The 115343-nt window shown below is 32.5% G+C and carries 97 protein-coding genes and 3 tRNA genes (1 of these 100 running past the window's edge); 60 read left to right on the top strand and 40 right to left on the bottom strand.

Annotation, left to right across the window (positions count from 1 at the left end):
* Positions 1–1700: the 5' portion of an ABC-F family ATP-binding cassette domain-containing protein gene (locus tag BUE22_RS13365; protein ID WP_042565192.1), read on the bottom strand. It extends 163 nt beyond the left edge of the window; the window shows 1700 of its 1863 coding nt (coding positions 1–1700); it begins with the start codon at positions 1698–1700; its stop codon lies off the left edge, out of view.
* 93 nt (positions 1701–1793) lie between these two features.
* A complete protein-coding gene (locus tag BUE22_RS13360; RefSeq protein ID WP_073395438.1) occupies positions 1794–2744 on the bottom strand; it encodes a hypothetical protein in 951 nt (316 codons plus the stop codon).
* A 419-nt stretch (positions 2745–3163) separates the two neighbouring features.
* Here BUE22_RS13360 and BUE22_RS13355 point away from each other — a divergent pair, with 419 nt between their 5' ends.
* The 17 genes from BUE22_RS13355 (at position 3164) to BUE22_RS13275 (ending at position 20895) form a co-directional block, all read left to right on the top strand.
* Positions 3164–3589, top strand: coding sequence for an adenylyltransferase/cytidyltransferase family protein (locus BUE22_RS13355; protein ID WP_042565194.1), 426 nt, complete (start codon positions 3164–3166; stop codon positions 3587–3589).
* A gap of 16 nt (positions 3590–3605) precedes the next feature.
* Entirely contained in the window at positions 3606–4559 is a 954-nt protein-coding gene (locus BUE22_RS13350; RefSeq protein WP_073395437.1) for a GDP-L-fucose synthase family protein, read from the top strand.
* An 84-nt stretch (positions 4560–4643) separates the two neighbouring features.
* A complete protein-coding gene (gene gmd / locus BUE22_RS13345; RefSeq protein WP_073395436.1) occupies positions 4644–5726 on the top strand; it encodes a GDP-mannose 4,6-dehydratase in 1083 nt (360 codons plus the stop codon).
* Between the two features lie 32 nt (positions 5727–5758).
* Positions 5759–7123 carry a lipopolysaccharide biosynthesis protein gene (locus BUE22_RS13340; protein ID WP_073395435.1) on the top strand — a complete coding sequence of 455 codons (1365 nt, stop codon included), beginning with the start codon at positions 5759–5761 and terminating at the stop codon, positions 7121–7123.
* Complete coding sequence (locus BUE22_RS13335; protein WP_084540259.1) at positions 7120–8169, top strand: polysaccharide pyruvyl transferase family protein; 1050 nt, start codon at positions 7120–7122, stop codon at positions 8167–8169. The genes BUE22_RS13340 and BUE22_RS13335 overlap by 4 nt, the downstream gene beginning before the upstream one ends.
* A gap of 3 nt (positions 8170–8172) precedes the next feature.
* Positions 8173–9432, top strand: a complete 1260-nt coding sequence (locus BUE22_RS13330; protein WP_073395434.1) for a glycosyltransferase family 4 protein — start codon at positions 8173–8175, stop codon at positions 9430–9432.
* Positions 9429–10676 (top strand): hypothetical protein, encoded by a 1248-nt coding sequence (locus tag BUE22_RS13325; protein WP_124020532.1) that lies wholly within the window; start codon positions 9429–9431, stop codon positions 10674–10676. The genes BUE22_RS13330 and BUE22_RS13325 overlap by 4 nt, the downstream gene beginning before the upstream one ends.
* Before the next feature lie 182 nt (positions 10677–10858).
* The gene (locus BUE22_RS13320) at positions 10859–11461 is read left to right on the top strand and encodes an acyltransferase (protein WP_073395432.1); all 603 of its coding nucleotides are present in this window, start codon (positions 10859–10861) and stop codon (positions 11459–11461) included.
* A gap of 15 nt (positions 11462–11476) precedes the next feature.
* On the top strand, positions 11477–12307 hold the full coding sequence (locus BUE22_RS13315) for a glycosyltransferase family 2 protein (RefSeq protein ID WP_073395431.1): 831 nt from the start codon (positions 11477–11479) through the stop codon (positions 12305–12307).
* Positions 12308–12323: 16 nt separating this feature from the next.
* Positions 12324–13505, top strand: a complete 1182-nt coding sequence (locus BUE22_RS13310; RefSeq protein WP_073395430.1) for a glycosyltransferase — start codon at positions 12324–12326, stop codon at positions 13503–13505.
* Entirely contained in the window at positions 13505–14050 is a 546-nt protein-coding gene (locus BUE22_RS13305; RefSeq protein ID WP_073395429.1) for an LbetaH domain-containing protein, read from the top strand. The genes BUE22_RS13310 and BUE22_RS13305 overlap by 1 nt, the downstream gene beginning before the upstream one ends.
* On the top strand, positions 14037–14594 hold the full coding sequence (locus BUE22_RS13300; RefSeq protein ID WP_073395428.1) for an LbetaH domain-containing protein: 558 nt from the start codon (positions 14037–14039) through the stop codon (positions 14592–14594). The genes BUE22_RS13305 and BUE22_RS13300 overlap by 14 nt, the downstream gene beginning before the upstream one ends.
* A gap of 1 nt (position 14595) precedes the next feature.
* Positions 14596–15435, top strand: coding sequence for a glycosyltransferase family 2 protein (locus BUE22_RS13295; protein ID WP_073395427.1), 840 nt, complete (start codon positions 14596–14598; stop codon positions 15433–15435).
* Positions 15436–15449: 14 nt separating this feature from the next.
* Positions 15450–16193: a glycosyltransferase family 2 protein gene (locus BUE22_RS13290; protein ID WP_073395426.1), complete on the top strand. Its 744-nt coding sequence runs from the start codon at positions 15450–15452 to the stop codon at positions 16191–16193.
* 24 nt (positions 16194–16217) lie between these two features.
* The gene (locus BUE22_RS13285) at positions 16218–17636 is read left to right on the top strand and encodes an undecaprenyl-phosphate glucose phosphotransferase (RefSeq protein WP_073395425.1); all 1419 of its coding nucleotides are present in this window, start codon (positions 16218–16220) and stop codon (positions 17634–17636) included.
* 78 nt (positions 17637–17714) lie between these two features.
* The gene (locus BUE22_RS13280) at positions 17715–18506 is read left to right on the top strand and encodes a polysaccharide biosynthesis/export family protein (protein ID WP_073395424.1); all 792 of its coding nucleotides are present in this window, start codon (positions 17715–17717) and stop codon (positions 18504–18506) included.
* A gap of 13 nt (positions 18507–18519) precedes the next feature.
* A complete protein-coding gene (locus tag BUE22_RS13275; RefSeq protein ID WP_073395423.1) occupies positions 18520–20895 on the top strand; it encodes a GumC family protein in 2376 nt (791 codons plus the stop codon).
* A gap of 89 nt (positions 20896–20984) precedes the next feature.
* Here BUE22_RS13275 and BUE22_RS13270 read toward each other — a convergent pair whose 3' ends face one another.
* Positions 20985–21722, bottom strand: a complete 738-nt coding sequence (locus BUE22_RS13270; RefSeq protein ID WP_073395422.1) for a tyrosine-protein phosphatase — start codon at positions 21720–21722, stop codon at positions 20985–20987.
* A gap of 148 nt (positions 21723–21870) precedes the next feature.
* On the opposite strand from BUE22_RS13270, the gene BUE22_RS13265 reads away from it, so the two are divergent.
* Positions 21871–23061, top strand: a complete 1191-nt coding sequence (locus BUE22_RS13265; RefSeq protein WP_073395421.1) for a DUF5009 domain-containing protein — start codon at positions 21871–21873, stop codon at positions 23059–23061.
* Positions 23062–23116: 55 nt separating this feature from the next.
* Here BUE22_RS13265 and BUE22_RS13260 read toward each other — a convergent pair whose 3' ends face one another.
* Positions 23117–23689 (bottom strand): hypothetical protein, encoded by a 573-nt coding sequence (locus BUE22_RS13260; protein ID WP_073395420.1) that lies wholly within the window; start codon positions 23687–23689, stop codon positions 23117–23119.
* A gap of 142 nt (positions 23690–23831) precedes the next feature.
* Between BUE22_RS13260 and BUE22_RS13255 the strand changes: the two genes are divergently transcribed.
* The 13 genes from BUE22_RS13255 (at position 23832) to BUE22_RS13190 (ending at position 34313) form a co-directional block, all read left to right on the top strand.
* The gene (locus tag BUE22_RS13255; protein ID WP_073395419.1) at positions 23832–25013 is read left to right on the top strand and encodes a BamA/TamA family outer membrane protein; all 1182 of its coding nucleotides are present in this window, start codon (positions 23832–23834) and stop codon (positions 25011–25013) included.
* Positions 25014–25043: 30 nt separating this feature from the next.
* Positions 25044–26207 (top strand): glycosyltransferase family 2 protein, encoded by a 1164-nt coding sequence (locus tag BUE22_RS13250; protein ID WP_073395418.1) that lies wholly within the window; start codon positions 25044–25046, stop codon positions 26205–26207.
* Between the two features lie 84 nt (positions 26208–26291).
* Positions 26292–27671, top strand: a complete 1380-nt coding sequence (locus BUE22_RS13245; RefSeq protein ID WP_073395417.1) for a dihydrolipoamide acetyltransferase family protein — start codon at positions 26292–26294, stop codon at positions 27669–27671.
* 165 nt (positions 27672–27836) lie between these two features.
* Positions 27837–28607, top strand: a complete 771-nt coding sequence (locus BUE22_RS13240) for a 3'-5' exonuclease (protein WP_073395416.1) — start codon at positions 27837–27839, stop codon at positions 28605–28607.
* 92 nt (positions 28608–28699) lie between these two features.
* A complete protein-coding gene (locus tag BUE22_RS13235) occupies positions 28700–29311 on the top strand; it encodes a fumarylacetoacetate hydrolase family protein (protein WP_073395415.1) in 612 nt (203 codons plus the stop codon).
* Positions 29311–29655: an Hpt domain-containing protein gene (locus BUE22_RS13230; RefSeq protein ID WP_042565215.1), complete on the top strand. Its 345-nt coding sequence runs from the start codon at positions 29311–29313 to the stop codon at positions 29653–29655. Before BUE22_RS13235 ends, BUE22_RS13230 begins: the two co-directional genes overlap by 1 nt.
* A gap of 222 nt (positions 29656–29877) precedes the next feature.
* Positions 29878–31131, top strand: coding sequence for a CinA family nicotinamide mononucleotide deamidase-related protein (locus BUE22_RS13225; protein WP_073395414.1), 1254 nt, complete (start codon positions 29878–29880; stop codon positions 31129–31131).
* 71 nt (positions 31132–31202) lie between these two features.
* Positions 31203–31439, top strand: coding sequence for a 50S ribosomal protein L28 (rpmB, locus tag BUE22_RS13220; protein ID WP_008468080.1), 237 nt, complete (start codon positions 31203–31205; stop codon positions 31437–31439).
* Positions 31440–31466: 27 nt separating this feature from the next.
* Positions 31467–31649 (top strand): 50S ribosomal protein L33, encoded by a 183-nt coding sequence (gene rpmG / locus BUE22_RS13215; RefSeq protein WP_008253902.1) that lies wholly within the window; start codon positions 31467–31469, stop codon positions 31647–31649.
* 77 nt (positions 31650–31726) lie between these two features.
* A complete protein-coding gene (locus BUE22_RS13210) occupies positions 31727–31879 on the top strand; it encodes a DUF4295 domain-containing protein (protein ID WP_007805819.1) in 153 nt (50 codons plus the stop codon).
* A 265-nt stretch (positions 31880–32144) separates the two neighbouring features.
* On the top strand, positions 32145–33098 hold the full coding sequence (gene ftsY / locus BUE22_RS13205; protein WP_073395413.1) for a signal recognition particle-docking protein FtsY: 954 nt from the start codon (positions 32145–32147) through the stop codon (positions 33096–33098).
* 497 nt (positions 33099–33595) lie between these two features.
* Entirely contained in the window at positions 33596–34036 is a 441-nt protein-coding gene (locus tag BUE22_RS13195; protein ID WP_073395412.1) for a hypothetical protein, read from the top strand.
* Positions 34017–34313, top strand: a complete 297-nt coding sequence (locus BUE22_RS13190) for a DciA family protein (protein WP_042565220.1) — start codon at positions 34017–34019, stop codon at positions 34311–34313. Before BUE22_RS13195 ends, BUE22_RS13190 begins: the two co-directional genes overlap by 20 nt.
* Before the next feature lie 127 nt (positions 34314–34440).
* Here BUE22_RS13190 and BUE22_RS13185 read toward each other — a convergent pair whose 3' ends face one another.
* From BUE22_RS13185 to bshC, 3 genes are all read right to left on the bottom strand, one after another.
* Positions 34441–34860, bottom strand: a complete 420-nt coding sequence (locus BUE22_RS13185; RefSeq protein ID WP_031456090.1) for a nucleoside-diphosphate kinase — start codon at positions 34858–34860, stop codon at positions 34441–34443.
* Positions 34861–35077: 217 nt separating this feature from the next.
* Positions 35078–36349 (bottom strand): acyltransferase family protein, encoded by a 1272-nt coding sequence (locus tag BUE22_RS13180; RefSeq protein WP_073395411.1) that lies wholly within the window; start codon positions 36347–36349, stop codon positions 35078–35080.
* Between the two features lie 190 nt (positions 36350–36539).
* A complete protein-coding gene (gene bshC / locus BUE22_RS13175) occupies positions 36540–38129 on the bottom strand; it encodes a bacillithiol biosynthesis cysteine-adding enzyme BshC (protein ID WP_073395410.1) in 1590 nt (529 codons plus the stop codon).
* 272 nt (positions 38130–38401) lie between these two features.
* Between bshC and BUE22_RS13170 the strand changes: the two genes are divergently transcribed.
* From BUE22_RS13170 to BUE22_RS13160, 3 genes are all read left to right on the top strand, one after another.
* Positions 38402–39679, top strand: coding sequence for an MFS transporter (locus BUE22_RS13170; protein WP_073395409.1), 1278 nt, complete (start codon positions 38402–38404; stop codon positions 39677–39679).
* Between the two features lie 161 nt (positions 39680–39840).
* The gene (locus BUE22_RS13165; protein WP_073395520.1) at positions 39841–42045 is read left to right on the top strand and encodes a B12-binding domain-containing radical SAM protein; all 2205 of its coding nucleotides are present in this window, start codon (positions 39841–39843) and stop codon (positions 42043–42045) included.
* 75 nt (positions 42046–42120) lie between these two features.
* Positions 42121–42435 (top strand): GIY-YIG nuclease family protein, encoded by a 315-nt coding sequence (locus tag BUE22_RS13160; protein WP_073395408.1) that lies wholly within the window; start codon positions 42121–42123, stop codon positions 42433–42435.
* 166 nt (positions 42436–42601) lie between these two features.
* Here BUE22_RS13160 and BUE22_RS13155 read toward each other — a convergent pair whose 3' ends face one another.
* Genes BUE22_RS13155 through BUE22_RS13145 form a run of 3 tightly spaced genes read right to left on the bottom strand, consistent with a single transcriptional unit; the run spans position 42602 to position 45367 of the window.
* Positions 42602–43366 carry an MBL fold metallo-hydrolase gene (locus tag BUE22_RS13155; RefSeq protein ID WP_073395407.1) on the bottom strand — a complete coding sequence of 255 codons (765 nt, stop codon included), beginning with the start codon at positions 43364–43366 and terminating at the stop codon, positions 42602–42604.
* 58 nt (positions 43367–43424) lie between these two features.
* Entirely contained in the window at positions 43425–44108 is a 684-nt protein-coding gene (locus BUE22_RS13150; RefSeq protein ID WP_073395406.1) for a response regulator transcription factor, read from the bottom strand.
* On the bottom strand, positions 44105–45367 hold the full coding sequence (locus BUE22_RS13145) for a sensor histidine kinase (protein WP_073395405.1): 1263 nt from the start codon (positions 45365–45367) through the stop codon (positions 44105–44107). The genes BUE22_RS13150 and BUE22_RS13145 overlap by 4 nt, the downstream gene beginning before the upstream one ends.
* A 172-nt stretch (positions 45368–45539) precedes the next feature.
* On the opposite strand from BUE22_RS13145, the gene BUE22_RS13140 reads away from it, so the two are divergent.
* Complete coding sequence (locus tag BUE22_RS13140) at positions 45540–45956, top strand: DUF1573 domain-containing protein (protein ID WP_073395404.1); 417 nt, start codon at positions 45540–45542, stop codon at positions 45954–45956.
* 177 nt (positions 45957–46133) lie between these two features.
* The gene (locus tag BUE22_RS13135) at positions 46134–47711 is read left to right on the top strand and encodes a L,D-transpeptidase family protein (RefSeq protein ID WP_073395403.1); all 1578 of its coding nucleotides are present in this window, start codon (positions 46134–46136) and stop codon (positions 47709–47711) included.
* A 111-nt stretch (positions 47712–47822) separates the two neighbouring features.
* Here the strand turns inward: BUE22_RS13135 and BUE22_RS13130 are convergent, their stop codons facing one another.
* Entirely contained in the window at positions 47823–48332 is a 510-nt protein-coding gene (locus BUE22_RS13130) for a C40 family peptidase (protein ID WP_073395402.1), read from the bottom strand.
* 221 nt (positions 48333–48553) lie between these two features.
* Between BUE22_RS13130 and BUE22_RS13125 the strand changes: the two genes are divergently transcribed.
* The 3 genes from BUE22_RS13125 (at position 48554) to bglX (ending at position 53721) form a co-directional block, all read left to right on the top strand.
* Positions 48554–49642, top strand: coding sequence for an SGNH/GDSL hydrolase family protein (locus BUE22_RS13125; protein WP_073395401.1), 1089 nt, complete (start codon positions 48554–48556; stop codon positions 49640–49642).
* A complete protein-coding gene (locus BUE22_RS13120; protein ID WP_073395400.1) occupies positions 49632–51023 on the top strand; it encodes a sialate O-acetylesterase in 1392 nt (463 codons plus the stop codon). The genes BUE22_RS13125 and BUE22_RS13120 overlap by 11 nt, the downstream gene beginning before the upstream one ends.
* Before the next feature lie 400 nt (positions 51024–51423).
* Positions 51424–53721, top strand: a complete 2298-nt coding sequence (gene bglX / locus BUE22_RS13115; protein ID WP_073395399.1) for a beta-glucosidase BglX — start codon at positions 51424–51426, stop codon at positions 53719–53721.
* 162 nt (positions 53722–53883) lie between these two features.
* Here bglX and BUE22_RS13110 read toward each other — a convergent pair whose 3' ends face one another.
* Complete coding sequence (locus BUE22_RS13110; protein WP_073395398.1) at positions 53884–54087, bottom strand: DUF433 domain-containing protein; 204 nt, start codon at positions 54085–54087, stop codon at positions 53884–53886.
* 220 nt (positions 54088–54307) lie between these two features.
* On the opposite strand from BUE22_RS13110, the gene BUE22_RS13105 reads away from it, so the two are divergent.
* Positions 54308–55264, top strand: a complete 957-nt coding sequence (locus BUE22_RS13105; protein ID WP_073395397.1) for an aldo/keto reductase — start codon at positions 54308–54310, stop codon at positions 55262–55264.
* Between the two features lie 203 nt (positions 55265–55467).
* On the opposite strand, the gene BUE22_RS13100 is transcribed toward BUE22_RS13105, so the two are convergent.
* The 7 genes from BUE22_RS13100 to BUE22_RS13070 all read right to left on the bottom strand — a co-directional run bounded on the left by BUE22_RS13100 (position 55468) and on the right by BUE22_RS13070 (position 65461).
* Positions 55468–57447 carry a glycoside hydrolase family 97 protein gene (locus BUE22_RS13100; protein WP_073395519.1) on the bottom strand — a complete coding sequence of 660 codons (1980 nt, stop codon included), beginning with the start codon at positions 57445–57447 and terminating at the stop codon, positions 55468–55470.
* Between the two features lie 104 nt (positions 57448–57551).
* The gene (locus BUE22_RS13095; protein WP_243396845.1) at positions 57552–58838 is read right to left on the bottom strand and encodes a glycoside hydrolase 5 family protein; all 1287 of its coding nucleotides are present in this window, start codon (positions 58836–58838) and stop codon (positions 57552–57554) included.
* 344 nt (positions 58839–59182) lie between these two features.
* Positions 59183–60412 (bottom strand): glycoside hydrolase family 26 protein, encoded by a 1230-nt coding sequence (locus tag BUE22_RS13090; RefSeq protein ID WP_073395396.1) that lies wholly within the window; start codon positions 60410–60412, stop codon positions 59183–59185.
* 2 nt (positions 60413–60414) lie between these two features.
* Entirely contained in the window at positions 60415–61608 is a 1194-nt protein-coding gene (locus tag BUE22_RS13085; RefSeq protein ID WP_073395395.1) for an AGE family epimerase/isomerase, read from the bottom strand.
* Positions 61609–61614: 6 nt separating this feature from the next.
* Entirely contained in the window at positions 61615–62805 is a 1191-nt protein-coding gene (locus tag BUE22_RS13080) for a glycoside hydrolase family 130 protein (RefSeq protein ID WP_073395394.1), read from the bottom strand.
* Positions 62806–62833: 28 nt separating this feature from the next.
* Positions 62834–64225, bottom strand: coding sequence for an MFS transporter (locus BUE22_RS13075; protein ID WP_073395393.1), 1392 nt, complete (start codon positions 64223–64225; stop codon positions 62834–62836).
* Positions 64226–64330: 105 nt separating this feature from the next.
* Entirely contained in the window at positions 64331–65461 is a 1131-nt protein-coding gene (locus BUE22_RS13070) for a glycoside hydrolase family 26 protein (RefSeq protein ID WP_073395392.1), read from the bottom strand.
* Positions 65462–65764: 303 nt separating this feature from the next.
* Here BUE22_RS13070 and BUE22_RS13065 point away from each other — a divergent pair, with 303 nt between their 5' ends.
* The 8 genes from BUE22_RS13065 to BUE22_RS13030 all read left to right on the top strand — a co-directional run bounded on the left by BUE22_RS13065 (position 65765) and on the right by BUE22_RS13030 (position 78102).
* Positions 65765–66643 (top strand): AraC family transcriptional regulator, encoded by an 879-nt coding sequence (locus BUE22_RS13065; protein ID WP_073395391.1) that lies wholly within the window; start codon positions 65765–65767, stop codon positions 66641–66643.
* Positions 66644–66953: 310 nt separating this feature from the next.
* Positions 66954–70121, top strand: a complete 3168-nt coding sequence (locus BUE22_RS13060; RefSeq protein WP_073395390.1) for a SusC/RagA family TonB-linked outer membrane protein — start codon at positions 66954–66956, stop codon at positions 70119–70121.
* A 10-nt stretch (positions 70122–70131) separates the two neighbouring features.
* Positions 70132–71691 carry a RagB/SusD family nutrient uptake outer membrane protein gene (locus tag BUE22_RS13055; RefSeq protein WP_042565244.1) on the top strand — a complete coding sequence of 520 codons (1560 nt, stop codon included), beginning with the start codon at positions 70132–70134 and terminating at the stop codon, positions 71689–71691.
* An 18-nt stretch (positions 71692–71709) separates the two neighbouring features.
* On the top strand, positions 71710–72768 hold the full coding sequence (locus tag BUE22_RS13050) for an IPT/TIG domain-containing protein (protein ID WP_073395389.1): 1059 nt from the start codon (positions 71710–71712) through the stop codon (positions 72766–72768).
* 79 nt (positions 72769–72847) lie between these two features.
* Positions 72848–74119 (top strand): fasciclin domain-containing protein, encoded by a 1272-nt coding sequence (locus tag BUE22_RS13045; RefSeq protein WP_084540258.1) that lies wholly within the window; start codon positions 72848–72850, stop codon positions 74117–74119.
* Between the two features lie 90 nt (positions 74120–74209).
* A complete protein-coding gene (locus BUE22_RS13040) occupies positions 74210–75442 on the top strand; it encodes a glycoside hydrolase family 27 protein (RefSeq protein ID WP_073395387.1) in 1233 nt (410 codons plus the stop codon).
* Positions 75443–75452: 10 nt separating this feature from the next.
* Positions 75453–76418, top strand: a complete 966-nt coding sequence (locus BUE22_RS13035; protein ID WP_073395386.1) for a glycoside hydrolase family 5 protein — start codon at positions 75453–75455, stop codon at positions 76416–76418.
* 589 nt (positions 76419–77007) lie between these two features.
* Positions 77008–78102: an outer membrane beta-barrel protein gene (locus tag BUE22_RS13030; protein WP_042565261.1), complete on the top strand. Its 1095-nt coding sequence runs from the start codon at positions 77008–77010 to the stop codon at positions 78100–78102.
* A gap of 391 nt (positions 78103–78493) precedes the next feature.
* On the opposite strand, the gene BUE22_RS13025 is transcribed toward BUE22_RS13030, so the two are convergent.
* The 5 genes from BUE22_RS13025 to BUE22_RS13005 all read right to left on the bottom strand — a co-directional run bounded on the left by BUE22_RS13025 (position 78494) and on the right by BUE22_RS13005 (position 84079).
* Positions 78494–79399 carry an N-acetylmuramoyl-L-alanine amidase gene (locus BUE22_RS13025; protein WP_042564690.1) on the bottom strand — a complete coding sequence of 302 codons (906 nt, stop codon included), beginning with the start codon at positions 79397–79399 and terminating at the stop codon, positions 78494–78496.
* A 36-nt stretch (positions 79400–79435) separates the two neighbouring features.
* On the bottom strand, positions 79436–79978 hold the full coding sequence (locus tag BUE22_RS13020; protein WP_073395385.1) for a hypothetical protein: 543 nt from the start codon (positions 79976–79978) through the stop codon (positions 79436–79438).
* 39 nt (positions 79979–80017) lie between these two features.
* Positions 80018–81331, bottom strand: a complete 1314-nt coding sequence (gene rimO / locus BUE22_RS13015; RefSeq protein WP_042564688.1) for a 30S ribosomal protein S12 methylthiotransferase RimO — start codon at positions 81329–81331, stop codon at positions 80018–80020.
* Between the two features lie 184 nt (positions 81332–81515).
* Complete coding sequence (locus BUE22_RS13010; RefSeq protein ID WP_073395384.1) at positions 81516–83018, bottom strand: OmpP1/FadL family transporter; 1503 nt, start codon at positions 83016–83018, stop codon at positions 81516–81518.
* 44 nt (positions 83019–83062) lie between these two features.
* Positions 83063–84079 (bottom strand): hypothetical protein, encoded by a 1017-nt coding sequence (locus BUE22_RS13005; RefSeq protein ID WP_073395383.1) that lies wholly within the window; start codon positions 84077–84079, stop codon positions 83063–83065.
* A 101-nt stretch (positions 84080–84180) separates the two neighbouring features.
* Between BUE22_RS13005 and proS the strand changes: the two genes are divergently transcribed.
* From proS to rpsT, 5 genes are all read left to right on the top strand, one after another.
* Positions 84181–85659: a proline--tRNA ligase gene (gene proS / locus BUE22_RS13000; RefSeq protein WP_073395382.1), complete on the top strand. Its 1479-nt coding sequence runs from the start codon at positions 84181–84183 to the stop codon at positions 85657–85659.
* A gap of 77 nt (positions 85660–85736) precedes the next feature.
* Positions 85737–85808 (top strand) — tRNA-Glu (locus tag BUE22_RS12995).
* Positions 85809–85855: 47 nt separating this feature from the next.
* Positions 85856–85927, top strand: a tRNA-Glu gene (locus BUE22_RS12990).
* A gap of 42 nt (positions 85928–85969) precedes the next feature.
* Positions 85970–86041, top strand: a tRNA-Glu gene (locus BUE22_RS12985).
* Positions 86042–86196: 155 nt separating this feature from the next.
* Positions 86197–86448: a 30S ribosomal protein S20 gene (gene rpsT / locus BUE22_RS12980; protein ID WP_041517133.1), complete on the top strand. Its 252-nt coding sequence runs from the start codon at positions 86197–86199 to the stop codon at positions 86446–86448.
* Between the two features lie 156 nt (positions 86449–86604).
* Here the strand turns inward: rpsT and BUE22_RS12975 are convergent, their stop codons facing one another.
* Positions 86605–87015, bottom strand: a complete 411-nt coding sequence (locus BUE22_RS12975) for a response regulator (protein WP_042564684.1) — start codon at positions 87013–87015, stop codon at positions 86605–86607.
* A 5-nt stretch (positions 87016–87020) separates the two neighbouring features.
* Complete coding sequence (locus BUE22_RS12970) at positions 87021–88733, bottom strand: PAS domain-containing sensor histidine kinase (RefSeq protein ID WP_073395381.1); 1713 nt, start codon at positions 88731–88733, stop codon at positions 87021–87023.
* Between the two features lie 167 nt (positions 88734–88900).
* On the opposite strand from BUE22_RS12970, the gene typA reads away from it, so the two are divergent.
* On the top strand, positions 88901–90697 hold the full coding sequence (gene typA, locus BUE22_RS12965; RefSeq protein WP_042564682.1) for a translational GTPase TypA: 1797 nt from the start codon (positions 88901–88903) through the stop codon (positions 90695–90697).
* 97 nt (positions 90698–90794) lie between these two features.
* Here typA and BUE22_RS12960 read toward each other — a convergent pair whose 3' ends face one another.
* The 3 genes from BUE22_RS12960 to BUE22_RS12950 are packed head-to-tail and all read right to left on the bottom strand — an operon-like array spanning position 90795 to position 94896.
* The gene (locus BUE22_RS12960) at positions 90795–93131 is read right to left on the bottom strand and encodes a T9SS type B sorting domain-containing protein (protein WP_073395380.1); all 2337 of its coding nucleotides are present in this window, start codon (positions 93129–93131) and stop codon (positions 90795–90797) included.
* Between the two features lie 13 nt (positions 93132–93144).
* Positions 93145–93981: an ABC transporter permease gene (locus BUE22_RS12955; RefSeq protein WP_073395379.1), complete on the bottom strand. Its 837-nt coding sequence runs from the start codon at positions 93979–93981 to the stop codon at positions 93145–93147.
* A 3-nt stretch (positions 93982–93984) separates the two neighbouring features.
* A complete protein-coding gene (locus BUE22_RS12950) occupies positions 93985–94896 on the bottom strand; it encodes an ABC transporter ATP-binding protein (RefSeq protein WP_073395378.1) in 912 nt (303 codons plus the stop codon).
* Positions 94897–95003: 107 nt separating this feature from the next.
* Between BUE22_RS12950 and BUE22_RS12945 the strand changes: the two genes are divergently transcribed.
* Complete coding sequence (locus BUE22_RS12945) at positions 95004–96056, top strand: hypothetical protein (RefSeq protein ID WP_042564678.1); 1053 nt, start codon at positions 95004–95006, stop codon at positions 96054–96056.
* 144 nt (positions 96057–96200) lie between these two features.
* A complete protein-coding gene (locus BUE22_RS12940) occupies positions 96201–97061 on the top strand; it encodes an SdiA-regulated domain-containing protein (protein ID WP_073395377.1) in 861 nt (286 codons plus the stop codon).
* A 172-nt stretch (positions 97062–97233) separates the two neighbouring features.
* Here the strand turns inward: BUE22_RS12940 and BUE22_RS12935 are convergent, their stop codons facing one another.
* Positions 97234–100968 carry a metallophosphoesterase gene (locus BUE22_RS12935; RefSeq protein WP_073395376.1) on the bottom strand — a complete coding sequence of 1245 codons (3735 nt, stop codon included), beginning with the start codon at positions 100966–100968 and terminating at the stop codon, positions 97234–97236.
* A 26-nt stretch (positions 100969–100994) separates the two neighbouring features.
* Between BUE22_RS12935 and BUE22_RS12930 the strand changes: the two genes are divergently transcribed.
* Positions 100995–102179 carry a Pycsar system effector family protein gene (locus BUE22_RS12930; RefSeq protein WP_073395375.1) on the top strand — a complete coding sequence of 395 codons (1185 nt, stop codon included), beginning with the start codon at positions 100995–100997 and terminating at the stop codon, positions 102177–102179.
* 17 nt (positions 102180–102196) lie between these two features.
* Here BUE22_RS12930 and BUE22_RS12925 read toward each other — a convergent pair whose 3' ends face one another.
* Complete coding sequence (locus BUE22_RS12925) at positions 102197–104566, bottom strand: GAF domain-containing protein (RefSeq protein WP_073395374.1); 2370 nt, start codon at positions 104564–104566, stop codon at positions 102197–102199.
* A gap of 228 nt (positions 104567–104794) precedes the next feature.
* Here BUE22_RS12925 and BUE22_RS12920 point away from each other — a divergent pair, with 228 nt between their 5' ends.
* On the top strand, positions 104795–105547 hold the full coding sequence (locus tag BUE22_RS12920) for a glucose 1-dehydrogenase (RefSeq protein WP_042564673.1): 753 nt from the start codon (positions 104795–104797) through the stop codon (positions 105545–105547).
* 72 nt (positions 105548–105619) lie between these two features.
* Entirely contained in the window at positions 105620–106201 is a 582-nt protein-coding gene (locus BUE22_RS12915; RefSeq protein WP_073395373.1) for a TetR/AcrR family transcriptional regulator, read from the top strand.
* Between the two features lie 80 nt (positions 106202–106281).
* Here the strand turns inward: BUE22_RS12915 and BUE22_RS12910 are convergent, their stop codons facing one another.
* The 9 genes from BUE22_RS12910 to BUE22_RS12870 all read right to left on the bottom strand — a co-directional run bounded on the left by BUE22_RS12910 (position 106282) and on the right by BUE22_RS12870 (position 112944).
* On the bottom strand, positions 106282–106518 hold the full coding sequence (locus BUE22_RS12910; protein ID WP_073395372.1) for a hypothetical protein: 237 nt from the start codon (positions 106516–106518) through the stop codon (positions 106282–106284).
* Between the two features lie 123 nt (positions 106519–106641).
* Positions 106642–107700, bottom strand: a complete 1059-nt coding sequence (locus BUE22_RS12905) for a nucleoid-associated protein (RefSeq protein ID WP_026984812.1) — start codon at positions 107698–107700, stop codon at positions 106642–106644.
* Between the two features lie 42 nt (positions 107701–107742).
* Positions 107743–108102, bottom strand: coding sequence for a four helix bundle protein (locus BUE22_RS12900; RefSeq protein ID WP_073395371.1), 360 nt, complete (start codon positions 108100–108102; stop codon positions 107743–107745).
* 116 nt (positions 108103–108218) lie between these two features.
* Positions 108219–108758 (bottom strand): IS1096 element passenger TnpR family protein, encoded by a 540-nt coding sequence (locus BUE22_RS12895; RefSeq protein WP_073395370.1) that lies wholly within the window; start codon positions 108756–108758, stop codon positions 108219–108221.
* Between the two features lie 182 nt (positions 108759–108940).
* Complete coding sequence (locus BUE22_RS12890) at positions 108941–109540, bottom strand: HPP family protein (RefSeq protein WP_073395369.1); 600 nt, start codon at positions 109538–109540, stop codon at positions 108941–108943.
* Positions 109541–109634: 94 nt separating this feature from the next.
* The gene (locus tag BUE22_RS12885; protein ID WP_073395517.1) at positions 109635–110915 is read right to left on the bottom strand and encodes a chloride channel protein; all 1281 of its coding nucleotides are present in this window, start codon (positions 110913–110915) and stop codon (positions 109635–109637) included.
* A 286-nt stretch (positions 110916–111201) separates the two neighbouring features.
* Positions 111202–111591 (bottom strand): SMU1112c/YaeR family gloxylase I-like metalloprotein, encoded by a 390-nt coding sequence (gene gloA2, locus BUE22_RS12880; RefSeq protein ID WP_073395368.1) that lies wholly within the window; start codon positions 111589–111591, stop codon positions 111202–111204.
* A complete protein-coding gene (locus BUE22_RS12875) occupies positions 111591–112166 on the bottom strand; it encodes a sugar O-acetyltransferase (protein ID WP_073395516.1) in 576 nt (191 codons plus the stop codon). Before BUE22_RS12875 ends, gloA2 begins: the two co-directional genes overlap by 1 nt.
* Before the next feature lie 319 nt (positions 112167–112485).
* Positions 112486–112944, bottom strand: a complete 459-nt coding sequence (locus BUE22_RS12870) for a DinB family protein (RefSeq protein ID WP_042564665.1) — start codon at positions 112942–112944, stop codon at positions 112486–112488.
* A 138-nt stretch (positions 112945–113082) separates the two neighbouring features.
* On the opposite strand from BUE22_RS12870, the gene BUE22_RS12865 reads away from it, so the two are divergent.
* Positions 113083–115248 (top strand): TonB-dependent receptor, encoded by a 2166-nt coding sequence (locus tag BUE22_RS12865; RefSeq protein ID WP_073395367.1) that lies wholly within the window; start codon positions 113083–113085, stop codon positions 115246–115248.
* The last annotated feature ends 95 nt before the right edge of the window (positions 115249–115343 follow it).

The following is a 115343-nucleotide window of genomic DNA, read 5'->3' as shown; positions in this document are numbered from 1 at the left end:
TTAATTTCTCTTTCCAGTTTTTGATATTCTTTTTGTTCGTTGAAAGTTAAATTTCCTGTTGGATTATTTTGTTTCCAATCTTTCTTTTCAGCTTTGTTTTCTTCTTTTTGAGCAACATCAGCACTATCTTCATAAGCTCTAAAATCAGAATAGTTTCCTGGAAAACTTTCAATTTCGCCATTACCTCTAAAAACAAATAAATGATCGACAATCTTATCCATGAAATAACGGTCGTGCGAAACTACCAATAAACAGCCCGGATAATCTAAAAGAAAACTCTCCAAAACGTTTAGCGTCACAATATCCAAATCGTTTGTAGGCTCATCAAGAATTAAAAAGTTTGGATTCTGAATTAAAACCGTACACAAATACAAACGTTTTAATTCTCCTCCACTTAATTTTTCGACAAAATCGTATTGTTTTTTAGCATCAAAAAGAAAACGCTCCAACAATTGTGAAGCCGAAATCATTCTGCCTTTTGCAAGCGGAATAAATTCTCCGTATTCTTTAATAATATCAATAACGCGCTGATTTGGTTTCGGGTTGATTCCGCTTTGCGTATAATAGCCCACTTTTATAGTTTCGCCTTTTACAACTCTTCCGCTGTCAAGAGGGATTGTTCCGGTAAGAAGATTTAAAAAAGTAGATTTTCCGGTTCCGTTTTTACCAATAATTCCGATACGTTCTCCACGCTGAAAATCGAAACTAAAATTGTCCAGAATAACGTGATCTTTGAATTTTTTTGAAATTTTGTGAAGCTCGATAATCTTGCTTCCCATACGTTCCATATTAATTTCAAGTTCGACTTTATTTTCAAGACGACGACTTTGTGCTTTTTCTTTAATTAAATAAAAATCATCCTGACGCGATTTTGATTTTGTCGTTCTCGCTTTTGGCTGACGACGCATCCATTCTAATTCTTTTACAAATAAGTTTTTAGCTTTGTCTACACTTGCATTTTCAGAAGCAATTCGTTCTTCTTTTTTTTCTAAATAATAAGAGTAATTTCCTTTATATTGATAAAGTTTTCCATTATCCAATTCAATGATTTCATTACAAACGCGCTCTAAAAAGAAACGGTCGTGTGTAACCATAAACAACGTAATGTTTTCTTTTGCAAAATAACTTTCAAGCCATTCGATCATTTCAAGATCTAAGTGGTTGGTTGGCTCATCCAGAATCAATAAATCCGGACGATTAATTAAGATAATCGCCAATGAAAGACGTTTTTTTTGTCCACCCGAAAGATTTTTTACTTTAAGTTTAAAATCTTCCAGTTTTAATTTGAATAGAATTTGCTTGTATTGCGTTTCAAAATCCCATGCATTATGCTGATCCATTCCGTCAAAAGCTTTCTGATATGCTTCTTCGTCGTCTGGGTTTTCAAGCGCTTTTTCGTAAGCTTCAATTATTTTCAAAGTTTCATTATCTGAAGCAAAAATGCTTTCTTCGATCGTCAGTTCTTCCTGTAAATTATTATCCTGAGAAAGAAATGCCATTCTAATTCCTTTTCTCAAAACAACTTGTCCCGTATCTGGTTCGTCCAAACCATTAATAATACTCATAATAGTTGTTTTTCCAGAACCATTTTTGGCAATAAAAGCTATTTTTTGGTCTTTATTAATACCAAATGAGATGTTGTCAAATAAGGTTCTTTCACCAAAAGACTTCGAGATATTTTCGACAGATAAGTAATTCACTTTGTAAAATATGAGTTATAAATTATAAGTTCTGAATGTTTTACAAAACGGAACTTTTTTGCAAAAGTAAGTTATTATATCTCGATTTGCGAATTATTTATGGAGATAGGAATTCAATATTGGACTTAAGTCAAAATAATGAATTTGCTGCGGCGTATTTAGAACAGGTTTTCGAATCAAAGATTCGTTTGTTAAGTAATAATGTAAACCATCTTTTGTGGTAATTCCTTCGATTTGATGAAAAGATAGTTGAAGTTCAATTTTTCTCTTATTACCAGATAGAAAATCATATAATAAGTATAAAAAAGATTTTCCCATTTTTGAATATCCGCAAAGCGCAATCAATTTTTTATCTTCTATATACGTCGCTCCGGTCACTAATCCTTTAATATCGAGACTATCTTTGAATTGTGCAATATAATTTCCTGATTGTTTTGGTAAAACATAAATACTGGTTTTTGTAGATTCCCATTGTTTGGTAAACAAGTAAATACTGTCTTTTGAAACGATAAAAGCTTCACAATCAAAATTTGTTGTGTTATGTTTTTTTAAACTGAAATCACTTTGGTCTGAATATCTAAATGAAATAGTTTCGATAATTGGAGTTTCTTCTAAAAATGATTTTTTTTCTATTTTTAGAATATGTAAATCAGTTCGGTTTCCGGAATAATTATTACCAAAATCACCAATATATAGATATGAGCTGTCTTGTGATATTTCTTCCCAGTCATGATTTACAACTTTGTCTAAAACAACTTTTTTTTGAATTTTTCCTAAAGAATCTAATCCGTAAATCGTTTTGTCATGGTCATCATTATGCGTCCATAATAAATTATCGAAAGCAATTATTCCTGATGTTTCCCTTATCGAATCGCTTAGTCTAATAGAGTATTGAGATCGTATTTTTAGACTTTTATACAAACAACTTCCGTCATTTTCTACAGCCATGGGATTGTAATTCTTGGAAAAAGAGTCCATACATCCGATAATTTGACCGTTTGTCGATGTAAAAATCAAAAATAAATAGAATGTTAATGTTTTCATTACTAGGTTTCTACTTTTTATTTTAAATATAAATGTAAAATAATTATAATTTTTTTATTTTTTTTCAGTTTGTAAGAATACGATGTTTTTTATTTATAGTGTATTTTTTTTTAGGTAAAATTATGATAAATAAAAATATTACGTTTTTATTATGTCAAAATAAGGCATTTCCTTCATTTTGATTTTTTGTAGCAATTTTCATGTGTTATTTTTGCAAGAAAATAATGCGTATATTAGTCATAGAATTGAATTATTTATTTGATTTTTAATAAATTGACATCTATATATTTAAAGATTGTCTTTGTTTTTTGTGTCTTCTTACAATTTCTAACTCATTCTAAAATGTGAGTTGGAATAGCGAAGCTGTACAAACAGGTTATGTGTAAATAAAATTCTATTAACTAAAAAAATGTAAAATTATGAAAGTAGGAATCACCTTTAGTGCTTTTGATTTATTGCATGCCGGTCACATTAAAATGCTGGAAGAAGCTAAACAGCAATGTGACTATTTGATTGTAGGTTTGCAGACGGATCCAACGTTGGATCGCCCGGAAAAGAATCGTCCAACACAAACAGTTGTTGAGAGATATATACAGCTAAAAGGTTGTAAATTTGTAGATGAAATAGTTCCCTACGCAACCGAACAAGATTTAAATGACATCTTAACATCCTTTAAAATTGATGTCAGAATTTTAGGTGATGAGTACAAAGAAAAGGATTTTACCGGACGTACTTATTGCGAAGAAAAAGGGATAGAATTATTCTATAATGTACGGGATCATCGTTTTTCTAGTAGTGGCTTGCGAAAGGAAGTGGCTTTTAGAGAATTATCAATAGCTAAATAATTTTTGAAATAGACGAATGAATAAAAACACGAAAATTTATATTGCAGGCCATAAAGGTATGGTCGGAAGTGCCATCTGGAGAACTTTATCAGAAAATGGATTTAGTAATTTAATTGGTGCTTCGAGTAAAGAATTAGATCTTAGAAATCAACAAGCAGTTCGCGATTTCATTAAAAAAGAAAATCCTGAAGTTATTATTGATGCTGCGGCACGTGTTGGCGGAATTTTGGCAAACAATGATTTTCCATATCAATTTATTATGGAGAATATGCAAATTCAGAATAACTTAATTGACTCTGCATTACAAAATGACGTTGATAAATTTATTTTTCTGGGCAGTTCTTGTATTTATCCAAAATTAGCTCCACAACCATTAAAGGAAGAATACCTACTTACAGATACTCTTGAGCCAACAAATGAGTGGTATGCTATTGCGAAAATTACAGGGGTAAAAACATGTCAGGCTATTAGAAATCAATTCGGGAAGGATTATGTAAGTCTTATGCCCACAAATTTATATGGAACATATGATAACTTTGATTTAAACACTTCTCACGTTTTGCCTGCCATGATAAGGAAATTTCATGAAGCAAAAGAAAATAATCACGCACCGGTAACCCTTTGGGGAAGTGGTTTACCAATGCGTGAATTTTTATTTGTAGACGATATGGCCAAGGCAGTAGTTTTTGCCTTAGAAAATAAATTACCGGATTATTTATATAATGTTGGAACAGGCGAAGATTTGACAATTAAAGAATTAGCAGAAATAATTCAGGAAATTACAGGTCATAAAGGAGAAATTATTTGGGACTCAACCAAACCAGACGGAACCCCAAGAAAATTAATGGATGTTTCTAAAATGCATGAATTGGGATGGAAACATCAAGTTGATTTAAAAGAAGGAATTCAAAAGACTTACAACTGGTTTTTAGAAAACACAGAAAATTTTAAACAAGTAAAGTTGAAGTAAGGAATTTGGGAGAATAAAGTATCATGTGCTTAGGACTCTCAATTCATAATTATAACTCATAATCATAAATTATAACTCAAATCTATGAGCACACAAAAAGTAGCACTTATAACAGGGATCACTGGTCAGGACGGATCATATTTAGCTGAATTATTATTAGAAAAAGGATATCAGGTACACGGTGTTAAACGACGTGCCTCTTCTTTTAATACACAAAGAATTGATCATATTTATCAGGATCAGCATGAGGTACATGTTAATTTTAAATTGCATTATGGAGATTTGACCGATTCAACTAATATTATTAGAATAATTCAGGAAGTACAGCCTGATGAAATTTATAATTTAGGAGCAATGTCGCATGTTAAGGTATCTTTTGATTCTCCTGAATATGTGGCTAATGTAGATGGAATAGGTACATTAAGAATATTAGAAGCAGTAAGAATTTTGGGATTATGCGAAAAAACCAGAATTTATCAGGCATCCACTTCTGAACTTTATGGAGGGATGACAGAAAATAAAAATGAAAAGGGATTTTATGATGAAAACTCACCATTCTATCCTCGTTCTCCATATGGTGCAGCTAAGATTTATGGTTTTTGGATTACTAAAAATTACCGTGAGGCCTATAACATGTTTGCTTGTAACGGTATTTTGTTTAATCATGAGTCTCCAAGACGTGGTGAAACTTTTGTTACACGTAAAATCACCATGGCAACGGCTGCTATTGCAAAAGGGAAACAAGAATGTCTTTACCTTGGAAACCTAAATTCACAAAGAGATTGGGGACATGCAAAAGATTATGTCGAAGCAATGTGGAGAATTTTACAACAAGAGGTAGCAGAAGATTATGTAATAGCCACAGGTGTAACAACATATATAAGAGATTTTGTTATCATGGCTTTTGCAGAAGTTGGAATAGAACTGGATTTTGAAGGAGAAAATGAAAGCGAAGTAGCTAAAATAGCAGCCTGTAACAATCCTTTATATCAACTAGAAAAAGGTAAAGTAGTAGTACGTGTAGATCCGGAGTATTATCGACCTACAGAAGTGGATCTTTTAATTGGAGATCCTACTAAATCTAAAACTCAATTAGGCTGGGAGCCCAAATATGATTTAGCTGCTTTAGTTAAAGAGATGATAGAGTGTGATTTGAAGTTGTATTAAAGAAAGGTTATAAAACTATATAAAAGCTAAAATTGAGAAAAATAATTAATAAAGTTCATGAAAAGGTTGGTTTGAAAAGTGACCGTACTATTAATATTGCGAAGCATATAAGTTGGTCATTTTTTTTTAAGATAGGATCTATAATTGCAAATTTTATTTTAGTGCCATTAACTATCAATTATTTGGATTCTGAAAATTATGGAGTCTGGTTAACATTAAGTTCTTTTATTTCATGGTTTTCTTTTTTTGATATTGGTTTGGGAAATGGATTAAGAAACAAGTTTGCCGAAGCAAAAGCATTGGGTGATTATAAGAAGGCTCAATCTTTTGTTAGTTCTGCATATTTTACAATTTCTAGTATTAGTGTGATTTTACTGTTGATTTTCTTGTTTTTGAATTTTTTTATAGATTGGACATCTGTATTTAATACAAGGGCTAGTTTAAAACAAGATTTGAGAATTCTTTTACCAGTTATTTTTACTTTTTTTACTTTACAATTAATTGTAAAATTAATAATAACTATTTATCAAGCAGATCAACATCATTCTATTGATACTAAAGTACAATTTTTAGGACAAGTATTGTCTTTATTAGCTATATGGGGACTTACAAAAACAGATAACAGTTCGTTACTTATTTTTGGTAGTATATTTTCAGGAATACCGGTAATTCTTTTAGTAATTTTAAACTTTTTCGCATTTAATAGAAGGTATAAAGATTTTAAGCCAAAATTTAATTTATGGAAAAAAAGTTATCTGCATGAAATAACGGGATTGGGTTTTAAATTTTTTATTATTCAAATAGCTGCCATGGTATTATTTTCTACTGATAATTTTATTATTATTAGATTATTTGGTCCTGAAGAAGTTGTTCCTTATAATATAGCATTTAAGTATTTCTCCATTGTTACAATTGTTTATGGTCTACTTATAACACCTTTTTGGTCATCTTTTACTGAAGCATATGCGAATAAAGATTATGAGTGGATAAAGAGATCAGTAAGTAACATTCAAAAGATATGGTTTTTAATTCCTATAAGCCTTATTATAATGGTTTTTATATCAAACTGGTTCTATAGCTGGTGGGTTGGAGATAAGGTTATAATTCCAATTCAGCTTTCTTTATCAATTGCATTTTATGTTGCTTTGATGACTTATAATATGATTTATGTTAATTTTATTAATGGGGTCGGAAAAATTAAATTGCAAATTATTACATCTGTTATTTCAATGATAATAAACATACCTCTAAGTATTTTGTTTGGAAAATATCTAGGTTGGGGATCCACTGGGGTTGTGTTAGCAACTTGTTTTTCTTTAGGTTATTCTGTAATTCTTAGACCAATTCAATATCATAAATTAATTAATAACACCGCTACGGGAATTTGGAACAAATGATTAAAAATTTAATTTTTTTTAAAACGTATTTTAAGGCATATCTAATCACTAATTTAAGATCTGCAAGGAAAAAACAACAAAAAGAGTATAATGATATTGGTATACTTAATCCAAGTATAGGTACTTCAAATCTTGGGGATTTAATCATATATGATAGTGTATATAAAAAATTAAGGTCTGTTTATCCTGATGACCTATTTACTAATTTCCCAACTCAATTACATACTTCATATGATGCTATGGATTTAATGAGAGAAAAAGATTTGCTATTTGTATCAGGAACTAATTTATTGTCTTCAAATTTAGAAGTACGTCATCAATGGAAAATACACAGATCTCACAAGAAGTTTTTAAAAAACAAAGTTGTTTTGATGGGGTGTGGATGGTGGCAATATCAAGGCAATATAAATGGATATACAAAAAGTATTTATAAGACTATATTAAATAAGGATGTTTTACATTCTGTAAGAGACCAATATACATTCGAAAAATTGAAAAGTATTGGAATAGATAATGTTGTCAATACCAGCTGTCCTACTTTGTGGGGATTAACTCCTGAAAAGTGTAAGCTTGTTCCTGTTAGTAAAGGAGAAGAAGTTATAACGACATTAACATTTTACCATAAAAATGCAGATTTAGATTTTAAAATGCTTAAAATTTTATCAGAAAACTACTCAAAAGTATATTTGTGGATACAAGGGTTGAGCGATTTAAACTATTATGATGAAATAAGAGGAGATTTAAATAATATTGAATTAATTCCACCCACAATCGAAGCTTTTGATGAAATGTTAAATAAATCAAATGTTGATTATATAGGTACACGTTTACATGCGGGCGTAAGAGCATTGCAAAAAAATGTAAGAACTTTAATTTTAGCTGTAGATAATAGAGCTATTGAAATAGGTAAAGACGTAAATTTAAATGTAATAAAGAGAGAAGACGTTAATGACTGTATTTCTTTTATCGAGAATGATTACGTTACAGATATAAAATTGCCACAAGATAATATCGATAAATGGCTAAAGGCTATAAAGTTAAAATAAGATATGAAAGTTCTTTGGTTTACAAATACAGCATCTAAATATGATCATGGCAAACATTCTTATAATGGAGGTGGTTGGATAGAGTCTCTTGAAGAGTTATTGAACAAGGAAGAAAATATTGAATTGGCAATTTCTTTTTTTCATAACGAAGGTAATGAGAAAATGAAAAGAGATAAAACAACCTATTATCCTATTTTTGTAAAACCATCCAGAAAAGCACCAATTAGGAAAGTTATTAATGGACTCTGTGGAAATTTAGAAGTAGATGAAATAATTATTCCAAAATTACTAGAGGTAGTTGAGGATTTCAAACCGGATCTTATTCAAATTTTTGGTACTGAGGGTGTGTTTGCTAAAATTCAAGGATATACTAATATACCTGTAGTTATTCATATTCAAGGGCTAATAAATCCATATTTGAATACTTATTTCCCTCCAAATAATTCCCGAATTAATTTTCTTTTTAGTAGGTACTTTTTTTTACAAAATCTTATAGGCAGTGGTGTATATAGTTCATTCCTACGTTTCCAGAATCAAGCAAAAAGAGAAAAAGAACATTTATCAATAGCTAAATATCTTATGGGGAGAACTACTTGGGATCAATCTGTTTCCCAAATATTTGCTCCATCTGCCAATTATTTTCATATTGAAGAAGTATTAAGACCTTTATTTTATGATAATGCTAAAACGAAATATGAATTACATGAAACGATAATTATTGTTTCAACTCTATCTGCAACCGTTTATAAAGGAATTGATATTGTGTTGAAAAGTGCTGAACAATTAAAAAAACAAACCAATATTAAATTTATTTGGAATATAGTAGGGCTAAGTGAAGATAATCCATTAGTTAAATATTTTTCTAATGAATTAAAAATAAACCCTAAAAATGTTAACATTAACTTTTTAGGTAAAAAAAGTTCAGAGAATTTATGCTCATTGTTAATCGATTCTGATTTATTTGTACATCCATCTTATATTGATAATAGCCCTAATAGTGTTTGTGAGGCTCAAATATTAGGCATTCCTATTATCGCTTGTAATGTTGGTGGACTTTCTACGATAGTGGCACATAATGAAACCGGAATTCTAATACCAGCTAATGGGGTTTTTGAACTGGTTAGTGAGATAATTAATTATAATCAATCTCCTACCCGCTATTTCGAAATGGGGATTAAAGCTAGGATTAAAGCTTTAGAAAGACATGATAAGGAAAAAATAGTTGAGAGTTTAATGGAAACTTATATAAAAATACTTAAGTGATCATAAGAAAAATTATCAAACTTGCTGTTATTTTCTCAATAATTCCAAGCTTATATAATAGTATTTATCCAGGAAGAATTGCTATTGCGTCAATTTTATGTTCATATCCTATATTTGTTGGAATAATATATATAATTAATAGATTATATGTATCAAGGGTTAGTATTGCAAGGAAATTTGATGGAATAAATTACGTTTATCTTTTTATAATTTATAATTTAATTGTTCTACTAAGAGGGTTGTTAGATGCACAATCCATCGAAGATTGGAAGTCTATGTTTTCTAATGTATTACCGTTATATTTAGTTACACATTTTTCTCTATATATAGCATTATATCCTTCATTTGTAATAGATACAATTAGAACTTTTTTGACTTATGGTTTGCTTTTGTGTCTTTTGATTTATGTTATTGAGCCAGAATTATCAATAAATTTCATCAAATCACTTTCCCCGATTTATTTTATTGTACTAATAATACCTTATTTAGATAAAAAAAACAGCATTTTTATTATCACCGTTGCCGCTGTTTTCTTTTTTAGCGTATTTACGAACCGTGCAAATATGTTAAACATTATTATTGTATTTGTAATTGTATCAACTTTTATATGGAGAAAAAAGAAATGGATTTTTGCAACAATAAAAACGTTAAGGCTCGCACTATTAGCACTTCCACCTGTTTTTTTAATTTTAGGTTTGTCAGGTATTTTTAATGTTTTTTTAATAGGTGAAAGTTTAAGTTGGGTTGTAGTTGATGAAAAAAAAGAAAGTCAAGATTTATTAATTGATTCGAGAACAGCAATATATAATGATGTTTTTGGAGAATTAGAAAGACAGGATTCATTTTTATTTGGTCTTGGAGCATCAGGAAAAACGAAGACTTCACTCACAGATATTTCATATGCCGATTTTGATGTTATTTATAAAGAAGGAAGAAGGGGAACTGAATCTGGTATGTTAAATTACATACAATGGGGTGGAATTATTGGAGGATTACTATATTTTTTACTTTTTATAAAGGCTTCCTATTTAGGTGTATACAAATCTAAAAACTGGTTTTGTGTAATGATTGGGCTTTGGGTGGCATTTAAGGGGATGTTTTCTTTTATTGAAGATCGTAATTTTTTTTCAATAAGCACAATTTTTATTTTTTTAGCTATAAGTGTTTGTATGAGCAAAAGATTTAGATCGCTCACAGATTATGAAATTAAATCCATATGTAATAAACATTTAAAAATTATTTAAAAAGTAAAAATTCTCCACATAATTCGAAAACTAGGTTAGAATAACTTAATAGAGTCTTTTTGTTTTTCGAGTTTCAAATTTCACCTTAATAAAACAAAAATCGATAATTTAACTTTGTATAGAGTTAAGAAGATTATAATAAAAAAGTTTTATATTTTTTTGAAATTAAAATAATAGTGTTAATGTATTTAGTAAAAATAATAAGAATTCCTTTTTATATTTTTCGTTTAGTTCGTGATATTATATTCTGTATAATCAAAATTGGGAAGTGGGATAAATCATGGAGATTTCATGATTTGCCTTTGATTCAAAAGTTTGATAAATCAGAAATAATTATAGGAAAGAATTTCATAGCATGCAGTAATCCTAAAAACAATAGTATTGGTGTATTTCAAAAGGTAATTATTAAAACATGTAAACCCAATGCAATTATACAAATTGGCAACCATGTTGGTGTTTCAGGTGCTACTATTTCCTCTGACTCAGCAATAACAATTGGTAACCACGTTTTAATAGGTAGTGGGGTATTAATAACAGATAGTGATGCTCATGGTATAAATCCAAAATTCCGAAATGATAAAAGTAAAATAATGTCTTTACCAATAGTAATAGAAGACAATGTTTTTATTGGTGCCAGAGCTATTATCTTAAAAGGAGTTACAATAGGAACAGGTGCTTTAATTGGTGCAGGTTCAGTTGTTTCTAAAGACGTTGAGGCTTTTGCAATAGTTGCTGGTAATCCTGCAAAAAAAATTGGAGATGTCAGAGATGAAAAATATCAATAAAATTTATTTCTTACAATGAATAGAATAGCTGTATTATTAACCTGTTTTAACAGAAAACAAAAAACAATAAATTGTTTAACCCATCTTTTTAAACTAAAAAGTGATTTAGATGTATATCTAGTTGATGATGGTTCAACGGATGGGACAAGTAAAGCTGTATTAAATGAATTTCCACAGGTAAATTTGATTAACGGATCAGGGAATTTATTTTGGAATAAAGGAATGAATTTGGCTTGGGAACACGCATCTAAAAAAGATTATGATTTCTATTTATGGCTTAATGATGATATTATTATATACGAAAACTGTTTTGATGAGCTTTTTTCCTGTACTGAATTGACAGAAAACAAAGCTATCATATCTGGAATAATTGAAACTTCAGATAAAAAAAATATTTTATATGGAGGATATGATTCTAATAAGAACCTAATTAAACCAAATGGGCAGTTAAATTCTGTTAGAAACATGAATGGTAATGTAGTAATTGTTCCTAAAGAAGTTTATAAAGTTTTAGGAAATTTAGATATTCATTATCATCATGATTTAGGTGATGTAGATTATGGATTGCGTGCCCAAAATAATGGCATTGGTGTTTTTACTACAAGAGTAGCTATTGCAAGCGGTGAAAAAAATGACATTTGCAGAGTAAGGCAAAATAATACTACGATTTCCAAACGATTCAAAAAATTATATTCCCCTTTGGGAGCAAATCCTAAAATTATATTTTATTATAGAAATAAATATTTTGGTTTTATAAATGCTGTATGCTATTTCGCTTTTTTGCATTTTATAAATATTATTCCGGACAAGCTGAATAAATTAATTTTTGGAAATCGTTACATATAGTTCATTAAAATAAGCCATGAATACAACAAAAATTCTTCGTGTCATTTCATCAATGCATCCAAGTAATGGAGGGCCTTGCCAAGGGATTCGTAATGCTATACCTTATTTTCAAAAAGCAGGAATAACAACCGAAGTAGTTTGTATGGATGATGAGAATAGTCATTATTCTATTACAGATAATTTTACTATTTATAAGGTAGGAAATGGAAAAACATCTTATCAGTATCAGCCGGAATTATTAAAATGGTTAAAAAATAATATCTTAAATTATGATTCTATAATTGTACATGGCCTTTGGCAGTATCATAATTTTGCAGTATACAAGACAATAGAATTACTGAAGAAACAAAATCTAAAAATTCCAAAAGTAATTATTATGCCTCATGGTATGTTAGATCCTTATTTCCAAAAAGCAACAGACAGAAAATGGAAGGCTTTGCGAAATAACTTAGTTTGGACATTAATAGAAAAAAAGTGTATTAATCAGGCTGATGCCATTTTTTATACTTGTGAGGAAGAAATGCGATTAGCGGCTACCACTTTTAAAAGCTATAAACCTAAAAAAGTTTCTAATGTTGGATATGGTATTCAGATGCCTCCTGAAAACAAAGACATCTTGAGAGATGATTTTTATAAAATTTATCCGGAAATTAAGAATAAAAGATATTTGCTTTTTTTGAGTCGTATACACGAAAAAAAAGGGGTTGATTTATTGATAAATGCTTACAATGAATTGTTTCAGAAAAATAAAGATTTACCTGATTTAGTTATTGCCGGACCTACGACTTCTGAATATGCTCAGCAAATGATAAAGTTAGCTTCACATAACCCAAAAATTCATTTTTCAGGAATGCTGACCGGGAATGCAAAATGGGGCGCATTTTATAATTGTGAAGCTTATTTATTACCAAGTCATCAGGAAAATTTTGGGATTGCTATTGTTGAAGCTATGGCGTGCAAAAAGCCGGTTTTAATAACAAAAAATGTAAACATCTGGAATGAGATTAATGAAGGCGGGGGAGGATGGATAGTCAATCTGGAAGAGAAAAGGGAGTTGGAAAATAATCTTTCAGAAATAATTAAGAATTCTGAAGAGGATTTTGCAGCGAAAGGATATAAGGCTTTTGAAACGTATAAAAATAAATTTGATATTGAAACTTGTGCAAATAAATTTATTCAAACCTTAAAGAACGTTTAATGGAAATTCCTAAATATATCGATACAATTCCTAAATCTGATAAGATTTATAGATTGCTTTGGCGTATTACATCATTGTTTTTATTTAAACCTTTTTCTTTACCTATTTTCAACGGTTGGAGAATTTTTTTATTGAAAATTTTTGGAGCCAAAATTGGAAATCATTGTGTTATTCATGCTTCAATAGAGCTGCCATCTCCTAAAAATTTGACATTGGGGTCATATTCAGCATTAGCTCCACAAGTTAAGTTGCATTTTGGAAAGACTATTATAGGGAACAAGGTTACTGTTTCTCAAAGAACATATTTATGTAGTGCTACACATGAAACAACATCAATAAATACTCCTTTTGTTTCAGGCACAATTGTTATAAAAGATTTTGCATGGATTGCAGCCGAAGCATTTATAATGTCAAATGTTACAATTGGTGAAGGGGCAATTGTAGGGGCTAGAGCTGCTGTTTTTAAAGATGTCGATGATTGGACGATAGTCGGAGGTAATCCTGCTAAATTTATTAAAAAAAGAATTATCTATGACAATCAATGATTATATTCCTGTACAAACAACACCTTTTGATAAGAAAACAAAAATCAAAATTCATCTTTGGAGATTGATCAATAGAACAATATTTAGAGTTTTTCCTAATCAAATCAAAAAGCCAAGAATTATTCTATTACGTTTATTTGGAGCTCAATTAGCAGAAACAGTAAATATTAATAGAAAATCAAATATAGAATTGCCATGGAATTTGACAATGGGGCATCAGTCCAGTTTAGGGGACAACTCTTGGATATATTGTTTGAATAAAATACAAATAGGTGAAAAATGTTGTATTGGTAAAGATGTATACTTAATTACAGGTAGCCATTCTATAGAATCTCCAGATTTTAATATGGTAACAAAACCTATAATTATCAATGATGGATGTTGGGTAGCAACAGGAAGTTATATTCTTGCTGGTGTAACGTTAGGAAGGTTTTCTGTAATAGGGGCAAAATCAATTGTTTTTAAAAATACAGAAGAGTTCGACGTTGTAGCTGGAAATCCAGCCAGATTTATAAAAAAAAGAGAATTTAAAAATATAACATAAAATGGTTTCAATCCTTATACTCACTAAAAACGAAGAACAAGATTTACCGGGTTGTTTGGCATCAGTGTCCTGGAGCGATGATATTCATGTATTTGATTCTTTTAGCGATGATCAAACTGTTGTAATTGCCGAAAATGCTGGAGCTACGATTACTCAGCGAAATTTTGATAATTGGTCAGCGCATCAAAATTGGGGTTTAGCAAATATAAAATTCAAACATCCGTGGGTACTTTATATTGATGCAGACGAAAGGGTTTCAGATTCTCTGTATTCCGCAATTAAAAACCTTAAATTAGATACTAATTCTGAAGTAGTTGCTTATGAAATTAGACGAAGAGATTTTGCTTGGAATGGAAAGTGGTTGAAATATTCACAGATGTCTCCTTTCTATCTGAGATTATTTCGTCCGAATAAAATGCGTTATGAAAGGCTAGTAAATCCAGTTTCAATACCAGATGGTGTGGTGGACAAAGTTGAAGGTTTTTTAGATCATTATCCTTTTAGTAAAGGTTTTAAATTTTGGATTCAACGCCATTTGAGTTATGCGGATATGGAAGCCCTTACAAGAGTAAAGGATTTAGAACAAGGAACATCTTTTTCTTTAAAAAAAGCTTTGTTTAGTTCTGACTTTACGGAAAAACGATACCATCAAAAAGGCATTTTTTATAAGATGCCAGGCCGTCCATTAATAAAATGGTTCTACATGGTGATTATCAGAAGAGCATTTTTAGACGGATCAGCTGGTATTACTTATGCTACTTTACAATCTATATATGAATATTTCATTGTTTTAAAAAGTAGCGAACTCATCAAACAAAAAAATAATCAAAAATTATTTTAAAGAGAACAAAACTTATGAAAGTCTCTATAATTACGGTTTGCTACAATCGAAAGGCAACCATTAAGCAATCTATAAACAGTGTTTTAGATCAGGATTATCCAAATATAGAGTATATAATCATAGATGGTAATTCATCAGATGGTACTCAGTCTATTATTGAATCCTACTCAGATAAAATCGCTCATTATATTTCTGAACCCGATAAAGGAATGTATGACGCAATTAATAAAGGTTTAAAATTAGCTACCGGAGATATTATTGGGTTAATGCATTCTGATGATACCTTTTATGATAGTAGTGTTGTTTCCAAAATAGTCAATACATTTTTAATGTCTTCTAATGCCGATGCCGTTTATGGAGATGGTATTTATGTTACAAATGATGCTGAAGAAAAAATAATTCGAAATAGAATTGGTGGACAATATAATTTCGAAAAATTAAAATCAGGTTGGTTACCATTGCATCCAACGGTTTATATTAAGAAATCAATTATTGAGAAATACGGTTATTATAGTTTAGATTTTAAAATAGCTTCTGATACTGAATTTTTATTACGATACCTGTTCAAACACAAAATAAATATTGTTTATATGAATGAATATGTGGTAAAAATGAAAATGGGAGGATTAAGTACTGACTATAAAAGAGTATTTCATGTTCTATCTGAAGATTATAGGATTTATAAATATCATAATCTTTCAGCTTTTAAAGCTGTTTTTCAGAAAAAGATTCTAGCATTAACACAGTATTTAAAATAATATAAAAATATCAGATTCTTACAGATGAAAACTTTAAATAAATTATCTGGTCACAATTTCTCTCGTTATTTTAAGCTCTTATTTGTAGTTTGGGATTTAGTCTTATTGAATATATCGATACTGTTATCCGGAGTTGCTGGCTTTGGTAGTATTGATAAACTTTTTTTAACACAGGTTCAAACAGTTTCCTTACTGAGTAATTTAGTTTGGATTACTTTGCTTTTATATAATGATTCTTTTAGGATCGTAAGGGTAGAACCTATAGAATCAATATTGAAGAGAACAATTAAAAAAATAGCTATTCACTCTGCTTTTATCACAATCTTTGTGGTTTTTTTAAATTATACAGATGTTTCAAAATGGTGTTTGATTTATTTTTATTACTTTTTCTTTTCTTTAATCATAATATCACGCTATTTATCTATAAGGCTTTTAATGTATATAAGAACCCAAGGATATAATTTTAAAAGTTATATTATTGTAGGAGCGAATGATACAGGTGAAAGAATGCGTAAGACATTATCAACGAATCTTACGTATGGATATCGTTTTTTAGGTTTTTTTGATGAGAAAGTCGATCCGTTTGCTTTTATTTCAGGGCCAATTGTAGGTGATTTTAATGATGTTGAAGAATTTATTATAGCAAGAAACGTTGATGAAATGTATGTAGCATTGCATATTGATAATATTTCAGTAATAAATAATTTGATACGAATTTGCGAGCATAATATGGTGCGTATCAAATTTATTCCAGATTTTCAGCTCTATACTAAATCAAGTAAAGTCGAAATTTTATTTCACGATAATACACCTGTACTTACATTTCGACGAGAACCTTTAGAATTTACAGTAAACAGAATATTAAAAAAAGGATTTGATGTTTGTTTTTCTTTAGCCGTAATTTTATTGATATTTCCGTGGTTATTTCCTATTTTAGTACTGATCATTAAATTAGAATCACCAGGACCAGTTTTTTTTAAGCAGCAACGTTCAGGAAGAGATAATCAGGCTTTTGCATGTTTAAAATTTAGGAGTATGCGTGTTAATGATTTATCAGATTCAAAACAAGCAGGTAAAGGAGATAGTCGTATTACTAAGTTTGGGGCTTTTATGCGTAAAACATCCATCGATGAACTTCCTCAGTTTTTTAATGTTTTCTTTGGAAATATGTCTGTCGTAGGACCAAGACCTCATATGATAAATCATACAAAACAATATACCGACTTGATTAATAATTATTTGGTTAGGCAGTATGCAAAACCTGGAATCACTGGTTGGGCTCAGGTAAATGGTTTTCGAGGTGAGACAAAAGAGGTTCTTGATATGGAAAATAGAGTAGAATTTGATATTTGGTATATTGAAAATTGGAGTCTTTTATTAGATATCAGAATTATAATAAAAACAGTTGTCAATATATTTCAAGGAGAAGAAAATGCTTATTAAAAATTTTAAAACAAACAGTGCGTCACAATTATAATCAATATTTTAATCTTACATATGTTAAGTCAAATTACAACCCTAATGAAATATAAACCATCAATTTTTATAAAAACAACATGCCTTTTATCACTTGTGTTTTTGCTTTTTTCCTGTGCTTCACGAAAAGATATAGTTTATTATCAAAATATTGATACGATTAAAGCGGGTCAAAATACAAATTCTTATGAAGTGAAAATTCAGCCGGATGATTTATTAATGATTATTGTATCAGCTGAAGATCCTGAAATTGCACTTCCTTTTAATTTGACTACTGTTGCTACGCAAAACAACTCAAATTTACAAGCAGCTACAAGTCAGGTTTTAATTCAGTCATACCTGGTAGATAAAAATGGAAATATTGAATTTCCTGTTTTAGGAAAATTACAAATAGGAGGCTTAACGCGCACAGAAGCATTACAGCTTTTAAAAGATAAAATAGGGGTTTATATTAAAAACCCAATTATCAATATGCGAATAATGAATTTTAAGATTTCCATGCAAGGTGAAGTCAATATTCCCGGAACTTATACCGTTACATCAGAAAGAGTTACTTTGATTGAAGCTTTAAGTATGGCAAAAGACATGACTATTTATGGCAAGAGGGATAATATTTTGGTAATTAGAGAAGCTAATGGTATTAAATCGTATAATAGAGTAGACATTACAAAAGCTGATTTTATAAATTCTCCATTTTATTATTTAGCACAAAATGATGTGGTTTATATAGAACCAAACAGGACTAAAGTGAACGCTTCGGCTGTAGGACCTAATACATCTGTAATAATATCAGCTATTTCTATTTTAATATCACTTTCTGTTCTAATCTTTAAATAAAATTAAATAAAAAATGCATACACAGGACTTTTACAATGAGATAGATAATGAAATCGAAGAGGTAAATCTTAGGGAACAGTTAGATAAATATATAATCCATTGGCGATGGTTTTTATTAAGTGTAGTGATCTGTTTAATAGCTGCCTTTCTGTATTTACGTTATTCGACACCAATTTATGAAGCTACTACCGCCATATTGGTTAAAGATGAGAAAAAAGGAGGAATGCTTTCAGAACTATCCGCTTTTTCAGATTTGGGAATTGGAGTAGGATCTGTTAATAACGTTGATAATGAAATCGAAATATTAAGATCCAGAACTATTGTTGAAAGTACTGTAAAAAGATTAAATTTAAATATTAATTTAGTAGTAGAAGGTAGTGTTGTAGATCGGGATATATATCAAGATTCTCCTATAAGAGTTAATTTTATCAGCAAAACATATTTATTTAATGATGCTAAAACAGTTTTAAATTATAATTCCTTAACAGCTAATACTTTTGAATTAACAAATGAAATAGATAATGAAAACATAATTTTAGCAGCCAAAAAAGTATTTAATTATGGAGAGAAAATCCCTACTACTTTAGGATTTATGGTTATAGATAAAACTATTAATATTGTAGCTAAGACCTCTGTACATATTAAATCCATAAAGATTTTACTAAATCCGATTGAAAGTGTTGCCGAAAGCTATAAAAGTAGAATTGATGTCGAGCCTATTAGTAAAACAAGTAGTGTAGTAAATATTTCTATTAATGATCCTGTACAGAAAAGAGCTGAGGTTTTTTTGGACAATATGATTCAGATTTATAATCAGGATGCTGCTCAGGATAAAAATTTTATTTCTGAAAACACTTCTCAATTTATAGCAGGTAGGCTGGCCTTGATAACAAAAGAATTAGACGGAGTTGAACAAGATGTCGAAAGTTTTAAAAAAACAAATAGATTAACCGATATTGAATCAGAAGCAAAATTATTTATAGAAGGCTCAAGTGAATATGACAAAAAAGGAGTAGAAACAGAAATTCAATTAAATGTAGTTTCATCTTTGCTGGATTATATGAAAAAAAGCACTAATTCTGATTTATTACCTACTAATTTAATAACTGAAAATGGCGACACTGGCGGATTGATTAGCTCTTATAATAAACTAGTTTTAGATCGTAATCGTATTTTAAAATCAGCAACAACCGAAAATCCGTCAGTAATAAAATTAGATCAGCAGATTTCCTCTTTAAAATCAAACATGACTGCGAGTTTAAAACGTATGCAGTCAAATTTACAAATTCAAAACAGGAACATTCAGAGTCAGGAAAATCTTTTAAACAATAAAATTGGTAAAATCCCATTTCAGGAACGTCAATTCAGAGTCATTGCAAGACAACAAAAGGTAAAGGAGGAGTTATACTTGTATTTATTGCAAAAAAGGGAAGAAACTGCTATTTCGTTAGCGGCTACAGAACCAAATGCTCGCGTTATAGATATGGCTAAAGCAGGAAAATTTCCTGTAAGTCCTAAGAAAAAAATAATATATCTAGCTGGAATATTAATGGGATTATTAATTCCTTTTGGATTTATTTATGTAGATGATTTATTAGATACAAAAATTAAAAGTAAATTAGATTTAGAGGGAAAAACACAAATTCCATTTATTGGAGATATACCAACATCTAATGACATTGGTGAATTAATAAAATCTGAAAGCAGAACCAGTTCTGCGGAGGCTATCAGGATTGTGAGAACCAATTTGGAGTTCATGCTTAATAAAGTACCAGAAGGAACTGCTAAAACTTTATTTGTTACGTCTACTTTTTCATCAGAAGGTAAAACATTTATATCTGTTAATTTGGCTGCAACATTTGCTCTCTCAGGCAGAAGGGTTTTATTAGTTGGTATGGATATTAGGAATCCAAAATTTGCAGAATATATAGATGTTTCTTCTTTAGGTTTAACGAACTATTTATCATCTAGTGAAAGTAATATTGAGGATTATATTGTAAAACACCCAGGTTACGAGAATTTCTTTATTCTTCCTTCAGGTGTAGTTCCACCAAATCCTGCTGAATTGTTGATGAGCAAAAAAGTAGATCAGCTTTTTGAAAAATTTAAAAAAGAATATGACTATATTATTGTTGATACAGCTCCTGTAAGTTTGGTTACAGATACTTTATTAGTGGCTAAAAATGCTGACACATTTGTATATGTAATGCGCGCAAATGTTTTAGAAAAACGTATGCTTTCTATTGCAAATACTTTTTATAAAGAGGGCAAATTACCAAATATGTGTATTCTTCTTAATGATACTGACTCTACAAAAGGGTATGGTTATGGCTATGGCTATGGTACTACAGAAGAAAAAAAATCTTGGCACAAAAAACTTTTTTCTTAGTAGAAAAAAACAATTATATAAAAAAACGGTTCAATAAGTTGAACCGTTTTTTTGTTTTACAACTGTTTTAAATTTTAAATATTGATGTTTTAAAATTTAAAGAACTGATTGTTAGATATTATTTCTTTTAAATTAGCTATGTTGTTTACTCTTATTCTTTTATTGAATGAAGCTATATGTTTACTATGATGAACATCTGTACCTGTAAAATCGTACATTCCTTTTTTGAGAAGATGATCTGCAACTTTGGTAATTGTTTCACCATAATAACCTACTAAAGCTAGTAAATTTAATTGAAATAAACACCCTGCCTTTTTTAGCTTTTCATACTCATTCAGGTTTTTATGATAAAACAAATACCTTTCCGGATGGGCTAAAACAGGAACATATCCAGCTACCTGCAAGTCAAAAAGAATTTTATATAGTTGTACCGGAGCATTCATATAGGACATTTCGACCAAAACATAATTATCTTTTAAAGTAAGAAGCTTCTCCGATTTAAAATGACTTTCAAACCAATCGTCCATAAAATATTCTGCAGCAGCATGAAATGGAATTTTAACATCCAGATCATTCAATAAAAGTTTGGTTTCCGAATGATTTGCAATAATAGCCTCAGGAGAATTATTCCAGATATAGTGGCTAATATGCGGAGTAGTTATAAATTGATAAATACCAATTTCCTGTAGCGATTTAACAAGATTTTTGGTTTCAATTATAGTTCGTGCGCCATCATCAATCCCTGGTAATAAATGAGAATGGATATCAACATAATCTTCAGACAGAAGATCTTTTAAATATGGTTTAGACTTGAAAAATGATAACATATTACAAATGTAAAATAAATAGTGATATTTTCTTACCCTTATAAGATTTTTATTTATTAAGATTATACTACATATAAGTTGTTACAACATATTTTTTGCCCTTTGCTAATTATGTTATATTTTGCATTGATAAAAAATGAAGTATTTTATGAAAATTAAGGAAAATTTATATAACAAAAGAATAATTTCTATAGATGCTTTAAGAGGAATTACGATTTTTGTGATGATTTTTGTAAATGAATTGGAAAGCGTGAAGAATGTTCCTCAATGGATGAAACACATGCCTGCAGATGCAGATGCTATGACTTTTGTAGATCTCGTATTTCCTGCATTTTTATTTATTGTTGGCATGTCAGTTCCGTTTGCATTTAATGCGAGACTGTTAAAAAGAGATAGTACACGAACAATCTGGACACATACTTTTAAAAGAGCATTGGCCTTAATTATAATTGGCGTTTTTATGGTGAATGCAGAATATGGTTATGACGCTTCAAAAATGATAATTACACCTGCTTTTTGGGCACTTTTAGCATATTCAATGCCTATTCCTATTTGGAATAAATATTCCAAAGATTTTCCTCTTTGGCTCAAGAATACATTGCTATATGGCGGAATATTAGTTTTGATAATACTTTACTTTTTATATGTTCAGGACACTGGTGAAATTGGTATGACACCAAAATGGTGGGGAATTCTGGGTTTAATCGGTTGGGCTTATCTTTTCACTGTAGTGTATTATTGGTTTGTTAACGGGAAATTATGGGCAATGATTTTCTTTTTAGTAGTTTGTGTTGCCGCAAACTCGATCAATTTAATAGAAGGAAGTATATTACAACAGTATTCATGGCTTAATTTTATTGCAGGACATTTAACCCATGCTTCGTTAGTTACTGCTGGCGTAATTATTTCTTTATTGTTTTTTGATCGAAAAATTCCACTTAAAATCAATTGGCCGGTTATCTTTTTTGCAATTTTATTTTTTGTAACAGGGTATTTTTTAAGGCCATATTTCGGAATATCAAAAATAAAAGGAACACCTTCGTGGACGATGTTCTCTGCAGCTATTTGTACCGTTTTGTTTTACTTTTTGTATTGGTTAATGGAAATTAAAAAACAAACAGAATGGAGTGACTTTTTTATGCCGGCAGCTGCAAATCCTTTATTGATTTATATTTTGCCGGGTATTATTTATTATTTCAATCTTGCTTTTAAAATTGAAATTATTCCGGACTATTTTCGCGAAGGGCTTCCAGGAATAATTTGGTCATTACTATTTTCAACAATTATGTTATTGGTAATGAAAATTTGTAATAAGTATAAAATTCAATTGCACTTATAGAGAGTTCTAAGTTCAGGTTGGCTCAAAGTAAAACTTGAACCTAAACTTAGAATATTTATATTTTAACTGATTTGATTTCTAAAAATGCTCCGGAAACAGGATTGTAATTCACAAAATTGAACTTACAAAGATTATGTATGTTTAAAAGTTTTCCATCAGGCAATCCGTCTTGTTTAAATTCTGACCACAGAATTTTAGTTGTTGTAAATCTGCTTGGCGAAGGCATTAAATCAACTCTTGGGTGAGAACCACCATGTAAACAGTTAGTTCCTTCCGGATTTCCTTCGCGAGCCTGAATTTTTATTAAATGAGATGATTTATAAGTAATGATCACAAACTTTGAACGGTCAGATAAATTTGTTGAAACGCCGTCATTTGAATCAGATGCCGTAATCATGACATTTAATTCTATTTCTCCAACAGGATTATTTTTAGTGGTAACCTTAACGATTCCTTTTTTTTGACGAATCCTATTAATTGTTTCCTGATTTTCTATAGCAGGTCCGGCAATATACCAGGTTGAGGTTTTGATTAAATCTTTATCAGAATCGGTTTGTTTTTTTAAGAAAACAAAACCTGAGCTAAAAAAAGCAATTGTAATGACCAGAACCACTATTTTGTTTTTCATGTTAAAATCCTTTTATCTAAAATCAAAAATATACTTTTTATAAACTATTTTGGTTTCCCTTTTTTTATTATTTATAAAATCAGTTTTTTGTTTTGAATTAAATTTTAAATTTGTAAGAAGTTGTTTCTTAAAATCTTACAGAATGAAAAGTCTGAAATTTATATTTACCGTATTTTTCTTTTTGATCATATCATTTTGTTACTCACAAAACGATACCATTGAAAATAAGAAAAAAGATATTTTGGATGTTCTGTATAAGCTTTTTGATAAAAATGATTCCATATCGAGGAATTCTGATAAAAAAGTAGCATTTTCACTGCTTCCCGTTCCAATAGATTCAGATAAAAATGCTGGTTTAGTAGTGTCTTTTTTAACAACATTTTATCTTGGAGACAGAGAAACTACAAAAATGTCTCAGGTTACTTTTTCTCCCTATTTCAGTTTTACCAAACAATATGTATTTCCAATTCAGTCTTATATTTATACCAAAAATAATAACTGGAATTTTATCGGAGATTATCGTTATATGATTTATCCTCAGCCAACGTATGGTTTAGGAGGACATAATACAGATGAAAAAATGTCAACTTTAGATTATCAGCAATGGCGTTTTTATCAATTTGCAACCCGAAAAATAATTGGAAATTTCAGGCTTGGTTTAGGTTTCCTTTTAGATAATTACCAAAATATTTCTGAAGAATCATATATTGATGAAGAAACAGATTATTTTAAATATATGGATGGAAATTTTGATGATGAAAATTCTTTTGGAGTTGCGATTCAGGGATTGTATGATTCTAGAGAAAACAATGTAAATCCTGAACAAGGTTTGTATGTAGAAGCAGATTACAGGATGAATACAAGCGGAGTAAATGATGAAAAATGGAAATCTATTTATTTTGATGCCCGAAAATATTATTCATTCCATAAAACCAAACACAGAGTTTTAGCTTCCAGAGTTTTTTATTGGTCGACTTTTGGTGGGAAACCACATTATCTCGATTTACCAAGTATTGGCTGGGATCGTGACGGTAAAACCGGAAGAGGTTTTACCAGAAACAGATTTCGAAGTAACGCACTAATTTATTTTGAAACAGAATATAGAACCGACATCACTAAAAACGGTTTTTTTGGGGCAGTATTTTTTACCAATATTTCCTCTGTTTCAAAACTGGATACTTATAATTTTAGCAAATGGAATCCTGCCGTTGGAACCGGAATTCGTATTAAATGGAACAAGCAAAATAACAGTAATTTGGTTCTGGATTTTGGAGTTAGTAAAAACGATTGGTCTTTGCGATTGGGTTTAGCTGAAAATTTCTAACTTTCCAAAAAATCAACTGATCAAAAATTCATGCAATTATCTGTTATTATTCTTAATTATAATGTGCGTTACTTTCTGGAACAATGCGTTTTAAGCGTTCAGGAAGCGATTTCTAATCTTGATGCAGAAATTATTGTAATAGATAATAATTCTGATGACGATAGTTGTTTGATGATGCAAGAGCGATTTCCTGACGTAAAACTGATTGAGAACAAAGAAAATTTTGGTTTTCCAAAAGGAAATAATATTGCGGTTGACGAGGCAAAAGGAAAATACGTATGCATTTTAAATCCTGATACGGTTGTTGCAGAAGATACTTTTACAAAGATTTTGGCTTTCGCCGAAAGGCAAACTAATCTCGGAATCATTGGCTGTAAATTAATTGATGGAACAGGAAATTTTCTGCCGGAAAGTAAACGCGGGATTCCAACACCCTGGGTAGCTTTTACCAAGTTTTTTGGACTCTATAAAATTTTTCCAAAATCAAAACTTTTCAATCAATATTATGCTCAGCATTTGGATGAGAATGAAACTGGGGAAGTTGAGATTTTAGTTGGTGCCTTTATGTTGATGGAAAGAGATTTATATCTTAATTTAAAAGGTTTTGACGAGGATTGTTTTATGTATGCTGATGATATTGATTTGTCGTATCGTACTTTGAAAATGAAAAAAACAAATTTCTATTTTCATGACACTACGGTTTTACATTATAAAGGAGAGAGTACTGTAAAAGATGAAAAATATATGAAGCGTTTTCAGGAAGCAATGACTTTTTTTTATCAGAAACATTTTAAAAAGTCCTTATTTTTTTCTGTTTTCATTAAAGTTGGAATCACGTTTTTTTCATTCATTAAAATGTTTCGTGGAAAACCGAAAGTAAAACAATTGCCAGATATCTATTTTTTATATTCTTTAAATACAGAATTGTCTGAAAAGTTGACTTTTATTCTGAAAAATAAAGTCGTTATTTTCGATTTCAAAAAAGAAAAAATGGTAAATTCGTCGCAGATTTCGAGAGGTAAAAGAGTTGAGATTATTTTGGATAATCACTATGTTTCGTTCAAAAAATGTATCAAAATCATAGAAACTCTTAAAGATAAGAGCATTACTTTTAAGATTTTGCCCAAAAGAGCAAATTTTGTTATTGGAAGTAATTCAAGAAATGATAGAGGTCAAATTATAAAAATTGAGTAAAAAATTATATTAAATATAATTTATATTTAAAATATTCAGTAATTTCGCAATCTGAAAATCAAAATCACCCTTGAGGTTAACAATATGGCAAGATTTGAATTAAAACTTCCCAAAATGGGAGAAAGTGTAGCTGAAGCAACTATTACAAACTGGTTGAAAGAAGTTGGAGACAAAATTGAAACTGATGAAGCAGTACTTGAAATCGCGACTGATAAAGTAGATAGCGAAGTACCAAGCGAGGTTTCGGGAATTTTAGTTGAACAATTATTTGGCAAAGATGATTTAGTTCAGGTTGGTCAAACCATTGCAATTATTGAAACAGAAGGAGATGTTCCGCAAGCAAAAGTTGAAGAACAGGTTGCGGTTCCGGCAGAAGTAACTGAAATCGAAAAAACAATTGAAACAGCTCAGGAGACTGTTGCTGCCCCTCAGGATTTTTCGGGATCAGATAAATTCTTTTCTCCATTAGTTAAAAATATTGCAAAAGAAGAAGGTATTTCTACTGCAGAATTAGACGGTATTAATGGTTCAGGAAAAGATGGCAGAGTTACCAAAGAAGATATTTTAAAATATGTAGAAGATCGTAAAGCTGGCGTTATAACTCCAAAAGCTGAGCCAATTGCAGTTGAAAAAACTGAGACTGCTACTCAAGCTCAAACTGATACTGTGACTGATACTACAACTCCGGTTGCGCCAAAAGTTGCTGAAACAGCAATTCAAAAAAGCCAACAGGCGGTTCCGGTTTCTGTAAACGGAGGTGATGAAATCATCGAAATGGACAGAATGCGTAAACTGATTTCGGGTTATATGATAGCATCGGTACAAACTTCTGCACACGTACAATCGTTTATTGAAGTTGATGTTACCAACATTGTAAAATGGAGAGATAAAGTTAAAACTGCTTTTGAAAAGAGAGAAGGCGAGAAGCTAACTTTTACGCCAATTATGATGGAAGCCGTTGCAAAAGCGCTAAAAGATTTTCCGGGAATGAATATTTCTGTTAATGGTGATTATATTATCAAAAAGAAAAATATAAATTTAGGAATGGCTGCAGCTTTGCCAAACGGAAATTTAATTGTGCCGGTTATTAAAAATGCCGATCAGTTGAATCTTGTTGGAATGGCAAAAGCAGTTAACGATTTAGGGAACCGTGCAAAAGCAGGAAAACTAAAACCAGACGATACACAAGGCGGAACTTATACTGTAACAAACGTGGGAACTTTTGGTAGTGTTTTTGGTACGCCAATTATCAATCAGCCGCAAGTAGGGATTTTAGCTTTGGGCGCAATTCGTAAAGTGCCAGCTGTTATAGAAACGCCTGAAGGTGATTTTATCGGAATTCGCCAAAAAATGTTCTTATCGCATTCTTACGATCATAGAGTTGTAGATGGTGCCTTAGGAGGTAGTTTTGTAAAACGTGTTGCTGAATATTTAGAAGCTTTTGATGTAGACAGAGACTTTTAAAAATCATAATTTTATAAATAATTAGCCCTTTTAACATTTTTAATGTTGAAAGGGTTTTCTTTTATTATTATTTATTTAATCAATAACAAGAATGCTTAACTTTATAAAAAAGACAAGGAAAATTCGTCTTTAAAATTTATATTTGTAAACTTATAAAATTTAAATATGGAACTTAAACTCAACAAACCAATTTGCTTTTTTGACCTCGAAACTACAGGTATTGACATTGGGAAAGATCGAATAGTAGAAATTTCAATATTTAAAGTTTTTCCTAACGGAAACAAGGAAAGTAAAACATGGTTAGTGAATCCAACCATTCCAATTCCGCCGCAAACTACAGCTGTCCACGGTATTACTGATGAAAAAATAGCGAATGAGCCTACTTTTGCCGAATTAGCTCCACAGGTTCATAATATGATAAAAGACAGTGATTTGGGTGGATTTAACTCCGATCGTTTTGATATTCCGTTATTGGCAGAAGAGTTACTTCGTGCGGGAGTTGATTTTGATATGAAAAACAAAGTTTCGGTAGATGTGCAGACTATTTTTCATAAAATGGAAGAACGTACCTTAAGTGCGGCCTTGAAGTTTTATTGTGGAAAAAGTCTTGAAAATGCGCATTCAGCAGAAGCGGATACAATGGCGACCTATGAAATTTTAAAAGCACAATTAGATCGCTATCCTGAGTTGGAAAACGATATGAAAGTATTGTCTGAATTTACAACTCGTAAAAAAATTGCCGATTTTGCAGGAATGATTGCTTTTGATCAGGATGGAGAAGAAATTTTCACCTTTGGAAAACACAAAGGAGCAAAAGTAGATAAGGTTTTAGAAACAGAACCAGGTTATTTCAGCTGGATTCAAAATGCTGATTTTCCATTATATACCAAAAAAGTTCTGACAGCAATTAAATTAAGAAGATTAAATACGAAGTAAGATTCTAAGTTGCTAAGGTTCTAAGATGCTGAGTTTTTTTGCATATTTTCTTAGAATCTTAGCAACTTAGAACCTTAGTAACTTATAAAGAAATGAAAATAATCTGTATCGGTAGAAATTATGCCAATCATATAGCGGAATTAAAAAACGAAAGACCGGCAGAACCAGTGATCTTTATGAAGCCTGATTCAGCAGTTTTGTTAAAGCAGTATCCTTTCGTAATTCCTGAATTTTCTGAAGAAATTCATCACGAAATTGAGATAATTGTAAAAATTAACAAAGTAGGAAAATATATTGAGCCTAAGTTTGCACACAAATATTATGATGAAATTAGTGTAGGTATTGATTTTACTGCCAGGGATTTACAAGCTAAGTTAAAAGAAAAAGGATTACCTTGGGAAAAAGCAAAAGCCTTTGATGGTTCTGCAATTATTGGAGATTTTTTGCCTAAAACTGATTTTATTTCGATGGAAAATCTTAGTTTTGAACTGACAAATAATGCAAAAACAGTTCAAAAAGGCAATACAAGTCATATGCTTTGGAAAATTGATGAGCTTATTTCATATGTGTCACAATTCTTTACATTAAAAATAGGCGATATCATTTTTACAGGAACACCGGAAGGTGTTGCGGCAGTTAAACCAAACGATGTTTTAGAAGGCTTTTTAGAAGATAAAAAATTATTTAGAATACAAGTAAAATAATGGCTTTAAAATATAACCTTTCGAAAGTGTATGCGCTTTCAGATAATGATCCCGAATTTGTAAACGAAATTCTTAAATTATTTGTTACCGAAGTTCCTGAAGATCTAAAACAAATCAAAGAAGGAATTAAAAAGAAGGATCATAAATATGCCTATGCTTATGCGCATAAGATTAAACCAACATTAGATTTGTTGGGTTTAAATGTTGCTTTTGAAGAAATTCTTCAGGTTGAAGCCTGGACAAAAGCTGAAGGCAAGAAAAAAGAAATTGTTGAAACTTTTAAAAGTATAAAAATACAAGTAAAAGAAGCTATCAAAGAAATCAAAAAAGACTTTGATGTTTAATTTAGGCGTGTCCCTATTTTTTGCCCTTTTAATTTAGGTCAAAAATAGGGACGTCCCGAAACTTTTAGGATACTATATCTTTTGTTTCGGAAAATTTTCGTTTAACGTGTCGTCTCTTGTGTTACAAAAGGATGCCGTTTCTACCCTCACGCACATCATTTCGACAAGACCTACTTCTTAATAAATGACTTACTTTTGAAGTAAGTAAAATATTCTATTCGTATGAAAGCAACTATTATAACAATTGGAGATGAAATCTTAATAGGTCAGATTGTGGATACAAATTCTGGTTTTATTGCAAAATCTCTTGATCGAATTGGAGTCGAAACCAGAGAAATGATTTCGATAAGTGATGATAAAAAACATATTTTAGATACTTTCGCACAACTTCAAAACAAAGTCGATGTTGTTATTGTTACAGGTGGATTAGGGCCAACAAAAGATGATGTTACCAAAAAAACATTCTGCGAATATTTTGATGATGAATTAGTTGTAAACCCAGAAGTTTTGGCTCACGTAACAGAACTAATTGAAGGTTTTTATAAGAGGCCAATTTCGCAATTAAATAAAGATCAGGCTCTGGTCCCTTCAAAATGTACCGTTTTGTATAACAAAGTGGGTACGGCACCGGGAATGTGGATGAAAAAAGAAGATACAGTCTTTATTTCGCTTCCGGGAGTTCCGTATGAAATGAAATATTTAGTTGAAGAAGAAATAATTCCAAAAATTGTTCGCGAATACAAACGACCGTATATCATACATAAAACCATTTTAACGTATGGTCAAGGTGAAAGTTTAGTTGCAGAACGTATTGAACATTGGGAGAATAACTTGCCTGATTTTATCAAATTAGCCTATTTGCCAAATCCGGGCAGAGTGCGTTTGCGTTTAACCGCGAGAGGAACTAATAAAGAAGAATTAGAAGAAGCTATCGAATCTAATGTAAAATCTTTAGATGCGATAATTCATGATATTATAGTGGGTTACGAAGAAAATGAAACCATAGAATCTGTAGTCGGAAAGATTTTAACGAGGCAAAATAAAACAATTTCAACGGCTGAAAGTTTTACTGGAGGGAAAATTGCTTCGATTTTATCGGGAGTTCCCGGAGCTTCAAAATATTTTAAAGGCAGTATTGTTTCATATGCGACAGAGGCAAAGGTTAATGTTCTCGGTATCTCGCAAGATTTAGTAGACGAATTTTCGGTAGTAAGTGCACAAGTGGCATCGGCTATGGCTTTGAATGTGAAACAGATGCTTAAAACAGACTATGCAATTGCAACAACCGGGAACGCCGGACCGACAAAAGGTGATGCAGATGCTGAAATTGGAACTGTTTTTATCGCTTTAGCTACCCCCGATGATATAATTGTTGAAGAATTTAATTTTGGCCAACCACGTGAAAAAGTGATAGATAGAGCTTCGATTAAGAGTTTAGAAATATTACAGAAAGAAATTTTAAAAAATGTGCAATAAATTTTTGCTACAATGGTTTATTTTTCTTTTCTTTGCACCCTGATTTTGAATAACGATAAAAGATAAGTATAATGTCAAGAGTTTGTGACCTTACAGGTAAAAGAGCGATGGTAGGAAATAACGTTTCTCACGCTATGAACAAAACTAAGAGAAAATTTTCTGTAAACTTAGTTAAAAAGCGTTTTTATCTTCCAGAAGAAGATAGATGGATTACTCTTAGAGTAGCAGCATCTACGATAAAAACAATTAATAAAAATGGAATCACTGCTGTTTTGAAAAAAGCACAGTCAGAAGGATTTATCAAATAATCTTTTCCTAAATAAATATATAGCAAGATGGCAAAGAAAGGTAATAGAATCCAGGTAATTTTAGAATGTACTGAGCACAAGACTTCTGGTGTTCCAGGAACTTCTAGATACATTACAACTAAGAACAAAAAAAATACTCCGGACAGATTAGAGATTAAAAAATTTAATCCAATCTTGAAACGCGTAACTGTTCACAAAGAAATTAAGTAATAATTAGAGATTTTTGTAAATCTCAAATGGTTTAGCCATTTCGAGTTTTATAAGAAACTTCAAATAACATTTGAATCATGGCAAAGAAAACCGTAGCATCGTTACAAACATCTTCTAAGAGATTATCAAAAGCCATCAAAATGGTAAAATCTCCAAAAACTGGTGCATATACATTCGTAGAATCTATTATGGCTCCTGAAGAAGTTGATACTTTCTTGAAAAAGAAATAATAACAATTACAGTATATAGAAAAGCTACTTTCATTCCGAAAGTAGCTTTTTTATTTTTATATTTGTCTAAAATTTAGAGAAGCCCAAATTGGGTTTTTTAAACAAAAAATTATGATTTTACTTCAATCTTTTATTCTTAACTTTATTAAGATAAAAGATTTTACAATATCTAAATTAGTTTAAAAACAAAATTGCCTTTTTTAAGTTTTCAGGCTTTGGATCGTTAATAATCCTAAAGTCTAACAATCTAATACTATATACAATAATGAGTTTTTTTAAAAAATTATTCTCTACTGATAAAAAAGAGACTTTAGACAAAAGTCTTGAAAAATCAAAAACTACTTTTTTTTCAAAGTTAAGTAAAGCTGTTGCCGGAAAATCTAAAGTCGATGACGATGTTTTAGATGATCTTGAAGAAATTCTTGTGGCATCTGATGTTGGTGTAAACACAACTTTAAAAATAATTTCAAGAATTGAAAAACGTGTTGCCGAAGATAAATATTTAGGAACAGAAGAATTAAACCAGATTCTTCGTGAGGAAATTGGTGCGTTATTATCTGAAACCAATAGAGGCGAAGCAACCGAATTTGAAATTCCGAAAGATAAAAAACCATATGTTTTAATGGTTGTGGGAGTTAATGGAGTTGGTAAAACAACTACTATTGGTAAATTAGCTTATCAGTTCAAAAAAGCGGGTTATAAAGTAGTTTTAGGTGCTGCAGATACTTTTCGTGCTGCTGCGATAGATCAATTGCAAGTTTGGGCAGATCGTGTTGATGTGCCAATTGTAAGACAAAATATGGGAAGCGATCCTGCTTCTGTAGCTTTTGATACATTGCAATCAGCAGTTGCTCAATATGCAGATGTTGTTATTATTGATACTGCCGGAAGGTTACATAATAAAATCAATTTGATGAACGAGTTAACCAAAGTAAAACGCGTAATGCAAAAGGTTGTTGCTGATGCGCCTCACGATGTGCTTTTGGTTTTGGATGGTTCTACAGGTCAGAATGCCTTTGAACAAGCAAAACAATTTACAGCTGCGACAGAAGTAACTTCTCTAGCTGTAACTAAGCTGGACGGAACTGCAAAAGGCGGTGTTGTTATTGGTATTTCAGATCAGTTTCAAATTCCTGTAAAATATATTGGTGTTGGTGAAGGAATTGAGGATTTACAGGTCTTTAATAAATACGAATTTGTAGATAGTTTTTTCAAATAATATTTTTCAGATAATTCAATGAGTTTTTCTTCTTTAAAAAATATAACGCCTCTTACTTTTTATTTTGGAAGCGTTATTTGTTTTGTTTTAGCAAACGTTTTGCGAGACAAAAGCCTGTCTTTTTACTATGTTTTATTGGTTTTAGGTTTGATTTTATTTTTTATGGGAATACTGAAAAGATTACGTACTAAACGATAATTTCCAATCACACACTTTCTATAAGATTTCATCAAATTCTATTTTCAAATTCTGAAAATGTTGATAATTTGCTGCAATCTTATTTTTGTTTTTATGCATTTTAATTTCTTTTGAAATGATATAAAGTTAACTTTGTGGTTCACTAAATTTCTTTTGAAAACGAGAGTCCTAGCCCTGATGGGAGCGGCATCCTTTTTCTGGCTTCTTTAGCCGGGAAAAGATATAGCGGACAGCAGGAAATAGCTCCTTATTCTTCTGATTACTAGATTAACAAAATATTGAATTTTTAATATATAGATATGAAAAACACTTTTATGGTTTTGGTTTTGTCGCTTTTGTTTGTAAGCTGTAAGCAAGAAATTAAACCTGCGGATATTGCAAAACTAAATGGTTACTGGGAAATCGAAAAAGTGGTTTTTGATAAAGGCGAAGAAAAGGCATATGGAATGAATGAGAACTTTGATTTTTTTCAGATGAAAGGAAATAAAGGGACCCGAACGAAAGTGATGGCACAGCTTGACGGAACTTTTTTAACAACGGATACATTTGAAAACGTTTCGGTTAGATTTACAGATAAAGGAACTTTTTTGGATTATAAAACGGATTATGCAAAGTGGAGCGAGGAATTAATTTCAATTTCTGATGAAACTTTTGTGGTAAAGAATGATCAGGATAAAGAATATCATTATAAAAAAGCAGGACCAATAAATATTTTAAACGATGGCAAAAAGACTAAATAACGAAAGTACGATTGGGGCTGTTTTGCAACAGATTATCCAGGTGAATAAATTACAGCCCGGAATGGATCAGATTGATGTAAAAGAAGCCTGGAGACAATTGATGGGGAATGGTGTAAACACATATACAAAAAATGTAGTTTTAAAGGGAAGTACTTTGTATGTTGAACTTGGATCGGCAGTTTTAAGAGAAGAATTGAGTCACGGAAAATCGAAAATCGTTAAAATGATTAATGAGGAATTAGGGCGAGAGGTTGTTAAAGAGGTTGTTCTTAGATAATTTTAGATTTTAGAGTTCAGATTTTAGATTGGCTGAACTTTGTAAATAGCTTATAAAGAAAAATCCCGTTTCAATTTGAAACGGGATTTTTTATTTTAATCTAAAATCTAAATTTAGAAATCTAAATTTAGAACTGCTCTCTTCCAGCAAAGTGAAATGCACCTTCGATAGCAGCGTTTTCGTCGCTATCAGAACCGTGAACTGCATTTTCTCCGATAGAAGTTGCGTATGCTTTACGAATAGTTCCTTCAGCAGCTTCAGCTGGATTTGTAGCTCCAATTAAAGTTCTGAAATCTTCTACAGCGTTGTCTTTTTCTAAAATTGCAGCAACAATTGGTCCGCGTGACATGAATTCAACTAATTCTCCGTAGAAAGGTCTTTCTGCGTGAACTGCGTAAAATGCTTTAGCATCAGCTACAGTTAATTGAGTTAATTTTAATGAAACGATTTTGAAACCTCCGTTTGTAATCATTGCTAAGATATTCCCGATGTGTCCATTTGCTACAGCATCTGGCTTAATCATTGTAAAAGTTCTATTTGTTGCCATTTTTGTGTTTTTAAATTTTGTGCAAAAATAGACTTTTTTATGAATTGATTTTAATAAATTCATAATTAAAACACTACAGAATGATGTTTTGAGTAATTTTTTTAAACCATATAAGTTATATAAGTTCATTTAATTACTTGCGTATAGATTGTAGATCTAAAAAATATGCAGCATTACTAAAATGAACTTATATAACTTATATGGTGAAAAGAAATAATTAGACTTTGAAAATCAGTTTATTTTTGTAGAATATCCATAAAATGAATGTCCAGATGCAAACGTAAACCAATGCGCCTGCCAAAGAAGCTGTCATTGGATTACTGAAGAATGGAGCAATTCCGAAACCATACAGATAACTTAAAAGATTGATTTTTTCTTCAGGATTATGCGGATTTTGGAATTCTATCATTACTAAAGCCTGTGGAATAATTTGAGAAGTAAAAAATACAATCATAGGATTTACGCCCCAAATTAAAAATGGTTTAAATCCTTTTTTATAATCAGCGATATCAATTACATAATATAAGATTGATAGAAATGTGGCTGCTAATCCTGTGGTATATAAAACGTAACTGCTTGTCCAGATTGATTTGTTGATTGGAAAAACAATATTCCAAAGTAAACCAGCAATAATAAGTGCTATACCGGCAATGGCTATTTTTGTGGCTTTTTGCGTTTTAGATATTTCACGCATTAATATTTGGCCAATTAGTAAACCTATAATTCCGTTTACAATTGAAGGGATTGTACTTAGAATTCCTTCCGGGTCCCAGGTTACGGTTCCTCGGTACATATGGCCTTTTAATAAAACGCTATCAAGCCATGCTGCTAAATTAGTTCCTTTCTCCAGATTGGCAAAACCAACTCCCGGAACAGGAATTAACGTCATTAACGCCCAATAACCCAATAATAAAACAGCTCCTGTTATAATTTGTGTTTTTTGAGAGGTTTTTAAATACAACAGTGAAACTACAAAATACACAATGGCAATTCGTTGTAAAACTCCCGGAAGACGTACGTCGTGATACGCTTCAATTCCGCTATAGGCTAAAAATAAGTATATAAATAGAATAGAAAAAGCCAGAATATTTTTGACTTTAGAATTAAAACTTCCCATTAAGGCGTAACCAACTGCAATTGTGATTGCTAAACGACCAATAAGAAGTGGAATTCCTTCCAGACCCAATAATTGTATTTTGCCGAAAAAGTTAAAAAATATCCCTAAACAGAACATTCGTAAGGAACGAACCAAAATTTTATTGAAAGTTGTTTGGTCGTAGATTTTATCTGGCATTGCAAGCGGAACTGCAACTCCCATAATAAAAACAAAGAAAGGAAACACCAAATCGGTTAGGGTGCAGCCGTGCCATTCGGCGTGTAAAAGTGGCGGATAAACATTGCCCCAATCGCCGGGGTTGTTTACAATAGTCATTAATAAAATAGTTAATCCTCTGAAGACATCCAATGAAATCAAGCGCTCTCTGGTCATAGTTTTTTGGTAATAGGTTAGTTTTTGTTTTAAAGGTTACTATTTGGTTTAGAGAGGCAATAATTTCAGAAGAGGCGGTTATTTATTCTGATGATTATTACTTTATTGTTTTTGTTTGCCACGAATTGCACAAATTTCCACGAATTTTTCTTAAGGATTCACGTTCGTGAAAATTCGTGGCAAACATTTTTTATATCATAATTATATTAAAATTCGTTTCTAATGGTTTTAGTTTTTGAATTAAAAGCGGAATTAATTGCTCGCCTTTTTCTAAATAAAATTCAGAAAAATTAGATTGACGTTCCTGTAAACTTTGATTCGGGAATAACTCGCATTGTAAATCTGTAACGCGCTGCAATTCTGAATCTAATTTTCGTTTTTGTGCCTTTAATAATCTTTTTTCAAGATTTTCTAAACCTTTTTTTTGCTTTACTTCTTGTGCTTTTACAGCTCCGGTAAATGATTTGTCGGTTTGCTGTGCTAATTCGTAAAGATATTCAAATTGTTTTTCTAACGTTTCTTTTTGTGGCGTTAAATCAATTGGAAAAGCAGATAATTTATGTGTGATTGTATTAACTAAATCGGCAGGTTTTGTAAACAGGTCTTTCCAGCTTAAATTTAAATTATCAGCTTTTTTAGCTTGTTTTTCGGTGCTTAAAAGAACTGAATTTCGAACCAAAAGCATCGGAAAAGTGATGTTTACGGCATTAAAAAATGATTTTAATTCCAGCCAATATGCAATTTCTCCGCCTCCGCCAATGTAGCATAAATTTGGCAGAATAATTTCCTGATATAGCGGACGCATAATCACATTTGGACTAAATTTTTCAGGATTACTTTCTAATAATTTTAGAATTTCTTCTTTTGAAAATGAAATTTTAGTGTTGTTTACAAAGTATTTATCATTTTCAAAAATAATTCGCTCACGCAAAGTATCTTCAATATAAAATAAATTGATTTCACGTGGATTAACCTGAACAGTGTAATCCTGCAATTGTTCTGTCGTTTGCTGAACAGCTTTAAAAGAAGTCTGATTTTCTAATTCTTCTTTTACAAAAGGAATAAAAGCACGTTTTAAATCGGCATCATCGGCATCAAGAATTACTAAACCATATTGAGCGAATAAACTATCGGCCAAAAAACGTGTGGCATCAGCAAGGTTTTCGTGTTTTAAATAAGCTTCTTCAAAAAGTTTTTTCAGAACGCCGGCATTTGTACTTGAGCCTAATTCTAAGGAATAAATTTCGAAAAACTCCGCTAAGCCTTCTGTCGAAAGTCTGCCAACAGGACCAGTACTTTCTTTATTCCATCTGAATTTTTTTCCTTTAAAATTAAAATAATTGATCTCTTCAAAATCGTGATCTTCTGTTGCCATCCAATAAATGGGAACAAAATTATATGTCGGATATTTTGATTTTAATTCTTTGGTAAGATTAATCGTTGAAATAATTTTATATAAAAAATACAGCGGACCACTAAACAAGTTTAATTGATGTCCTGTAGTAATTGTAAAAGTATTTTCTAGAGCCAGAAGCTCGATATTTTGCTTCGTAGAATCAGAAATTTCAATGTTTTGATATTGCTTTTTTAAAGTGGCAACAAGCGGAATTCGGTTATTGTTATTAAAATTCGATTGTTTTTCAACGATTTGTTTTTCAAAGTTTTCCAGCGTTGGAAAATGATTGTATAGAGATTGTAGTTCGGGTTTTTGATCTAAGTAATCTTGTATCAATTTAGAAAAATATCCTGAGTTTTGGTAGCTGATACAGTCGGTGGGCATAATTTTAGATTTATTTTTGACAGCTGTAAATTTAATGAAAATATATACTTAAAAGTGTTTTTAACGAATGCTTAAGATTTGATTTTCGTTTTTTGTTTTAAAGTTCATCTAATCAAGTTTTTAGTTTTGATTAAATTCAAATTTATTTAAAATGTAAAATAAGCCTAATTTGTTAAAAAAGAATAAGTGTATTGAAACTATTTGTTCTAAATGTGAAATATTCACAACGAAACTATATTTTTGTAATCAAAAAAAAGATATATCTATTTTGCATGAAAAATAATCCTGCCCAAAAGAATTCCTTAAAACATATTCTTTTTGGATCCTTAATTGGAACCACAATCGAGTTTTTTGATTTTTATATTTATGCCAATGCAGCAGTATTGGTTTTTCCACAATTATTTTTTCCGGGTGCAGATTCGACGATGGCAACTCTGGAATCTTTAGCTACTTTTTCAATTGCCTTTTTATCGCGTCCCTTGGGGTCTGCTTTTTTTGGGCATTATGGAGATAAAATTGGACGTAAATTTACTTTAGTAGCTGCTTTACTAACAATGGGTATTTCAACAGTTACCATTGGATTTTTGCCAAGTTATGCCAGTATTGGTGTTGCTGCTCCCTTATTGTTAATGCTTTGCCGATTTGGGCAAGGTGTTGGTTTAGGAGGCGAATGGGGAGGCGCTGTTTTGTTGGCCATCGAAAATGCACCGCCGAATAAACGTGCCTGGTATGGAATGTTTCCGCAATTGGGAGCTCCAATAGGATTACTGCTTTCCGGAGGAACTTTTTTATTGTTAACAGATTCAATGAGCAATGAAGATTTTATGGATTATGGATGGAGAATTCCGTTTATTGCCAGTTCTCTTTTGGTGGTAGTAGGTTTTTATATCCGAACTAAAATTACAGAAACACCTTCTTTTGAAAATTCTAAAAATGCGCATGAAGAAGTGAAAATTCCGTTTTTAACGCTGGTTAAATCCTATAAAAATCAATTAATTTTCGGGACATTTTCTGCCATTACAACCTTTTTGGTATTTTATTTAATGACCGTTTTTACATTGAGCTGGGCTACATCAGATTTAGGAATTGTTAAAAGAAATGGATTATTAATACAATTATTTTCGGTATTGTTTTTTGCCCTTTTTATTCCGGTTTCGGCTGTAGTTGCAGATAAAATAGGCCGTCGTAAAATGCTTATTATAGCTACAGCAGCTATAGCTGTTTTTGGCTTCTTCTTTTCTTATTTTTTAAGTTCTGGTAATATTGTTTTGGTTACGACTTTTGCCTGTATCGGAATGTCTTTAATGGGATTTACTTATGGCCCGTTAGGAACTTTTCTATCAGAGTTGTTTCCAACAAATGTTCGTTATTCGGGAGCATCATTAACTTTTAATATGGCTGGAATTTTGGGTGCGGCATTTGCGCCTATGATTGCAATTTGGCTGGCATCAACATATAATGTGAGTTATGTAGGTTTTTATTTAATGGGAGCAGCATTTATTTCTTTGATCTCATTTTTGGTAATTAGTAAAGAGGAGCATAAGTTTTAGGATCTTAACCACAAAGTTTTGCAAAAACATATACAAAGTCCACAACTTCGATAACTATCGGGATTGCGGACTTTGTGGTTTAAAAATGAAACTAAAAACTCCTTTTAATCTTTTCACAAAAAGTCTCTAAATATCCCGTATTTTTGCAAAAAATAATTCTTTTGAAAAGCAAACTCTTCATCGTTACACCTCCTTTTACACAGCTGAATACTCCGTATCCGGCGACTGCGTATATAAAAGGATTTTTAAATACAAAAAATATCGAATCGGTTCAGGCAGATTTGGGTATTGATGTGATTTTAGAATTGTTTTCGAAGAAAGGTTTAATTGATTTGTTTGAAGTTTCAGGTTTCAGGTTTGAAAGCCTGAATCAAGATATTTCAGATAATTCAAAACGTATTTTTGCTTTACAGGATGAATACATTAAAACGATTGATGCTGTAATTCAGTTTTTGCAGGGAAAAAATCCAACTTTGGCTTTACAGATTTGTCAGGAAGATTTTCTGCCCGAAGCTTCTCGTTTTGCGCAATTGGAAGAACTTGATTGGGCTTTTGGGACAATGGGAACGCAGGATAAAGCAAAACATCTGGCCACTTTATACCTTGAAGATATTTCGGATTTTATTGTAGAATGTGTCGACGAAAATTTTGGCTTTAGCCGATATGCAGAGCGTTTAGGCCGAAGCGCAAATTCTTTTGATGAATTATATCAGGCTTTACAGCAGAAACCAACTTATATAGATTCAATTTTAATTTCGATTTTAAAAGAAAAAATTGAAATTATCAAACCAACTTTTTTCCTGATTTCTGTTCCCTTTCCGGGGAATTTATACAGCTCTTTTCGATGTGCACAATGGATAAAACAAAACCATCCGGAAATTAAAATTTCAATGGGCGGCGGTTTTCCAAATACCGAATTACGTTCTCTTTCTGATGCTCGCGTTTTCGAATTCTTTGATTTTATTACTTTAGATGATGGCGAAGTGCCAATTGAAAAATTAATTTTCAATCTGGAAAACCCAAATGCCAATTCATATAAGCGAACTTTTTTATTGGAAGATGGAAAAGTGGTCTATAAAAACAATTCCTTAAAACACGATTACAAACAAGCACAAGTCGGAACGCCTGATTATTCTGATTTGTCTTTGGATAAATACATTTCTGTTATCGAAATCGTAAATCCAATGCATAGAATGTGGAGCGACGGACGCTGGAACAAACTCACAATGGCGCACGGATGTTATTGGGGAAAATGTACTTTTTGTGATATCTCTTTAGATTATATCAAAGTGTATGAACCTGTTGCGGCTAATTTGTTGTGTGATAGAATGGAAGATATGATGCAGCAAACGGGTCAAAATGGCTTTCATTTTGTTGACGAAGCTGCGCCACCAGCTTTAATGCGTGCTTTGGCTTTGGAAATTTTGCGAAGAAAACTAGCGGTTACCTGGTGGACAAACATTCGATTTGAAAAAAGCTTTTCTAAAGATTTATGTTTATTGCTAAAAGCTTCTGGTTGTATTGCCGTTTCCGGAGGATTAGAAGTTGCTTCGGACCGATTATTGAAATTAATAGACAAAGGTGTAACGGTTGAACAAGTTGCAAAGGTAACCCGTAATTTTACCGAAGCCGGAATCATGGTTCATGCGTATTTAATGTATGGATATCCAACACAAACTGTTCAGGAAACAATTGACAGCTTAGAAATGGTTCGTCAGTTATTTGAAGCCGGAATTTTGCAATCTGGTTTTTGGCATCAATTTGCGATGACAGCACATAGTCCAGTTGGTTTATATCCGGAGAAATTTGGTGTAACAAAAATAACAGAAGCCATTGGAACTTTTGCCAATAATGATATTGATTACACCGATGCTACAGGAATCAACCACGATAAATTTAGTTTCGGACTAAAAAAATCGCTTTTTAATTTCATGCACGGAATTTGTTTTGATTACGAACTTCAGGATTGGTTCGATTTTAAAATTCCGAAAACTAAAATTGATCCGTATTTTATTTTTAATGCACTTGAAGACACAAATGATTTCAACACAAAACCAAATGCAAAAGTGGTTTGGTTGGGAGGAAAACCTTCTGTTGAATATTTCACAAAATCAAAAAAAGGCCAAACATGGGAAATGATGACCTTTACTTTTCATGATAAAAAAGAAAGCTTCAACATTCAAACCAATAAAAATGAAGGAGAATGGCTGATTGATATCTTAAAAAAGATTGCTATTTCAAATGGTAAAAATTATACTTTTCAGGAAATAAAAGCTGACTTTGAAACTCAATTAGATGATTTTGAATTGTTTTGGTATTCAAAACCAATTAATACTTTGCGTGAGTTTGGGTTGCTGATTTTGTAGATTTTTTTAATCGTAAATAAAATTTTAAATTAAAGAATTTTCTTATTTTTATATCAGAATAAGAATTCATTAATTATGCAATTTCAAGAAGGTTTTCATACATATTATATTTATATTATAACAAATAAAACCAAAACGGTTTTTTATACTGGAGTTACAAATAACTTAAGGATAAGGCTGAATCAACATAAAGAAAATATTTTATTAAAGAATAAAACTTTTGCTTCAAAATATATTGTTGAGTTTTTACTTTACTACGAAAAGTTCACATGGGTTCAGGATGCAATTACTCGTGAAAAGGAAATTAAAGGATGGAGGAGAGAGAAAAAATTAGAGCTGATAAAAACAATTAATCCGGATTTCGATTTTTTGAATTATTTATTTGAATAGTATTGCGGAGTTGCTTGCGGAGATTCCTCCTCCGTCGGAATGACATACAGAACGTATTATCTAAGTTTATTACACAAAGTCATCACAAAGTTTGTCATTCCGACGGAGGAGGAATCTCCGCAAGTAGCTCGACAAAGATTGACAAAATTTAAAACAAAATTTTAATTCAATAAGAAACATTCTCCCCATCCTCAGGAATCGAAACTTTATCCAAAAGATTATTCTCTGATAATGCTTCTCTTAATTCTTTTCTAGTTGTGGGACAATGATTTAAAGCCTCCAAATGATTTGCAAAAACCTGATTTGGTGCTAAAGCAACAAATTTCAAAATATCGTTCATTCGCATTAACAAAGGCTGACCAATGTCAAGTCGGGCAGTTCCGCAGGCTACAACGGCAATTTCAGGTTTAAATTCAACAAGAACTTTTTGAACATGCTCTGTGAAAACAGTGTCAGAACTAATATATACGGATTTTTCATTTGCTAATTCAATATGAAAACCCATTACATTCCCCATTAATTTTGCAATAAATCCGTAACCATGAATAGCAGGAATTCCAGTAATTTTCCCGTTTAAAAATTCTTGTGGTTCCCAATAATTCAAACTTTGAACAATATTTAAACCTCTTGTTGTTAGTGTTTTTTCATCTTTAATGCTGCAGGTAACAGGAATGTTTTTTCGTCTTAAAAAAACTTCGCCGGCTTTGTCAATATGATCAGGATGCAAATGTGTAATCAGGCAATGTGTAACTTTACTTAAAATATCCCTACTATTTTTAGGAAGAGCAACTAATGGATTTCTTTTAGGTTTGTATCGAAAGATGGTAAAAGGCGGAATCGTTTTTCTTTTTCCTAACATCGGATCAACTAAAATAACATGTTCATCTGTTTCTATAACTAAAGTGGCATTTCTTAAATGATGAAATTTCATATCTGAAAAAGTTTAGATATTAAAAATACAAAATTTTGAAATAAATAGTAGCAATAAATTACATCTTAAAACGAAAACCAACACCGTGTATGTTTTCTATAGAAATACCTTCTTCATTGATTAAAATTTTGCGTAAACGCGAAATAAAAACATCCAGACTTCTTCCTGTAAAATAATCGTCATTTCCCCAAAGTGCCGAAAGTATTTTTTCTCTTTTTAAAACCATATTTTTATGATCATAAAATAATTTTAAAAGTTCGGCTTCGCGTTGTGTAAGGCCTATTTTTTCATCTTCATTAAAAAGAAAGAAATTCGTGAAATCAAATTGATATTTTCCAATAGTATAAACAATGCTTTCTGTTATATTATTTTTCTGCGAACGTTTCAGGAAAATTCCAATTTTCAATAATAATTCTTCAATGCTAAAGGGCTTTACGAGATAATCGTCGGCACCTAAACGCAATCCTTTAATACGGTCTTCTTTTAAGGTTTTGGCCGAAAGGAAAATAATAGGGATATCAGTATTACTTTTTCTAATTTCGGTTGCCAATTCAAATCCATCCATTTTTGGCAACATAATGTCAAGGATGCAAATGTCGAAATCTTCTTTTTTAAAAGCTTCCAAACCTGATTTCCCATCACAGCAATGAACTACGTCGTAATTATTTTGTTCGAGATTGTCTTTGGTCAGAAACGCTAATGTTTCATCATCTTCGGTATAAAGAATTTTAAAATTTTTCATTTTTTATAAGGAATTGATATGGTGATAGTAACACCTTTTATTTCGTTCTTTTCGGCTTTTATTTTCCAGTTTTGCAAATTGCAAATTTCTTTTACATAGTATAAACCAAGGCCAAAACCATTGACTTCATTGCTTTTTTCATTTTGAATGCGGTAAAACTTATCAAAGATTAAAGATATATTTTTAATCGAAATTCCGATTCCGTTATCAATAAAAGCTAATTTTAAAACCTGATTTTCTTCTGTAATCTTAATCGTAATTTCAGGTTTTTCATTACAATATTTCACTGCATTGTCTAATAAATTGTAAATCAAATTGGTAAAATGAAAAACGTCGGTTTCAATTTTATAATCATTTGATTTTGCACTAATTTTTATGTTTGCTTCAGGGTACTTTAATGCAATGTTTTCAATTGTTTCTTCCAAAACAGGAACAATCAAAATAGATTCTTTTTTTAGTTCTAAAGTCTTATAATCAGACTTTGAAGTATTTAAAATTTTCTCAATATGATGATTTAATTTATGACTTTGCTTTATAATAATGTCTGTATAAGTATGCAGTTTTTTATCTTCTTTAATCGGATTTTGTTCAATTAAGTACTTCGAGGCGATTAAAATCGAAGAGAGCGGTGTTTTAAATTCATGCGTCATATTATTGATAAAATCGCGCTGCAATTCAGAATATTTTTTTTGTTGTAAAAGCGTAAAAATAGAATAGACATAAATTAACAGAATAAGAATCAATACGATTGAAAGTACAAACCAAAAACGCATCGAACTAAACAGATAAGATGTTTCATTGGGGAAACGAACAGCAAAATAATAAACAAGATTTTTATGCTTCGGAAAATAAACGGATTGTTTTCCTTTTTCTTGCTTAGATAATGAAATATAATTTCCATATACCATTTCGTCACTTTGACAATTGTACATAGCATATTCAAAATCAGTAGTGATATTCATTTTTTTGAATTCCGTTTTCAGGTAAAATTCCAGAATATCAGGTTCAAAATCATTTTCGACATTTACTATATAATAGTCATTGGCAATTTTCTGAACAGGATTCTGCGCCGGCAACTCATGATTGGTGCCTTCGTATAGCTTTTTTGCCACTTCAAGCAATGCAATATGGGTTTTTTGGCTTAGCTTTTTTTGCTCTAAAGTAAAGGCTTCTCTGGTCCAAAGTAATTGTGCTACCAAAATACCTATGATAGCAATAAGTCCTAAAAGAATGATACTGTTGAGTTTATTTATTTTCAATGAAAAGTATTTTGATAGTGTAATATAGTTAAAAATTAAAAGAAACTAAATGAAAAATATCCGTTAACAAGTCGTTAACAAACATTTGAAACCGCTTAACAGCGAATTGTTTTTATCTAAACTACTTTTGATAAAGGAAATTTAACCATAAACCACTTTAAATAAATTTATTATGAAAATTATCAAAATTTCAATGCTGGCTTTAGCTTTAGGATTAATGTCTTTCTCTGCTATAGCGCCAGTTCAGTCATTAGTTTACACAAATGAAAACAGTACAATTGCAGCATCAACCATACTTTGGAAAGCAGAAACAGTTGATGTAGGTGAGATTCCGCAAGGAACACCAAAAGCAATTGTTTACGAATTTAAAAATACAGGAAAAACTGCCGTTGTAATTACCAATGTAAAAGGATCTTGTGGCTGTACAGCAACAGATTACACAAAAGAGCCAATTTTACCAGGTAAATCAGCAAAAGTAACAGCAACTTATAATGCAGCAAATAAAGGTGCATTTACAAAAACAGTTACTGTAACAACAAGTGCAGAAGAAACACCAAAAATCCTTACATTAAAAGGAACAGTTATCTAAAAATAAAAGGTTGATTATAAAGGGGAAAACTCCGGATATGTAATGTATCCGGAGTTTTTTTATGCTCATTAATTAAATTGTTTTAAAAGAATATAATTGTTCGTAAGTGAGTGACTTTATTTTTTGTAAAAGCGTTATTTGTATCAAAACTTTTCTATTTTTATTGAAAAAATCATTATGAAAATTTTCTATTCGATTGTTGCTTTTGTGCTTCTTATGGCTGTTTTTTCTTGTAATAAGAAAGAAGAAAGCAAAGAAATATTAAAAAAACCTTCAGAGGAAGTAGTTCCTGAACTGAAAATTAAAATCGATAGTGCTGGTATTTCCGCTTTTTATAAAACATATCCTAAACTGATTAAGTTTCAGAATGAGGTTTTTGCTTTATACAAGAAAAATAAATCGACTCAATTGTGGCTGGACAACAAAGGTGTTGTAGAGTACGGAAATACCTTATTCAATAAATACAAAGGATTAGAACAGGAAGGTTTAAAAGCTAATTTTCCGTATAAGGAACAAATCAATCCTGTTTTTGAACATACCGCTGAAAATAAGTTATCAAAATCAGATACTGATTTAATGATCTCAAACTTGTATTTTTATTACGTTCAGAAAGTTTCTGGCGTAGACGAAAAAACCTCAAGAGAGCTGGAATGGCTTTTGCCACGAAAAAAAGTCAATTATCAGGTTTTTTCAGATTCTATTTATAACAAAGCTACGATTAGTGATGACAAAAAGAGCAAGATGTTCAGTCAATATTATAAGCTTCGTGACGCACTGCATGAATACAGAGAAATTGAAAAGAAAGGAGGATGGAAAGCCATTCAGACTGACGTCGATTTTAAAAGTTTTAAATTAGGAGATTCTGTAGCTTCAATTGGGCAAATAAGAGAAAGACTTTACGTAACCGGAGATCTTAAAGAAGATACTAAAAGTAATATATGTGATTCTACTTTAATAAAAGCTATTAGAACTTATGAATTACACCACGGTTTAACTCCAAAAAACATCATTTTACCAGAACATATTGCTGAGCTCAATGTTACTGTTTCAGAAAGAATCAAAACCATAATTGCTAATATGGAACGTTGCCGATGGATAGATCCTGAACTTGAAAAAGGAAAAGAATATATCGAAGTCAACATCCCGGAATTTAGATTGTATTTAATTCGCAATCATGATATTGCATTTGTATCTCCGGTCGTGGTAGGAAAAACAATGAATAAAACCGTTATTTTTAGCGGAATGATGAACAATATCGTATTTAGCCCGTATTGGAATGTTCCTCCAAGTATCATTAAAAGTGAAATAAAACCCGGAATGGCTAAGAACAAGAATTACCTGGCTCAGAAAAATCTGGAATGGAATAACGGTGCTGTTCGTCAATTACCCGGAAAAAATAATTCGCTTGGTTTAGTGAAGTTTTTATTCCCAAATTCAAATAATATTTATTTACACGATACGCCTGCAAAAAGTTTGTTCGAAAGAGAAAACAGAGCTTTTAGTCATGGTTGCGTTCGTGTAGGAAAACCAAGAGAATTGGCAATCGAACTTTTAAAACAAGATCCTTCGTGGACGCCTGCCAGAATTGATAAAGCAATGCACGCAGGAAAAGAAAACTGGGTGAGTCTAAAAAAGAAAGTTCCCGTTTACATTGGTTATTTTACTGCTTGGGTAGATCGAGACGGAAATTTGAATTTTTATAAAGATGTTTATAAAAGAGATGATAGTTTAATCAAATTATTGACTGAGGAATAAATTTTAAAAAAGTTCTGCCACGAATTTCACGAATTTCCACCAATTTTTATGGGCGGAAAAGCATGATATTTAATTTGTGATAATTCGTGCAATTCGTGGCAAAAAAATACCTTACTTAGAAATTACATCAATACATTTATAAAAACGTTTTGTGTAATGTTCCGTGTCTAATGAAGTAATAGTAACGCTTTGCACTTTTCCAGATGAAGCGTGAATAAATTTAGATTGCATTCCATTAGCCTCGCAAATAATGCCGAGATGTCCCACAACAGTTCTGTCTTTATAGCCGTAGAAAACCAAAATATCACCAACTTTAAATTCTTCAGGATTTAATGCAGTTCCCAAATCTTTATAACCACTGGAGCTTCTGGGTAAAGTCATGCCAAAATTTTTAAAAACATAACTCACAAATCCGGAACAGTCAAATCCTTTTTTCGGATCACTTCCTGCATATACATACGGAACGCCTATATAGTTTTTAGCGTAACTGACAATAGAATCGCGGTCGATTTTAGTTGATGGTTTCTGAATTTGAATTGCCTCTGTTTTATCTTCTTTTTTACAAGTAAACGAAGAACATAAAATGGCAGAAAAAAATAATATATAGAGACTTGATTTCATTTTTTTTGAAGTTGAATCAGAACATTAATTTATAAAGATAGCGCGTAGCTTTTGAATATCAAAGCAATAGTTCTTTACGAGGTTTTGATGTGAATAATAAAACGTAAAAAAGAATATAATATTTTGGTGTTTTTTTATTGTCTTTTGATGTTTTAGTATCTTTTTTAAAACCTTATTTCAGATATATTTGTGAATCTCATTTAGATTTAACGAATAATATTATGTTTCTAAAAAAAATACCGCTTTTAATTCTGTTTTTGATGGTTTCGGTTGTTTCTCAATCTCAAAACAAAACCAATACATTTCTTTATAACGGCCGAGTTGATAAACTTGAAAATAATAAAGTAATTTTAATTGGAACAGCTTCTTCTGTTTCATTTAATTTTACTGGAACCGAATGTTCAATTTCGCTTCAAAGTGTTGATTCGTACGAACATCATAATTATGTTTCGTTGGTCTTAGATGGAAAATATTTGGGAAAAATAAGAATTGAAAAAGGCGCAGTTCAGTCTTTTCCAATAAAAACTACAACTAACAAAAAAGTCCATAGACTTGAAATTTATAAAAATACCGAAGCTCAAAGCGGAAATATTTTATTTGCCGGGACAACAGCAAAACTAACTTCAATTTCTGCAAAGAAGAAAAAGAAAATCGAATTTATTGGTGATTCTATTACTTGTGCTGCTGCGAGTGATTCAGTTGATTGTGATAAGGGAGAATATATGGATCATCATAATGGTTATTTTGCTTATGGCCCCAGAATTTCAAGAAAAATTGATGTTGATTATTTGGTAAGCTCCGTTTCCGGAATTGGAATGTATAGAAACTGGAACGACGAGAACAAAGACGAAGCGATAATGCCTGATGTTTATCAGAATTTATATTTAACCAAAGACAATTCTAAACCTAAATACGATTTTGCTTTTCAGCCTGATATTATCAGTATTGCTTTGGGAACCAATGATTTTTCTGGTGGAGATGGCAAAAAAGAGCGTCTTCCTTTTAATGCTGAAAAGCATGTTTCAAACTACATCAACTTTATAAAAATGTTGTACAAACATAATCCGAAAGCACAAATTGTGATCACAAACAGCCCAATGGTAGGCGGAGAAAGAGCATTAGTTTTTGAAGATTGTCTGAAGAAAGTTAAAAACGCTTTCGCGGAAGACAAAACACATCAACCAATCTTGATTTTTAAATTTAAACCAATGACTCCAAAAGGTTGTTTAGGGCATCCTGATGTTAATGATCACAAAGTTTTAGCAGCTGAATATGCTCCATTTCTAAAAAAGCTCTTAAATGAAAAATAATATATTTAAGTTTGTTTTCTTTCTATTGATTTCCAGTACTATGATGGCAAACGTTACACTTCCGAATATTTTTGGCGACAATATGGTTTTACAGCGCAATGCTGAAGTCAAAATTTGGGGTTGGGCAAGTCCAAAAGAAGAAATCAAATTGGTTTCGAGCTGGAATAATCAGGAATATAAAGTGGTCGCCAATAATCAGGCGCAATGGGAATTGCATATTAAAACGCCAGAAGCCGGCGGACCTTTTACCATTTCGATAAAAGGATATAATGAAGTTGTTCTTAAAAATATTTTGATTGGTGAAGTTTGGCTTTGCACGGGACAATCGAACATGGAAATGTCTGCAAGCTGGGGAATTGACAATGGCGAAGAGGAAATGAAAAATGCGGCAAATCCTAATATCAGATTTTTTACCGTTCCGAAATTAACTGCGACAACGCCACAAAATAACTTGCTGGGAAATTGGGTCGAATCGACTCCGGAAACGATGAAAAACTTCAGCGCGATTGGCTATTTTTTTGCCAAACGTTTGAGAGAAGATTTAAAAAATGTTCCAATCGGATTAATTTCTTCCAATTGGGGCGGAACTCCGGCAGAAATCTGGATACCGGAAGAAGTCGTGCAAAATGATCCTGTTTTATTAGAAAATGCCAAAAAACTCAACGAACAAGAATACGGACCACGCCAACCGGGACGTGCTTATAATGCGATGATTTATCCAATTACGGGTTTTAAAATTGCAGGAACACTTTGGTATCAGGGTGAATCGAATGTTGGTTCATTGGTTTATAATAAAACACTTTCGGCTTTAATTACGTCTTGGAGAAAAGCTTGGCAGGACGAATTTCCTTTTTATTTTGTTCAAATTGCGCCGTACAAAACGGGCAGCAATAACTTCTCAAATGTTATTGTTAGAAATTCTCAAAGAAAAATTTTAAAAGAAGTTCCGAAAACTGGAATGGTTTTGACTTCTGATATTTCTGATACAATTGATATTCATCCAAAGAATAAAAAAGATGTCGGAATTCGTTTGGCGAATTTGGCTTTGGCAGAAACGTATCCCGAAGCTTCGGGACTAAAGTCTAATTTGGTAAACGGACCACTTTTTAAAGATTTTAAAGTCGAAAAAAATAAAGTAATTGTTTCGTTTGATTATGCAGAAGGATTGCATTTTAAAAATAAAATTTCGAATCAATTTGAATTGGCTGGAGCCGATGGAATTTTCTTTCCTGCAGAAGCTTCAATAAAAAATAATCAGGTGATTTTGGTAAGCAAGAAAGTTGAAAATCCCGTGAAAGTAAGATTCGCTTGGGGAAATACAATACAATCTGATTTGTTTAATAAAGCGAATTTGCCGGCGTCTTGTTTTATTGTCGAGTAGAGAATTGGCCACGGATTTTACGGGTTTAAAAGATTGTCACTGATTTTATTTTGTTTTTTGTCAGACTGAGCGTCCCGAAACTTCGGGAGAAGTCCCGTAAAGTGATGAACACAAAGTTTGTCAATCTCGACAGAGGAGAGATCGCACTAGAAACTTCGCATACTGAATCGACAATCTTTGTCGAGTTACTTGCGTTCCTTCTCCGGAAGTTTCGGGACGCTCAGGATGACAAGACTGTGAATAAAGTAGAATTCTTTTGAAAATAAAAAAGTTCTCGTTTACCGTAAATCGCGTGAGGGATAGCAGTGGAAAGCCCACAGCCTGACGCAGGAAGTGCGAGGACTTGTAGCGAATAGCCCGACCCGAAGGGACACGCCCAAATTACTAAACTAACTAACCAATGAAAAATAAAAAAATAATAACTATTGGGGTTTTTGCCCTGTTTACAGTTGGAAATATGAATGCACAGAAAAAACCTTATTTAGATAAAAATAAAACCATAGAACAACGTATCGATTTGCTTTTGCCTTTGATGACGCTGGAAGAAAAAGTGGGGCAAATGAACCAATATAATGGATTTTGGGATGTAACAGGACCAGCTCCAAAAGGCGGAACAGCCGAATTAAAATATGAACATTTGCGAAAAGGATGGGTTGGATCGATGCTAACCGTTCGTGGTGTAAAAGAAGTTCGTGCTGTACAGAAAATTGCGGTTGAAGAAACCCGTTTAGGAATTCCGCTTATCATTGGTTTTGATGTTATTCATGGTTATAAAACGTTAAGTCCGATTCCGCTGGCAGAAGCGGCGAGTTGGGATTTAGAAGCGATTAAAAAATCGGCGGCGATTGCTGCTGATGAGGCTTCGGCATCTGGAATAAACTGGACATTTGGACCTAATGTCGATGTTGCAAACGATGCGCGTTGGGGGCGTGTGATGGAAGGTGCGGGGGAAGATCCGTATTTAGGAAGCAAAGTGGGTTACGCAAGGGTAAAAGGTTTTCAGGGTGAAACAACCGCTGATTTGGCTAAAGTAAATACGATTGCGGCCTGCGCAAAACACTTTGCAGCGTATGGTTATGTTGAAGCAGGATTGGAATATAATATTGTAGATATTAGTAATTCTAAGTTGTACAACTCTGTTTTGCCACCTTTTGAAGCTACAGTAGAGGCTGGAGTTCGTACGTTTATGAATTCATTTAATACGTTGAATGGCGTTCCGGCAACGGGAAATGTTTTTCTGCAAAGAGATATTTTAAAGGGAAAATGGAAGTTTGACGGATTTGTAATTTCTGATTATGCTTCGATTCGCGAAATGATCGCCCACGGTTACGCAAAAGACGAAGCCGATGCAACGGCAAAAGCCGTAATTGCAGGTTCTGACATGGATATGGAATCGTATCTGTATGTAGCGAAATTGACTGGTTTGGTAAAAGAAGGAAAAATAAAAGAAGCTTTGGTTGATGATGCCGTTCGCAGAATTCTTCGCGTGAAATTTGAATTGGGATTATTTGATGATCCGTACCGATATTGTGACGAGAAACGCGAAAAAGAAGTTGTGGGAAGTAAAGCAAACAATGAAGGCGTTTTAGACATGGCCAAAAAGTCGATTGTATTGTTGAAAAACGAAAAGAATTTGCTTCCGCTAAAGAAATCAGGACAAAAAATTGCTTTGATTGGGACTTTGGCAAATGATAAAAATAGTCCGCTTGGAAGCTGGAGAATTGCGGCTGATGATAATACGGCGGTTTCGGTTTTAGAAGGAATGCAGCAATATAAAGACAATCAATTAACTTTTGAAAAAGGTGTCGATTTATTATCTCAAAAAGCTACTTTCCTGACAGAAACAGTTTTTAATACAACAGATAAAAGCGGATTTGAAGCAGCAAAAACTGCAGCGAAAAATGCTGATGTTGTGGTTATGGTTTTGGGAGAATACGGTTTTCAAAGCGGTGAGGGAAGAAGCAGAACAGATTTGAATTTGCCGGGATTACAACAAGAATTATTAGAAGAAATTTATAAAGTGAATCCGAATATAGTTTTGGTTTTAAATAATGGACGTCCGTTGAGTATTCCGTGGGCTGCAGAACATGTTCCTGCAATTGTTGAAGCTTGGCAATTGGGAACTCAAACCGGAAATGCCGTGGCGCAGGTTTTATATGGAGATTATAACCCGAGTGGAAAACTGCCAATGTCGTTTCCGAGAAATGTAGGTCAGGTGCCGATTTATTACAACAAATACAGCACAGGAAGACCAATTGACAGTGATAAAAACGTGTTTTGGTCGCATTATATGGATGTGGAGAAAACGCCTCAATTTCCGTTTGGTTTTGGATTGAGTTATACCAAATTCGATTATAAAGATTTAAAAATAAATAAAACGGCTTTTGCCAAAGGAGAAAATGTTCAGGTTAGCGTTGCCGTTACCAACTCTGGAAATTATGATGGAAAAGAAGTAGTACAATTATATATTCACGATGAATTTGCCAGTATAGTTCGCCCAATAAAAGAATTAAAAGGTTTTGAATTGGTAAACCTGAAAAAAGGAGAAACTAAAACGGTAACTTTTACTTTAACCAATAAAGAACTTGGTTTTTATGATAATGAAGGAAATTATTTAGTTGAGCCTGGAACTTTTAAAATTATGGTTGGAGGAAGTTCTGATAAAGGTTTGGAAAGTGGTTTTGAGATAAAAGAATAGGTTTTGCCGCGAAGGCGCTAAGACGCGAAGTTTTTTTTTCGCCACGAATTCACGAATTGATTGTTTAAAAATTCGTGAATTTTTGGCGATTTTTTTTTCGCGCAGATTTAGCAGATTCGACAGATTTTTTATCTCCTAAATCTGCAAAATCTGCGAGAGTTATTATATTTGAGAAGCAAAGACCAGAGCAGCAAGAATATGTTCTTTTTTTAATTGAGGAAAATCTTCAATAATTTCATCAAAAGACATTCCTTTTAACAACCACAAAAGAATATCTGAAACACAAATTCTGGTTCCTGTAATTGTAGGTTTGCCAAATCTGATATCTGGGTTTATCGAAATTAAATTTTGGGATCTATTTTCCATAGTTTTATTATTTAAACAAATTTAAAATATTAAAAACGAATTAGATTTTTAATTATTGTAGTTTATTTTTCTCCATGAATTTTTAAACAATTAATTCGTGAATTCGTGGCGATTTTTAATTTGAATAAAAAGCTTAGCGTCTTAGTGTCTTTGTGGCAAAACTTCGGGAGTTTTTTGTATTTTTAAAATCTATTAAAACTACAACCTATAAATTAAAACAATGAAATATAACAGATGCGGAAAAAGCGGATTATTATTACCTGAAATTTCTTTAGGACTATGGCATAACTTCGGTTCTGTAGATAATTTTGATAATGCTGAAAGTATTGCAGTAGAGGCTTTTGATAAAGGAATTACCCATTTTGATTTAGCTAATAATTACGGACCCGTTCCAGGTTCTGCGGAAAATAATTTTGGTAAAATCCTTTGGCATAATTTTCAGGGAAATCTGCGTGACGAAATCATAATTTCAACAAAAGCCGGTTACACCATGTGGGATGGACCTTATGGCGATTGGGGTTCCCGAAAATATTTGCTGTCAAGTTTAGATCAAAGTTTAAAAAGAATGAAGGTCGATTATGTCGATATTTTTTATTCGCATAGACCAGATCCCGAAACGCCAATTGAAGAAACCATGCAGGCTTTAGATTACGCCGTAAGAAGCGGAAAAGCATTGTATGTTGGTATAAGTAATTATTCGGCAGAGCAAACGCGTGTTGCAGTCGATGTTTTAAAACAATTAGGAACGCCGTGTTTGATTCATCAGGCAAAATATTCTATGCTGGAACGTTGGGTAGAAAATGGTTTATTGGATGTTTTGGAAGAAAAAGGAGTAGGCTGTATTGCATTTTCGCCTCTGGCACAAGGGCTTTTGACAGATAAATACCTAAACGGAATTCCAGAGAACTCAAGAGCACATAACCCAAACGGACATTTAAAAGAAAATGAGGTTACGGCAGAAAGAATTCAGAAATTAGTTCAGCTGAATGAAATTGCTAAAAATAGAAATCAATCTTTAGCACAAATGGCTTTGGCATGGTTGCAAAAAGACAAACGAATTACGTCGGTTTTAATTGGAGCAAGTTCTGTACGTCAATTAAATAATAATATTGATTGTTTACAAAGCATGGAATTTAAACAAGATGAATTGAATGCGATTGAAAAGATATTATCTTAATTTCCAATACATAATCTAAACTGGACTGAAGTCCAGCCCTACAATATAATTTGTTCCTTCGGAACTGTAAAAGAGCCTTTGGCTCGATCCATATTGTAGAGCTGGACTTTAGTCCAGTTTTTTTGTGGGATTAAAAAATCGTAAACCCGACAGGTTTTAAAAACATGTCGGGTTTGAAAAAGCATAGAATACGGATTTTCTATTTATTTTATAATAATAGCCAAACCACCGCCACTTGCCAAACGATATGTTAGCTTCGTTGTCGAATCAACGGTAATAATTTCTCTTTTATAATCGTTTGCAGCTTTATCAGCATTTAAACCGTCAGAGAAAATTTCGGCTTCGAATTTTTTGCCTTTTTCGAGGAAAGAAAAATCAATTGTAATTTCTCGTGAATCCCAGTTGGTAATGGAGGCTAAATACCAGGTGTTTGCTTTTCTTCTGGCAATTGTTACAAACTTTCCAACTTCGCCATTTAAGGAAACTGTTTCATCAAAAGTAGTCGGAACTTTAGCAATAAAATCAGTGCTTTCCTGTTCCTTCATATAAGCCGTTGGACTATCAGCCATCATTTGCAAAGGCGCTTCAAAAATAGTGTACAATGCCAGCTGATGACATCTTGTTCCCTGACTTACCGGATTAGAATGACTCGGTTTGAATTCGCTTTTTGTAGCATTTCGCATGGCGCCCGGTGTGTAATCCATTGGACCGGCCATCATTCTGATAAATGGAATTGTTGTATCGTATAACGGAACATCGTCGTTTGGTGTCCATTTATTGTTTTCTAATCCTTTTACGCCTTCAAAATTTAGAATATTCGGATAAGTTCTCTGAATTCCGGTTGGTTTGTACATGCCGTGAAAATCCAAAAGTAATTTATGATTCGCTGCTTTTTGAGCAATATCATAAACTGAATTTACCATTTTGGCATCATCACGATCAATAAAATCAACTTTAAAACCTTTGATTCCGAGTTTGGCGTAATTCTCAAAAATACCATCAATGTTATTATTTAACGCCATCCACGAACTCCACAAAATAATACCAACGTTTCGTTCTTTCGCGTAGGCGATTAAAGCTTCTAAATCTATATTAGGATTGTGTTTCATAATGTCGGTTTCTATACTCCAGCCTTCATCCAAAACCACATATTCGACTTTGTTTTTTGAGGCAAAATCAATGTAATATTTATACGTTTGGGTATTGATTCCGGCTTTGAAATCGATATTATAAATGTTCCAGTCGTTCCACCAATCCCAGGCTACTTTTCCGGGTTTTATCCACGAAACGTCTTTTATTTTTGATGGTTCGGATAATTTTTGAACCATATCATTATTGGCTAAAGCCGAATCATTTTCAGAAATCACAATCGCTCTCCACGGAAAAGTTCGGGTTCCTTTGGTTTTAACCAAATAATCAGCTCTTTCGGTAATTAATTTGTTGAGGTTGTTAAATCCACCGTTTGTTTCTTTCAACGGATATTTAGAAAAGCGTGATTCAAAACCAGATTTAGAACTATTATTCGTTACAAATAAACCCGGATAATCTTCTAAATTCGCCTCAAGAAATACCGCTTTTTTATGGTTTTTATAATCAATTAAAAAAGGTAGAAAGGCCAAAGTATCTTTTGCAAATTCGCTTATTTTTTTGTTCTCATAATGCGATTCAAACGATGAAATAAATGGATCTTTCGGATTTCTTAAATCACGAACATACGGCATTAAAGTATTGTAATCCTGATCGAAATTCAAAACAACTTCTTCTGATTGAACTGTAATTTGTTTTTTCTTTTTCGTTATAAAACGATACGCAGCGCCATCATCAAAAGCACGATATTCAATACTAAAATCATTTTTAAAATCTAAAACCAGTTGATTGTATTTATTTTGAACCGATTTCTTTTTGTAAAACGGAGTTTCAAATGAAGCATCAACACTTTCTTTTTTCGAATTTATAACTACAGCATTTTTTCCTAAAACAGTATTTCCTTCTAAAGTCATAGACATTTCAGAAGGTGCCAAAATCAAATCTTTTTCATGTGAAATAGTCCACGAAATTTTATCATTTACAGCAATTTTAACCTCAATTTTTCCATCAGGAGATTTTAAAATAAAGTCTTGTTTCTTCTGTGAAAAAGAAAGGTTTAAGAAAAAGAAACAAAAAAGAACAAATAGATTTTTCATATTGGAATATTTTTCACCATATAAGTGATATAAGTTCATGTAATTAATAGCGCAAAGTTCAGCTTATAATCTCTTAAATGAACTTATATGGTTTAAAATTTTAACTACTTCAATTGTTTATTGTATTTTTTTACAATTTCCAAAGTCGATTTATCTCCATTAAAAACAGAATTCAATCCTTGTGGTTCTTGCGGAGGATCTGTTGTTAGCGGTTCGCCGGGATTCCATTTGCCAGTTTCGTTGACCGCTTTTCCTTCACCGCCGTATCCCCAGAAATTTGCTGCTTGTAAAGGACCGCCATTTTTATGACTTTCAAGAACTCTTTCAAAAATATAACTGTAAAATTGATCGCGATAAAGAGAAGAAGCGCCCGCATTCAAATTTTCATTTTCTCTTGGTAAACCAAATTCTTCAATAATAATCGGTCTTTTCAAATTATTAGCCACCTTAATATGATCGTCAATATATTTCCCAGCATTTTCGATTGTTTTTGGTATTGTGGCTTCAGCATTTTCTGCTTTAAACCAATTCCAGTTTTTAGGCCAAATATGCATCGTCAAATAATCGATATTCTGATTCTGGTGTGTGCGTTCAAAAATTTCCATGCTGTCATTCGAACTGTTTTTTCCCTCAGAACCAGTCGAAACCAAATGGTTTTTATCTAAGCTATCAATCAAATTCACAATATTATTTAGCCAAATCGTAAATTTTGCTTCGTTTTCTACTGTAAAAAGTCTTGGTTCATTTCCAACCTGCCACGCCATAATGGTGTTGTCTTCGTTATATTTCTTTTTAGAATATTGATTTGTTCTTCCAATAATAAATTTTACATGATCTTCCAGAGCTTTCATACAAGGTTCACAACTATGAAATTGTTCGGTATACGACATAAATTGAGGCCAGGTATTTGGAGCAATATTCGGAACCGGAATTGTGCCTTTGCCATTCCACTCCAGATATTGCGACATTCCGCCAGACCATTCCCAGTTATTCGTCAAATACAAAACCGCATACATTTTACGTTTGCTCATTTCAGCAATCAAAAAATCCAATCCGTCAAGCAAATCATCATCATATTTTCCCTGCTCGTATTGTAATGCCGGACGAACCGTAAAATCGTATTTTCCACCATCGGCACCAACCAGAATACGCAAATTATCAATACCATTTTTTTGCATGAAATCCAGTTCGCGAAGCAATCTTTTTCGGTCGCCCACTTTTTTTGAAGCCAGCAAACTTCCGTACCAATAATTGGTTCCAATGTAGGCATATGGTTTGTCGCCTTTATAAAATTGCGTTCCTTTTACCGTAATTCTTTCCTGCGCGTTACAAGCGACTACAGAAAAAATTAAAGCTAATCCGAAGGTTTTTAGAAAATTATTTTTCATCATTTATATTTTTAGGAGCTAATCCTGCTATCCGTTTCAATCTTTTGTGCCGAACCCCGGCACAAAAGGATTTTCACTTCTATCAGGGCTATGGCTTTAGGTTTCATAAGAAGTTCTTTTTTGTCAGTTTCGTTAATTGATTCCAATTCCACTGTTTTGTCATTCCGAGGAACGAGGAATCTCCGCAAGTAACTCCATCCAGAGAATCGCCAATCTTTGTCGAGCTTCTTACGAAGATTCCTCGTTCCTCGGAATGACAAAAAAAGACAAAAAAAGACAAAAAATAAGAATAAATCTGTGTAAATTAGTTTTAATCCGTCAAATCCGCGTGCTATTTCTGTACTAATTTACTTCGGCAATTCATACATTTTCGGCAACGAATTCACCAATGCCGATTTTGGCTTTTCTGCAAATGTCTTGAAATCAGTAGCATTCGAAACAGAACCATTCGGAACATAATAACCGTCAGTGTTGTTATTCCAGAACATTACATAACTGATTTCTACGCTATTTGATGTTAATGCACTATATAAATAATACGAAAACCAATCTGTTATAGGCGAATTAGAACTTGTAACGCGAAAACCAGTTTCTGACAAAGCGGCGATTTTTACTTTCGTTTTCGCCAGATCAGAAATAGTTTTTAGTTTCAAATTTGCTTTTGCAGCTCCGGCAGAACCTTGATTATCAAAATCTCCGTAATTATCCATTGCCAGAATATCTACATATTTATCTCCTGGATATCGGCTTAAATAATTGGTTTCTGTAGTATAGGAGTTGTCAGGCGAAAATGCATATAAAATGTTGTGAACTCCTTTTGTGTTTTTCAAATAATCAACCGTAAATTGATACGCGGTTTTGTATTCATCAGCAGTACAAAAATTAGCGCCCCACCAAAACCAGCTTCCGTCAAATTCATGAAATGGCCTAAAAATTACTGGAATCAATTCTCCATTTGCGCCTTTTAAATTTAAAACAACGCTGGCAACTTTATCGAGTTTTTTCTTGTACCATTCGTGATTTGCTCCGCCAGGCAAAATACTTTTAAAAGCAGTGGTTTTTTGTTCCGATGTCATATCGGCAGCATAAAAAGAATCTTCATTGTTAGGTTCTCTCAAATGCCAACTAAAAGTATTTATCATGCCTTTGGCGTAAGCAACTTTCACATCATTTGTAATTTTTAATTCTTGTTGATAAAACCAGTTATCAGCCTGATTATTGTTATTTTTATCGGTAATAAACATAAAATCAGAACCCAAAACGGCTGGATCAAAACCTGTATTTTTCTTAATGTCAGAGTCGCCCGCAGCATCTTGGTAAAAACTATTAAAAGCATCTTGCTGACCAATAGCAACTTTTGTTTTTGCAAGTATTTTTAAGTTATAAAATAAAGCTATAGTTTCTTTAGTTGCATTAGCATCAACCATATAATTGGTAACATTTTGCGTTGTCAAAGCATCATCCTGCACAGGAGGATCTACGATGATTTCATTATCTGTTTCTTTATCCGAAGAACAATTTATAAAAGCCAAAACAAAAAGACTTAAAAATGCTATTTTGAAAAAAGTACTTTTCATTTTTAGGCTGTTTTAATGCGGTGAATAAGTTCCATACAAGCACGACTATTATGATACGGACATTTCCAGAATCCGGCTTTGTCTTTTTCAATCAGGGAATTATCACGGTAAATTCCCCAAAACCATTCGCCATTTTTAGTGTCCAGAATGTGGTTTTTTATAAAATCCCAGTTTTTTAAAACTATGTCTAAATAAATTTCATTTCCTGTTAATTGATAAGCGTTGTAAAAACCAATTAAAGCTTCGGCCTGAACCCACCAGTGTTTTTCGGCAATTAGTTCATTCTTTTCGGGATCAAATTCGTACCATAAACCGCCGTCAGTATCTAAACCTTCTTTGGTCACTTCTGCCATTTGAATGGCGTGTTTTTTGTAATTGGCGATTAAAGTTTCATCTTCAGAAATTTCGGCGCATTGCAGCAAAAGCCACGCTGCCTCGATATCATGGCCGTATGAAATCACATCTGGTTTTTCTATCCAGTTTTCATCAAAAAACAAACGTAAATGCCCGGTTTGGGTATTGATGAAATGTTCTTCTATAGTTTGTAATAATTCGATAATATCGTTTTGAAGTGTTTTGTCTTTCCAAACCTTAAACAAATTTGCATATGCCTCAACAATATGCAAATGTGTGTTCATTGTTTTCTTTTCGTTGGCATCTTTTTCACTCAAACGCAAATCATCGATAGATTGCCAATCTCTTGTAAAAGCTTCCAGATAGCCTTTGTTTATTGGGTCGTAGCTATTTTTCTTTATTCTTAAATATAAATTTATAGCTATTGCCAAAGCTTTTTCATCTTTAGAAATAGCATAATATTCAGACAGTCCGTAAATGGCAAAAGCTAAAGCGTAGATTTGATTTTTTGTATCCTTTGGTGATTTATCAACATTGATGCTCCAAAATAATCCGCCAAATTCAACATCATAAAAATAGGCTGAAAGAAACTCAAAAGCGCGTTTTGCAATCTCTTTGTGTTCTTCATTTTTTGTGATTTGATAACTTGACGAAAACGACCACAAAATTCTGGCGTTTAAAACAGAACCTTTTTCTGCATCTTCAATAACATTTTCATCGTTATCAATCTGACCAATAAAACCACCATTTTTAGTATCGATTGAATTTTTTGACCAATAGTCTAAAATTGAATCCAATTCAGCTGATAATTCGGTTTTAAGTTGCTTTAGTTGTGTTGACACGGTGAATTATATTGCGTTGTTTTTTTCAATTTGATTGATGATCGTTTTTACAGATCCTGCAGAAATAAAAGTATCTGCGGGAGCATTGGTAACATAATCAACTAATTTTTCTACAGATGAAACAGCAACGTGCATTCTTGTATCAGATGATGCGTAGTATACATAAACAGTTCCATCCGTATCTTCAATCCATCCGTTTGAGAACAAAACATTCGATACATCGCCAACTCTTTCAATAGCTTCTGGCCCCATAAAATGACCTGCAGGAACGTGTGTTACTTTTGTAATATCATGCAAATCTGTCATGAACATATAAAGTGTGTAGCGTAAACCTGCAGCGGTATTACGAACACCATGTGCGAGATGCAGCCAGCCTTTTTCTGTTTTGATAGGAGCGGGGCCAAGACCATTTTTCAATTCGTAAATAGTGTGATATTGTTTTCCGAAGATGATTTTTTCATCCTTTACAATTGGGTTTGTCATATCTTCAACATAACCTAAACCAATTCCGCCGCCGGCACCAACATCAATAAATCCATCTTGTGGACGTGTGTATAAAGCATATTTTCCGTTTACAAATTCGGGATGTAAAACCACGTTGCGCTGTTGTCCGGTATTTGAAATTAAATCGGGCAATCTTTCCCAATTTACTAAATCTTTTGAGCGTACGATTCCGGCATTGGCTACAGCCGAACTGGTATCGCCTTTTGGTGCTTTTGGATCTTTCCTTTCAGTACAAAAAATACCGTAAACCCAACCGTCTTCATGATTGATCAAACGCATATCATAAACGTTGGTGTCCGGTTCTTCAGTTTGTGGAATTACACATGGTTTTTCCCAGAACTTAAAATTATCGATCCCGTTTGGACTTTCCGCTATAGCGAAAAAAGATTTTCTGTCAATTCCTTCTACACGAACGGCCAGTAAATATTTTCCGTTCCATTTGATGGCTCCGGCATTAAAAGCGGCATTCATGCCAATTCGTTCCTGCAAAAACGGATTTGTTTTTTCGTTGAGGTCAAAACGCCAGTTTAATGGTACGTGAGCTGCAGTCACAACCGGGTTTTTGTAACGTTCATATATTCCGTTTCCAGCCTGATCCTGAGGCTTATTTTTTTGCTCAATCAGTGTTGTATGTTCTTTTTCTAATGCTATTTTTCTGTCTTGAAAAATAGTCGAAGATGTTATTGTAGTCATATAAATCGATTTCTGTATCCGTAATATTTTAATTAGTCAGGTCTCTTTTTTCATTTAAATCCTGTTCGATCGTTTGAAGTTTTTCTTCAGATAAAGGATAGAAAAAAATAAAAGCGACTGATATAAATGCTGCCAGGGCAGGAAGTATGCTTAACATTAATTGAATTCCGTTTTGGGTGGCAACGGTTTGTTCTACGTTGGCCTGAAAACCAAAATATCCTAAAAGCCATCCTGCTCCCGCACCACCAATGGTCCAGCCAAATTTTTGTGACATTGAGGAGGCAGAGAAAACCAAACCTGTGGCTCTGCGGCCTTGTTTCCACTCTGAATAATCGGCGCTATCGGCATACATTGACCAGATTAACGGGAAAATACAACCTGCGCAAATGCTTATTAAAATCTGGAAACTCATGATTAAGAAAACATCTTCTTTTCCGAAGAGATAGAAAACTAAACTTAAAAGTGCAGCCAATGCCATTGCGCCCACAAAGGTTTTCTTTTTGCCAATTTTATTTGCAATTGGCGTTGCAATTATAACTCCTATGATATTTGCTGCTTGCCCTAAAACCAAATAAATAGAAGTTGGTGTCATATGAAAATCGGTTCCGAAAAGTGAAAAATCAAAGTTTACACTGCTGCTTACATAATATTTAAAGTAATAAACGGCCGCTCCATCACGAATGGAATTGAAAACCAGAGCACCAATTCCGGCTCCGAGTAAAATCCACCAGGGTTTATTTTGTAGCAGATCTTTTAAGTCTTCTTTTAAATTCGCCTGTTCGTCACCAATTGGTTTTACTCTTTCTTTGGTAAAGAAAAAACATCCCCAGAAAAAAGCTGTTGTTATAACCCCAAAAACGGAAATTGTTGCCAGCCAGCCTGTTTTGGAATTTAGGCTTCCGCCGAAATATTGTACTAAAGGTTCGATTAACCAAAGTGCCAAAAGACTTCCGCCAAAGGCAAAAACCATTCTGTAAGATGATAAAGTGGTTCTTTCTTTTCGGTCAGAGGACATTACGCCCAAAAGGGATGCATATGGCACATTGATTAACGAATAGATCATCATCATTGCGGAATATGTTACGTAAGCGTAGATTATTTTTCCTTTTTCGTCAAAATCAGGTGTGTAAAAAGTTAATACGCCAATTACGGCAAAAGGCACGGCAACCCATAATAAATAGGGCCTGAATTTTCCCCATTTGCTTTTTGTTCTGTCGGCAATGATTCCCACAATCGGATCAAAACAGGAATCCCAGATTCTGGTAATCAAGAACATGGTTCCTACAACGGCAGGTGCCAATCCGAAAACATCTGTATAGAAAAATAAAAGATACATACTGAAAATTTTCCAGAACATGGATGATGCGGCATCTCCAAGACCGTAACCTATTTTTTCTTTTAAACTAATTTTATCGTGCATTTAGGTCTTTTTTTATGGTTGTGGTTAGATTTGGTTAGTTGTTTTAATGTTTCTGTGTGTTGAATTTTTAGCACGCGGATGACGCGGATTTTTAATTTTTAATTCTCAATTTTTATTGATATCCTTCTCAAATAAAGTTTTATCCAAATTATAAAAATCAACAAAATCTTTCTCACTTATTTGTCCGGTATAGGGCGCGTAATAATGCATTTTTTGTTCTTTTTCCTGCCAGCCGTGATTTCGCCATAATAAAACGTACGATATTTTATAATCTCCAATGGCTTTCAGTAAAGTACCTGTCCACCATTTTGGATCAGGAATTGCTTCATAACCAGCCTCTGCAACAGCAATTAATTTGTGCTTTTCAATACCAATTTCGTTAATGATTTTTAACTGATTTTGAACTTCGGCGATGAATTTTTGCCCCTCTTTGTCGTCATTATTCTGATAAGAATCAAAACTTATCATATCTGCGTAATTGTCTCCGGGATAATGAGCTAAAAAGTCTTCTTTTGTGTTGAAACTGCTTGTGTTGTAGACATAAATCAGGTTATGAACTCCTTTTTTCTGTAAATATTCAAAGGTAAATTTCCATGCAGCTTTAAATTCTTCCGGCGTGCAGTTTCCTTTTCCCCACCAAAACCAACCGCCGGTAAGTTCGTGATAGGGTCTAAAAAGAACTGGAATATTTTTCCCTTTTTTATCTTTTAAGGATAACAAATAAGCAGCAGCTTTATCTAGCCAAACGGTAAATTTTTGATGATTTTCTCCGCCTGGTAAAATTGTTTTCAATGAATTTGGTGTGTTGTCCCAGGCACTTTTTCCAGTTGCAGGATTGTCAAAATGCCAGCTTATCGTTGTAATTCCGCCTCTTTCGTGACTTTGTTCTATATATTGCTTCATTTTGGTAAATGGAATTCCGTCTATATTGTTAGGACTGTCTTTTTCCAGACCCGCTAAGTCCCAGCCATAAACTCCGGGATAATCTCCAACAACATCTTTTATATCGCTTCTGCCATCTTCATATTTCCATTTTACACCATAAGCCAGATCGTCCTGATGCCCGAAAAGAAATCCTTTCTGACTTAGTTTATTGAGTTTTTTGTATAGAGAAACGGTTTCAGGTGTTGCTTTATGATCTGAAAGTGACAAATTAGTATTAGCCTTATTATTTTGAGAAGAACAAGAACCGCCTATAAATACTGCAATTATTAAGGTTATTATGTTTTTTTTCATTTTAGAGTTTAGTTGTTTTCCTGTAATATGATATAAAAAGGTAAATTAATAATGACTTTTTTATAATTCAATTTTCGATCTTTAATTTGATATTGTTTTTTATATAAAATTATTAAAACTTTAAAAAGATATATTATTAAAAATGATTAATGTTTATTATTGATGTTGTTTTTGAAATAATGATAATTCTATTTTTCAAAGATAAACGGATGTTTATAGTCTATTTAATATTATTTTATCAATTATATATCATATTATTGCAAATAAAAAATTGAGTATCATTTTTATAAAACAGTTTTCAGGATGAGTAATGCTAAGAATTTTTACAGAGAAATTGCTCCGCTTTCTGCGGGAGACAGCTTTTTGGTGTTTGACAGAGTAAAAGATAATTTTGATTTTCCGGTGCATTATCATCCTGAATTTGAAATCAATTTTATTTTAAATGGAAAAGGAGTGAAGCGGGTTGTTGGAGATAATATTGAGGAAATTGACAATGTCGAACTGGTTTTAATTGGCCCAAATTTATATCACGGCTGGGAACTTAATAAATGTACAAGCAAAAAAATCCACGAAATTACAATTCAGTTTCATAATGATTTATTTCATGAATCTTTATTGTCGAGACGAATTATGAATCCTATCCGTGATATGTTTAATCGATCGATTCATGGTATTTTATTCTCTAAAAAAGTTACTGAAGAATTAACGCCAAGACTAGTAAAGCTCTCAAAACTAGATGGTATGGACTACTTTTTGGAAATTACTTCCTTATTATATGATTTGGCAAATTCCAGAAATCAGCGACTGCTTTCTACTTATACAGTAGATTATGATACGTTTGATGATTATGATAAAATGAAAGTGGTTTATGAATATGTGCAAAAACATTTTGCTGAAAAGATCACCTTAGAGGATGTTGCTAATGTTGCGAGCATGTCTATTATTTCATTTAACCGATTCATTAAAAAACGCACCGGGAAAACTTTTGTCAATTATATCAATGATATTAGGATAGGATATGCGGCTCGCTGGCTGGTTGAAAAAGACATGAGCGTTTCTGAAGTTGCTTTTAAATCAGGCTTTAATAATATTGCCAACTTCAATCGTAGTTTTAAAGCTACTAAAAATTGTACACCAAGTCAGTATAGGGAAGATTTTTCTGGATTAAAGCGAATTTTATAGTGATACTTTTTTTGCACAAACAAATATTATTTTTAACGAAAACGTTTGCATTTCGCTTATTCGTTAATTTTTATTTATAATTTCAAGTTGTTTAAGGGTAGGTCGTTGCGAATAATGTAAAAAAGATTCGTTTTATTTTTCATATATGTTTTTTTAAAGCGCTATAGTAAAAATATTATCATCAAATGATATAATACTATTAATTTAATCGTTTCTTGTGTTATAGATTTGTTAAATAATTTAGAAAGTAAACCACAACCCTTTATTACTGAATTATGAAGAACAAATTTAAACTAACCAAACATTTATTATGAAAAGACTAATGACTAACTTCATTCATTGGAACGCTAACCACAGATTAGTTCCTTTGATTTTATTCTTGTTACTGACATGTAATTTTGTTACGGCTCAGGTAAAAGTAACAGGAATAGTTTCTGATGCTCAGGGACTTTCTATACCCGGAGCCAATATAATGGTCGTAGGAAGTAAAATTTCTGCCTCTACAGATTTTGATGGAAATTATTCTATTGATGTGCCTGCAAATTCAAATATTTCGGTTTCATTTATTGGATACGTTTCCCAAACTATAAACGTTAAAAGCGGAGGTAAAATAAATGTTGTTCTAAAGCTTAGTGCTGAAGATTTGCGTGAAGTACTTGTAAACGTAGGATATAGAAGCCAGAAACGAAAAGATGTTGCGGGTTCAATTTCTACTGTAACAGCCAAAGATTTTAAAGATTCCCAACAAGTTACGGTAGAACAATTATTGCAAGGACGAGCTGCAGGTGTTGTAGTTACAAATAACTCTGGCAGGCCGGGAGGAAATGTTTCTGTAAAAATTCGTGGTGCTGCCTCTTTAGGCGGATCAAATGAACCTTTGTATATTGTAGATGGGCTTCCTATTTCAGGAGATGCAACAAATCAGTCAACTGGAGGAACAATTGTAAGTGGTTATATAGGTACAAATACAGGTTCTGTAACCAATAGCCCACTGGCTTTTTTGAATCCTAGTGATATTGAAACCATGGATATTTTAAAAGATGCCGGAGCAACTGCAATTTATGGTTCAAGAGCTTCAAACGGAGTTGTAATTATTACGACTAAAAGAGGTAAAAAAGGTACAGGAAAAATAACTTATGACACAGCACTTTCTACTCAAAAGGTTACGAGATTGCTAGATACAATGAATTTAAGCCAATACGCCACACAGCAAAATGCATTGGCAAGTTATTATGGTGTTGCGCCAAGAGATGAGTTTGCAGTACCTTCTGTTTTGGGTAGTGGGACAAACTGGCAGGACGAAATATACAGAACTGCTTTAATGAACAGTCACCAATTGTCTTTTTCAGGAGCAAAAGATAACAACAATTATTATATTTCTGGGGGATATTTAAATCAGGAAGGTGTTGTTATTGGGTCTGATTTTAAAAGATATACTTTTAAAACTAATCTGGAATCAAAGGTAAAAGATTGGTTAACAATAGGCGTTTCTATAACAGCCGGTATAACAAATCAAAATATAACTATCGAAGGCTATAGCGATGGTATTATTGGTACTACAATATTATCGACTCCTGATGTTGCGGTTAAAAATTTAGACGGAACTTATGCTGGTCCGCCAAAAGACGGATCACAGGGAGCCTGGATTAATCCGGTTGCAAGTACTTTGATGAATACCAATAAATTGGTTCAAAAGAATTTTCAGGGTAATTTTTATTCTACCATTAGATTGGCTAAAGGATTGGATTATCGTTTTGATTTTGGTGGTTCTACCAATATTCAAAATTTTGATGGATTTCAGCCTACTTATACTTGGGGAGCAGCTGTAAATAAAGTAAATCATCTTCAGGAAAGAGCGAATACCTGGTATGGTTTAACGCTTAAAAATATGTTGACGTACAATACTTCTTTAGGAAAACATAATTTTACTTTAATGGGGATTCAGGAAGCAAACGATTCTCATTGGTTTGGCGGAAGCCAGTCTATAAGCGGATTGTTAAGTAATGATGTACACTCTATAAACCTTGGAGATCAAAAGACTTTGGTAGCGAGCGAATATAAAGGTGCAAATGCTTTGTACTCTTTTGCAGGTTCTCTTAACTATAATTATGACAATAAATATTATTTACAGGCTACAATAAGAGCTGACGGCAGTTCTAATTTTGCCGAAGATAAAAGATGGGGTTACTTTCCTTCGATTTCAGGATTTTGGAAATTGTCTAATGAGAAATTCATGGAAGGAACAAAAGATTTTGTAGATAATATTAAATTGAAAGCAAGTTATGGAGAAACAGGAAACCAAAATATTAGCGGCGGGTTATATGCTTCTAACATTCAAACCATTAAATCGGCTTTAGGAAATTTCTTTACGGCAGGTAATATTGCGAATCCTGATTTGACATGGCAAACGGCAGAAGATACCAATCTGGGATTAGAGTTTAGTTTATTTAAATCTAAATTGAATGCAAGTGTAGATGTATACAGAAAACAATCATCAGGATTTTTGTTTGTATTGCCTTTGCCAACCTATGTTACAGGATTAGAACAATATCAAGGTGGTTTGGCGGCTCCTACAGTAAACTTAGGAAGTTTAAGAAATGAAGGTATCGAAGCTACTTTAAAATATTCTAACAATTTTAGTAAAGATTTTTCTTGGGATGCTACGGTTACATTCGCAAAAAACAATAATAAATTATTGAGTCTGGTTGATAACTTTGACTTAATTAAAGATGTTCAGGTTAATGGTTATACCACAAAAACGGTAACAAAAAGTGAAGTTGGTCAGCCAATAGGTCAGTTTTACGGCTATCAAACGGTTGGAATTATAAGAACAAATGAGCAATTGGCAAATGCACCAATTCCATTTACAGGAAACAAAGCAGTAAAAAGTGTTTTGGGAGATGTTGAGTATGTAGATCAAAACAAAGACGGATTGATTGATGAAAAAGATTTGACTTATATTGGAAATCCGGCACCTAAATTTACTTATAATTTCTCGAATTCATTTAGATACAAAAATCTTGATCTTACCATTTTCCTTACAGGATCTCAAGGTAATAAAGTAATGAACCTTACCAGAAGAGCTGCTACAAAAAATCAGCGTTTATATGAAAACCAATTGGCTGAAGCTGCTGATTTTTGGACACCGGATAATCCGAATGCTAAATATCCGAGACCTGATGGCGGAGACGGACATCCAAATATTGCAATTTCTGACCGTTATGTTGAAGATGGTTCTTATTTGAAAATTTCGCAATTAACTTTCGCTTACAGCTTACCATCGGATGTTATTTCTAAAACTAAATTAAGTAAACTTAGATTTTATGCAAGTGTTCAAAATTTATACACTTTCACAAAATACACGGGTTATGATCCGGAGATTGGAGATTATAACCAAAATGCTTTATTGAGCGGTATTGATTCCGGACGTTACCCAACGAACCGAACAATTACTTTAGGAATGAATGTAGAATTTTAATAAAACGATTATGAAAATATATAAAATAAATTTTAAAAGCGTAGCGCTTTGCGTTTTGCTTACTTTATCTGCTTCATGTAGTGAAGATTATTTAGATCGACCTACCCAAGATGGTTATGTAAGTGATAACTTTTATACATCAGATGAACAAGTTCAGCGTACTACTTATGGAATGTATGGAAGAATGTGGGCGCCATTTTTCACAAAATGTTTTTTTGCACTTTCAGAAATGTCTTCGGGAAATTGCTGGTCTAATGTTGACGGAAATGAAGTTATTCAGTTTAAATTAACTTCTGATAGTTATATATTATCAGATCCTTGGAGATCATGTTTTGGAGTTATTGCGCAATCAAATGATTTGATTAATAATTTAAATAATAATGCGAAAGCTGGTGTAAGCCCTGATGTAATTAAAAATACAATTGCAGAAGCGCATTTTTTCAGAGCAATTTCTTATTTCTATTTAGTTCGTTTATTTGGTCCTGTGCCAATTATTGAGGATAATTTAGCACTTGCAAAAAATCCGTTGGTAAACAATAACAGAATTGAAGATGTATATAAATTCATTGAAAATGATTTAAAATATGCAGCAGCAAATCTTAAAGCAAAAGTTAGAGCCAGAGGCGCAAGTTCAGAAAATGTTTTTGTTTCTCAGGGAACTGCTGAAGCATTTTTGGCAAAGATTTATCTTTATCAAAAAGATTATCCGAATGCAAAAACAATGGCAGAAAAAGTAATTAATTCTGGCGAGTTTGCACTTGTACCAAATTATTCAGATTTATTTTTAACAAGCAAAAACAATAACGAAGAGTCTATTTATTCATGGCAATGGTCTGGTGCTGTAAATGAGTATCAGGCTGGGAATCCATCGAATGTTCAATATGGTTTGGAAATTTTAAACAATGCATCTTATGGAGCTGTTTACGTTCCTTCAAATGATATTCAGGAAGCATTTGAAACCGGAGATGTAAGAAGAAAAGAATCTTATATGATTTACGGTGACACATATCCTGGAATGCAAGGAGACGGCGTTGTTGGTTTCACCCTTGATAAAACAAAATATCCAAACGCTTTGGATGCAACAGGTGCGGCAGTAAAAAAATATGTTGTAGGTGAGGCTACCGGAGAAACGGGACCTGCAGACAATTGGGCGTCTATGAGTAATTGTAATTATATCATGCGTTACGCTGATCTTTTATTAATTCATGCCGAAGCAATTATGGCAGGTGCAGATGAAACTAATAATGCTGCTGCAAAAGCATCTTACAATCTTGTTAGAAAAAGAGCAGGTTTGAGCGAATTAGATGCAAATACACCTTTGACACATACAGGTTTATTTCATGAAAGAAGAGTTGAATTTGCTTTTGAGGGAGAGTATTGGTATGATTTAGGCAGATTACCAAGAGCAGAGGCAATTGATATTATTTCGAAACAAGACAGAGGTTCAGATTATGAAGGAGTAAAACATTATACGCCGGTAGAAACAGATTTTATTTTTCCTAAACCAGCAAATGATGTTAGAAAAAATCCAAAATTAAAAGAAGCTCCGGTTCCTTATGTTTTTAAATAAACTTTAAAGAAAACAATTATGAAAAATCTAAAAAATATAATGTTGTTGAAGTTTTATTTTCTGGCTTCAATTTTAATTTTACTAAGTGCTTGCTCCAATGATGATGGAGGTTCATCAGGTACTTTAGCCGTTACCGGAATTAGCAAATCAGTTATTGATGATCCTTTAATAGAAGGTGACAGACAAGTTGATGTACCTACTGATGTCATTAATGCAGGAAATACGTATATTATTAGAGGTTCCGGTTTTGCAACTTTAAAATCGATTTCTTTTAATGGTTTAGAATCTACTTTTAATCCAACTTTTGTTACTGATAATGCTATTGTAGTTAGTGTAGATCAAAAAACACCGTATTACAATGAAATGGACGAATTAAAAATCGTAACCAACATTGGTACATTAGTATATAATGTAAAAATAAGACCTCCATTTCCTAATATTAATGGATTTCCAATTAATCCAAATCCAGGTGATATTATTACCATAACAGGAGAATATTTTCTTAGACCTGTAGTTAATTTTGGCACTACTACTGTAGAACCAATATCTTCTACGTTGACAGAAATTAAAGTTCAGGTTCCAAATGATATCCAATATAAAAACTTATCAATAACGAATGTTTCAGGAACTACTGTTGCTTCGCAATCTTTTGGAAGCGCTATTTACGATGATGCTTATACTTCGATAAAAGCATACGATGGTTTATGGAATGCTGCCGATGGTTATAATGTAGCTTATGATAAAGATGCTAAACAAGGAACTAAAAGTATTCAATGGAAAGCTGGCGGATGGAATGGTTTGTATGTTGGTATCGACAAAACTAAGGTGGATATGACTAAATACAAGGGTATTAGGATTAATTTAAAAGGAGAAAAAACAGGAACAGCGAATATGATCGTAAACGGAAATTATAGCGCAACATTCAGTTTAGCATTCAAAACAGATTGGACTTATATTGAAATTCCTTTTAGTGCAGTGGGAAATCCAGCAGAAATAACAGAAATTACGTTTCAGGAGTCTGGAAATTTTGGAGGAAATACAATTCTTATTGATGATTTTGGTTTTGTCTTAAAATAATAATTTAAAAGCTTTCTAATGATTTTCATTTATTGAATTGGAATCTTTTAGAAAGTGATTTAATATCAAAAATAAACTTATGAAAATAATATATAAAATTAAGCAAATTGCAATGTGTTTGTGTCTGGTTGCCATGGCGGCTTCATGCGACGATTCACTGCCGGATGTTGGTGGCGCAGAGCAGAATTATAATTCGGTTTACGGCTTACTTAAAGCAAATACGAATTTAAGTCTTTATTATAAAGCAATTGAATTAACAAAATTAGAGACAACATTAGATACCGCAGATAGTTTTACCTTTTTTGTACCAACAGATGCCGCATTTGAAGCATTTCTTGTAAAAAGCGGTTATGTAAATACACTTGGTTATCCTGATATTAATCTCGTTCCTGTCGATGTTTTAAAACAAATTGTTTTAAGTCATGTTGTAAAAGGTGTCAAAAAACGAGTAGGAAAGTTAACAGGAGTTGAGGCAGATTATCTGGAAACCGGCCAATTGACAACATTGGCAAACCTCGCAAATTCAGATTTATACTTACTTGATGTAAAAGTTGAAGAAGGTGTTCTAAAAGTTAATGGTTCTGATAAAGCAGCTGTTGGTCTGGATTATTATGGAACAAATGGTTTTGTACATGTTTTGGATAATGTCATTTCATTAATTCCTCCATCACCATCAATTACAAGTGTTTCGCAGGCTTTTGCTTCTCCCGGTGATGTTTTAGTACTTAATGGAGCCAATTTTGTAAATGTTACTTCAGTAAAATTTGGAGAAGAAGAGGCTACATTCAAAACAGTTTCAAACTCAAAAATTGAGGTTACTGTTCCTGCTGATTTTGGATCTTATGCGCTTATAAAGGTGCAAACTACTTTTGGTACCTCAAATACAGCGACTGTTGGAGTTAAATTTTTACTTTACGGAGATGATTTCTCAGGATCTGCAACACCAGAATCTTCTGGAGGCTGGGGAGGATCTTCTGATTTTCAAAGTACGGTAAAAGTAAGCAGAGGAACGTATGCAATTGAAAAATATGCCGATGCATGGAGTGGTTTTAATATTGGATTCAATACGTTAAATATAGCTGATTATGGCTACTTGAAAATTTCTGTTTATCCAACCCAAAGTACTAAAATCTTAGTTTCGTTAAATTCTGATTTTGCCGATGAGTTTGGAACAACTGTTACATTAACAGCCGGACAATGGAATAATATTTCTATTCCGTTCTCTGACTTGAAAACAGATAAAGTTGGAGCAACTTTTAATACGCTTTTTATTAAAGAATACTCCAACGGAATTACGGTAGATCCGGGAAATCCAAGCATTCTTTATTTTGATGATATAGGATTTTTATAAGATTATTTATTTTGAGTTTTGTTTTAAGTATTCCCTAATCTACTCAATTAGGGAATACTTTTTTTATAGTATATTTTAAATTCACTTATAATGAAAAGAATAATTTTAATATTCCTATTAAGTATTTCATTTTTAGGTTTTAGCCAAGGAAATACACATACACAATCCGGAGGAAAATTTGAAGGTTTGGCAATGACTCCGCCAATGGGTTGGAATTCCTGGAATACTTTTGCAACCAATATTGATGAAAAACTGGTAAAAGAAACTGCTGATATAATGGTTTCTTCGGGAATGGCAGCTGCAGGATACAATTATATTGTACTAGATGATGGCTGGATGACCAAAGAGCGCGATGCTAACGGAGATTTGGTTCCAGATCCGGTAAAGTTTCCTAACGGAATGAAAGCCGTAATCGATTATGTTCACGGCAAAGGTTTAAAGTTTGGCTTGTACAATTGCGCGGGAACTCAAACCTGTGCCGGTTATCCCGGAACACGTGGTTACGAATATCAGGATGCTCGTTTTTATGCCAAACTCGAAATAGACTTTTTAAAATACGATTGGTGTAATACAAAAGGAATTACCGCGCCAGAAGCATACACAACAATGAGCAACGCGCTTAAAACTGCCGGAAGACCAATTGTTTTTAGTCTTTGCGAATGGGGAGACAATCAGCCTTGGGAATGGGGAAAACCAGTTGGAAATCTTTGGAGAATCTCCGGAGACATATATCCTTGCTTTGATTGTGAATTTAAACATCCGGAAAATTGGTCATCCTGGGGATTTATGAAAATCGTCGAAATGCGAAAAGACATTCGTAAATATTCCGGTCCCGACCATTGGAACGATTTTGACATGATGGAAGTTGGCAACGAAATGAATGATACCGAAGATAAATCGCATTTTTCAATGTGGTGTATGATGGCGTCGCCTCTTGTTGCGGGAAACGATTTCAGAAAAATGTCAAAAGAAACATTGGCAATTTTGACTAATAAAGAATTAATTGCTGTTAATCAGGATAAATTAGGAATTCAGGGATTTAAATATTCAGCTGAAGATGGATTAGAAGTTTGGGTTAAACCTTTATCGGATGGAAATTGGGCTGTAACTTTCTTAAACAGAAGCGATGTTGCTAAAAAGATCAATTTCGATTGGAAAAAACATATTATTAAGGATGCAGATTTTGGTTATGAAGCTGATTTTAGCAAGACAGTTTTTAAATTAAAAGATCTTTGGAAAAATAAAGAAGTTGGAAATACAAAGAAAAACTTCGTTTCAGATCTGGCACCTCACGATGTAATTACACTGAGATTAATTCCGTAAATCAATTATAATGAAATCAAAAACTAAATTTTTTACTTTTATTTTCTTGTTGATTTTTTATTTTTCAAATGCACAATTTGTAAAAAAGCATGGTCAGCTTAGTGTTTCCGGAACACAGTTGGTCGATAAAAATAATAATCCGATTGTACTTCGAGGAATGAGTTTTGGCTGGCATAGCATGTGGCCAAGATTTTATAATGAAAAAGCAGTCGCGTGGCTTAAAAAAGATTTTAGCTGCAATGTTGTTCGTGCCGCAATGGGTATTGAATTAGGGCAAATGTCTTATATGAAAGAGCCACAATTTTCAAAAGAAAAAATTGAAGCGGTTATTAAGGGAGCAATAAAATCAGATATATATGTAATTATTGACTGGCATAGTCATAATGTTAATTTAAAAGAAGCCAAAGAATTCTTTGCAGAAATGTCTAAAAAATATGCGAAATACCCTAATGTAATTTATGAGATTTTTAATGAGCCCGATCATGAAACCTGGCCGGAAATTAAGGCTTACGCCGAAGAGGTAATTAAGGTAATAAGAGAAAATGACCCTAATAATATAATTTTGATTGGTTCACCACATTGGGATCAGGATGTTAATCTCCCTGCGGCAGATCCTATAAAAGGATATAGCAATTTAATGTATACCATGCATTTTTATGCAGCTACGCACGGAAAAGAATTACGGGAAAAAACGGATGAAGCTATAAAAAGTGGATTGCCTATTTTCGTTTCAGAATCTGCAGGAATGGAGGCGACCGGCGATGGACCGTTAAATTATCAGGCATGGCAGGAATATATTGATTGGATGGAAGAACGTAAACTAAGCTGGATAACATGGTCTGTATCGGATAAAGATGAAACTTGTTCTATCCTGAATAAATCAGCGAAGTCTGAAGGAAAATGGAAAAAAGAAGATTTAAAAGAATCCGGAATTAAAGTTCGCGAGTTTTTAAGAAGGTACAATTCGCAAGAATAGTTTCTGTATATTATTTTATAATTAAAGCCTGTTCATTTTTGAGCAGGCTTTTTGTTTGTCTTTTGTTTATAAATAACATTCATAAAGCATTTTTTGGAGTTTAAGGCTGAATTTATTTTGTAAGAATTTTGAATTAAAAAAAATAACCGATAAAGCTTAGGTTTCAGGGGGTATTATTTTTCTTTTATTTTAATTAAAAATCACACACCCCTATTTTTTATGGGGTGTAATAGTTTTTGTTTCTTTTTATAGATGTTTTTTGGTTGTTTATGGCTTCAGTTTTGTTGTTGACCATGTTTTTTTAATGGATTTTTACTAAAAACCGTTATTGAATTTTCAAAAATAAATCTTTATAAATGTCAAATCACGATTATTGTTAAAATAATTTTTGTAATCCATAATTCTTTATCTAAAACGTCAAAAAAACAGATATCAATTCTTTTACTCATACAAAAGTTAATAAATTCGCTAATGAAAATGAAGAGGTTTTAAAGGGGAAAAAGAGGTTTTAGAAGTGGCTTATAGTATTACATACATATATAAAGATTTAACTAACCAGAATCAATTATTAACTAAAACCAATTTAAAAATGAAAAAAGCTTTTCACATTTTAGCCGCGATGTTAACCAGTTCTTTTGCTTTTGCACAAGACGAAACTGAAACAGCTACATCACCTGCAACGACCTGGGGAGGATCTGCAGATGCATATTATAAGTATGATTTTTCAAAACAAATGAACGGATTAACGAGCTTTACCAACTCACAAGATTCATTCGAATTAGGAATGGCTTCTGTTGAAGCATCACACACATTTGGTAAAGCTTCTGTTTTCGTCGATTTAGGTTTCGGAAAAAGAGCAGGAGAATTTTCATATAATGAAACAACAGATAAAGATATTAACGCAAAATTTTTAATTAAACAATTATATTTTACATATCAGATTACAGAAGAATTTAAAGTAGTAGCCGGTAGTTTTGGTACACATATAGGTTATGAAGTATTAGATGCAGTCGATAATAAAAACTATAGCATGTCTTATGCATTTTCATATGGGCCATTCTTTAATACGGGGGTAAAAGCACAATATACCGCAGGAAAATTTACGGCAATGCTTGGAATAACAAATCCAACTGATTTTAAATCAGCAATGGATGCCGGTTCAAGCCAAAAAACATATATAGGACAATTGGGCTATATAGGAGAAACAGGAAGTGCTTATTTGAATTTTACAACAGGCAGTACTAACCCTACGCCGGGAAGTTTAGTTGTACCATCTGATGAAAATAAAACTCAGTTTGATTTAACCGCTTCAAAAACAATAAGTGATAGTTTCGGTCTTGGTTTTAATGCAACGTATGCCAAAACTAAAAATGATTTTGACAGTACTTTAGACGGAGAATGGTTTTCGTTAGTAGGATATGCTAATTATTCATTTAAACCATCTTTGCTTTTAGCATATAGAATAGAATATTTTGATGCTAAAGATGCTGCTCCAAGTTTAGGAACATTAACAGGAACTAGCGTTTTTGCAAATACAGTTTCATTGAATTATAAAGTTGGAAAACTAACAATAATTCCTGAGTTAAGATATGATGCATCATCAGAAGATATTTTTTTAGATAAAGATGCTTTACCAACAGGAGGCTCATTCTATGCGCTAATTGCTACAACATACTCTTTCTAGAGATAAAGATTGATATTTTTTTTTTTTTTTTGGAGCTGTCGAAACATACTAATGTTTTGGCAGCTTTTTTATTTATGCTTATTTTTTTTGCACAAATTAAAAGATGAGAAAGATGCTATTCATTGTGTTGAATTTTTTGCCACAGATTAAATGATTAAAAGATTCTCTTCTTAGTGTTGAGCTTTTATCAAGACCCGAGCGATAGCGAACCAGCGAAGCAATTTCCTTATTCTTTTTCTAATGTAAACTAAGCGGATAATATTTAATCTATGACAAAATTCCCACATTTTAAATTCTTGAAAATCAGTGTAATTCGTGGCGAACTTCTAGCAAACAAAAAAGGCGTTTCTAAATTTTAGAAACGCCTTTTATATTTTATGTTAATGATGTATTATTGAAGTTGCTTTTTATAAATCGAATAAATGGTGTCAATCGTTTTTCGATCTAACACAGATGTTGCATCTGTTTGAATATAATGTAATTTAAAAGCCTGAATTGCTGCAGTAAGATTCTTAGTATTGTAACCAATAATGCGCAAAGCTGGTTCGATTTTAAAATCAAAAGGCGCTTCTTCCAAAATTTCGTCTGGCCAGATTCCAAAGCCTTTTTCTGCTAAGGTTTTCCATGGAAACAATGCACTCGGATCTTGTTTTCTTCCTGGAGCAATATCAGCATGACCTAAAATATTTTGAGTTGGAATATTATAGTCTTTTTTCAGTTTTGTCAAAAGCGCAACTAAACTGCTTATTTGTGCTTCAGTAAAAGGTTTAAAACCATTATTGTCAAGCTCAATACCAATAGAACTAGAGTTTAAATCTGTATTTTTCCCCCAGGTTGATGCTCCGGCATGCCATGCTCTTAAATAGTCATTTAGCATTTGCACTACTTTTCCATTTTCAGAAATAATATAATGTGCGCTAACCTGTGTTTTAGTTTTTGTAAAAGTGTTTATAGTTTGCTGTACAGAATCTTGAGCGGTGTGATGAATAATAATAAAACTTGGTTTTCTTAAATTAAAATTTACAGTACCAATCCATTCTGTGTTTATACCATTCAATAAAGCAGTTGATCCCGTTTTTGATAAGGTATCTTTTATAATACCTAATTGCTGCGCATAAGTAGTGTCAATAACTACAGGGCTAACAGCAGGTATTGGCTGAGCTTCTTTACTTGTAATTTGATTTTCTAAAGTTTTAAGCTGTTGGTCGTAGGCTTTCTCTGTAGTTTTATAAGGATTTGTAGAGCAAGAAGTAATAATAATTGCTAAAATCAGATAACAAAAATGTTTTTTTGCCATGGTTTTTATTATTTTTTAAAGATATAGTTAAAACAATTATTCTTCTGTTTTTATTGCCTCTGTTTCTTTTTTATCGTCTTTGCTTTCTTTAGAATCTTTTTTCTTTTTAGATTTTGTTTTTTTGATCTCCTTAAAGTTCTCCATAAAATCGGTGTATTTTGGAATCTGGTCAGGATTTAAAAAAGCAGTTATTTTTTTAGTAGTGCTTTCTCTCAACGCTTTCATTTGCTCAATTTTTTCATCTTGGCTGCTGCTTTCGTTTTTCAAAAGAACCCCTTGTTCTTTCATGCTGTCTGTTAGAACATTGGTGATGGCAATAGCTTGCAATTCATCAAGGTTTACTTCAGGTTTCATTTGTTCTACGATCTTGGCTGCAGTTTCTTCAGCCGGAACTTCTTTTGGTTTGCTTGTGTTACCTTGAGGACCTTGCATCATACTTCTGTCCATGCCCATTCCGCCACCTCTTCCGTAACCATTGCTGCCATAACCATTATTATACCCGTTTCCGTATTGAGCAGAAACAATGTTGAAACATAATAAGGCGAAAACTAAAAGAAATAAAGATTGGATAGATTTCATAAATGTTTTTTCTAAAATTAGCAAATGAATACTGTAAATTTAAGCAGGTTCTCCGTATAAATCAAATTCTGTAGCTTCAATTATCCTTATATTAACAAATTCACCTGTTTTTACATAATGTTTTGATGCATCTATTAAAACTTCATTATCAACATCCGGGCTGTCAAACTCTGTTCTTCCAACAAAATGTGCGCCTTCTTTTCTGTCAATAATACATTTAAATACCTGTCCAACTTTTTCCTGATTCAAATCCCATGAAATTTGCGATTGCAATTCCATAATTTCATTGGCTCTGGCTTGTTTCACATCGGCAGGAACATCATCTTCAAGTAAATAGGCATGAGTGTTTTCTTCGTGAGAATAAGCAAAACATCCCATTCTGTCAAACTTCATTTCCTGAACAAAATCTTTCAAAATTTCAAAATCTTCCTGTGTTTCACCTGGGTAGCCAACAATTAAAGTAGTTCTAATTGCCATTCCCGGAACTGCAGCACGGAAATCTTTCAATAATTGAGTTGTTTTTGCCTGAGTTGTACCACGACGCATCGATTTTAAAATAGAATCAGAAATATGCTGTAACGGAATATCAATATAATTACAAATTTTTGGTTCGCGTTTCATTAATTCCAAAACGTCCATCGGGAAACCGGTAGGGTAGGCGTAGTGCAAACGAATCCATTCTATACCTTCTACTTTTGCTAATTCTTCTAAAAGCTCAGCAAGATTTCTCTTTTTATAAATATCAAGGCCATAATAAGTTAAGTCCTGCGCTATTAAAATTAATTCTTTAACGCCATTTTTAGCTAAGCCTTGAGCTTCTTTTACTAATTTTTCAATTGGTTGAGAAACGTGAGTCCCTCTCATTAAAGGAATTGCACAAAAACTGCATGGTCTGTCACAGCCTTCTGCAATTTTCAAATAAGCGTAATTTTTAGGAGTTGTAGTTAAACGTTCTCCTAATAGTTCATGTTTATAGTCAGCTCCTAAAGCTTTCAATAGTTGAGGTAATTCTGTTGTACCAAAATATTGATCTACATTCGGAATTTCTTTTTCTAAATCGGGTCTGTAACGTTCAGATAAACATCCGGTTACGAAAACTTTATCAACTAAGCCTTTGTCTTTTTTATCAGCGTATTCCAAAATCATATTTACTGATTCAGCTTTTGCATTATCAATAAATCCACAAGTGTTAATTACAATGATATTTCCTTCTTCTGCAGCTGGTGCTTCGTGTTGTACTTCTTTTCCATTCGCACGAAGCTGTCCCATAAGCACTTCGCTATCATATACATTCTTCGAACACCCAAGAGTGATTACGTTAATTTTGTTCTTTTTTAAAGACTTGGTTCTCATACTTTTATAAATTGGAGTGCAAAATTACACTTTTTTATTCAAACACCACTTGTTTCGGTTTGTTTTACATGTTTTTTATGAAGCTAATCGTTTCATAATTGTGGTTCAATCTTTTTTCGTATTAAAAAAAAATCCGTCAGATAAAAAACCTGACGGAAATTTCCATTCATCTATTTATTTTTAATTACAATTCAAATAATAAAGTCAAAGAAACATTATTCAGTTTCGATGTAATATTGGCACCATCAGTAAATCCTGTGGCAAAAAATCCCTGATTTGTTTTTCTTTCAGCATAAGAATATGCTAAATCTAATTTTGTGCCTCCAAAACTATATCCTAAACCGCCAGAATAGCTGTTTAAATCTCCAATAGTAGTTCCGTTTTTATATGGGCTTTCTTCAAATCGATATCCGCCTCTTAAGCTTAATCTCTTTATTTTATATTCTGCACCAATTCTCAATTCGCCATTATTTGTCAATTGATTGCTTATGTCGTTATTTACGCCTCTAAAACCGGTATCATTTGTTGGTTTGAATTTTGTGTTTCCGTAATCTTTAATAGAATAATCAACACTAATTAATCCTGATTTTCCAAATACATACGCACCGCTAAAAGTGAATTTTCCCGGAGTTTGTAAGGTGTAAGATTCATAAACATTTACAACATTAGGATCTACATCTTCATAAAGTTCAGGTCCTCCGTTAGCTTGTCTTGTTGTGTGTAGGCTTTGGTAAGTTTCGTCATAAAGTTCATACCAGGTATTAGATTCGTAGGCTAAACCAAGTCTAAATGCTTCTGTAACTTTGGCAATAGCACCTAGTTGAAAAGAGAATCCGTTTCCGTAAGTATATAAGTTATTGTTGAATCTTAAATTAGATATAGTTGCAGTTGACTGTAACGGATTATTGTTATCTTCATAAAAGCTGCTTGATCTCGTATAATCTGTGATATGTACATTTAAGTTTGCCCCAAGAAAAATTCTGTCTTTATAAGAAGTTGCAATATTGAAACTTAATTTACTGTTATATCCTCTTGTATAAACTTCATTTTCGTGATAGTAATTACCGCCGGCAGGGACATTTGAAGTATATTGTGTATTGTTGTCATTGTTGGCTAAAGGGTTTATAACATATCCTTCATACCCAAAATGAGCTTGTTGCTCATCATAGAATTGATCTATATATGGAATGTTTCTAATGTCTCCCAAAGAAATTCCATTAGCGTAAGTTAAAAAATATTGATCAACAGAATTTGTTGGATTAGTTCCTGCTGAAAAAATATTGTTATTGAAGTTGTTAGTGTTTTCGTAAGAAGCCCCAATAGCAATTTTATTCCATCCGTTTTTTGGATTCCTGTCATGAAAAACAAATACACCTCCGGCCTGATTCAGGATAAAAGAATTATCCTTGTCGCTTGTTTGAGTTCCGAAGTAATTAGAATTATTTTTATTGTTCTGATTGCTGAAAGTTACCGCCATCTGATTATTTGAAAACACAGCAGATCCTGCAGGGTTTACGGAAAGAGAAGATAAATCTCCGCCAACAGCTCCAAAGGCTCCGCTCATGGCTCTAAATCTGGCAGTTCCGGTCAAATTGTCCTGAGCATAGCGTACGGCATCTGAAACTTCTTGAGAATGTGAGACGCTAAAAGTTAGTCCTGATAGAATTAGGAATAATATTTTTTTCATTTGATTAGGTGTTAAATGATTTAAAGATTGAAACAGTAGAGGAATTATCTTCTTCCTCCGCCGCCACCGCCGTAAGATCTTCCACCGCCGCCACCGCCGCCTGATGATCTCATGCTTCCGCCGCCGCCACTGTTGTAAGAACGTGAAGAACTGTTGCTTGGTGTTGAATAACTTCTTGATGAGTTATTGCTGCTGTTGTTATAGCTTCTGCTAGTTGAGTTGCCTGATCCTCTGTTTGAGTAATCGTAACTACTATTTCTGGAAGAGTTGTTTCTGTTTGTAAAAGTAGGGCTTGTCGTTCTGCTATTTACAGAAGAACCTCTTCTGTAATCAGAATAGCTGCTTTGTCTGTTTGTGTTATAACTATTTCTGTTAGTAGTATAGCTTCTGTTTGAATAGCCTCTATTGGAATAACTTCTGTCTGTGTAGCTTCTGTTAGAATATCCTCTTGAAGTGTAATTTCTGTTATAAGCATAATTTCTTCCTCCATAGTAAGCAGCAGATCCTCTTCTTCCATAATTATAGGCGTAGTTGTTATAACGGTATCCGTAACCACCTCCCCAGTATCCAGGGTATCCCCATCCAGGTCCCCAATATCCAGGATAACCCCAGGCATATCCAGGGTATCCCCAGTAGCCACCACCATAACCCCATCCATAATAAGGGTATCCTAATCCAAAGCCAAAACCTATTGACCAGGTTGGATCAGAATAATAGTTAACTGCAACTTCAGTATTACCGCTTCCCCATGCAGGATATGCATTCGTAGTTACAGCAGTTTGTGTGCTGTCATTTTCGGCATAATTGCCATAAGAATCTACATCAGTAAAAATTTCGGTCGGCTGATCGTCGTCTTGTAATGATTTAAAGTATTCTTTATATTGATTGTTGGTACCTGTGGTATTTGTTTGAGCATACGTTCTTGATGAACCACCATATACTCCGTCATTGTCATTATATGAAGTATTTTGGTAAGAACCACACGATGCTGCTAGAAAACTCAATAATCCAATTAAATAGAAATGAGCTGAGTTTTGGCGAAAAGAAATAGAAGTTTTCATATCTGTGGTGTTTTTTATTGTTGCACATTACAAAAATAGTTAGTTTTGTCAAACTATTTAGTTAAAATTATTAAAACAAAATTTGTGCCAAACTATTCAATATGAGTAAGAACCTCACTACAAGATCAGAAGATTATTCGAAATGGTATAACGAACTGGTTGTAAAAGCAGATTTAGCCGAAAATTCAGGCGTTAGAGGATGTATGGTTATCAAACCATACGGATATGCGATTTGGGAAAAAATGCAGGCTGAGCTGGACAGGATGTTTAAAGAAACAGGACATCAAAACGCGTACTTCCCTTTATTTGTGCCTAAAAGCATGTTTGAGGCTGAAGAAAAAAATGCAGAGGGATTTGCAAAAGAATGCGCCATTGTAACACATTATAGATTAAAAAATGATCCGGACAAACCCGGAAAATTAATGGTTGATCCAAATGCAAAGCTGGAGGAAGAACTTATTGTTCGTCCAACGAGTGAGGCAATTATTTGGTCTACTTATAAAGGATGGGTTCAATCCTACAGGGATTTACCTTTATTGATTAATCAATGGGCAAATGTAGTGCGTTGGGAAATGCGTACACGTTTGTTTTTAAGAACGGCTGAATTTTTATGGCAGGAAGGACATACAGCGCATGCCACAAAAGCAGAAGCAGTAGAAGAATCTGAAAAAATGATGAATGTTTATGCTGATTTTGCAGAGAATTTTATGGCAATTCCGGTTGTAAAAGGTATTAAAACCGAAACAGAACGTTTTGCAGGTGCTGATGAAACCTATTGTATTGAAGCATTAATGCAGGATGGAAAAGCATTGCAAGCAGGAACCTCTCACTTTTTAGGTCAAAACTTCGCAAAAGCATTTGATGTAAAGTTTGCTAATGCAGAAGGAAAACAAGAACATGTGTGGGGGACTTCCTGGGGAGTTTCTACCCGATTAATGGGAGCGTTGGTTATGACGCATTCTGATGATCAGGGATTAGTGTTGCCTCCAAATTTGGCACCTATACAAGTTGTTATTGTGCCAATCTATAAAACAGATGAACAATTAGCAGAAATTACGGCTGCGGTTAATGATTTGACTGCTAAGTTGAAAAAGTTAAAGATTTCAGTTAAATATGATGACAGAACAACTCAAAAACCAGGATTTAAGTTTGCTGAATGGGAATTAAAAGGAGTCCCTGTTAGAATTGCTGTTGGTCCAAAAGATTTAGAAAACGGAACTTTTGAAGTGGCAAGACGTGATACATTGACAAAAGAAGTAGTTCCTGCAGAAGGAATCGTTACTTATATAAATGACCTTTTAGAGCAGATTCAAACAGATCTGTTTAATAAAGCATTAGACTATCGTAATACACATATTACAGAAGTAAATAGTTTTGAGGAGTTTAAAGAGATTTTAGATGGAAAAGGTGGTTTTGTATCGGCTCATTGGGATGGTACGGCAGCTACTGAAGAAAAAATAAAAGACCTGACAAAAGCAACGATTCGTTGTATACCTTTGGATAGTAAAGAAGAGGCGGGAACCTGTGTGTTTACTGGTAATCCTTCTACAAGAAGAGTGCTGTTTGCTAAGGCATATTAAAAAATTTTAATTTTTTTTGCATCAGGTATTGTACATCTTAAAAATAGTTGTATTTTTGCATCCGCATTAGAGAAGCAGGCCCGTTCGTCTATCGGTTAGGACGCATGGTTTTCATCCATGTAAGAGCGGTTCGATTCCGCTACGGGCTACTACTTTTTTACTGCAAAATTGTTCTTAAAATACTGAGAATTAAAATGGCCCGTTCGTCTATCGGTTAGGACGCATGGTTTTCATCCATGTAAGAGCGGTTCGATTCCGCTACGGGCTACAAAATACCTCTATTTAAATATAGAAAAACTTAGAAGGATATGGTCTGTTCGTCTAGGGGTTAGGACTCCAGGCTTTCGTCCTGGTAACAGGGGTTCGATTCCCTTACAGACTACTAAAATTAGTTGTGAATAAGTTTTGTAAAATAAAAATTGGTGTCTCGGTTTTTGTTTTATTAGTTAAAACCAAAGTGATTGTTTTGCAATTGTGGGAGGTTTTTCTTTTTTAACTAGTATCTATAATAATTATTACATCTAAAATTAAAACAAAATGGCAAATCATAAGTCAGCATTAAAAAGAATCAGAAGTAACGAAAAAAGAAGAGTTCTTAACAGATATCAACATAAAACTACTCGTAATGCTATTAAAGCATTAAGATTAGCTACTGATAAATCTGATGCTGCTTCAAAATTATCAACTGTAATCTCTATGATTGATAAATTAGCTAAAAAGAACATCATTCATGATAATAAAGCTTCTAACTTGAAGTCTAAATTAACTAAACATGTTGCTAAATTGTAATTAATTGCAATTTCCTAAAAATATAAAAAAATCCTCTTTTAGAGGATTTTTTTTTGTTTGAATAAAATTGAATTTTTATAAATTTTCAAAAAAAAATTCAAATTCCAATATTTCTGTAGAAGTATTTGATTTTTTTTGATTTTTGATTATACGTTTTTAAAGCTCCATTTTCTTTTTTAAATATTCTAGCATCGGCTTTGTAATTGGTTTTGAAAGAAAATCTATTATTATAGGGTATTTTTTGGCTTTGGCAAGATCGTGAGGATCAATTGTAGAAGACAAGACAATAACTTTTGCAGTATTAAATTCAGAATAAGCCTTAGAGGTAAAGTGGTCTAAAAATTCCCAGCCACCCATTACGGGCATATTTAAGTCTAAAAAGATTAATTCCGGTTTTTTGCTTACCTTGTTTTTGTTATTGTATTTTAATGTGTTGAAATGATGTAATGCTTCTTCGCCATTTGGAGCAGTAATGATTTCTTTAGAAAAAGAAGATTTCGCAATCACTTTTTTGCATAGCATTAGTGTGATAGGGTCATCATCAATACATAAAATTTGCTCAAGCATAATAATTAATTTTTAAATGTTATTGTAAAAGTGGTTCCTATGTTAACTTCACTTTCTATACTAATAGTGCCTCCCATTGTTTCTACTTGCGATTTTACAAGATATAATCCCAGTCCTTTACTGTCGGGATAGTTGTGAAATCTTTGGTATAATCCAAAAACTTTATCACGATTTCTTTCAAGGTCAATACCAATTCCATTATCCTTAAAGGTTAGAATGACTTGATGATCTATTTGTTCTGCAGTTATAGATATTTTTAGTTTCCTGTTTTCTGATTTGTATTTTATAGAATTGGTGAGTAAATTAAGTAAAATACTTTCAATATAAGCTTTGTTTGTGTTTAATAATGGTACCCTGTCAAACTTAAGTTTGATTATTGGCTTATGTAATTCGATTTGAAATGATAGTTGGCTAAATACGTTTTCGAATACTTCTTTTAGAGAGACTTCTTCTTTTTGCATTGAAGGATTGTCTTTAATGATAATAACCTTTACTAAATCATTAATAGTCTCATTTAATAAGTGAGTTGATTTGCTAAATCCGGTCAAAATTTCTTTTAATTCTGGGTTTTCTATCGGAATATCTTCGGTAAGATTTAAAAGTCCAATTAAATTTGACAAAGGCGCGCGCAGGTTGTGTGATGTGATGTATGAAAATTGTTTTAAATCTTTGTTGTTTTGTGTTAATTCGCGAATAAGATGCTCTTTTTCTGTTTCTAGTTTTTTCTCATCTGTAATATTTCGTTGAATCGAAATCCAATGTGAAATTACCCCTTCATTATTAAAAATCGGAATCATGGAAAAACGCACCCAATATTCTTCTTTATGTTTTGTATAGCTTATGGTTTCTATTAAGCATTCTTCTTCGTTTTTAATAGCCCGCAAAAGTTTTTTTAATTCATCTGAATCTGAATTTGGGCCTTTGTTGAAAATATTAGTTGATTTTCCAATTATTTCATTTGAATGATAGCCTGACATTTGTAAAAATGCAGGATTTACATAAACAATTTTAGGTATTTTTCCGTTTATAGAGTTTGCTTCTGTAATTAAAATTGAATCTTTAGATTGTGTAATTACAGTTTCGAGAAGCTTCAATCGTTGTTCTTCTTCTTTTTGTTTGGTAATATCCTGGATTGCTCCAATCATTCTAATGGCTCTTCCGTTTTCGTCTTTCAGTAAAAAGCCCCGGTCTAAAACGTATTTATAGGTTCCGTCTGCACATCTAAAGCGATATTGATCCTGCCATTTTTCGGTTTTTTGCTCTATAAATGAATATAGTTTTATAGACATTCTGATGCTGTCTTCGGGATGAATTTTGTCAAACCACCATTTTGAAGTTTTTCCAACCTCTTCTTGCTTGTACCCAAAAACGCTTTCAATTCCTTTATTCCAGTTAATGCTGTCTTCCTGTATTTTCCAATCCCAAATGGTATCGCTTGTGGCTTTTGCTACAATATCATATTTTTCATTAGATTCTTTGATTTCTTCGTTTGTCTGCTTTAGTTTTTCGAAAATTGAGACATTTTTGCTTTCGTTCTTAGAGAGTATGTATTTGAAAACGAGACCGGTAATTAAAATGAAAATGATGTCTTTTATAATAAAAAAATAAAAGTTTTCTTTGGAGGAGATAAAACTAGCGAGTAATTTATGACAGATTATAGTCACAAATAACGAAATCATAATATAGATTAGAGTAATTTGGATAGTTTTACTTTTCATTACTCAAATATAATTAAATTAACCATAATTAAGCAAAAATTAGATTTCATTTTGACCTTAAAATTAACATTGAGAGTTGAACTAATTACTTGGATATACGCAAACTATCAAAGAAACGTTTTTTATATCAAAATAAAGTGTACCTTTGCACCCATTAAAAATCACAGATGGAATCTATTAGAAACATTGCAATTATTGCCCACGTCGATCACGGTAAAACCACTTTGGTTGATAAAATTATGTATCACTGTCAATTATTTCGTGACAACGAAAATACAGGTGATTTAATTCTTGATAATAACGATTTAGAGCGTGAGAGAGGTATTACTATTACTTCTAAAAACGTATCAGTTCAATATAAAGGAACAAAAATCAATATTATTGACACTCCAGGCCACGCGGATTTTGGAGGTGAAGTAGAACGTGTATTGAACATGGCCGATGGTGTATGTTTGCTAGTGGATGCTTTTGAGGGTCCAATGCCACAAACTCGTTTTGTACTACAAAAAGCGATTGACCTAGGTCTTAAGCCATGCGTAGTTATCAACAAAGTTGATAAAGAAAACTGTACTCCTGAAGAAGTTCATGAAAAAGTTTTTGACTTAATGTTTGAATTAGGTGCTTCTGAAGAACAATTAGATTTTCCAACTGTTTACGGTTCTGCTAAAAACAACTGGATGTCTGATGATTTCAGAAACCAAACTGACAACATTGAGCCTTTATTAGACATGGTTATCAAAAATGTACCAGCTCCTAAAGTATCTGAAGGAACTCCTCAAATGTTGATTACATCTTTAGATTTCTCTGCATTTACAGGTCGTATCGCTATTGGTCGTCTTGAAAGAGGTATTTTGAATGAAGGTATGCCAATTTCTTTGGTAAAAAGAGATGGTAAAGTTATAAAATCACGTATTAAAGAATTACATACTTTTGAAGGTTTAGGCCGTAAAAAAGTACAACAAGTAATTGCTGGAGATATCTGTGCTATTATTGGAGTTGAAGGTTTTGAAATTGGAGATACTATCGCCGATGCTGAAAATCCTGAAGCTTTACAAACTATCGCAATTGATGAGCCAACAATGAGTATGTTGTTTACAATTAACGATTCACCTTTCTTTGGTAAAGAAGGTAAATTTGTAACTTCTCGTCATATTAGAGAAAGATTAACAAAAGAATTAGAGAAAAACTTAGCTATGAAGTTAGGTGAAACTGATTCTGCTGATAAATTCATGGTTTTTGGTCGTGGAGTACTTCACTTATCTGTTCTTATTGAAACAATGAGAAGAGAAGGGTATGAGTTGCAAATTGGTCAGCCACAGGTTATCATCAAAGAAATTGATGGTAAAAAATGTGAGCCAATTGAAGAATTGACAATCGATTTACCAGAAAACCTTTCAGGTAGAGCAGTTGAATTCGTTACAATGCGTAAAGGAGAAATGCTTTCTATGGAAACTAAAGGGGAGCGTATGATTGTAAAATTTAATATTCCATCACGTGGAATTATTGGATTGCGTAATCAATTACTTACTGCAACAGCTGGTGAGGCTATTATGGCACACCGTTTTATTGGATATGAGCCTTACAAAGGAGAAATTGCAGGACGTAACAAAGGTTCGTTGATTTCTATGGAAAAAGGAAAAGCTATTCCTTATTCTATCGATAAATTGCAAGATCGTGGTAAGTTTTTTGTTGAACCAAATGCTGAAATTTACGAAGGTCAGGTAATTGGAGAAAACTCTCGTGCTGATGATATGTGTGTAAACGTAACTAAAGAGAAAAAACAATCTAACGTTCGTTCATCTGGAAATGATGAAAAAGCAAGAATCATTCCACCAATTATTTTCTCTCTTGAAGAAGCTTTAGAGTACATTCAAAAAGATGAATATGTAGAGGTAACTCCAAAATCTATTCGTTTGAGAAAAATCTATTTGACAGAAACTGATAGAAAAAGATTTAAAATCTAAGGTTTTAAATTTTCAATATAAAAATCCCAAATTCCATAAGGAGTTTGGGATTTTTTATTTTATAACATTGGAATTTGATATTTGGAATTTTGTACTATTATCTTTTTAAACTAAAATGACCTTTAACTATTTTACCATCTACAAAAGTTAGATTAAACCAATAGTCATCTGAAGGTAATAGTTGCCCGTTAAAAATTCCATTCCAGCCACTGCTGTTTCTGTTCATTTGTTTTAGTAATTTACCATAACGATCAAAAATAAAAAGAGTATAATTAGGTAGTTGATCTAAGTTTTTAATAAACCACAAATCATTATATCCATCTTCGTTTGGAGTAAAAAATCTAGGGTAGTCCAATACATATACAAGATAAGAGTTTGATAAACCGCAACCATTTATATCTCTGGCAATAGCATTATAAATTCCCGGAGCAACATTACTAAATAACGGATCTTTTTGAAAAACAATTCCGTCTAATGAAAACTCATAATTTCCAACTCCTGTATATTCAAGTAAAACTGAATTTTCATTGGCAGAAAAATCTTTTATCGCTGCTCCTGTTATAGTTGCAGGTTCTGATAGAATTACTTTGAATTTTTTAGTCTTCTCACAACCATTTTCGTCTTTTACAGTAACTGAATAATCTCCAGCTGCATTTACAGTTATTGTATTTGTTGTACTTCCTGTATTCCACAAATAATTTGAGAAGCCTGTAGCAACTGTCAGATCGATTTCATCCTCTTTACATAGGTATTTAGATTCATCTTCAAAATTTGGCGGATCAAAAGTATTTACAACAAGTGTAATCGGAGTTATATCATAGCAATTTGGTCCGTTAATAATTCTCGCATAGATTATTTGTGTTAAAGCAATTGTGTTTTTAAAGATATTGGGTAAAGCATTTGTTTCTGTTACTGCAGCATTTGTGTCTAAATAATATTGAACAGTTAATCCAGCTGGTAATCCTGAAACGATTTGAGGAGTAACTTCTGTACTTAGGTCAAATTGATAAAAACCGTCTTGTATTTCATCTCCATCACATGTAGCTACCGGGTTTTGACTTGCAATAGCTGTATTTGAAATTTGTAATGTTATTTCGGCTATTTTATAACAGCCGTACTTGTTTTCAAGTCTTGCAAAAATAATTTGAGAGGCTGATTTATTGGTATAGTTTTCAGGCGTTAGAATTGGATTTGTTTTGGCTTCAGCATTAGTCAATGATTCATAATATCCACTGTTTAAAATTTCAGAATCATTATTTTTTATGATATTATTTACTTTCGTTAAATTGAAAATTGAAATTCCATCTGTATTATCATCACATTGTATTAAAGTCGTATTTGCCGAAAGGATTTCAGGTGCATAATCAATTTTTATTTCTCCTGATAGTACACATGTTGTTCCTATTACGGTAGCTTCAACTTTGTAGGTTCCGGCTTCTGCAACTTCAAAAGTTGAATTTGTGCCTAAAATTGTAGCAGGATTATCTTTTTTATACCATTTAAATGTATGATCAGTAGCAGAAAGTTTGCTGTCTAAAAGAATTTTTTCTCCAAAACAAGCGGGATTATTGGTTGCAATTGTGCGATCTTCTCCAAAATCAATTTTTGAAATAAAACTTCCTGCTTCTAAGAATACAGCCGAATCATAATATTGGTTCTTATCATCTGCAATAACGAGCTTTATGTGATATTTTCTTCCTGCAATTACATTAGTCTGTGCATTCATAACAACAGTTTGTCCGGCATAATTTACAGGGCTCGAACCATTATTTAATCCATTAAAATAAATTTCGTTTATAGCTGCACAGCCATCGTATTTATCCCCATTAATGGCTACGCTAGGTTCAATTTTCGGATGAACATTTGTTGACGAAACCGGTGTATTTGTATTAGGAAGTACAGCCAGATTTTTATAAGGATCGTTTGTTCCGACTTCTTTAATTAAAAATGCAAAACCATCAGAATAGACACATGGATAAAAAGATTGATATTCATTTGATGCAAAAATATAATTGAAACTTAAAAAGTTTGTTAATGGTACAAAATCAAATTCTAATGACGTAGCATTTATAGAGCTAATTCCTAAAGTTTGATCTAAGTCTGAATCACCTAGCCATTTTGTACTTCCCTCACCTAAATCACTTTTATAAGGGCCAATTGCGTTTGTACTTTTAGAAGTTGCTAAAACTATACCTTCAGGAAAAGGAAAACGGGTTGAACCGGCATTAAAATAAGCAAAACTTTTTTGACCCGGACTAAAATCATCTCCTTTTCCTGATGAATTTGTAATAGAAACACAAGAACTGTTTACTAAAATATTTTCAATAAGCTGCTGGGGTGTTTTTTGATCATCAATACTTATAAATTGTGCATTTACCTTTACAGATAGACAACTTAGAAATAAAACGAACAAAACAATTTTAAAATAATTCATAGTAGCAAATATACTATAAATCTCTATTTTTTAGTATTCTGTAAGAAAAATAAACAAACAAATATGTCCAGATCATAACGATCAGAATTGAAAGATAATGGACGTCATAATCCTTAGTATTTTCAACACCAATTTGGTTTCCAATTGTTTTTATTACTGATAATCTTGTAAATGGTTCAACAATTAAATTAGACATTGCTTCTAAAGGTAAAAATTGCATGATATAGTCACCAGTATTACTATTTGGAAAAACCTGAAAAACTAAAAGTCCTTTTATGATTGATTCTACAAAAAGCCATACTAAAAGAAAACCTAATGCAAACGCAGATCGTTTTACGAAGATTCCTAAAAATAAACAAAAAGAAAAGAATCCGGTAAGTTTAACAAAAAAGGCTAAAAGGTAATCCAAATCCATAAAAATAACATCAAATTCTGTATAAGATGAAAAGCTAAATCCTAAAATTAAACTCATCACAAAAACAAAAATTGTAGAGCATAATGCAAAAAGTACAACTGTCAGGAATTTAGACAAAATGAACTCTTTTTTGCTTAGACCATCAATTAAATTTTGTTTTAAAGCGCCATAACTATACTCATTCGCCATCATTGAAACGATTACGATCGCCAGAAAAAGCTTTAGCCACGCGGCAATATAGGTGTTAAAATGCCAGATAAAAGGAAAGTTGAAAATTCCCATTTCGGCTACATGAATTTTAACAACTCCAAAGTCAAATTTTATGGAAGCAATTAAAGCAATAAAAGAAAGTAAAATAAAATACGTTAAAGTAAGGACACGACTGGCTTTGTTTTTCCAGATTTTTTGTAATTCTATAGATATAAGTCGGTTCATGGTTTAGTTGTTTTTGATGGTGGCATTTTTGGTTAATTCTAAAAATTGTGCTTCTAAACTATTTTTTCGTTTTACCAAATGGCTTAAAGTAAGGTTTTTAGAAAACAAAAACTGATTCAGTTCTGATGCTGATAAATCTGATTTTAAGTAAACCAATAATTTCCCATCTTCTTCAGTAATTCTGTCTATTGCAGGATGTTCCTGCAAAACGGTTTTTAAAAGCACATTGTCATCTGCCATAACTTCAAAAAAGCCTTCATTTGCAGACATTCCGTCTACTGAGCCGGAATATAAAATTTCGCCTTTTCTTAAAACAATAACATGAGAACAGACTTTTTCGACTTCATCCAACAAATGCGAAGCCAGTAAAATTGTCGTTCCCTGCGATGCAATTTTTTTTATAATATCTCTAATCTGGTGAATTCCCTGGGGATCTAATCCGTTTGTTGGTTCATCTAAAATTAAAATTTCAGGATCATTTAAAAGTGCTGAGGCAATGGCCAAACGCTGTTTCATTCCTAAAGAAAACGTACTGAATTTGCTGTTTTTTCTTTCTGACAAACCTACTAAATCCAGTTTTTCGATTATTTTAGAATAGTCAATACTTTTTATTTTACAGACTAATTTCAGGTTTTCTTCGGCCGTCATGTAAGGATAAAAGTTAGGTCTTTCTATAATTGCTCCAACTTTTTTTAGCGCTTCATGCGTTTGAATGTTCCCGTTGAACCAGCGATAATCGCCGGATGTTTTGTTTACAACATTCAGCACAATTCCCAACGTGGTTGATTTTCCACTTCCGTTCGGACCTAAAATGCCATATACACGGCCTTTTTGTATTTCAAAAGATACATTTTTTAAGGCTTGAATGCGCCCGTATCGTTTGTGAAGATTTTCAATAGTAAGTATGGTTTCCAAATTTATTTCGGTTTTAGTTTTTAGTATGACGATTCAACTTGTATATTGTTACGCTAAATTTATTTATATCATGCTATTGATGTAAATTTGTATTAAAGATATTCAAAATGAGCGAACCTTTAATGGTTTTAAAAAAACCATCTTATCCTTTAACACAATCTCTTTTAAGTTATTTAGAACGATACGAACGAATTTCAAAAGTATCAGTATTCTATGATGATTTATTACGCTTTGCCGGTTCTGTAAATGTTTATGATAAGAATGAAACCGATACGCTCTGGATTCGTGTTTATTATAGTGAATTTGAAAGAAATGAAATCGACCTCAATCTAAAAAAAGTATATTCACTCTTGCATTCTGATGGAAATAGCGAGATTATCCAGTTTCTAAATATTGATGCGATTGATTATTGTACTTTCGGAAATTCGAAACCTTTTCGAATAAAAGTTAGAAATATTCTCAATGATAATTACGTTCATTTTTATATCAAAAAAGCAGATGCTTCAAGAATTTACGGTTTAGAATTGGAAGATATTCTTTCGCCCGATAAAATAAATTTTTTAGTTTTTAAAGACACTTTAATCGAAGAGCATATTATCGGAATTCCCGGAGATGTTTTCATGGATACTTTATTGGATAATTGTACCGAAATGGAGAAATCTCAAATTGCAAAAGAGTTTGTGAAATTCAACGAACGTTGTATGATTCGGCTTTTAGGCGATATGCGAGCGTATAATTATGTAATTGTGCCAATTCACGATTTTGATCAGGTGGTTTATAAAATTCGCCCAATTGACTTTGATCAGCAATGTTATGAGGGAAATTTTAAAGTTTATCGCCCACAATTTTTTAAGGAAAATTATCCGATGATAAAACTCATCAAAGATAAATTAGAAGAACGTTCTATTATTCAGTATAAAGATGAAGAAAGAGCAATTTTGGCAAAACGTATTCATTCTGCCGAAAACAGAATCAAAAAATTACTGAATATCATGTGTCATGATACCATTTCGACAGAAGAACATCTCAATCAACTAAAAATGGAATTGTACCGTTATACAAATGATATGAAATTCAAAAACGCAAAATCAATGGGGCATATTATGTTTGCAGCTTTTGAGTTTATTACACGTAATTTTAAAAACACTAATTTGATTTAACGCATGATTTTGTCATCCTGAGGAACGAAGGATCGCACTAGTAGATCGACAAAGATTTTAGAGCTACAGTACGGAGTTTCTTGTGTAATCCTTCGTTCCTCAGGGTGACAATATTATGGATAAATATTTAAAATAATCTATACTATGAAAAAGTTTTTTTTACTTGGAATTTCCGTTGCTTTATTGGCTTGTCAGCAACAATCAAATAATGATTTAAAGGAGCTTTATTCACTTCCTAAAAAGTTGAAAGAAGTTTCGGGAATTACCTATTTTCCTAAAAACAATTTGCTTTATACATTAGAAGACAGTGGAAATAAAAATGCCATTTATGCTTTAAATTCAGATGGAAAACTGGCCAAAACTATAACAATAACAAATGCTACAAATGTAGATTGGGAAGATATTACCAAAGATAAAAACGATAATATTTATATTGGTGATTTTGGAAATAACGACAATGAACGCAAGGATTTATGTATTTACAAAGTTGCCAAGAATGAACTGAATAAAGATATGGCTGTAGCCGAATATAAAGTTTCATTTTCGTATCCCGAACAAACAGAATTTCCTCCAAAGAAAAAAGAACTGTTTTATGATGTTGAAGGTTTTTTTGAAAATGGAAACTATTTTTACCTTTTTACAAAAAACCGAAGTAAAAATTTTGACGGAACAGTTTTTATTTACAAAATCTTAAACGCACCCGGAACTCAAAAAGCAACAAGAATTGGAGAATTTAAAACCTGCGATAACTATAATCATTGCGTTTTAACAAGTGCAACCATCAGTCCGGATGGAAAAAAAGTTGTGGTATTAAGTCATGATAAAATAGTTTTGTTTAAAGATTTTAAAGGAGATTTATTCCACAAAGGAACCCAGACAGAAATCAAACTAAATCACTTTTCTCAAAAAGAAGCCATAGTTTTTAAAGACAACAGCACGTTGCTTATCGCCGACGAAAAAACAAACAAAGTAGGAGGAAACGTATACGAGTTTAAATTAAAATAAGATTCTAAGTTGCTAAGGTTCTGAGATACTAAGTAAAAAAGTTAGCCACGAATTCACGAATTATTAGTAATAAAAATTCGTGAATTCGTGGCTAAAAAACTTTGTTCTTTGCAACTTTGAACCTAAAAAAAAAACTTAGAATCTCAGCAACTCAGAACCTTAGTATCTTGCTCTAAAAACTATATGCCGCTCCAAAAATAACTCTTCCTACTTCATCAGGAGATTTAAAGTAAGAGATTCGTGCAGTTAAAACATTAATTGCATTTACCCAAAGTCCGCCACCGTAATCCTGATGCCATTTTTTAGAATCTTCGCCGTCAAGCCATACTCTTCCATAATCAAAACCACCCAAAATTCCGTATGTTAATGGAGCAATTGTTTTTTGAATTTTACCAATGCTAAAACGTAAATCACTACTTTGAGAAAAATAAGAACTTCCTAAAAATCGTTCATTTCTATAACCTCTTAAGTCAGTATCTCCACCTAAAGTCGCCCCGTGATAGAAGTCATAATTGTTGTTTAATACAGCTTTTCCTTTTAGATATGTGGCCAGAACTAATTTTCCGTTGTGATCAATTTTATGTGTAAATCCTAAAAGACTTTCAAGAGTTGGGAAATTTTGTTTGCTTTCATCTAAATTAGTCAGCCAGGTTGCTGCAACCATAAAAGCCACACCTAAAGTAGGTTTAGCAGCAAAATCAGAATTTTTAAATAGATATTTAACTTTTAAACCGCCATAGTTCTGACTGTCAAAAACATTTGGATTTATAATATTTGGTGTATCGATAAATCTGTTTTGGGTTTCTTCAACTGTCAGTCTTTGAAAAACAGGCTGCACACTAAATTCACTTCCATAACGTCCGACGTGTCTGATGGCACCTGAAACATTAAATTTTCTAATACGAACACGGTTGTAATCCATGTCAACTTCCTCAATATCATATTTGGTTTCATTTCCGTAGCCAAAATAGTTCATCGCAAAATTTGGAGTTGTATAAAGTGATTCAACATCAATAACCCATTTACCCAATAATCCGGGAAAATGTGCTACATAATTAAATTCTAAACCACCCGTAGCAAAATAGTAAAATGCATTTATAACGTGTCTTTGCGTATACGGATTTTGTTTGAAATTGTTAACGGTATAATTTAAATTTACACCAACTTTTACGCCATCATCAGGATTAAATCCAATATTTGGAAGCCCTGAAATAACATTGTATTTTGGTTTTTCGTAATTGTATAAGTTTACATCATAATCATCAGTAAGCTCCGTTTTTGTTTTAGAATCAAGATTATAAGTATTGTTTTTTGATTTGAAATCGTAAACAATAACTTTTTTTCCGTTTTCGATATTATAAGTGTCATTATTTTGTCCGCCAATTAAACGAATTTTTATTTTTGATTTCTGATCTCCAACAACCTGAAAAACATCAGAATCGTCTAAACCATAAACCCAAAGATTTTTGGTTTTGGCATCCGTTACCGTTTTGGTATAAACAAGTTCATCACCGTCTTTTTTAATTCGGTATACCTGAATTTCAATGCTTTTTCTGGCATTATGGTTTATAACGAATTTATCTTTTTTATCCGTCCCGGCAATCATTACCGTTTTAGACAGCACATCTGAATATTCCGAAGCATATTTTTGCAGGTCTTTTTTTCTGTTTTTCAGTTTGCGTTTAATATCTTCAATAGTTCCATCCTGAACCTCTTTCGGCATATTTTTAAAAGCATTGTCAATATCAGCATCCGATAAATTTTCCTGAATAAATTTTGCCTGTTCAATCCAGTCTTTTTCTTCAGAAGTTTTTAAGAAAGCCAAATCCATAGGATAAGGTTCTCTGGCAAGCCATTTTACATTATCAATTTTGTTTTTGAAAGTACGCATATGACGAAGCGCAGGAATATTCATTAAAAGAGAAAGTAAAGTTCCGTCGTATTTGGCAAAAGCCTGATCACGGTCGCGCGGAATTGGTTTATAAATAACTTTGTCGCCTTTTTTATATTCTCCCCAACGCCATTGATCGCTGTGTCTGTCCCAGTCGCCAATTAGCATATCAAACAAACGCGCTTTCATATATTCTTTTTCATCAACCGAATATTTTTCATCTTTATGAAGGTTGGCCATCATGTCTTCTGTACTGATAATATCGGTTGGGTTTCCAAAATTTTTACCATCCAGATGATTATCTGCGGGTCTTTCTTCGACCATATACAATTCATCACCGAAATTTGCATTGAATTCTTTCAATCCATTTTGTTTTGGAATATAATATAAAACAGGATTAGTGTGCGAAATTCCTAAATGATCTGCCATACTGCCAATTGCAAAAGGAGCATAAGGATGAGAAGTTGTATAAAAATCTAACAGAAAATTTTCAGTATATGTTTCTTCGAAATCATTTACAACGTATTGATCTTTAAATGCAACCGACTGTAAAAATACGGTAGCGCTTTTTTTCATGGCGCGCATTACATATTCTCTCCCTTTTGGATCAGACATTCTTAAAGATACAGATTGATGTCCGCCGCCTTCGCGAATAGGTTTTAAACCACCCATTAAAGTGTCTACGGTAGCAATTCGGGCTTCGATAGGCATACTGTAATATTTTCTGTAATGTTGCCCAAATAAAAATTTATGAAACAAACTTTTATCGGTCATTTCAGCAGAATAAATTGAAGTATTAATTGTAGAAGGAAATTTATTTGATTCACCTGCCGCCCAGTTAATTTCTTTAGCTTTTATAATCTCACGTTCAAAAAGCAATTTTTCTTTTTGATTTTCATTTCCAAAATAGGTCACTTTTGCATCTCCGCTTTTAAATAAAGTTAGTGTTGCATAACCATTTCCGCCGTACGAAAAATCATTTTCATTAATGGCTCTCGCAGCTTCAGATTTAGATCCTGCACCACTAATAATTTGCCTGATATTTTCTTTGCTAATGTATTGAAGGTTATGATCGTGCCCTGAAACTACAATTACATTTTTCTGCCCTTGTAAAAGTGTTTTAATTCTCTTGGCATAAATAGTATATTGTTTATTTTGAATATCCTGCGGACTCACGCCAGATGTTTTTCGAAGTAAATTAATAAACGAACCAATTATAGGAAGCGGAATTTTTTTCTCTAAAGGGAATAATTGTTTTTCTAACGAAAATTGACCTCCATGCGTTCCGTTGCTTAATAAAGGATGATGAATTGCCAGAACAACTGTTTTTTCCTGATTTTTGTTTAGAATGTTTTCCAGTTCATCAAAAAAGTCTTCTCTGGTTTTGATGTCACAATTATCATTAATTGTTGGATGATTGTTCCAATCTTCCAGAAACCATTCACTGTCAATAGCAACCAATGTAGCTGTACTATCAATTTTTATATCTTCTATCGGGCAGCTTTTTCTTGGCAGGAATGCTTTTTTATCGTTTAAATATTTCGTTACAAAATCTGCCTGGAGTTCCAAACCTTTAATACCGCTGTACCAATCGTGGTTTCCGGGAATAAAAACGGTTTTACCTTTAAATCCTTCTGTTAATTTTAATTGATTGGTTAGTTTTGTTTCTGCCAAAGTTTTATCCGAAGTATTGTTATTACTAGGAAAGCCTTTTGGATATATATTATCTCCTAAAAAAACCAAAGTCGATTTTTTATTCGCCTTCTTTAATTTTTGATGCAATAATTCAAGTGTTTGCTGCGATTGTTCTTCATCTGCATTTCCGGCATCTCCCACCAAAAATAAAGTATGTGCAATTTTTATAGTATCAGTTGCGTTGTCAGTTTCGTTGGCGCTAACATTTTTGCCGTATTGCGCTTTATGTGTTGCGCAGGAATACAGTAAGAATAATAGGGTAATTACTAAAGAATAACTTTTAATCTTAGTAATAAAATGATTATCCAAAAACAATTTCATAATTTAGTGGTATAAAAATATTCTTTATGAATCTAATAGAACAGTCCGAAGATTTCGTCAGTAATTTACTCAAAGATAAACTTTCTAATTTATATTCTTACCATAATTTTAACCATACTTTAACTGTAGTAAATGCGGTAAAAGAGCTGTGCAAAAAAGAAGATGTAGATGGAAATGAAAAAGAAATGCTTTTGGTCGCAGCTTGGTTTCACGATACAGGTTATACCGTTGGATATGAAAACCATGAAGAAGAAAGTGTTAAAATTCTAACTAAATTCCTGAAAGAAAAAGGGCAATCTGATGAATTTATTGCAAAAGTTTCTTCCTTAATTTTAGCTACTATAAAAGAATATGTTCCAAAAACTCATTTGGAAAAAATCATAAAAGATGCAGATTACGCACATCTAATGGGATCCCAATATGAAACAACCTGCGAATTATTACGTCTTGAATTAAAAAACGCCTACAATGTTTCGTTTTCTAATGCCGAATGGGCAAAAGAAAACCTAAACTTTTTATTAAATAAACATCGCTTTTATACAGATTATGCCTTGAAAAAATGGCAGCCTTTAAAAGAGAAAAACTTGATTCTTGTTCAGAAAAAAATCGATAAACAAGAAAAGAAAGCAGCCGACAAAGTGGAAGAAGAAAATAAAAAGAAAGATAAAATAGAAAAACCAGATCGCGGCGTTGATACTTTATTTCGCGTTACGCTGGGAAATCATACACGCTTAAGCGGAATTGCAGATAGTAAAGCCAATATTTTATTGTCAGTAAATGCAATTATTATTTCCATTGCACTTTCATCTATTATTCCAAAATTAGACAGTCCAAAAAATGCGCATTTAGTGATTCCGACATTTATTATGCTTATGTCCAGTGTTACCACAATCATTTTTGCCATTCTTTCAACACGTCCAAAAGTAACTACGGGAGTTTTTACAAGAGAAGATATAGAAGCCAAAAAGATCAATTTATTGTTTTTTGGAAATTTCTACAAAATGCCTTTAGAAGAATACGATTGGGCAATGAACGAAATGATGAAAGATCGCGATTATCTGTATTCGACTATGATTAAAGATTTGTACTATCTTGGATTGGTTTTACAGCGTAAGTATAATTTACTCCGAATTGCCTATAATCTTTTTATGGCGGGAATAATTATAACGGTAATTGCTTTTGTAATAGCATTTAAAGGAGTAGGAGCATAAGAGAAAAGCTCAACTAATTAGTTGAGCTCATCCAATAAATCCTGATAGGTTATTTTTTTTGTTGCCGGATTATTTACGTTGTTAATTACTTTTACACGAATAGCGCGTAAACCCGAAACGCCCTGAAGATCTTCTACTTCGAATTGTTCGATAGAAGGTTCCAGGATTTTTTTATGCTGTAAATATTTAATGTATTTCAAATATTCGGTTTCCTCATTATTTTGAGAATACACAATCGTAATTTTTTCTTTTTCAGTAATTCTGTCAGTTGTGCCTTTGATGTTTGCTTTGTCAATACGTTTTTTAACAACTTCATATCTTGCATTGTACGTTCCATCGACATCAAAACGTTTTTCATCCATTCTAAAACGAATAGAAAGCGCCTGACTAAAAACCAAAATCAACGAAGTTACATCCAACTCATAAGGTAAAGATTCTTTAAGCTGATGATGTTCTAATTCCATTTCGCATAAAGTTTGTAATTGCCACAAACGTAAATTGTGCAAATACATAATATCAAAAGGTTTTGTTGGCGAAATTGAAGCACCGATATATAAATTGTGTTCAACACCATCCGTTTTAAAACGCTCGTAATAATGCGGATAAATTTGTTGCGCCTCAAGCTGTTTTTTGTCCAGAACCGATGCTAATCTCTTATTTATAATAGACATTGCATTGTCAAATTTCTTTCTTTCCTGATAAAACATTCCTGTTTTTTCGTCCAGACTTTCAAAATACAATTCTTCCAGTTTTTGGTTTTTTGCTGTGTCTTTCGTATTCTTTAAAATAGGATGAATTTCTTCTTCTATATAACGTTGAATGTGTTGCTCAGTATCTGCTTTTAAAGGATTCTCCAGCTCAGCGCGCATAGACTCCAATTCAAATTTTCGTTGTTCAAGAAGTACTAAATTGCTGTTGGGTTTTTGATTTTCGAAAATATCCAAAAGTGTCGTCAGCTGATTTTTTAAATCTCTTTTAACCGTTTCATTTCTGTGCTCAGACGAACCTTTAATATCGATTTGTCCGTATAACGGAAACACATTTTTAAAAACAATTTCCTTAAAAATATAATCTTTTGTATGATTAATATTTTGAAAATAATTTTGAGATTCTTTTTTAAATTTCCAATAAACACTTGGGTGAATCGTAGTGTACTCACGCTGAATGATCGCTTCAACCTGATGTTGCATATCAGTATTGTATCGATCGATAGTGTCTGTTAAATAAGGTAAAACCAACTCTAGTTTAGTTGCATTTACACTATTTAAGTCTCTCGGATTTTCAGAAACCAATTCTACAACTCCCAGTAAATGTCCGTCTTTTACAACAGGCGCAAACACGGCACTTTGAATACCTAGTTTTAATAAATGTTCGCCAAGCCTGTTATTTGGAGATTCTTCAATGAATTTTTTTACATTCGAAATCACAAAAGGCTCTTTATTATCTAATAAATTTTCAAACGAACATCCAAAAAAAGCATTCTTGCAATCTACTTCCTGTTCTTTAGAAAGTAAAAAACTCTGCAGCTGATTATCATATTTTACCGGTCTGATGAATTTTTCTTCTTCCGGATTATAAATAATAAAACCAACTTTAAGATGCGAAACCTTAAAAATCGATTTAAAAATATTCTCTATAATATCGTTAGAAGCAACCGTTTTTGTATCTGGTTTAAGTAAATTACTTTTTAAGTTTGAAATAGCACTTTCAGTCGTTGCATCGAATAAAGAAACAATTCCGAAACCTTTTAAAGTCCAGCTTCCCGGAGGAAATTTAGATTTCCATAAATCAATATCATTATAATTATCAATTAATAAATCGATATCATCTTGTGTTAAATGCACTGAATTTTCGGTTGGAATAATTTCCATGAAATCGGCATTGTACAAAATTCGATAATGTTTTTCGACACCCTCTTCGTCAGGAATATCGTAAAAGAAAGGTTTATTGAAGTCTATATTTTGTTTGTAATAACTGCTTAAAATAAGGCAGCAATTGTTAATATAAAACTGATGACTATCAAAATCACGAATTTCCATGTAAAATTCGTCTCCTGCATTACGCAATATTTTCTTGAAACGTTCGGTGTAATTAAAAGATATGTTTTGAAAAGGAATTGTAATCGCTTTTATTTCATTGTAAGTTAATGCGGTAGGAAATAAATCGGCTGTAATATTTTTGATTAAAGCTTCATGTGTTTTAATAATACTGTAATCGTGAATTCCTGATCTGAATTCCGGGATAGCTTCAACTTCTTTTAAAATTGCTTTGGCATAATTTGATCGATAATCAACATTTGATAAAGCAATTTCTTCAAAAGATTCAATTAGCTTATGAAAAGATATTATTGTTTGGAAAGGACTTTCGTTGTGTAGAAGATTATCCATTGGTATTTTTATTTAAGCTACAAAATTAAGCATAAATTAAGAATGTTTGACATTTTACGATTTCTTTCGTTTATAGCAACATAGAGGGAATGCCTTAAAAATGGGAGCTTTTAAAAACAGCAAATTATTTTAACTAAATATTAACATTAATTATAACGGAACGATCGTTCCGTTATAATATCTTTGTACCATAATAATTGAATAATCAATAATTTAAAAACAAATAAAATGAAAAATTTAGAAAACAAAGTAGCTATTGTAACAGGTGGAAATAGTGGAATAGGGTATGCAGCAGCAGCAGAATTAGTTGCTAAAGGTGCAAAAGTAATTATAACAGGAAGAAACAAAGAAGCTTTGGCAAAAGCCGAAACAGAATTGAACGTAACCGGAATCGTTTCAGACCAATCAGATTTAAAATCAATTGATAGTTTGGTTGAGCAAGTAAAAGCACAATTCGGAAAAGTTGACATCTTATTTTTAAATGCAGGAATTGCCTCTTTTGCTCCGGTAGAATCAGCTTCAGAAGAACATTATGACAGCATTATGAATGTAAATGTAAAAGGAGTTTATTTTACAGTTCAAAAAGTATTGCCAATTTTAAACGATGGTGGTTCTATTATCTTTAATACTTCAATCAACGCACATGTTGGTATGCCAAATTCAAGCGTTTACGCATCAAGTAAGGCTGCAGTTTTATCTTTAAACAAAGTTTTTGCAACAGAATTAGCACCAAGAAAAATCAGAGTAAATGCTGTTTCTCCTGGTCCTGTTGAAACTCCGCTTTACGGAAAATTAGGTCTACAAAAAGAAGAAGTAGAAGGTTTTGGGGCTATTTTGGGAGAAAAAATTCTATTGAAACGTTTTGGACAATCTTCAGAAATTGCAAAGACGGTTGGTTTCCTTGCCTCAGATGATGCTTCATTCATTACAGGAACAGAAATTGTTGTCGATGGTGGACTAACAGTAAATGCTGTAGTATAATTTTTTTCTTTAATTCAGGAACGATTGTTCCGTATTTTTATATCTTTGTAAAATATTTCAATTTTAGAAATCATGGCTAGAACAAAAGAATTTAACGAAGATCAGGCTTTAGACAAAGCGATTGAGATTTTTTGGCACAAAGGTTACAACGGAACTTCGGCTCAGGATTTGGTTACGCATTTAGGATTAAGCCGTTCTAGTTTATATGATACTTTTGGAGACAAGCAGAAATTATTTGCTCAATCGTTACTGCGTTATCAAAAACAGTCACAAGATCAGGTTATTAAACTTTTGGATGAATCTGAAAATGTAAAAGAGACATTGCATGATATTTTTAAACAAGCAATTATCGAAAGCTTAGAAGACCGAATTACAAAAGGCTGTTTCATGGTCAATTCTTCTGTAGAACTTGCCATGCACGATGAAGAGATTGCAAAAATCGTAAAAAACAACAGTCAGACAATGGAAGAAGTTTTTACAAAAGCAGTTCAAAAAGGACAAACTGCCGGACATATTTCCAAAGCTACTGATGCGAGGGTTTTAGCTCGATTTATTTTTAATAATTACTCCGGAATCAGGGTTCTCGCCAGAACCGGCGAAAGAGATAAACAAGTTTATGACGATATTGTAAAAGCATTATTTTCTATATTATAATTTAGAAAACTGGCAATCAAAAAACGGCAATTACTAATGTAGTTGCCGTTTTTTGTTTTAATTGACAGAAAATAAAATAATTATCTGTTTCCGTCCAATAGTTTCATTTCATCTATAATAGAGACGATTGCTAATTGTTCTTGTTCGTTTAATTTTTCAGTATATAAAAGAGTAATTAAAATAGTATAAGAATCTTCTAAATTTGAATTTTCCTCAAGTTTAAGATTATGTGGATTTTGATATTTTTCCAGCAATATTTTTGCAGTTTCAAAAGCACGTTCTTCTAATGTAAGTTTTGTTTTTTTTAAAGCAGCCATTTTTTGGTGTAAGTGAGATAGAATATCAAATCTAGTAATTTATAAACAATAAATAAAAAACGGCAATTACAGAATGTAGTTGCCGTTTTTTGTTTTAAGTAAGTAATAGAAAATGAATGACTCTTAGCTTTTTTCTTCTTTATTGAAATAAACTAAGTAGTAATACATCTGTTTTTCTTCATCCCAGCCTTTTTCAACAAATTTCTCAGCGCTTTCAGGGTTGATAAAATCCATTTTAATCTGAATATGGGTATCCAGATTAATAACGTTTTTAATCGATTTTCTGGCGTCTGAAACTGCTGCGTTTGCAATAGGGAATGAGGTTACATCTTCGATGCTGTATTTTTCTCCTTTATCAACCTTATAGTTTTTGAATTCAGGAATCAAGTCTGGATTGTCTAATACTTCATTCAGGAAATTTTGTTCTTCAAACTGATCATTTTTAGCGAAATAATTCACAGATCTGTTCATAAACATTACTTCTTCTTTTTTGTCTTCTGCCGGTAAAACAACATCTTTTGCGAAGTTCTGGCAGAATTTTAAGTATTTTTTAGTGATGAAGTTCTCATCTTCAAAAGCATCTACAGATAAAAAGTGCTCTAACCAATAACGCGCATCATAACGGTTACTATCTACAGTTAGAATTTTATATCCTTCTTCTTTTTTGTAATTAAAAATCAAACAGCCTTTATCTAATTTACTTAGGTTGATACCTTGTTGCAAAATCATTTCAAGATTGCTGTCTTTTTCTTCAAACTGTAAAAAGTCGGCTTGTAACTCACTTTTAAAAATTCCGATAGCATCAACAACGTTATTGTCGATACTTAAATTTGTTAAATAGGTTACATAAACTTCTCCGTTTTTAATATGCGGATGGTTTGATTGCTCGAATAAATGCGTCGTGATTTTTTTTGAAATTTCCTGTAAGTTACCAGGATTAGTAAAAATCTCAGTTGCATATTTAAACATGTCATTGTAATCCAAATCGACTTCGTGCGCAAACTGATAATAGTTTTCTTCTTTCTCTCTAAAAGGTTTAAAAAAGTACTCTTTTATCAAAGGCACAATTTCATCATTTAAATTAAATGGCTGTTCCGATAAAAAAATAGCTTCGTTTCTGCTTTTGTTCCCTACGCGGTGTATCGCAAGCGTCTCGATGTGGGTGTTGAATAGGTTGATCATATTTTTTAGGTGCAGAGGTACAGAGGTTCAAAGTAACAAAGGTTATTTCCTGTCTTTTATTTTTCGGATAAAAGCACTTAACATTCGTTCTAATTCTCTGCTTTCTCCATTTATTTTGTTAAATTGATTTTCGTTTAAATATTTTAAATTGAATGAGATTTCAAGTTGTGTTTGCATCTCGAATAATGATGACATTGAAATATTTAAAAATCTCAGGTAATCATTATTTCCATCTCTTCCGTAACCTTCGGCAATATTACTTGGTATAGATATAGAGCATCTTCTAATTTGTGAAGATAGTCCATAAATTTCTTCTTTGGGAAATGAATTTGTTAATTGGTAAATTTCAGTTACTATGGCCATCGATTTTTGCCAGATTAAAAGGTCTCGAAAAGTATTCATATTTTATATTTAAAAAATTAAATACAAAAATAAGAATATTCGTATATTTTAAATCAAAGATTTAAAAAGAAAAAACCTCTGAGCCTTTGCAACTCAGAACCTTTGAACCTAAAAAACTAATTCCAATTCTCCTCAAATCCATAATCTTCAAAGCTGTCGTCGCCTTCGAACATGTCAAGATCGTCTTCGTCAAGATCATCTTCAAATTCTCCGTAGATATCGTCGTGCATATCGGCTTCGAAAGTTTTTTCGGTGGCTTCGTCCGGCATTTCTCCGTGAGAGAATAAAGTTTCAGGATAAATACCTCCGGCAGATTGTTCTTCAATAGCAGCCAATTCAACTAAGAAAGTCCACATGCTGATAAAATCATACACGTAAATAATTTTAGTGTTTTCCTTGTCCAAAATACTAGATAATGGATAATCGCCCATAGTTCGTTGTTCGCCGGGAATGTCGCCGGTATCAAAAAGCGGAATTTCATCTTCCTGATTCCAGGTTTCATCACAAGTATAAAATGAAGCAACTTCAGTTCCGTCAAAACCGAAAGCGTTGAAGATCGCATTGTGTAAATCCTCAAGCGTATCGTCTTCAAGAATTGCAATGTCTCTAAAAATGTCTTCTTCGGCGTCTAGAATTACTCTAAATTTATAAACCATAATCTTTGTATTTTTTGAAAAGTCAAAGGTAAAATATAAAAAATGAAATACGAATCACGAATTGCGATTTGTTGAAAAGATTTTTTCTCCGATCCTGCAAGGTTTTCAAAACCTTGTAGGTTTCAATAGCAATTGTAGTTATACCTACAAGGTTTTGAAAACCTTGCAGGAGAGAAAAACTATTATTTCCCAACCAAGCGTTTTCTAATCTTATGATAACGTTTATGATAAGAACTATGACTTGGGTAGCTTCTGCTTGAAGTCATATTATTAAAAACCAAAGCTGTTAAAAGCAAAATCAAAACGCCGACTAATACTGGAGAAAAAACATATTCGTAACCCAAAGCTTTTATTTTGTCAGAACCAATAATCGCGATAAGAGCCGTTGCGCCTCCTGGCGGATGGAGTGTTTTGGTAATTTGCATTAAAATAATTGCCAGTGAAACGGCCAGTGGAGCAGCAATCCAGATAATATCCGGAGCAAGTTTATGAACTGTAACGCCAATAAAGGCAGAAACAAGATGTCCGCCAACTAGATTTCGGGGCTGAGAAAACGGACTTTGAATGATTCCGTAAACTAAAACGCTCGATGCACCAAAAGAACCAATTAAATAAACGGCATCGTTTCCTGAAAAATGAATCGATTGAATGTAAGCTAAAATTCCAATCCCGACAAACGATCCTATAAAAGACCAAAAATGTTCTTTAAAATCGATCAAAGTTTCTTTATAAAGAATATAACGTGTTTTGCGATAGCTTCTTTTTAATTTTTGAGTGGGCATTTATGTGGTATTATTTTGTTTTTTTGCCACAGATTAAATGATTTCAAAGATTAATTATCTGTGGGCAATTAATTAATCTGTGGCAATATTTTTTTTACTTTATTAAACTTGGCAAATAGGAGTAAACCGTATAAGGATAAATCATTTTTGCTGTATATTTTGAAATTAAACAAACTACAAGTATTGGTAAAAACAGCGTATAATCGTTTGTTAATCCGCAAACTAAAAATATGGCTGTAAAAGGTGCGTGAATACTGGCACTTAAAACAGCCGCCATTCCGATAATCATGAAATTAACAGGAATTACATTTACATGGAAAAAAGTATTTAAAATCGAAGCAAGTAATAATCCTAAAAAAGCACCAATAAAAAGACTCGGAGCAAAAACACCCCCGTCGCCTCCGGAAGCCAGAGTTATAGAAGTTACGATAGGTTTTAAAAGCAAAATTCCAACAAAAGTAAAAGCCAGAGTTAAGGTTAGAGGAAGTTGTGATGAACTGCCAAAAATTCCTTTTATAGCGTGATATCCTTCTCCGTATAATTGTGGAAAAATAAAAAGAGAAACACTTAATACTACAGATCCTATAATGATTTTATAATAATGCGTATCGATTTTGCCAAATTGAGATTTAAAAAATAAGACACAACGTGTTAGATAAACCGAATTCATTCCGGCCAGAATGCCCAAAAGAATAAAATACGGAATAGCTCTTAAATGCCAGGTTGAAATTGTTACGGCGAATAAAGGTTCTTCTTTTAAAATAGAAAGTAAACCAAAAGCTATTGAAACCGCAATAACATTGGAAATAATAAAAGCACGGGTTACTTTTCGTGAAATAACTTCCAAAGCAAATAAAATTCCGGCAATTGGAGAACTGAATAAAGCTGTAACTCCAGCCGCAACTCCCGCACAAATTAATTCGGTTTTGTATTGACGAAATACATTTTCTTTTTGTTGAGCCACAGAACCAATTGTAGCGGTTGCAACAACGGTAGAAACCTCGATTCCGGTTGAACCTCCAAAAATAACCGTTAATAATCCGTTTATAAAGTGGGATGGAATTTTATAAGAAGGTAAGTTTTTTGAAGTTGATTTTGTACTTTCAAAAACTTCCTTGATTCCTTTGTTTTCTTTTTTCTTAAAAAGATATTGTCTAAGGAAATAAATTACAGATAATCCGAAAACCGGAAAAAGAATATAAAAAAGTGGATTTACTGAAACTTCATGAAAGAAGATTTCTTCGTAATATTCAGTTATTTTTTTAAGTGAAATTCCTAAAAAGGCTGAAAGAAAGCCAATTAAAATAGAAACAATAACTAATTTTCGGAACTTAATAAATTGATGATTTTTTTTGATTTGCGCCGTTTTGTTCATCAGAAGTAAATTTGTAAACCGCATTATTTTTACGCGGATTACAAAATTAGAGAATCAAATTCGTTTTTTCGTAAAAAAGAATCATTAAAATGTGTTAAAACTTTAAAAAGAAGGAAAAATCTTTCTTTAAGGAATAAGAATGCCACGAAGGCACTAAGACTCTAAGTTTTTAAAGTTTTGATGAAAATTTTACTGCTTGTAAAAATTTTCTAAGCACTTTAATCATTTAATCTTTGGCTTAAAAAAACTTTGTGTCTTAGTGCCTTCGTGGCAAAAAAAACCTTAATTATCGCTCATAAAACTCAATTGGCAACAAGTCAGGATCAGCAATAAATGTAAAACGTTTTTGAGTCGTTTCATCAATTCGAATTGGTTCTGCTTCTATATTTTTTGTGTTTAAAAAAGCAACAGTTTCATCCAGATTAATCACTTCAAAAGCCAAATGGCGTAAACCAACGGCCTCCGGTCTTGAAGGGCGTTTTGGGGGATCCGGAAATGAAAATAATTCGATAATATAAATGCCATTCAAAGCCAAATCGAGTTTGTAGGATTGGCGCTCTTCACGATAGATTTCTCTAATAATTGTCAGACCTAAAACTTCGGTATAAAAAGTTTTAGATTTTTGATAATCAGAGCATAAAATGGCAATGTGGTGAACTTTGTTTAAGGTAAGCATTATGTATTTGATTCAGTTTCCTGATTTAATTTTCTAATAATTTTTGCCGGATTTCCAACGGCAAGTGAGTTATCCGGAATGTCTTTTGTTACCACAGATCCTGCACCGATTACACATCCTTTTCCAATGGTAACTCCGGGACAAATAACAGAATTTCCGCCAATCCAGCAATCGTCTCCAATAGTTACAGGATAAGCATTTTCAAGTGATTTTCTCAATTCGGCATCAAGCGGATGCGATGCCGTGTAAATTTGAACATTTGGTGCAATAAATACATTTGATCCAATATTTACAGGGGCACAATCCAAAACAACACAATTTACATTGAAATAAACGTTATCTCCACAAAAAATATTATATCCGTAATCACAATGAAAAGGCGGTTCTATATAAAAACCTTCTCCTGTATTAGGAATCAGTTCTTTTAATATTTCTTTCGCTTTTTTGGTTACCCTGTATTCTCTTACATTCAGAGTATGCAGAAGATTTTTTGCTGTTCTGCGGCCTTTTACTAATTCCGGGTCAAAAGCATTGTAATATTCGCCCGAGATCATTTTTTCTTTTTCTGTCATTATAAGGGTATAATATTTTAGTCCTGGCAATTTTCTGCAAAACTGCAGATGAATACTACGACGCTAATTTGGTAAAAAAGTTTTTTTTCTAAATACGATCAATTTGACATAAATCAAATCTTTTTCAGGAGCTAATCCCGCTATCCGTTTCAATCTTTTGCTCCATTTCATTACACAAAAGGATTTCCACTTCTATCGGGGCTAGGACACTCATTTTCAAAAGAATATTTTCATTTATTTCTTCATTTCCAGAAACGAGAAGTTTTCGCAGGAAACTCCATAAAGAAGTATCGTCTGTGTTGATTAAAATGCATATTTCTATTTAAAGAAGCTTCTTCAAAATAACAATTTGTCCCAAATGATAAACGTCATGCTGAATAATTCCATGAATATCTTCATAAAAATTATGATTGTTATTTGGATCTATTTTATCAAAACCTGCATCATCAAAATCACTCAAAAAGGCACTCCATTGTTCCTGAGATTTTGCAAGACTCTGTAAAGATTGTTCCCAGGCTGGTTCCGATGAATCTAATATTGGAACAAAATAATTGTGATCCGGAGTTGTGATAATTTCTCCCTGAACACGTCTTAAAATATTTCTTCTCCATTGTATTAGATGATTGACAATTTCCCAAATCGTATTTAGATTAGGATTTACTTTTTTAATAGCCTGTGCAGCTGTAAGATCTTTTAAAGTATCTGCTAATGTGACCTCAAGCCACGGATTTCCATTATAAATGGACTGATATAAATTTGAAACTCTTTTACTTTCTGACATGATTGATAGTTTTTAAACGTGAAAGCTAAGATACGAATAAGTAATTTACAACTCATCCTCAAAAATCTACAATTGGGTTATTTATTATTTTTTTAGTAAGAATGTTAAAATACATTTGCTTCATCAAAATCAAAAACCATGACAACCAAATTACTTTTTACAATTAGCATTTTATTTTTTACAACAGTCATTTTTGCTCAAAATACCATTTCAGGAAAAGTGGTAGATGAAAAAGGAAAACCAGTTCCGGGAGCAAATATTTATATCGATGGAACTTACGATGGAGCAACAAGTTCTGAAACAGGCGAATTTTCTTTTGAAACAACTGCCGAAGGAAATCAATTTATAGTAGTGAGTTTTTTACTTTATGAAACATTCAAAAAAGAAATTGATGTTGCCAATTATAAAGATCAAACGGTAAAACTAAGAGAAAATGTAAACGCGCTTGATGCCGTTGTCATTACCGCGGGAACATTAGAATCTGGAGACAAAGCGAGAGTTTCTGTTTTAAAACCTTTGGATATTGTAACAACTGCCGGTTCTGCAGGAAATATTATTGCGGCTTTGCAAACATTGCCTGGAACACAAACTGTGGGCGAAGACGGACGTTTATTTGTTCGTGGAGGAGAGGCAAGCGAAACACAAACTTTTGTAGACGGACTTCGTGTAGCACAGCCCTATGGCGCAACCACAAATAATTTACCAACAAGAAGCAGATTTTCTCCTTTCTTGTTTAGCGGAATCGCATTTTCTACCGGAGGATATTCTGCAGAATATGGTGAGGCTTTATCAAGTGTTTTATTGTTGAATACACAAGATGAACCGGACCAAAATAAAACAGATATTGCTTTAATGACCGTAGGTTTAGGAGTTGGAAATACACAAAAATGGAAAAAAAGTTCTTTTAGTATTAATACCAATTATATCAACTTAGCACCTTATCAGGCTGTGATTCCGCAAAATGTAGACTGGAATAATCCGTATCAATCTTTAGGTGGAGAAGCTGTATATCGTTATCATTTTGAAAGAGGTATTTTTAAATTATACGCCGCTTTTGATTCAGAGAAATTCGATTTAAATCAAAAAAATGTAAACTTCACTGATCCGATAAGAACTGATTTGAACAATAATAATTTTTATTTAAACGGTTCTTACAAAGGAGATTTTGGAACTGGCTGGCAGCTTACAACCGGAATTAGTTACGGTTACAGCAAAAACAAAATCAAATACGATATAAACGATGTAGATACTAATGAAAATGCTGCGCAATTGAAATTAAAATTAAGAAAAAATATTTCGAACTATTTTAAATTGTCTTTTGGTGCGGATTATTTTATCACAAAATTCAATGAAAATTTCAAGGATAATGTTTCAATTGATGTTGCAAACGGTTACGATTCAAATATCGCTGCTTTTTATACCGAAGGAGATATTTTATTCTCAAAAAATCTGGCAATGAAAGTCGGTGCCAGACTTTCGAATAATAGTTTACTAGACGAAACCAATATTGCACCAAGAGCTTCTATTGCTTATAAAGTTTCTAAAACGAGTCAGTTTTCATTTGCTTATGGAGATTTCTCTCAAACACCGGTTGTAGATTATATCAAATATTCAAAATACCATCAGTTTGAAAGTGAAAAAGCACAACATTATATTTTAAATTACCAGTTTACAAGACCTGGACAAACTTTTAGAGCCGAAGCTTATTATAAAGATTACAGCAATTTGGTTCAATATGATACAAGAGATATTGCTTACAATTCAGTTTTTAATAATAACGGTTCAGGTTACGCAAAAGGATTGGATTTGTTTTGGAGAGACAGTAATTTATTAAAACATTTAGAATACTGGGTATCTTATTCTTATATCGATTCTGAAAGGCAATACAAGAATTTCCCAACGATGGCCACTCCAAATTTTGTTGCCAATCATAGTTTATCAATTGTAACAAAATATTTTATTACAGACTGGAAATCGCAAATAGGTTTTACAAACAGTTACAGTTCAGGTCGTCCTTATAATGATCCAAACCAAACGCAATTCATGAACGGAAAAACAAAATCATATAACAGTTTGAGTTTTAATTGGGCGTATTTATTGACAACACAAAAAATCCTTTATTTCTCAGTTTCAAACGTGTTAGGAACTCAAAACGTTTTTGGGTACGATTACGCCAAAACCCCGGATGCAAACGGAATCTACAACAGACAAGCTGTAACGCCAACCGCAGACAGATTCTTTTTCGTTGGTTTCTTTTGGACAATTAGTGATAATAAAAATGAGAATCAGTTGAAGAATCTTTAGGAAAGGTTCAAAGAGGCAAAGGTTCAGAGGTACAAAGATTTTGGGCTGTTATATTTGAAAAACCTATAAAAAACCTTTGAACCTTTGACACTCTG

This window comes from Flavobacterium pectinovorum (assembly GCF_900142715.1).
GTDB lineage: Bacteria > Bacteroidota > Bacteroidia > Flavobacteriales > Flavobacteriaceae > Flavobacterium > Flavobacterium pectinovorum.
Note: the sequence above shows the minus strand (reverse complement) of the source record. Positions and strands in the feature narration are given on the sequence as shown.

Bases quoted from the DNA above. Each gene is read 5' to 3' on its own strand.
- BUE22_RS13255 (WP_073395419.1), top strand. From the start codon at position 23,832: ATGAAAAGTCTGAAATTTATATTTACCGTATTTTTCTTTTTGATCATA.
- BUE22_RS12940 (WP_073395377.1), top strand. From the start codon at position 96,201: ATGAAAAAGTTTTTTTTACTTGGAATTTCCGTTGCTTTATTGGCTTGT.
- BUE22_RS12955 (WP_073395379.1), bottom strand. From the start codon at position 93,981: ATGAACCGACTTATATCTATAGAATTACAAAAAATCTGGAAAAACAAA.
- BUE22_RS13160 (WP_073395408.1), top strand. From the start codon at position 42,121: ATGCAATTTCAAGAAGGTTTTCATACATATTATATTTATATTATAACA.
- BUE22_RS13125 (WP_073395401.1), top strand. From the start codon at position 48,554: ATGTTTCTAAAAAAAATACCGCTTTTAATTCTGTTTTTGATGGTTTCG.
- BUE22_RS13040 (WP_073395387.1), top strand. From the start codon at position 74,210: ATGAAAAGAATAATTTTAATATTCCTATTAAGTATTTCATTTTTAGGT.
- BUE22_RS13110 (WP_073395398.1), bottom strand. From the start codon at position 54,087: ATGGAAAATAGATCCCAAAATTTAATTTCGATAAACCCAGATATCAGA.
- BUE22_RS13020 (WP_073395385.1), bottom strand. From the start codon at position 79,978: ATGAAATCTATCCAATCTTTATTTCTTTTAGTTTTCGCCTTATTATGT.
- BUE22_RS13225 (WP_073395414.1), top strand. From the start codon at position 29,878: ATGAAAGCAACTATTATAACAATTGGAGATGAAATCTTAATAGGTCAG.
- BUE22_RS13290 (WP_073395426.1), top strand. From the start codon at position 15,450: ATGAAAGTCTCTATAATTACGGTTTGCTACAATCGAAAGGCAACCATT.
- rpsT (WP_041517133.1), top strand. From the start codon at position 86,197: ATGGCAAATCATAAGTCAGCATTAAAAAGAATCAGAAGTAACGAAAAA.
- BUE22_RS13080 (WP_073395394.1), bottom strand. From the start codon at position 62,805: ATGACTACAATAACATCTTCGACTATTTTTCAAGACAGAAAAATAGCA.
- BUE22_RS13210 (WP_007805819.1), top strand. From the start codon at position 31,727: ATGGCAAAGAAAACCGTAGCATCGTTACAAACATCTTCTAAGAGATTA.
- BUE22_RS12910 (WP_073395372.1), bottom strand. From the start codon at position 106,518: ATGGCTGCTTTAAAAAAAACAAAACTTACATTAGAAGAACGTGCTTTT.
- BUE22_RS12900 (WP_073395371.1), bottom strand. From the start codon at position 108,102: ATGAATACTTTTCGAGACCTTTTAATCTGGCAAAAATCGATGGCCATA.
- rpmB (WP_008468080.1), top strand. From the start codon at position 31,203: ATGTCAAGAGTTTGTGACCTTACAGGTAAAAGAGCGATGGTAGGAAAT.
- BUE22_RS13245 (WP_073395417.1), top strand. From the start codon at position 26,292: ATGGCAAGATTTGAATTAAAACTTCCCAAAATGGGAGAAAGTGTAGCT.
- BUE22_RS12870 (WP_042564665.1), bottom strand. From the start codon at position 112,944: ATGTCAGAAAGTAAAAGAGTTTCAAATTTATATCAGTCCATTTATAAT.
- BUE22_RS13305 (WP_073395429.1), top strand. From the start codon at position 13,505: ATGGAAATTCCTAAATATATCGATACAATTCCTAAATCTGATAAGATT.
- ftsY (WP_073395413.1), top strand. From the start codon at position 32,145: ATGAGTTTTTTTAAAAAATTATTCTCTACTGATAAAAAAGAGACTTTA.
- BUE22_RS12935 (WP_073395376.1), bottom strand. From the start codon at position 100,968: ATGAAATTGTTTTTGGATAATCATTTTATTACTAAGATTAAAAGTTAT.
- BUE22_RS13150 (WP_073395406.1), bottom strand. From the start codon at position 44,108: ATGAAAAATTTTAAAATTCTTTATACCGAAGATGATGAAACATTAGCG.
- BUE22_RS12885 (WP_073395517.1), bottom strand. From the start codon at position 110,915: ATGAACAAAACGGCGCAAATCAAAAAAAATCATCAATTTATTAAGTTC.
- rimO (WP_042564688.1), bottom strand. From the start codon at position 81,331: ATGAGAACCAAGTCTTTAAAAAAGAACAAAATTAACGTAATCACTCTT.
- BUE22_RS13155 (WP_073395407.1), bottom strand. From the start codon at position 43,366: ATGAAATTTCATCATTTAAGAAATGCCACTTTAGTTATAGAAACAGAT.
- BUE22_RS13260 (WP_073395420.1), bottom strand. From the start codon at position 23,689: ATGAAAAACAAAATAGTGGTTCTGGTCATTACAATTGCTTTTTTTAGC.
- BUE22_RS13195 (WP_073395412.1), top strand. From the start codon at position 33,596: ATGAAAAACACTTTTATGGTTTTGGTTTTGTCGCTTTTGTTTGTAAGC.
- BUE22_RS13300 (WP_073395428.1), top strand. From the start codon at position 14,037: ATGACAATCAATGATTATATTCCTGTACAAACAACACCTTTTGATAAG.
- BUE22_RS13095 (WP_243396845.1), bottom strand. From the start codon at position 58,838: ATGATGAAAAATAATTTTCTAAAAACCTTCGGATTAGCTTTAATTTTT.
- BUE22_RS13010 (WP_073395384.1), bottom strand. From the start codon at position 83,018: ATGAAAAAAATATTATTCCTAATTCTATCAGGACTAACTTTTAGCGTC.
- rpmG (WP_008253902.1), top strand. From the start codon at position 31,467: ATGGCAAAGAAAGGTAATAGAATCCAGGTAATTTTAGAATGTACTGAG.
- BUE22_RS13170 (WP_073395409.1), top strand. From the start codon at position 38,402: ATGAAAAATAATCCTGCCCAAAAGAATTCCTTAAAACATATTCTTTTT.
- BUE22_RS13050 (WP_073395389.1), top strand. From the start codon at position 71,710: ATGAAAAATCTAAAAAATATAATGTTGTTGAAGTTTTATTTTCTGGCT.
- BUE22_RS12865 (WP_073395367.1), top strand. From the start codon at position 113,083: ATGACAACCAAATTACTTTTTACAATTAGCATTTTATTTTTTACAACA.
- BUE22_RS12925 (WP_073395374.1), bottom strand. From the start codon at position 104,566: ATGGATAATCTTCTACACAACGAAAGTCCTTTCCAAACAATAATATCT.
- BUE22_RS13100 (WP_073395519.1), bottom strand. From the start codon at position 57,447: ATGAAAAATCTATTTGTTCTTTTTTGTTTCTTTTTCTTAAACCTTTCT.
- BUE22_RS12930 (WP_073395375.1), top strand. From the start codon at position 100,995: ATGAATCTAATAGAACAGTCCGAAGATTTCGTCAGTAATTTACTCAAA.
- BUE22_RS13070 (WP_073395392.1), bottom strand. From the start codon at position 65,461: ATGAAAAAAAACATAATAACCTTAATAATTGCAGTATTTATAGGCGGT.
- proS (WP_073395382.1), top strand. From the start codon at position 84,181: ATGAGTAAGAACCTCACTACAAGATCAGAAGATTATTCGAAATGGTAT.
- BUE22_RS13285 (WP_073395425.1), top strand. From the start codon at position 16,218: ATGAAAACTTTAAATAAATTATCTGGTCACAATTTCTCTCGTTATTTT.
- BUE22_RS13320 (WP_073395432.1), top strand. From the start codon at position 10,859: ATGTATTTAGTAAAAATAATAAGAATTCCTTTTTATATTTTTCGTTTA.
- BUE22_RS12975 (WP_042564684.1), bottom strand. From the start codon at position 87,015: ATGCTTGAGCAAATTTTATGTATTGATGATGACCCTATCACACTAATG.
- BUE22_RS13265 (WP_073395421.1), top strand. From the start codon at position 21,871: ATGAAAATTAAGGAAAATTTATATAACAAAAGAATAATTTCTATAGAT.
- BUE22_RS13105 (WP_073395397.1), top strand. From the start codon at position 54,308: ATGAAATATAACAGATGCGGAAAAAGCGGATTATTATTACCTGAAATT.
- BUE22_RS13310 (WP_073395430.1), top strand. From the start codon at position 12,324: ATGAATACAACAAAAATTCTTCGTGTCATTTCATCAATGCATCCAAGT.
- BUE22_RS13180 (WP_073395411.1), bottom strand. From the start codon at position 36,349: ATGACCAGAGAGCGCTTGATTTCATTGGATGTCTTCAGAGGATTAACT.
- BUE22_RS13360 (WP_073395438.1), bottom strand. From the start codon at position 2,744: ATGAAAACATTAACATTCTATTTATTTTTGATTTTTACATCGACAAAC.
- BUE22_RS12905 (WP_026984812.1), bottom strand. From the start codon at position 107,700: ATGATCAACCTATTCAACACCCACATCGAGACGCTTGCGATACACCGC.
- BUE22_RS13065 (WP_073395391.1), top strand. From the start codon at position 65,765: ATGAGTAATGCTAAGAATTTTTACAGAGAAATTGCTCCGCTTTCTGCG.
- BUE22_RS12960 (WP_073395380.1), bottom strand. From the start codon at position 93,131: ATGAATTATTTTAAAATTGTTTTGTTCGTTTTATTTCTAAGTTGTCTA.
- BUE22_RS13280 (WP_073395424.1), top strand. From the start codon at position 17,715: ATGAAATATAAACCATCAATTTTTATAAAAACAACATGCCTTTTATCA.
- BUE22_RS13060 (WP_073395390.1), top strand. From the start codon at position 66,954: ATGAAAAGACTAATGACTAACTTCATTCATTGGAACGCTAACCACAGA.
- BUE22_RS13025 (WP_042564690.1), bottom strand. From the start codon at position 79,399: ATGGCAAAAAAACATTTTTGTTATCTGATTTTAGCAATTATTATTACT.
- bshC (WP_073395410.1), bottom strand. From the start codon at position 38,129: ATGCCCACCGACTGTATCAGCTACCAAAACTCAGGATATTTTTCTAAA.
- BUE22_RS12970 (WP_073395381.1), bottom strand. From the start codon at position 88,733: ATGAAAAGTAAAACTATCCAAATTACTCTAATCTATATTATGATTTCG.
- BUE22_RS13230 (WP_042565215.1), top strand. From the start codon at position 29,311: ATGGCTTTAAAATATAACCTTTCGAAAGTGTATGCGCTTTCAGATAAT.
- BUE22_RS13350 (WP_073395437.1), top strand. From the start codon at position 3,606: ATGAATAAAAACACGAAAATTTATATTGCAGGCCATAAAGGTATGGTC.
- BUE22_RS13030 (WP_042565261.1), top strand. From the start codon at position 77,008: ATGAAAAAAGCTTTTCACATTTTAGCCGCGATGTTAACCAGTTCTTTT.
- BUE22_RS13235 (WP_073395415.1), top strand. From the start codon at position 28,700: ATGAAAATAATCTGTATCGGTAGAAATTATGCCAATCATATAGCGGAA.
- BUE22_RS13335 (WP_084540259.1), top strand. From the start codon at position 7,120: ATGATTAAAAATTTAATTTTTTTTAAAACGTATTTTAAGGCATATCTA.
- BUE22_RS12945 (WP_042564678.1), top strand. From the start codon at position 95,004: ATGAGCGAACCTTTAATGGTTTTAAAAAAACCATCTTATCCTTTAACA.
- BUE22_RS13270 (WP_073395422.1), bottom strand. From the start codon at position 21,722: ATGTTATCATTTTTCAAGTCTAAACCATATTTAAAAGATCTTCTGTCT.
- BUE22_RS13315 (WP_073395431.1), top strand. From the start codon at position 11,477: ATGAATAGAATAGCTGTATTATTAACCTGTTTTAACAGAAAACAAAAA.
- BUE22_RS13130 (WP_073395402.1), bottom strand. From the start codon at position 48,332: ATGAAATCAAGTCTCTATATATTATTTTTTTCTGCCATTTTATGTTCT.
- BUE22_RS13090 (WP_073395396.1), bottom strand. From the start codon at position 60,412: ATGAAAAGTACTTTTTTCAAAATAGCATTTTTAAGTCTTTTTGTTTTG.
- bglX (WP_073395399.1), top strand. From the start codon at position 51,424: ATGAAAAATAAAAAAATAATAACTATTGGGGTTTTTGCCCTGTTTACA.
- BUE22_RS13005 (WP_073395383.1), bottom strand. From the start codon at position 84,079: ATGAAAACTTCTATTTCTTTTCGCCAAAACTCAGCTCATTTCTATTTA.
- BUE22_RS12890 (WP_073395369.1), bottom strand. From the start codon at position 109,540: ATGCCCACTCAAAAATTAAAAAGAAGCTATCGCAAAACACGTTATATT.
- BUE22_RS13135 (WP_073395403.1), top strand. From the start codon at position 46,134: ATGAAAATTTTCTATTCGATTGTTGCTTTTGTGCTTCTTATGGCTGTT.
- BUE22_RS13035 (WP_073395386.1), top strand. From the start codon at position 75,453: ATGAAATCAAAAACTAAATTTTTTACTTTTATTTTCTTGTTGATTTTT.
- BUE22_RS13185 (WP_031456090.1), bottom strand. From the start codon at position 34,860: ATGGCAACAAATAGAACTTTTACAATGATTAAGCCAGATGCTGTAGCA.
- BUE22_RS13250 (WP_073395418.1), top strand. From the start codon at position 25,044: ATGCAATTATCTGTTATTATTCTTAATTATAATGTGCGTTACTTTCTG.
- BUE22_RS12920 (WP_042564673.1), top strand. From the start codon at position 104,795: ATGAAAAATTTAGAAAACAAAGTAGCTATTGTAACAGGTGGAAATAGT.
- BUE22_RS13190 (WP_042565220.1), top strand. From the start codon at position 34,017: ATGGCAAAAAGACTAAATAACGAAAGTACGATTGGGGCTGTTTTGCAA.
- BUE22_RS13045 (WP_084540258.1), top strand. From the start codon at position 72,848: ATGAAAATAATATATAAAATTAAGCAAATTGCAATGTGTTTGTGTCTG.
- typA (WP_042564682.1), top strand. From the start codon at position 88,901: ATGGAATCTATTAGAAACATTGCAATTATTGCCCACGTCGATCACGGT.
- gloA2 (WP_073395368.1), bottom strand. From the start codon at position 111,591: ATGCTTACCTTAAACAAAGTTCACCACATTGCCATTTTATGCTCTGAT.
- BUE22_RS13355 (WP_042565194.1), top strand. From the start codon at position 3,164: ATGAAAGTAGGAATCACCTTTAGTGCTTTTGATTTATTGCATGCCGGT.
- BUE22_RS13330 (WP_073395434.1), top strand. From the start codon at position 8,173: ATGAAAGTTCTTTGGTTTACAAATACAGCATCTAAATATGATCATGGC.
- BUE22_RS12895 (WP_073395370.1), bottom strand. From the start codon at position 108,758: ATGGTTTATAAATTTAGAGTAATTCTAGACGCCGAAGAAGACATTTTT.
- BUE22_RS13075 (WP_073395393.1), bottom strand. From the start codon at position 64,225: ATGCACGATAAAATTAGTTTAAAAGAAAAAATAGGTTACGGTCTTGGA.
- BUE22_RS13055 (WP_042565244.1), top strand. From the start codon at position 70,132: ATGAAAATATATAAAATAAATTTTAAAAGCGTAGCGCTTTGCGTTTTG.
- BUE22_RS13295 (WP_073395427.1), top strand. From the start codon at position 14,596: ATGGTTTCAATCCTTATACTCACTAAAAACGAAGAACAAGATTTACCG.
- BUE22_RS13240 (WP_073395416.1), top strand. From the start codon at position 27,837: ATGGAACTTAAACTCAACAAACCAATTTGCTTTTTTGACCTCGAAACT.
- BUE22_RS13140 (WP_073395404.1), top strand. From the start codon at position 45,540: ATGAAAATTATCAAAATTTCAATGCTGGCTTTAGCTTTAGGATTAATG.
- BUE22_RS13120 (WP_073395400.1), top strand. From the start codon at position 49,632: ATGAAAAATAATATATTTAAGTTTGTTTTCTTTCTATTGATTTCCAGT.
- gmd (WP_073395436.1), top strand. From the start codon at position 4,644: ATGAGCACACAAAAAGTAGCACTTATAACAGGGATCACTGGTCAGGAC.
- BUE22_RS12915 (WP_073395373.1), top strand. From the start codon at position 105,620: ATGGCTAGAACAAAAGAATTTAACGAAGATCAGGCTTTAGACAAAGCG.
- BUE22_RS13275 (WP_073395423.1), top strand. From the start codon at position 18,520: ATGCATACACAGGACTTTTACAATGAGATAGATAATGAAATCGAAGAG.